Below are 115,343 nucleotides of genomic sequence, written 5' to 3'. Positions count from 1 at the left end.
GGAGGAGCAAATGCAGCAGTTAACCAGTTACCTTTCTGGCGCTTGGGTGTACGGCCAGGGGCAATCCCGCCAGATCCAGCATGCCGTGACCAGCGAGCCTTTGTATCAGGTCTGCTCCGACGGGCTGCCGTTGGCCGCCAGCCTGAGCTATGCCCGCAAGCTGGGCGGCACGGCGCTGGCAAAGATGACGTTTCAGCAGCGCGCCCAGATGATGAAAGCGGTGGCTAAACACCTGCTGGCTAATAAAGAAGCGCTGTATCAGATCTCCTATCAAACCGGCGCCACGCGCAATGACAGCTGGGTTGATATCGAAGGTGGTATCGCCACGCTGTTCTCCTATGCGGGATTGGCAGGGCGCGAATTGCCGGACGATACGCTGTGGCCGGAAGATGAACTGATCCCACTTTCCAAGCAATTGCAGTTTGCCGCACGCCATGTGCTGACCTCTCGCCCTGGCGTTGCGCTGCATATCAACGCCTTCAACTTCCCTTGCTGGGGAATGTTGGAGAAGCTGGCACCTACCTGGCTGGCGGGGATGCCGGCCATCATCAAACCCGCCACCGCTTCGGCACAGCTAACACAGGCGATGGTGAAGCTGATTATCGACAGCGGGCTGGTGCCGGAAGGAGCTTTGCAACTGATCTGCGGCGGCGTGGGCGATATGTTTGATCACCTCGATTATCAGGATGCGGTGACCTTTACCGGCTCGGCGCAAACCGGGCAGAAGCTACGTTCCCACCCGCGCCTGCTGGAAAAATCCATCGCCTTTACCATGGAAGCCGACTCGTTAAACTGCTGCGTGTTAGGGGAGGACGTGACGCCAGAGATGCCGGAGTTTGCGCTGTTTATCAAAGAGGTCAGCCGCGAAATGACCAGCAAGGCGGGGCAAAAGTGTACTGCTATCCGGCGCATTATCGTTCCGGCGGCCCGCATTGCCGAGGTACAGCAAGCGCTGTTGCAGCGGCTGGCGGGCGTAAAAATTGGCGACCCAGTGTTGGAGCAAGTGCGGATGGGGGCGTTGGTCAATCAGGAACAGCGCGACGACGTGCAGCAAAAGGTGGAATTCCTGATGCGCAATGGCTGTGAGCCACTCTGTGGCGCTACGCTGGATAAATTGGAGGTGGTGGGCGATGGCGCGCAATCAGGCGCGTTTTATCCGATCACCCTGCTGTACTGCGCCGATCCGTTCCGCCATCAGGCCGTACATGGCACCGAGGCGTTTGGCCCGGTGGCGACGCTGATGCCTTATCAAACTACCGAACAGGCCATTGAGTTGGCGTTGCTGGGGCAAGGTAGCCTGGCCGGATCGTTGGTGACGGCTGATGCGGAGCTGGCGTCACAGTTTATTCGAGCAACCGCCTGCGCACACGGCCGTATGTTGGTGCTGGATCGCCACGCGGCTACTGAATCGACCGGCCACGGCTCACCATTGCCTTTGCTGGTGCACGGCGGGCCTGGGCGAGCAGGCGGTGGGGAAGAGCTTGGTGGGCTGCGGGCGGTAAAACACTATATGCAGCGCACGGCAATCCAGGGCAGCCCGTCGATGCTGGCGGCCATCAGCCGTGAATGGGTTCGGGGTGCCGACGTGGTGGAGGAGCAGGTACACCCGTTCCGCAAATACTTTGAGCAGTTGCAGATTGGCGAAAGCTTGCTGACTGCCCGCCGTACCATTACCGAAGCCGATCTTGTCAACTTTGCCTGCCTGAGCGGCGATCATTTCTACGCGCATATGGACAAGATCGGTGCGGCGGAATCACTGTTTGGTGAGCGAGTGGCCCACGGTTACTTTGTGGTGTCTGCCGCCGCCGGGCTGTTTGTCGATCCGGGCGTCGGGCCGGTGATTGCCAACTACGGCATGGAAAACCTGCGTTTTATCGAACCGGTGAAGATTGGCGACACCATTCAGGTGCGGTTGACCTGTAAAAAGAAAATCCGCAAGCCGCAAAAAACCGCCGAGGATCGTCCGCATGGCGTGGTGGTCTGGGATGTACAGGTGCTCAACCAGCATCAGCAGGCCGTCGCGCTGTATAGCATTCTGACGCTGGTGGCGCGCCAGGAAGGGGATTTCAACACGGAACACTAAGGCTGGATCGTCGGGGGCATCATGTTAAGATGCCCCATAATTTGCTGAAATGATCTACACATGACTATTCAACAGCTTACCCTCAATGGTTTTCGTTCCATCCGTAATGTGCAGCTTACTCTTGGCCGTGTAAATGTGATCAGTGGCCCAAACGGATGTGGTAAATCCAACCTGTATAAAGCCGTGCGATTAATCCATGAAGCAGCCAGTGGGCGGCTTTCGCTCGCCTTGGCAGAAGAGGGTGGCATTCAAAATGCGATGTGGGCAGGTGGAGCACGCTTGGGCGATAAACGCGGCGATCCCAAACGGATGATCCTGTCGGCCACCCTGGAGGATTTTGATTATGAAATTCAGCTTGGCTTTCCCCCTCCCGATAATAGTTCTGAGCCAAGCCTGTTTACGCTGGATCCACTGGTCAAGCAGGAGTCGCTGTGGCTGAGTGGGCATCGGCGCCGTAATTCGATGCGTCTGTTGGAACGCGTTAATCAAACCGCATTTCTCACCAATATTCAGGGGGAAAGGGCGGCTTACGCCGGAGTGTTATATGCGGAAGAATCGGTATTTGGTCAGTTGTCCGATCCGCATCTCTACCCCGAGTTATCGCAGGCCAGGGAAATTCTGCGGCAATGGCGTTTTTACCATGAGTTTGCGGTTTGGCCGGGTTCACCGCTGCGTGTCCCACAGGTTGGTATTCGTGCCCCGGTGCTGGCGCACGATGGTAGTAATCTGGCGGCGGCATTCAGAACCATCATCGAGATTGGCAATGGTAATTTATTGTGCGGCATTCTGCGGCGGGCTTTCCCTGATTCTGAGTTTGAGGTGCAGGCACCGCAGGGGCGTTTTGAACTGTTGATGCATCGAGAGGGGATCCTGCGGCCGCTTGAAGCGGCAGAACTCTCCGACGGTACGCTGCGCTTTCTGTGTCTGGCGGTGGCTATGCTCAGCCCAAGACCTCCGGCCTTTATGGCATTGAACGAGCCGGAGAACAGTTTACACCCAGATCTGTTGCCCGCGTTGGCACAACTGATTGCTGAAGCCAGCCGTTACAGTCAGCTGTGGGTGACCAGCCATTCTCCGTTACTGGCGGATTTGATTGCCGAGCATTGTGCCGTAACGCATTACCAGCTCACTCAACAGCAGGGGGAAACCATCGTTGCGCAGCAAGCCTGAGCCTAGAGGCTGCAAACCCGGTTCTTACCGCTTTTCTTCGCCGTATACAGGGCGTTATCCGCCAGGTTGACCAAGCTCAGCGGCGTATCGTTATACGGATGCGGGACTTTAGCACTGGCACCGATGCTGGCGGTGATCATCCCCAGGGGGCTGCCTGTGTGGGCGATCTTTAACTGCCGGATGCCCTCCAGAACCCGTTCGGCAAAGGCGATTGCGCCTTGAAGATCGGTATCCGGCAGAATAATCGCCAGCTCCTCTCCACCGTAACGCGCCATCAGATCGCCAGGGCGGTTGACCATGCTTTTCAGCATGCGCCCCAACTGTTGCAAACACTGATCCCCAGCCACGTGGCCGTAGATATCGTTAAACTGTTTAAAATAATCAATATCCAGCATCAACAGGGCTACGCTGCGATCGTTACGCGCCGCCCGCGTCATTTCGTTTTTTAGTGCGATATCAAACTGGCGGCGGTTGGCAAGGCCAGTCAAGCCATCTAACAAGGCCAGTTCTTCCAGCGTGTGGTTCATCAGCGTCAGTTGATCACGGGTGCGCACCAGCTCGACTTCGGTCTGTACGCTCTGGTTAATCTGACGTATCAGCACCAACCCCAGGGCCAACAGTATGGACAGCAGGACTCCTCCACCTAGTGCAAAAAGTGACGCATCGTTGCGCCAGTCGGCCAGAACGTCTTTTTTCGACAGCCCGGCGGTGATCACCAGTGGATAGCGTTCCACCCGCGAATAACCATATATCCGTTCAACATTGTCGAATTGTGAGAGCATGGTGACGTTGCCAAAGGACGAATGCGGCAGAACTTCGCGGAAGAAAATGCTGTGGGAGATGTTTTTCCCGATGGCATTCTCATTGTAAGGGCGGCGGTACAAAACGGAGCCGTCAGCCAGTATCAGGCTGAGTGAGGCATCGTTGTTAAGGGCAAAGGTGTTGTAAAACTGGCGGAAATAATCGACATACAGCGTCGAAATGACCACGCCGGCAAAGCTGCCGTCCGCAAGGTTCAGGCGGCGCGATACCGGGATAACCAAATCGCCGGTCGAGCGGCTGCGGATCACCTCGCCGATATAAATCATATTATTGTTGTGGGTGAGGTGGTATTTAAAGTAGGCCCGGTCAGCATTATTGGCATGGCTGAGGGGTTTACCGTTGGACGTCAGGATCCAGTTGCCCTGAGCATCATAGATAAAACTGCCATGCAGTTGCGGAAAGTTACTGGCCTGAGTCTGCATGATTTTTTGCAGGCGTAAACGCTGGGGTTGGCCTAAGCCATCGGTTTCAATGCGTTCGCTGAGATCGATCAGGTTATTGTCTATCTGCGCAAAAGTATCTTCGGCATGTTGCGCCAGCGATCTGGCCAGATTCTGCGAGTCATTTTCGGCAATCTGCAGATTGCGTTGATGAGCGTTCCAGATTTGCCAGGCATTGAACATGATTAAGGTGAGCACGACGATAATAACGAACACACCAGCCTGGTAGAGTAACGGCGAGTTTTTGTTTTTCCCGGATAATGGCTGTTTTTGGGGCGGGAGCTGGGGTGCTAGCATAGCATTCCTGTCATGGAATCAGTTAGGTACGGGGATTGCGAACAATCTTAACCCTTCTATTTCCATCTTGCATGTTCCGTTATATTTCCGGGATATGTTCAGCATAAATTGGTATCGGGGGGGCGCATGGCAGCATTATCTGACGCTATGATGCAGGTTTTACTGATACTGGCGGTATATTACCCGTTTACGCTTCTGGCGCTGGCCGGATTGATGATTATCGCCTACCAGCGGCGCAAAGCACCTTTCTGGCGGTTGGCTCTGGTATTGTTGCTGGTGTTGTTTGTCTTGTTCTCACTGGTGGCTGCTAGCTGGCATCGTTAGCGTTGGGCAGTGCCTATCCTCACAGCCAGGCACTGCACCATGCGGCTATTCGACGTTGACCATCCAGTTGACACCGAACTTATCGGTCAGCATGCCAAAGCCCTTGGCCCAGAAGGTCGGTTGGAAAGGCATGGTGATGGTGCCACCTTGGGCTAGCCGGTTAAATACCTCGCCACCTTGCTCGACGCTCTCACTGCGGATCGACAGTGAATACCCTCTATGTGTCTGCCCGCTTGAGTCGGCCGGGCATCCATCCGATGCCATAATGACGTTATCCCCGATCACCAGCCTGGCATGCATAATCGAGTCAGGGTCGGCATTGGACGGCCCATTTTGCTGCTCCTCTGCCGGGATATCTTTGTAACGCATCATGATTTCTATATTGCCGTTTAGCTGCTGGGCATAAAAATTCACCGCTTGCTCACAGTCACCGGCAAAAAACAGATAGGGTTGAATCAGCATGGCTCCTCCTGTTTCTTTCACATAAACAACAGCGCAGCGGAACCATCCCACACGGCGGCCAAGGTATAAACCAAAACCAAAAACAGCATGAAAGGGGGGTTGCTCATGGCGCTATCCTCGGTCGAAGTTCGGTTGAGCATCATTGAGTATAGCTGATTATCGCCACTCAATATGACAGCTGGATGAAAATTGCACAAATTACACTCAGTGATTTTCAGACTGCAAGAGGTAGGTAACTCGCTGATTTTTGACTATAGTAGTAAGGTACAGAGACGTAAATACTGTCAGCGGGTGGTCGCTGGCGGACAACGTCTTGATAATGGCATTGCCAGCAAGTTCGGGCAACGGGTTAATGAGGGAGAGTAAAAATGGGTATCATTTCCTGGATCGTTTTTGGGTTAATCGCCGGTATTTTGGCCAAGTGGATCATGCCGGGTAAAGACGGCGGCGGCTTCATCATGACCGTGATCCTGGGTGTGGTGGGTGCGGTTGTCGGCGGCTATATCAGTACCTTCTTCGGTATGGGCCGGGTTGATGGCTTTAACCTGGGCAGCTTTGTGGTTGCTGTTATCGGTGCCCTGGTGGTGCTTTTTGTCTACAGAAAGATCAGAAGCTAAGCCGGGTTCGATCAACTGGGGTCGCTGCGGCGGCCCTTTTTCTTTTAAATACGATGAACGTACAGCGTTTGAGAAGGGGATAGCGATGGGATTACTGGATGGGTTAGTCGGAGCATTGAGCGGTGGCAAAGGAATGGATTACAGCGCCATCTTGCAGTGGGTTGAACAGCAAGGTGGCCTGCCGGCTATCCTGGACAAATTCCGCCAGGGAAATTTGGCGGACGTGGTCGCCTCCTGGATCGGCACGGGTGAAAATCAGCCAATCAGCGGTGAACACGTTGAGCAGGCGTTAAGTACCGATGCCATTGCACAACTGGCAGGCAAATTGGGGATCGATCCGGCACAGGCTTCTGCTCTGATTGCCCAGTATTTGCCGATGATCACCGATAAACTGTCACCCAATGGCCAGGAGCCACAGGGCGGCGATCTGATGAGCGCCGGGATGGATTTGCTGAAAGGTAAACTGTTCGGCTGATATGGGACTGCGACGGCACCACGGTCAATTTAGGGACACAGCCTAGCCCTCCGGTTTATGGCCGGAGGGTTGCCATTACAGCGTCAGCATAATTTTACCGATATGCGCACTAGACTCCATCAGGGCATGGGCCTGTGCGGCTTGCTCTAACGGGAAAGTCTGGAAAATCTGCGGCTTTAACTCCCCGCGTTCCAGCAACGGCCACACTTTCAGCTCCAGTTCGGCAGCGATCTGGGCTTTATCTTCCACACTGCGCTGCCGCAGCGTTGAGCCGGTATGGGTCAGGCGCTTAAGCAGCAGTGGCATCAGGTTCAGTTCCTTCACTATGCCGTTTTGCGTGCCGATTTGTACGATACGCCCGTCCATTGCGGCAGCACGGTAGTTCTTCTCCACGTAATCCCCCGCGATCAGATCGACGATGACATCGGCTCCTTTGCCGTTGGTGGCGGTTTTGGTCAGCTCGACAAAATCTTCAGTGCGGTAGTTGATGGCGACGTCGGCACCCAATGCCAGGCTGGCCTCACGCTTTTCTTCAGAACCAACGGTAGTGATGACATAGGCGCAGAACGCTTTGGCCAACAGGGTGGCAACCGTGCCAATGCCAGACGTGCCACCGTGGATCAGCACGGTTTCCCCGGCCCGAAGATGACCACGTTGAAATACGTTGACCCAAACGGTGAAGAAGGTTTCCGGCATGGCGGCCGCTTCAATCATGCTGAAGCCTTTCGGGACCGGCAGCGCATTGCTTTCATGCACCTTGCAGTATTCGGCATAGCCTCCACCGGCGATCAGCGCACATACGGCATCACCCAGGGCATAGCGTTGTACCCCAACGCCAACGGCTACCACCGTGCCAGCAATTTCCAACCCTGGAATGTCCGAGGCGCCCGGAGGTGGCGCATATTGCCCACGACGCTGCAGAACATCCGGGCGGTTGACGCCGGCGGCAGCGACTTTCACCAGTATTTCACCCTGGCCCAATACCGGTAACGGGCGCTCCGCACTCACCAGAACCTCTGGTTCGCCCGGCTGGCTGATTTCGATGACCTTCATTTTTTCAGGTAGTTGTGCGTTGGCTGACATGCCGTTCTCCTTGAGCAATCTGCGTATTCGGGGTATTCCCGGCTGGATTATCTTATAGGGATAACAGAGTTGGCATGTGTGCGAAAGGGCGGTTTTGTCTAGACAAGCAGAAATACCGCCGCAGAGGGGCAGAGGATCAGTCGTTTGGTGGGATACGAAAACCTTTCAGCGAGACGATAAAGTGCTTTTTGCCTTTGGAAATCTTGGCACCCTGATCGCACCACAGGCTGGCGAGCTGGAAAAAATCGTCGCTGTCAATGTCATAGGCCAGCTCAATCTTTTTCGCCGATCCTGAACGGATTAGCGTCTCTGCCTGCTGATGATTAATGGCTTTTACGGTGTTCATAGGCGAAATCCTTGGTGTTAACCCGGAGCGGATAATCGCTAGCCATCATATGGCTGGATTGTGACATTTTTGTGATGGAAATATGACGCTGGGCCGTTTTGCGGCTTGGCGCCCGTTTTCTCATGATCCTGTCATGGGTTAAATTTGGTGGCAAGGAGGTTCAGATTTAGTATGAGCGCAAACCTTTTGAGCAGACAATGGATTATGACCAACAAAGTGCGAAAGCAGACCCTGCGCCAGCGTAGCTATCAGCTGTTGTTCAGCAACCAAACCCGCACTGGGCGCAGGATGCAGCTATTTTGGGTGAGCACGGCGCTGCTCAGCGTGCTGTTGCTGTTTATCGAACCCGGCGGCAGCTCGCTGTATACTCCTAATGCCCAAGTGCTTTATCAGCTGTTTTTGGCGGAGGTCTTTTTCACCACCCTTTTTACGGCGGAGTATCTGTTGCGGCTGTGGTGCACGCCGAGTAAAGAGCGCTATGCCATCAGCTTTTTCGGCATCGTCGATCTGCTGACGATGTTGCCGATGTATATCATCTGGATATTCCCGCATATGGCGGTGGAGTATATTGCTCTGCTGCGTGTATTGCGGATCCTGCGCGTGTTGCGGGTGTTGAAACTGTTGCGCTACATGAGTGAGATGAGCATTGTCTGGCGCAGTATCAAGCTGGCGCGCCATAAGCTGACCCTGTTCTTTGGTTTTGTCGGCGTGATGCTGTGCGTATTTGGTGGCTTGATGTACGCGGTGGAGGGAGGCAGTGGTGGATTTACCAGCCTTGGCGCATCGATGTATTGGGCGGTAGTCACGTTAACCACCGTGGGCTACGGTGATATTGTGCCCCACACACCATTAGGGCGGATGCTGGCTTCGGTGCTGATCCTGGTAGGGTATTCGATTATTGCGGTGCCTACGGGGATCCTGACCGCCTACATGTCGCAGGAGATGCAGCGCTATCGGGAACAGCGCCATTGTGCACAATGCGACCGCGGTGGGCATGAAGCCGAGGCGAAGTTTTGTAAATTTTGTGGCGCTGCGTTACCACCATTGTCAGTGAAATCCGCAAGATAACGCCGATAATTTCGCCAGGTGGGAGCAAATTCTGTGCGTTTGGTCTCCCTTTCCAGCCTCATGAGCTAAAAAGAGTTGCTATTATACGCCCGACATGAGTTAATGATTCTCGGCCTGTGGTACAGACCTATTTATGCACGACATTTTGAGTAAAGTAGTTCAAATTTAAAGCGTTATCCTTGATAGCTCTTCACTGACGAATTTCCTTTCTAGTGCCTCCATAAGTAACTGATGACCGGCTATTTCATGCCCATGGTGGCTTAAATTTTTTATTGAAGGAATTCAACATGTCTAACATGATCAAAGGTCAAGTGAAGTGGTTCAACGAGTCTAAAGGTTTTGGTTTCATCACTCCTGCAGACGGCAGCAAAGACGTGTTCGTACACTTCTCTGCAATTCAGGATCAAGGCTTCAAGACCCTGGCTGAAGGCCAGAACGTACAGTTCTCTATCGAGAACGGTGCTAAAGGTCCGTCAGCGGCTAACGTTACCGCTATCTAATCGGCCTCTCGCTGATTAACAAAAACCCGCCAAGGCGGGTTTTTTTGTGTCTGTGATATGAGCACGGTGGGGCGCAGAGACGTTTAACGCGCTATTCCAGAGGTCTGAAAGACCCCGTCTCAGTTCTGCTAAGCTTAATGGGTGGTCGCCGCATGATGGCTCAGAGGCGGAGTGCATTACGCAACGGTGGGTTCTTTTCGTCAACTGTAATAGACTGATATCCGGGATAAATAACGAGGTAGAGCATGAAAGTTAACGATCTGGTGACGGTAAAGACCGACGGTGGCCCTCGTCGTGAAGGGGTAGTGCTGGAAGTTGAAGTGTTTAATGAAGGCACGATGTATCTGGTGTCACTGGAAGATTATCCGGCGGGCGTGTGGTTCTTCAATGAGATCGATAGCCGCGATGGCACCTTTGTAGAATTGCGCAGCGCTGAACAGGATTAAATCTTTGCCTGCATTTACCTGCTTGCCGCTGGTCTGGCTGGCGGGCTTAAACCTGGCTACACTGTCATGCGGTGTTGAAAGTCTGTCCAAATACCCGTAGCGGCAGCATTGCCGCTGAAAACGGGCGTTTTTCTGTCGAACTCTACACCACTGCGTTCCGCTGTCGCTTTATTTGGTCGTAATGGCTATCAACGGCTGTTGACGAAAATGCCGCTGGTAAGCGTGTCGGTCAGGCGGACAACATGGTAGATGATCTGCTTGTTGTGGGTTTTGATCTTTCTTTTGATGTTTCCCTTATGGGAAGAGACGGTTTTCACCTTGATCTGCATTTGATCGGAGATCTGGATGGTGCCTTGGCCGGACATCCACATGCGCAGCATGTTTGACTCGGTTTGGCTTAGTGTGACAGGTGTCTGATCCAGCGAGTTTTTTTCCGGGCGAACCAGCTTTCTTTCGAGGTAGTGGTTAAGCAACTGACTCATGGTTTGCGGTTTAATCGATTTTGACGAGATGATCACGTTCTTGCGGACGTATAAATAATCGTCGAAATGTACGTTGGTGATGGCCATGAAAATAAAGAATAAAGTATCGGGATTAAGAGATATCACGCGTTTTATTCTTTCTGTCGCATCCGCTTCATGAATGAAGCAGTCTTCATTCAGGAATACCATATTAGGCTTAAGTTTGGCGCACTTCTCATGCAGGCCGTCGATATGATTGACGGCGCTAATATGACGCTTTTTCATCCCGTGCGACGTCAGGTAGTCGGTTAATCCTAATCTAGTGTAACTGCATGAATCCATAATGATTATTGGCATAGAGCCTCCTACTTAAGTCCGTTTCCACGCGGTTATAAAAAGAAAAGCCTGAAGATAAAAGGCTAAAAGTTATAAAAAAATCACATCTTATGAATGCAACTTTCTATCAATAAAACCGGCATGACTCAACGTCTTTTCGAATTATATTTTTAAATCTACCAAAAGCATCAGTTTAGCTTAAGTCGACTTATTATGCTGTGGCGATTTTGCGGCTGGAAATATCAGTAGGCGCCGGGTAGTCAGCCTTAAATTTGTTGCTAAGGTTAGCTATTTTCATCGTGGTACTATTTTCCGTTAATCAGATGATTCTTAAGAGTCTCTTATCGCTCGCAATGACGCCAGCGTTGGCGGTTTTTTGACTGATAGTATTGCTTCTTTTTCATCACCTGACGCCATTAAGTATTCTTATTCAATTGATTGTATCAATGTATTGGCTTAAATGGTAACGATTCTTAGTTACTTTTATACGCTTGAGGAAGGAGCTTATGATCGGAATCAAGTCAAAATAAGTAGTTCTGCTAACCATGGGGTCGCTAATTAAATAACAATGGTAAATTATTTCATTTGTTAATTATTCATCAGTGAATAACTTATCCGCGACATATCGATTTTCCTGACGTATCTTACTGCGCAGAGGCAACGAAATGCTGCTAGAGGCGATTTCAACTCACAACCAGGAGGACGGGTGGACCACAATCAGTTTGGGCAACCCATAGGTACAGCGCTTGAGGGCTGGCAACCTGCGGGTGAACCGGGAAAACAGAATCTCCAAGGGCGTTTCTGCTGCTTGCAGCCGATGGATATCGCGCGCCGTGCCGATGAGTTGTTTCATGCCTACCAACTGGCGGAAGACGGGCGCGACTGGACCTATCTGTCTAGTGAACGTCCCACGGAGCCATCTGTTTTCCAGCAGTACTTGCAGCAACAGCTGGCAACCCAGGGTAGAAACACCTTGGCGGTGATAGATGCGACTACCGGTAAAGCGGTCGGCACCTGTGCTTTCTTGAACATCGACCAACCCAACGGGGTGGTTGAGCTGGGGATGATCAACTGGTCACCCTTGATGAAGCGGCGAGCGATGGGGAGTGAAGCCATCTTTCTGATGCTCAAGCATGCCTTTGACGACTTGGGCTTTCGCCGTTGCGAATGGAAATGCGATCGTCTGAATGCCCCCTCTCGCGAGGCTGCACTGCGTATGGGTTTCACCTTTGAGGGGACTTTTCGCCAGGCGATGACCAGAAAGGGGCGCAACCGCGACACGGACTGGTTATCCATCATCGATGGTGAATGGCCGGTATTGCGCGAGGCGTTTACCGCCTGGCTATCGCCGTTGAATATCACAACCGACGGCCAGCAGAAGCAAAGCCTCGCCACTTTCAGACCTCAGCCCGACAAGCCTGCATTGATGCCAGCGCCAAAGTAATATCCTGCTCTTCAGTCATCCAATTCACCAGGGCTGCCCGAATACCCGGTTGACCCGCATAGCTGGTGGGCGTGCAGCGCACCACGCCGTGCCGATCCAGGCGATCGATGAATCTGTTGCGTGCGGCAGTGGCATCGCCTGTAACGCCCTTCAGCGCAAAACACACGATATTCAGTTCCACTGGGGCCAGCAGGCGGAAGCCTTCACTGGTCGCCAATCCGTCACCTAAACGTCGCGCCAACGTCACGTTACGCTCGACGATCTCCCGCATACCGCTGCTGCCGTAAGCTTTCAATGCCATCCACAAGGGCAGGGCGCGAAAACGCCGCGAGTTCTCGGGCGTCAGGTGCAAATAGTTGTCTGGGCGCAACGTGGGGGCCTCCAGATAGGACGAGTGATTCTGGAAAACCTGCATCTGCAATGCCAGATGACGGGTAAATTGAATGGCGCTGTCATAAGGGACATTCAGCCATTTATGGGCATCTACGGTGATTGAGTCCGCCTGGTGCCAACCGTTCAGCAGATGGGCCAAGCGGGGAGAACAGGCCGCGATCCCACCAAAGGCGGCATCAACATGCAGCCAGAAGGGATAGCGTGCACGCAGTGCCAGCAGGCGGGGCAGATCGTCGAAAACGCCGGTGTTTACCGTACCTGCGCTGGCGAGCACTATCGTTGGGATATCTGGCGTGGCGGCAAGATGACGCTCCAGCGCGTCGATATCAATAGCTTCGCAATCAGCCTGGCTGGCAATAGACTTTAAAGCATCACGCCCAATACCGAGCATGCTGAGCGCTTTCACGCTGCTGGCATGCGCATTGGCAGAAAGGACCTGAATCGGCCCCAAGGCGGCCAAGCCAAACTGTGCCACATCGATCCCACGCTGCTGCCCTAGCCACTGGCGGCCGATGGCAATCCCGGTGAAGTTGGCCATGGTGGCACCGCTGACAAAGCTACCGCTGAAGTCGGCGGGCAGTTGCAGCAGGGCTTTCAATTGCTCAATCGTTGCCAGCTCGATCGCGGCCGCCACGGTATCATGGCTCAGTTGGCTATTCTGGTCGGCAGTGCTAACCAACCAGTCGGCAGCCAGCGCCGCAGGCGTGCTACCGCCAGTGACAAAGCCAAAGTAACGCGGCCCGGCACTGCCGGAAAGCCCAGCCTCATAGCGCTGCCAAAACTCTTCTAATGCCACTAGCGCCCCGCAACCCTCTTCGGCCAGCCGATCGTCACCGGTTTGCAACTGTTGTTCGGCCAACGGCGGGCATACCGGGCGCTGGTTTAAACTGGCAAGGAAGCCCTGCGCCAATTGGTTGGTATGGTCAAGTATGCGGGGTAAATCGTCGAGATCCTGCTGCAAACGTGGGTGCATGGTCATGCCTTGGGTTCGGGGTGAATATGTTTTCACTATAGGCGATCCTGATTAGTGCTAATATCGATAAAAAATGACCCTTTTGGATAGTAAGGCTAACCAGTAATGATTGAGCGTCTTCCTCTGCATATTTTGCCAACCTTTGTGATCGCTGCCCGGTTGGAGAATTTGCGTGCCACGGCGCAACGCGTCAGCCTGACTCATGGAGCCGTTAGCCAACAAATTCAGCAGCTTGAACAGGCTATTGGCTATCCACTCTTTGACCGCTCCGGGCGTGGGGTACGGCTAAATGCTGCGGGGCGCGAACTGCTGGCAGCAGCTGAGCCTGCCTTACTCGCTTTGCAACAGGGCGTTGACCGGGCCAGGCGGATAGCGGAAAGCCAGATGTTGCGCATCAGCGTACTGCCTTCCTTTGCGCATTACTGGTTGTTGCCCAGATTGGCGGAGTTTCATCGTGATTGCCCTGGGATCCGATTGGATATTGACGCCTCGCTGGCGATTCAGGATCTCGGCCGTAAAGGATTCGATGCCGCGATCCGCATTGGTGATGGCCAATGGCCAGGCGTTCAGGCTCAGCGTATCGCCTCAGGAGTAGTGCTGCCGGTAGCGGCCCCGGAGCTGGCCAGGCAATGGCAGGAGGCATTTGATGCTGGAGATCCACACACCCCCTTGCTTGAGCATGACGTCACACCCTGGCATAGCTGGTTTAGCGCCGTAGGGAGAATTGGCGGTGGACAACAGTTGGCGCTGTTCAACGATGCAGGGTTACTGCTGCGCGCAGCCGAGCAGGGGTTTGGTATTGCGCTGGTGAAGGCCGTGTTGGCGAAGGATGCGATTGCAGCAGGGCGCTTGGTGCCATTGTCGGCTGCGCTGCATTTGAACGATAGCGATGTCTATCTGGTGTGGCCACAAGCCGCTGGTTTAACGCCTGAGGTGGCAGCGTTACTGAACTGGTTACAACAGCGCCTCGTAGCGTAGGGGGCCGCATTGCGGCGCCCGATTAGCGTTCTTATATTATTGTTCCTATAACAGTCATTAAATAAGGGGAATATTTGGTTTAGTCTTCGTTTAATAATATAACCTTTACTTCACAACCTCATGTCACTATACTCCAGCCAAAATTACCGTGGAGAAAACCAATTGGACAGTTGCAGTAGTAGCGAAATAATAAAGGCAAGTTGACCAATCTCCTGTGATTTGTTGCTTGCCGAACACGGCGGGCAGCACCCCTCTCTAGTTATTCCGAGCTGTGCAAACCCGAACATGATTGTTGTCCCCGAGGCGCTTGCGCATTGGGCGTATTGATTCGGATATGATTATGGTATTTAACCATCACCACGGCCTTTTCCCTCCAGGCACTCAAACGCTGACCCGCTGATTAATTATCGGCGCGATTTCGCGTGTGCTTAACAGCACATGATTCAACCTCAATGATTAATTAAGGGGAAGATCATGGCTATGACTCCTTTTATCCTGAATTTATTCCTGGCAATGGGCCTGGGTGCCGTTATTGGTGCCGAGCGTCAATGGCGTCAGCGTATGGCGGGTTTGCGTACCAATTCTTTGGTTGCGACCGGAGCCGCAGTGTTTATCCTGAGCTCTTTTGACACCGAACCTTCCAGCGCGGGGCGTATTGCGGCGCAGATCGTTTCCGGTATCGGTTTTCTCGGTGCCGGTGTAATTATGCGGGAAGGGCTGAATATCCGCGGCCTGAACACGGCGGCCACCTTGTGGTGCTCTGCTGCCATCGGCGTGTTATGTGGCCTGGGGCAGCATTGGGAAGCCGTCTGCGCCACCCTGGTGATCCTGTGTGCCAATATCCTGCTGCGTGAAGCAGCGCAGCGTATTAATCTGCAACCCCAGCAACAGGCGGTGGATCTGGAGCTGCGTTATCGCGTCCAGGTCACCTGTGGGGAGCAGGATGAAATCCTGGTTCGTACCCTCATCCTACAGGCATTGAACGGCGTGGCATTACGTTTGCAATCGCTGCGTAGCGCCGATATTGCCATTCCTGGTCAGTTGGAAGTCTGTGCGGAAATTGTGGCTAATCCGGCCGCGCAAAAAGAGATTGAGGGCATTGTCTGCCGTATTAGTTTAGAACGCAGCGTGAGTGCCGTGCATTGGCGCGTGGCGTCAGAATTACCCGTTTAACGATAAATAACCTTCACCAATAGGGTGATAAGGAGGTGTTATGCAAACTCACCCCAGATACTTTATTACTACTGCGTAGTTAAGGAAATTAGCGTTACTTTAGCAACGCCAACAAAGTAAATTCCACTTTGTGCATGTTCACCCGTTATTACGGGCGGGGTAACCCTGTGTGCAAAGTAAAAAAAGAGAATAGCATCATGACCCATATTAAAGAAAATAGCCGCCGCCGTGATAAACAGCGCGAGCCGTATGCCATTGCTCTCGAGGCAAAGAACAGCCTCGATCAAACGTTGGCTAATTTAAACTGTAACCGCATTGGATTAACTCAGGAAGATGCCCAGGAGCGTTTGCAGTATTTTGGTAGCAATCAGGTTGCCCATGAGAAGGCACCGCATGCGCTGGTGCAGTTAGTCAGCGCGTTTAACAACCCGTTTATCTTTGTGTTGATGGTGTTGGCAGGGATCAGTTTCTTTACCGATTACTGGTTGCCCATGCAAAACGGTGAAGAAACCGATCTTACCGGCGTCATCATTATCCTGATTATGGTTACGTTGAGTGGGTTGCTGCGCTTCTGGCAGGAATACCGCACCAATAAAGCGGCCGAATCACTCAAATCGATGGTACGTACCACGGCAACGGTGTTACGCCGTAGTAATTTTAGCACCCAGGCATTAGCGGTGGAAATTCCCATTCGTGAGTTGGTTCCGGGCGATATTATTCAGCTCTCTGCCGGGGACATGGTACCCGCGGACCTCCGCTTGCTCAGCTCACGCGATCTGTTTATCAGCCAGGCCATTTTGACCGGCGAAGCTATTCCGATCGAAAAATACGATGCCTTGGCTGGAGTGAGCCAAAAGTCCAGCGAGATCGATGCCTCCAGCGAAAACGAACTGCTGGAGTTGGCCAATATCTGCCTGATGGGCACCAACGTGGCCAGCGGAACGGCGACGGCGGTGGTGGTCGCGACCGGTGGCCGCACCTACTTTGGCTCCCTGGCGAAGTCGATCGTCGGTACCCGTTCGCAAACGGCCTTTGACCGTGGAGTCAACAGCGTTAGCTGGCTGTTGATCCGCTTTATGTTGGTGATGGTGCCGATCGTCTTGCTGATTAACGGTTTTACCAAAGGAGACTGGACGGAAGCGGCCCTGTTTGCCTTGGCGGTCGCCGTGGGGCTGACGCCGGAAATGCTGCCGATGATCGTCAGCTCCAACCTGGCGAAAGGCGCAATTGCCATGGCGCGCCGCAAGGTGGTGGTCAAACGGCTGAATGCGATCCAGAACTTTGGCGCGATGGACGTGCTCTGTACCGATAAAACCGGCACCCTGACGCAGGATCGCATCATTCTGGAACACCATCTGGATGTGAATGGCAGCAAGGATAACCACGTGCTGCATTTAGCCTGGTTGAACAGCTTCCATCAGAGCGGTATGAAAAACCTGATGGATCAGGCAGTGATCCGTTTTGGCCAGGGTCAGCCAGGCGTAGAGGCGTTGGGACGCTACAGCAAGGTGGATGAACTGCCGTTTGATTTTATACGTCGTCGCTTGTCGATCGTGGTACAGGATGAACAACAGCGCCAACTGCTGATTTGCAAAGGTGCCGTTGAAGAGATGCTGGAGATTGCCACTCACGTCCGTGTCGGGCAGCAGGTGTTGGCGCTTGATGAGGCTCGCCGTGCCGATTTGCAGGCGTTGGCCTGCCAGTACAATGAAGATGGTTTCCGTGTGTTGGTGTTGGCAACCCGAGATCTGGGTCTGGAAGGTTGCACTCTGCCACTAAGCATTGTAGACGAACGCGATCTGGTGATTGAAGGCCTGTTGACCTTCCTCGATCCGCCAAAAGAGAGCGCTCGTGAAGCGATTGCCGCCCTGCAGGAAAATGGCGTGGCGGTGAAAGTGCTGACCGGCGACAACCCGGTAATCACCTGTAAAATCTGCCGTGACGTTGGCCTGGAACCAGGAACCCCGCTCTCCGGCCTGGAGATTGAACAGATGGACGATGCCCATCTGATGCGTGAGGTTGAGCAGCGTACGGTATTCACCAAGCTGACGCCGCTGCAAAAATCACGCGTGCTGAAAATGTTGCAGGCTAATGGCCACACCGTGGGCTTCCTGGGGGATGGTATTAACGACGCCCCGGCGTTACGCGATGCCGACGTGGGCATTTCTGTCGATACCGGTACCGACATCGCCAAGGAATCCGCCGATATCATCCTGTTGGAAAAGAACCTGATGGTGCTGGAAGAGGGGGTGATCAAAGGGCGTGAAACCTTCGGTAATATCATCAAGTATCTGAACATGACCGCCAGCTCCAACTTCGGCAACGTGTTCTCGGTGCTGGTGGCCAGTGCGTTTATCCCGTTCCTGCCGATGCTGGCGATCCACCTGCTGTTACAGAACCTGATGTACGATATCTCCCAGCTTTCCCTGCCGTGGGACAAGATGGACAAAGAATTCCTGCGTAAACCCCGCAAGTGGGACGCCAAGAATATTGGTCGCTTTATGCTGTGGATTGGGCCGACGTCGTCGATTTTCGACATCACGACCTATGCGTTGATGTGGTTTGTGTTTGCCGCCAATAGTGTAGAACATCAGGCGCTGTTCCAGTCCGGCTGGTTTATTGAAGGGTTGCTGTCTCAGACACTGGTAGTGCATATGCTGCGTACCCAGAAGATCCCGTTTATTCAGAGTACGGCGGCGCTGCCGGTGTTGTTGACTACCGGGATTATTATGGCACTCGGTATCTATATTCCGTTCTCGCCGCTCGGGGCATGGGTCGGGTTGCAACCGCTGCCGTGGGAGTATTTCCCTTGGCTGGTGGCCACGCTGGTCAGCTACTGTGTGGTGGCGCAATTGATGAAGCGTTTCTACATCCGCCGCTTTGGCAAGTGGTTCTAATCTACATTTTCGCCGGGCGTAATGCCTGGTGATAAACCTCAATCGGCCTGTTTCTTAAAGGGGGGGGGGCATCATGCGTCCCCCTACGCCAATCAGCAATATTGCTACAGGCTGCGGCAATGTCTGCGATATTCAGAGGGGGAGCGATCGGTATGCTTTTTGAATATCCGGCAAAAATAGTTACTGTCGTCGAACCCACAGCTATGTGCGATCTCTTTGATCTTCAGATCATAGCCACGCAATAGATTTTTCGCCCGCTCGAGGCGCACCGCGGTGATGTACTCATTGAAACCGACTGGACCAGACTTTTGAAACAGGTGGGACAGGTAGTTAGGGGTAATATGAAATCGTTTGGCAACGCCTTCCCGTGTTAGCGGCAACCCGGCGTGGTCATCGAGGTAGTCCTGTATGGCCAGCAGCAGCTCCTGGCTTTTACTGACGGTTTGCCCCTGGCCTGCGAGCTGTTCCAGGCAGTGGCTGACCAATCCGGTAAAGATCAGCTGCGAGGTCAATGCATCAGGTTGCAGCAACACCTCATTCATCGCCAGTAGCAGGTATGAGCCGACTCTGGGCCCACGCCGCGCAACGTGCTGTTTTTGCGTTTCACACAGCGCTTGCCCGTCCCATCTTTGCAGGCTGAAACCCAGCTTTTGCTTACTGAACAAGATACTCAGCGTGGTGGCTGGCTGGGTCCATTGCGGAAAACTCCATTTGCCTGCGGGGACATAAAGCACCTGATAGCTGGAGAGCGTGTTATTGGCCAAAGGTAGACACTGATCTTCAACTTCCCCATCTAGCACTATCTCAAGCCGCGGAAAAGGCACGCAGAAGGCCAAGGGCGGAGCGGGAAAAGTGGGTTCAGGAAACCTGACCTGGATCGCATTCTGATGGGCAATCAGCTGTTCAAGCAGGGTAACTAGCGTTTCAGACATCGCGATCTCCAGTGCGCTTCGGCGGTTAACGATGCATTTAAGAATGATGGTAAACCCAGGTGGGCAGCGCAATTAAGGTGATATTTCCCGGCATTTAAGGGACTTTTGCACAATGATGACCCAGGTCACATTTTGGGCTGGCGTACATCTGTGTCCAGTATTTCGTAGTAAAAGCCCCCTGTTTTTGGCCCAGGCTTCCAGTAAATTTGCCGTTATGTTATCAAAAAGTAAATGGAGAAATCATGATGCAACGTCAATCCGAGATATACCTGGAGGCTTTAGGAGCCAGCATCGAGTTAACGGCACAGATGAAGCAGGAGCTTGATACGTTAGGGTATACCGTGGTGCACAACGTTGCCGATCCTGACTGGCTGGTGGCGATGCGCAATCTGATTGATGAGCTGGTGGAGAAAGAAGGGGATAACCTGGCCATTGAACACCATCAGGAAGCGACGGCAACGCGCATTGCCAACATGGTGAATAAAGGTGTGGTGTGGGAAAAGGTGTGGTCGCACCCGCTGATCCTGTCTGCCTGCCGCTATATTTTCAAGGGTGAGTTCAAGGTCTCTAGCCTCAATGCCCGCGAAGCCTTGCACGGCGGCGGCCATCAGCCTTTGCATGCCGACTGGAAAAAGCCGCGCCCTGATTTTCCCAAAGTACACCTGGTCAATGCAATATGGGCGATTGACGACCTTAGTGCGGAAAATGGCGCGCCGCGGATCATCGCCGGAACACATCTGCGGCCGGAACTGCCGGAAGAGGTGTTGGCCGATCCTGATTTAGCACATCCTGATGAAGTTGTTTTTGCGGCCCCGGCTGGGAGCGTGATGATCTATAACGCACACACCTGGCATGGAGGGACTCAGAACAGGATCGGTACCCGGCGGCGCGTGTTGCACGCACTCTATATTGACCGTGCAGATACCGCCCAGCAGGACCAGCGCCGCTGGCTGAAGGAAGAAACGGCCAGCCGACTGACCCCGGCGCAAAAATGGCTGCTGGATGTGCTTTGAGTATCCGGAGTAGGGGCGCTGCTGCGCCCGTTAAATCCGATGTCAGCACCGGATCTGCGAGGCAGCTCTCGTTAATTGTTACGTTAATGTTGCCGTAATGGACTATTGTCTTCTCTTCACTTGCGAACCAGCAACGCGCGTCACGTTTGCCAAAGGCGTGAGCGACACGGAGAGAGAATATGAATCAGCGGGAACTAGAAAGCGCCATCGTTACCGATTTTTCCAAGCGCATGAGCTATGGTGATTACCTGTGCCTGGATCGACTACTGGATTGCCAGCAGCCACTTTCCAACCCGCAACATCATGATGAGATGCTGTTTGTGGTGCAACATCAAACCTCGGAACTGTGGATGAAACTGATGCTGCATGAACTGCAGGCAGCCAGGACTCTGGTGCAGCAGGATAAGCTCAGCCACTGCTTCAAGATCCTGGCCAGAGTAAAACAGATCCAGCGTTTGCTGTTTGAGCAATGGGCGGTGCTGGAAACGCTGACTCCATCGGAATATGTGGAGTTCCGTGGCGTGCTGGGCAACTCTTCAGGTTTCCAATCTCATCAATATCGTTCGATCGAGTTTTTGTTGGGTAACAAAAATGCTGCCATGCTGGCCGTCTTCAGCGACGATGCGCCAAAGCATGCCGCGTTGAAAGCGATCCTCGAAGCCCCGAGCCTGTATGACGAATTCCTCCGCTATCTTTCCCGCCACGGTCTTGCGGTACCTAAGGCGTGCATTGAACGAGACTGGACCCAGCCTTACCAGCGCAATCCAGAGCTGTTACCGGTGTTTAAACTGATTTACGATAATCCGCAAACCTACTGGGCGGCCTACGAAATGGCCGAGAAGCTGGTGGATATTGAGGAAAGCTTCCATCTATGGCGTTTTCGCCATATGAAAACGGTCGAGCGGATCATTGGTTTTAAATCGGGAACCGGCGGCTCCAGCGGCGTCAGCTTCTTGAAGAAGGCGTTAGAGTTGACCTTTTTCCCGGAACTGTTAGACGTACGCACCGAGATTGGCGCTTGACTGCTTGGTCCAGGTTTGAAGCAGTATCAGGGCGCATAGCGCCCTGAACAGAGGATCACTCCTCGGCGACGCGGATGATCAGTTTGCCGAAGTTTTTTCCTTTTAGCAGACCGAAAAAGGCCTGAGGGGCATTTTCCAACCCGTCGACCACGTCCTCGCGGAATTTGATCTTGCCCTGGCTGACCCATTCTCCCATCTGTTGTAGAAACTCGCCGAAGCTTTCTGCGTAATCATCGAAGATGATAAAACCCTGCATCTTGATGCGCTTGCGCAGGATCAGGCCTTGTAACAACGGCAAGCGATCTGGGCCTGGCGGTAACTCGGTCGCGCTGTAGTGGGCGATAATGCCGCAGACGGGGATACGTGCCTTGGTATTGAGCAAAGGAATAACCGCATCGAATACTGCGCCGCCGACGTTTTCATAGTAGATATCGATGCCCTGGGGGCAGGCTGCTGCCAGTTGGGCCGCAAAGTCGGTCGAGTGGTGATCGATACAGGCATCAAATCCCAGTTCTTCCACCACATAGCGGCATTTCTCTGCGCCACCCGCCACACCCACCACGCGGCATCCTTTCAGCTTGGCAATCTGACCTACCACGGAACCTACGGCTCCGCTGGCTGCTGCGACCACCAAGGTTTCGCCCGCCTGTGGCTGGCCGATATCCAGCAGCCCCATATAGGCGGTAAAACCAGGCATACCTAATACGCCAAGCAACCGGGAAGGGTGATCCAGTTTGGCCCCCAGATTACGCAGGCCGCTGCCGTCCGACAGCGCATGGCTTTGCCATCCGTCGTAACCTAGCACCCAATCCCCAACGTTAAAGTCTGGATGTTGTGAAGCCTGCACGCGGGATACGGTGCCGCCGACCATCACTTCGCCTATCTGTACCGGGGGGGCATAAGAGGGCGCATCGCTCATACGGCCACGCATATAGGGATCTAATGAAAGGTAAACCGTGCGCAGCAACAACTGCCCGGCGGCGGGCTGTGGGAGGGGGTTGGTTTCCAGGCGGAAATTGTCTGCCTGCGGTTCCCCGTGTGGGCGTGAAGCTAAAACAAAACGGCGGTTATGCGCTTGCTGAGACATCGATGACTCCTTGGCGACGGTGTTGAACGAAGGGTGTTCAGGTACAGGCTAGTTTAGTTAATCTGCCGCGGTGGAAAATAGCGTTATGTGCGCACTTATGCGATAACGTAATAAGCGTAGCGGGAACCTTGTTGAAAAATATTGCGTAATAGCTGCGGTGGCGGAATGTTCGTTGACCACTTTCTTATATCGTGATGAAAAATAACAGTCGAAATATGATTGTCAATCATAGTTAACAGTGATATTTGATATTGGGTATATTGATAGGGGTGCGATAATTCCGATCTCATATATTGACACTGATGATGATATTAAGGGCGATGTGTAGCATCAACGATGCTTCATTGGTGAGCCAGTATTGCTTACGACCCACTTAATTTGTTAGAAGAAAAAAGAGGCCCACCTGAATAGCCAACTGGCGGTGATAACTGTGCGTTATAGCGGAACGATCAGCACGTCAATGCTGCTGGTATTGATAAAGCGCGCGGCGGAGCAGGCCACTTTATTCATCATGTTATCGCTATGGTTGCCACAGATGACCAGATCAAAGGGTTGCTTCTGGTTGGCGTAGGTCAGACAGTCGCCCAACTCGCCGTGGATGATCCGCGTAGCGATATGGGGATAGTTTGCCCGTAGGCACAGTTCTTCCATAAACAGCAGCGTCTCTTCCTCCATCAGCGCACGCAGGTCACCCAGCATGGGGGCGGGGAAAATCTCGGCATTGGCAATGATGCTGACTAGCGTGATTTTCCCATCGCAGGGACGCACGATCGAGACGGCTTTCTCTACCAGCCGGTGGCTGTCCGCTGCGACGGCCACCGTAACCAGAACGTTGTGATATCCCATGTTCTACTCCCGCTGCCTGAATGTGTGCTTAAAGGGTAGAGCAATGCATGCGCAAGAAATGTGGTATGTATCACGCGCAACGCCAAACCCTCAGGGCAAGGAAAAAATTCCGCCATAAAAGATAAAAAGATGCGCGCATCACTGTCTGGGGATTAAAGCACCTGTGCCCAGAGTGACTTTGGCACTTTGCCCAGGTCGAACAGTTTGCCAGAGACCAGTTCCGCACGGCGATGATCCGCAGCACGGTACATGTTGCTCATTTCATTGTCATCCGTCAGTGAGTAATTCAGCTTGTCGTAGACTTTTTCCAGACTGTCCAGGCTGGAACATTTGCGAAACGTCATCAGGTAATCGATGGTACTTGTCATAGTTAAAACATAGCCTATTAATAGTATTAAAGCGGAAAGAAAAATCTCACATATTCGCAGAAATCGCCACAAGATGAAGAGATGTCGCCAGGCAAAATAAAAGAAAAGTGAGTAAATGGAACACGCTTAGCCAAAATACCCCGGTTAGGGGGGAGAGGCACCATCGAATGATAATATGTGCCGAGCATCTGGGCAATGTATCTTGACAGATAAACTGTCAATTAGGGGGAATCTTACCTTATTGGCTCTGGGGGAGTTTGTCAGCAAAGCGCTGCGTTTCTTTGCCCATGGCAAAGAAAATGATAACGGCAGTGGTTTTGGCTGGTGGATACCCGATGTATTATCATTGGGCGAGTGCAAAAATTTTTGTGAAGAAGCGTAAGGCCAAAACATAATTCAGTTGGTGCTGAAAAGTGGCTGGACAATAAAGCAAGCTTGATTTAATGCTTGTTCAGGTTGACGTTAGGCAGCGTTAGGAATTTTCCATATCATCGTTCGGGGAGAGGCTTGAGTAATAATTAAAATGCTAAGTAAAAATCAATTTGCTACTTTCCTGGTCGACCAATGCTAGTTGACATTATCTTTTCTGACTTACCCCTGGTTGCCCCTATCGCGACGAAACACATTGTTACTTCTGCTAACTTGTTCAACCCATAATACTGCCCCTTTAACCGCAGGAGTTGCTCTGTCGAAAATTGAAACAGCGACACAAGTTAAATCTTACTTTTCAGTCGGGGGTGGTTTTAGCGGGTGATGTTATTCGTAAGGAACTGCTTTTAAATGACAATCAGAATTTTAAACTACGCTAGTGGCGGGGTGGCAGATTTTTTCTCTGTGATTTGGCTTTAGTTAAGCTTTTGTTCGAATTGATCTAAAAAAGCGTATTTTTAGGCTATAAAAGCTGGTTTTTAAGACCTTTTCTTACTTTAGCGTGTTTATTGCACAGCTTGGTGGCTAATAATTGGTCGGATTTTGGCCTTTTCAAGCTTGATATTTTTTATTTTTGTGAGCTGTGTCACATTGTTTTTAAAATAGCGTGTCGCTTACGTTGTGTGGGCTAAGTGATCGGGGGTAGAGTTGCGCTGTTATTAAGATTAATCTTATTATTTTTGTAAAAATAGTCTTACGAAAAACACACTTTTGAAGCAGGATGCTGTATATCCATACATGTATTTACATGTATATCCAATACTGAGTAACAACCCGAAATGTGTATAGTCGCGCAGTTATCGCGGCTGGCGTACAGGGATTTGTTTGCCAACTTTGGGAATGAACCCAGGTCATGGGCGATAATTTATCACCCAGCATATGTTTTTAAACATAGTCTGTCGGGATGGGAATATGGGTACGTCTGAACTACTTAAACATATTTATGACATTAATTTGTCATATTTGCTTCTGGCACAGCGTCTGATTAACGATGAAAAAGCGTCAGCAATGTTCCGTCTGGGTATTGATAACTCGATGGCGGATGCGCTGTCGCAACTCACGTTGCCACAAATGGTGAAACTGGCAGAAACTAATCAGTTGGTTTGCCACTTCCGTTTCAACGATCACAATACTATCGAGCGCCTGACGAAAGAATCCCGCGTGGACGATCTGCAACAGATCCACACCGGCATTTTGCTATCGAGCCATTTACTCCAAGAACTATCGGGTAAAGGCGGTTGTGTGACGAAGAAAAGAGCCTGATGATGAGTGAGAAAAGTATTGTTCAGGAAGCCAAGGACATTCAACTCGCCATGGAACTGATCACGCTGGGCGCGCGCTTGCAGATGTTGGAGAGCGAAACGCAGCTTAGCCGTGGGCGATTGATCAAACTGTATAAAGAATTACGCGGCAGTCCGCCGCCCAAAGGGATGCTGCCATTCTCGACCGACTGGTTCATGACCTGGGAGCAAAACATCCACTCGTCGATGTTTTTCAATGCCTATCAGTTCCTGCTCAAATGCGGTCAGTGCCACGGGGTTGAAGCCGTGGTCAAAGCCTATCGACTGTATTTGGAACAGTGTCCGCAGCAGCCAGGCGAACCCCCGTTGCTGGCGCTGACACGAGCCTGGACGCTGGTGCGTTTTGTCGACAGCGGTATGTTGCAGCTATCCGCCTGCAGCTGCTGTGGTGGGGCTTTTATCACCCATGCGCACCAGCCGCTTAACAGTTTTGTCTGCAGTTTATGCCAACCCCCATCCCGCGCAGTAAAAAGACGTAAACTTTCGCCGCAACTGGCCGATATTATTCCACAACTGCTGGAAGAGCAGGTTAAACGCGCAGTCTGAGCCTGCTTGCAGGCTTATACAGCAACACAGACTGGTGAAACTCAAGGGCTCGGTACTCCGGGCTCTCTGGGCGACACGCGCTGTTGCCTAATTTCACCCGCGCTGACTCACCTTCCACCCATATTGTGAATTTAAGGAATACGTGTGCTAGTTATTTTGGGTTATCTCGTGGTTCTGGGAACCGTGTTTGGCGGCTATATGATTGTCGGGGGGCACCTCGGCGCACTCTATCAGCCTGCCGAATTTTTGATCATCGGGGGGGCTGGTGTGGGAGCCTTTATCGTCGGCAACAACGGTAAAGCGATCAAATCCACGCTACGCGCTCTTCCCAAGCTGATGCGCCGCTCAAAATACAACAAAGAACTGTATATGGATCTGATGGCGCTGCTGTATCGGCTGATGGCTAAATCCCGCCAGCAAGGCATGTTGTCGCTTGAGTTTGATATCGATAATCCGCAGGAAAGCGAAATTTTCTCTAATTATCCGCGCATTCTTGCCGATAACCACTTGGTGGAATTTATTACCGACTATTTGCGACTCATGGTGAGCGGCAATATGAACGCCTTTGAGATCGAAGCGTTGATGGATGAAGAGATTGAAACCTTCGAACAGGAAAGCGAGGTACCCGCAGGGAGCCTGGCGATGGTCGGCGATTCGTTGCCGGCTTTCGGCATCGTGGCTGCCGTGATGGGGGTAGTGCACGCACTTGCTTCGGCTGACCGGCCAGCGGCGGAATTGGGGGCACTGATCGCCAATGCGATGGTGGGCACTTTCCTCGGCATTCTGTTGGCCTATGGGTTCATCTCCCCGCTGGCTACTTTACTGCGCCAGAAGAGTGCTGAAACCACCAAGATGATGCAGTGCATCAAGGTCACCTTGCTGTCGAGTTTGAATGGTTATGCCCCACAGATCGCGGTCGAGTTTGGCCGTAAAACGTTGTACACCACGGAGCGCCCTTCCTTCATTGAGTTGGAAGAGCATGTGCGTAAGGTGAAAGCCCCGGCACAGCAGGCGACGGAAGAGCAGGACGCATGAAACAGAATCACCCGGTTATTCTGGTCAGAAAACGCAAAGCCCATCATGCCGGTCATCACGGCGGCTCCTGGAAAATTGCCTATGCCGATTTTATGACGGCGATGATGGCGTTTTTTCTGGTGATGTGGCTGCTGGCGATTGCCAGCCCGCAGGAGTTGACGCAGATAGCCGAATATTTCCGTACCCCACTGAAGGTGGCGCTGACCAGCGGCGACAAGAGCAGCTCGGAAAGTAGCCCAATCCCGGGCGGTGGGGACGATCCAACCCAGCAGCAAGGGTTGGTCAAAAAGCAGATGGATTCACCGGAAAAGCGTGCAGAAGAGCTGCGCCTGAACAAGCTGCGCGAGAAACTCGATGAGCTGATTGAGTCGGACCCGCGCCTGAAAGCGCTGCGACCGCATTTGCTGATCAACATGATGGACGAAGGATTGCGCATTCAAATTATCGATAGCCAGAACCGGCCGATGTTCAAGACCGGCAGCGCACAGGTGGAAAGCTATATGCGCGATATCCTGCGCGGGATAGCGCCGATCCTCAATGGATTATCGAACAAAATCAGCCTGTCGGGCCATACCGACGATCTGCCTTATGCTACCGGTGAGCGCTATTACAGCAACTGGGAGCTGTCCGCCGATCGTGCCAATGCCTCGCGGCGTGAACTGATCGCCGGTGGTTTGGCCGAAGGCAAAGTATTGCGGGTGGTTGGGATGGCCTCGACCATGAACCTGAAACAGCACGGCGGTGATGATGCGGTTAACCGGCGGATCACCATTCTGGTGCTGAACAAAGCAACCCAGCAGGGGATAGAACACGAGAATGCGGAGAGCAGCGCTACGGAAATCGATCAGCCAGAAGGCCTGAAGCAGTTGGCTCCGCAGGCGACGGCACCGGCTATAGCGACACCGGAATTACCGCCGTCGCCGCCTGCTCCAACCGCCGAACTGCCGGCAACGCAGGGCACGCCAGAGCAACCTCCGGCAGCGGTGAAAGCCGCAGACACCGGGCCGACAGCGGCTATTCCGGCGGCACCTTCCGCCACTTCACCGACTAACAGCGACTCACAGCAGAGGTGACCCCGTGAGCATGGACATTAGCGCTTTTTATCAGACCTTTTTTGATGAGGCAGACGAGCTGCTGGCCGATATGGAGCAACATCTGTTGGAGCTGGACCCGCTGGCCCCGGATATTGAACCACTGAACGCGATTTTCCGCGCTGCCCATTCGATCAAGGGCGGGGCAGCTACCTTCGGCTTTAGCGTGCTGCAGGAAACTACCCACCTGCTGGAGAATTTGCTGGACGGTGCCCGGCGTCAGGAAATGAGCCTGAGCACCGAAATTATCAACCTGTTTCTGGAAACCAAAGACATTATGCAGGAGCAACTGGACGCCTATAAAACGTCGCAACAGCCTGATAGCGAGAGCTTTGAGTATATTTGTCAGGCGTTGCGGCAGTTGGCTTTGGAAGCGCAACAGCAGGATGCTCCTGCGGCGGCGGTAACGGTAACCTCACCGGTGGTTCATGCCGCTGCTCCGGCTGCAATTGAAGGCGGGATGCGGATCAGCCTGAGCGGTCTGAAGCCGAATGAAATTCCGCTGATGCTGGAAGAGTTGGGCAATCTCGGCGAGGTGGAAAACCCGCAGCAGACCGAGACCAGCCTGGAGGTCACTTTACTGACCTCTGCCAGTGAGGAGGATATCAGCGCGGTGCTGTGCTTTGTGCTGGAGCCGGAGCAGATTGCCTTTTCCACGCCTCCGAAGGCCGTGGAGAAGATCAGCACGCCGGAACCCGTGGCCGTTGTCCCACCTACCGCGCCCGCCACGGTGGCTGAAGCGCCGAAGCCCAAAGCCAAGGCTAGCGAGTCCACCAGTATTCGCGTGGCGGTAGAAAAGGTCGATCAACTGATCAACCTGGTGGGGGAATTGGTGATCACTCAGTCGATGCTGGCCCAGCGTTCCGGCTCCCTGGATCCGGTCAACCACGGCGATCTGCTTAACAGCATGAGCCAGTTGGAGCGTAACGCTCGCGACCTGCAAGAGTCGGTGATGTCGATCCGCATGATGCCGATGGAGTACGTTTTCAGCCGCTTCCCGCGTCTGGTGCGCGATCTGGCCAGCAAGCTGGACAAGCAGGTGGAGTTGACGCTACGCGGCAGCTCTACCGAACTGGACAAGAGCCTGATTGAACGCATTATCGATCCGTTGACGCACCTGGTGCGTAACAGCCTGGATCACGGTATTGAAGAACCTGCTGCGCGCCTGGCCGCCGGTAAGGCCGAAGTCGGTAGTCTGATCCTGTCCGCCGAACATCAGGGCGGCAATATCTGCATTGAGGTCACCGATGACGGTGCCGGTCTCAATCGCCAGAAAATTCTTGCCAAGGCTGCTTCGCAGGGGCTAGCGGTGAGTGACAACATGAGCGATGAAGAGGTCGGCATGCTGATCTTTGCCCCGGGTTTCTCCACCGCCGAGCAGGTGACAGACGTCTCCGGGCGCGGAGTGGGCATGGACGTGGTGAAGCGAAATATTCAGGAGATGGGGGGCCATGTCGAAATCCATTTCCAGGCTGGGAAGGGCACCTCAATCCGCATTTTACTGCCGCTGACGCTGGCCATTCTTGACGGCATGTCGGTCAAGGTGAATGAGGAAGTGTTCATTCTGCCATTGAATGCCGTGATGGAGTCATTGCAACCGCAGGCCGAGGATTTGCATCCGCTGGCCGGTGGGGAGCGTGTGCTTCAGGTACGCGGCGAATATCTGCCTCTGGTCGAGCTGTATCGGGTGTTTGAGGTTGACGGTGCCAAAACCGAAGCCACTCAGGGCATCGTGGTGATTTTGCAAAGTGCAGGCCGCCGCTATGCGCTGCTGGTCGATCAGTTGATCGGTCAGCACCAGGTGGTGGTGAAAAATCTGGAAAGCAATTACCGCAAGGTGCCGGGCATTTCGGCTGCCACCATTCTGGGGGATGGCAGCGTGGCGCTGATTGTAGATGTTTCGGCGCTGCAAACGCTGAACCGGGAAAAGCGTCTGACGGACGCTGCCGCATAATTATTAACCGACTGATTTAAAGGTGATCGAAATGGCAGGACTGGCAGCCGTCAGCAAACTGGCGGGCGAAACGGTAGGTCAGGAGTTCCTGATTTTTACCTTGGGTAACGAAGAGTATGGCATTGATATCCTCAAGGTTCAGGAGATCCGCGGTTACGATCAGGTAACGCGCATCGCCAACACCCCGGCGTTTATCAAGGGCGTGACCAATCTGCGTGGGGTGATCGTGCCGATTATCGATCTGCGCGTGAAGTTTGCCCAGCAGGACGTCTCTTATGATGAAAACACCGTGGTGATCGTGCTGAACTTTGGCCAGCGGGTGGTGGGTATCGTGGTAGATGGCGTGTCTGATGTGCTGTCGTTAACGACGGATCAGATCCGCCCAGCCCCTGAGTTCGCGGTTACGCTGGCGACGGAATATCTCACCGGTCTGGGGTCGCTCGGTGAACGTATGCTGATCCTGGTGGATATCGAAAAGCTGCTGAGCAGTGAAGAGATGTCGCTGGTGGACAACGTAGCGAAAAGCGCCTGATTGCTGAGTAGCTGTTTGTCACGGCTCAACAGGTGGGGATAATGCAGAACGCCGACACGCCGTAAATCCGTCCCTGGGGGCTCGTATCGCGCATCCCTGCGCTCAACGGGCCCCTCACCGAGTTAAAATCTTACCCTCCGCACAATACAAAAAAATAGTTACAGATTTTTCTTAAAGTTCTCTTCTGCCACGCCGATAACCCAGACAGTTAACGTACACAGCACTTGTCTGTGCGGGCTTCCAAGAAGGGTAAAAATGTTTAATCGTATGAAGGTGGTCACCAGCTTATTGCTGGTGCTGGTGTTATTCGGTGCCTTGCAGCTGGTTTCCGGTGGGCTGTTTTTCACTTCGCTGAAAGATAACAAAGAGAATTTTACCGTACTGCAAACTATCCGACAGCAGCAGTCAGAACTGAATGAAAGCTGGGTAAACCTGCTGCAAACCCGCAATACCCTCAATCGTGCCGGGATCCGCTACATGATGGACCTCAATAAAGCGGGCACCGGTGCCACCGTTGATGAACTGCTGGTTTCGGCGAAAAACACCTTGAGCATGGCGGAACAGCACTACACTGCCTATGAAAAAATCCCTCTGGATGCTCGCCAGGATGCCGCAGCGGCAGACGAACTCAAGCAACGCTATACCACTTTGCACACTGCGTTGTCGGAACTGGTCACACTGTTGGGTGACGGCAAGCTGGACGCCTTCTTCGAACAGCCCACTCAACGTTATCAGACTGAATTTGAACAGCTCTATAACCGCTACCTGACTCAGAACGACAAGCTATACCAGATCGCGGTCGAAGATGGCGACAGCTCTTTCGAATTCGCCGTTTGGACGTTGGTCGTGGTGCTGGTACTGGTGGTTGCGGTGATCGCCATGGTTTGGTTCGGCATCCACCATATTCTGGTGCGCCCACTCAACCGTATGATTGAGCACATCAAACTGATCGCCGCAGGCGATTTGACTCACCAAATCGACGTCAACAGCCGCAACGAAATGGGCGTGCTGGCAGCCAGCCTTAGGCACATGCAAGGCGAACTGATTGACACCGTCAGCGGCGTGCGTCAGGGGGCCGATGCCATCTACAGCGGTGCTTCCGAGATTGCCGCAGGTAACAACGATCTCTCTTCCCGTACCGAACAGCAGGCCGCCTCGCTGGAAGAAACCGCCGCCAGCATGGAGCAGTTGACCGCGACGGTGAAACAGAACGCCGAAAACGCCCGTCAGGCCAGCCAACTGGCGTTGAGCGCCTCAGAAACCGCGCAGAAAGGCGGCAAAGTGGTCGCCAACGTGGTGCAAACCATGCACGACATCGCGGGCAGTTCGCAGAAAATTGCCGACATTACCAGCGTGATCGACGGCATCGCCTTCCAGACCAATATCCTGGCGTTGAATGCGGCAGTTGAAGCTGCCCGTGCCGGTGAGCAGGGCCGTGGTTTTGCCGTGGTTGCCGGGGAGGTACGTAACCTGGCAAGCCGCAGCGCGCAGGCAGCCAAAGAGATCAAAGGCCTGATTGAAGACTCGGTTAGCCGCGTCGATATGGGCTCGGTGCTGGTGGAAAGCGCCGGTGAAACCATGGGCGATATCGTCAATGCCGTCACCCGCGTCACCGACATCATGGGTGAAATCGCTTCGGCCTCCGACGAGCAAAGCCGTGGTATCGATCAGGTTGGCCAGGCGGTTGCCGAAATGGATCGCGTCACTCAACAGAACGCCTCTTTGGTCGAAGAATCGGCCTCTGCGGCGGCAGCTCTGGAAGAGCAGGCCAGCCGCTTGACCCAGTCCGTTGCGGTATTCCGACTGAAAGCGGAAGGCCAAAACGAGTTCAAGTCATCCGCCAACAGTAAAGTCGTTACCCCGGTAATCAATCATAAAAAAATGAACGCCAGCGATCCGCAGGAGAACTGGGAAACGTTCTAACCGGCATTGGGCTGCGTTCTCCCTGCGAGATCGTGGCCCTTTTTTCCGTCCTAAGTCGTGTTAACCCGCGGCTACCTGGAGGTTTATCGTGTTTAACCGAGTCCGTATCTCTACCAGTCTGTTTTTATTACTGCTGACCTTTTGTCTGATGCAACTGATTAGCACCGGCTTGTCGTATACCGCTTCCCGCTCCGATAACCACAATCTTAATCTGATTAGTCTGGGTAGCCAGCAGCGTGATGCCCTCAGCCTGAGCTGGGTTTCGCTGCTACAGGCACGTAACACCTTGAACCGGGCCGGCACCCGTGCAGCGCTGAAAGTACCGCAAGAACAGGTCGATGCGCTGATGGGCAACGCCCGCAGTTCGTTGCAGAAAGCCGATCTCTATTTTAATCAGTTCCTGGCCGTCTCGCGTAACAGCGACCAGGAGCAGCAACTGACAGAAACCACCCAAGCCAGCTATGAGCGGCTACGCGGTGCGCTGCGCGAACTGATTGTCTTCCTGGAGGGCGGCAACCTGCAGGGCTTTATGGATCAACCTACACAGAAAATGCAGGACCTTTTCGAAGCCGACTTCGTCCAGTACCTGCAACTGGTCAACGAAAATATCGCCCAGGCCAATGCGGCCAACCAGCGCTCCTTTACGCTGGCCGGTTGGCTGGTGTGCGGCGCAGTGCTGATGCTGATCCTGGTGACCGCCAGCGCCATGTGGTGGTTACGCAATATGTTGGTTCAGCCGCTGAATATTATGCGCAGCCACTTTGACCGTATCGCCGACGGCAACCTGGCCACGCCGATCCAGGTGTATGGCCGCAACGAGATCAGCATGTTGTTTGCCAGCCTGCACCGCATGCAGAACTCGTTGATTGGCACAGTCGGCGCGGTGCGCGAAGGCGCCGAGTCGATCCTGATCGGGCTACAGGAGATTTCGGAAGGCAATAACGATCTCTCTTCCCGCACCGAGCAGCAAGCCGCGTCGCTGGAAGAATCAGCCGCCAGCATGGAGCAGTTAACCGCCACGGTGAAACAGAACGCCGACAATGCCCGCCAGGCCTCAAAGCTGGCGCGCGATGCCTCAGCCACCGCTGCCAAGGGCGGGGAAATGGCCGACGAGGTGGTCACCACCATGCACGATATTGCCAGCAGCTCGCAGAAAATTGGTGCCATTACCAGCGTGATCGACGGTATTGCCTTCCAGACCAACATCCTGGCGTTGAACGCTGCGGTTGAAGCTGCGCGGGCGGGGGAACAAGGGCGTGGTTTTGCCGTGGTGGCCGCAGAGGTGCGCAATCTGGCTCAGCGTAGCGCTCAGGCAGCGAAAGAAATCAAAGTGCTGATCGATGAGTCGGTTGGCCGTGTTAAGCAAGGGTCGGTGCTGGTCGAAGACTCCGGTGCAACGATGAAGGATATCGTGCGTTCGGTGACCCGCGTTACCGACATTATGGGCGAGATCTCCTCGGCTTCCGATGAGCAAAGCCGCGGTATCGAGCAGGTCACTCAGGCCGTGACCCAGATGGATCAGGTGACGCAACAGAACGCCGCGCTAGTGGAACAAGCGGCCTCGGCGGCGGCGGCATTGGAAGAGCAGGCGATTACGCTGGCCGATGCGGTAGCGGTATTCCGCCTTGCGGACGACAACATCACCTTATCAGACAGCCTTAACAACGGAGTTTTATCAGTGGCAAAGGAAGCAACTAGTGTCGAATTGTATGGCAAGTAACAACCAATTGGGTGAAGGGCTATGAGTGGTTCCTCTTCACCCACCAATAAAGAGTCTGCGTCTTTGTTGACGCAGATGGTGCAACGGCTGCCCCTGTCGGATGTGCATTTCCGACGGATCAGCCAGTTGATCTATCAGCGTGCCGGTATTGTGCTGGCAGAGCACAAACGCGAGATGGTTTACAACCGTCTGGTGCGTCGTCTGCGGCTGCTGGGAATACCCGATTTTGGTAGCTATCTGGTGTTGTTGGAAAGCGATAGCAACAGCGCTGAATGGCAGGCATTCATCAACGCCCTGACCACCAACCTGACGGCGTTTTTCCGTGAGGCGCATCATTTCCCGATCCTGGCGGAACATGCGCGTTCGCGGCCCAACGGCTACAGCGTGTGGAGTACCGCCGCCTCGACCGGTGAGGAGCCTTACTCGATTGCCATTACCTTGAATGAGGCGCTAGGGCAGAGGGCGACGGGAACGCAGGTGTGGGCCAGCGATATCGATACTCAGGTATTGGAAAAGGCCGAAGCGGGGGTGTATCGCCAGGAAGATCTGCGGACCCTGACACCGGCGCAGATGCAGCGTTATTTCCTGCGAGGGACCGGGCCTCACCATGGTCTGGTACGGGTTCGGCCAGAACTGGCGGCACAGGTGCATTTTCAGCCGCTCAATCTGCTGGCCCCTGAATGGGCGTTGCCGGGGCAGTTTGATGCGATATTTTGCCGTAACGTGATGATCTATTTTGACAAGGAAACACAAGAGCGCATTTTGCGGCGCTTTGTGCCGCTGCTTAAACCGGGGGGCCTGATGTTTGCCGGCCATTCCGAAAACTTCAGCCAGATCAGCCGGGATTTCTACTTGCGTGGGCAGACCGTGTATGGCCTGACCAAGGAGAGGTAATGAATAAAATCAGCGTATTAAGCGTAGACGACTCTGCCCTGATGCGGCAGCTGATGACCGAGATTGTCAATAGCCATCCCGATATGGAGATGGTGGCGACCGCCCCCGATCCGCTGGTGGCGCGCGATCTGATCAAGAAATTCAACCCGCAGGTGCTGACGCTGGACGTCGAAATGCCGCGTATGGACGGGCTGGATTTTCTGGAGAAACTGATGCGCCTGCGGCCGATGCCGGTGGTGATGGTGTCGTCGCTGACCGGAAAGGGATCGGAGATCACCCTACGGGCGTTGGAACTGGGCGCGGTGGATTTTGTCACCAAGCCGCAACTCGGGATCCGCGAAGGCATGCTGGCCTATAGCGAGTTGATTGCCGAAAAAATCCGCACGGCGGCCAAGGCGCGTCTGCCACAGCGTTCAACGGCACCGGCTCCGGAGATCCTCAGCCATACGCCGTTGTTGAGCAGTGAGAAGCTGATCGCTATCGGGGCGTCTACCGGAGGGACTGAGGCAATCCGCCACGTCTTGCAGCCGTTACCGGCTACCAGCCCGGCGTTATTGATCACCCAGCATATGCCGCCCGGTTTTACCCGTTCATTTGCCGAGCGGCTCAACAAGCTGTGCCAGATCACGGTGAAAGAAGCCGAAGACGGCGAGCGCGTCTTGCCGGGCCATGCCTATATCGCGCCGGGAGATCGTCATCTGGAGCTGACGCGCAGCGGCGCCAACTATCAGGTTCGGCTGCATGATGGCCCGCCGGTGAACCGGCATCGTCCTTCGGTCGATGTGCTGTTCCGCTCGGTGGCCCAGTTTGCCGGGCGCAATGCGGTGGGGGTGATCCTCACCGGCATGGGGAATGACGGTGCGGCAGGCATGCTGGAAATGCACCGTGCCGGGGCGTACACCCTGGCGCAGAACGAAGCCAGCTGTGTGGTGTTTGGCATGCCACGTGAGGCTATTGCCACCGGCGGAGTCAATGAAGTAGTGGAATTGGAGCGCATGAGCCAACGCATGTTGGCGCAGATCGCGGGTGGTCAGGCGCTGCGTATTTGATGTTATGCCCCGAACCTCGGGGCAAAAACGATTAACCTTAGGAGCAATAATGGCAGACAAAAACCTTAAATTTCTGGTGGTGGATGATTTTTCCACCATGCGCCGCATCGTCAGAAATTTGCTGAAAGAACTGGGTTTTAACAACGTCGAAGAGGCGGAAGACGGGGCGGATGCGTTGAACAAACTGCGCGCCGGCAGCTTCGATTTCGTGGTATCAGACTGGAATATGCCGAACATGGATGGCCTCGAGCTGCTGCAAACCATCCGTGCTGACGGCGCGCTGGCGTCAATGCCGGTATTGATGGTGACGGCGGAAGCCAAGAAAGAGAACATTATTGCTGCCGCTCAGGCGGGTGCCAGCGGTTACGTGGTGAAACCCTTCACGGCGGCGACGCTGGAAGAGAAGCTCAACAAGATCTTTGAAAAACTGGGCATGTAAAAAAGGAGAGGGCGATGAGAGATATTCCAATGCCTGCCAGCGATGCAGCGACAGCGGGTGAGATCATCTCCCGTATCGGTCAACTGACCCGCATGCTGCGTGACAGCATGCGTGAGCTGGGGCTAGATCAGGCTATCGCTCAGGCTGCCGAAGCGATCCCGGACGCACGCGACCGTCTTGATTATGTGGTCACCATGACGGCGCAGGCGGCGGAACGAGCGCTCAACTGCGTGGAAGCGGCACAACCCCGCCAGGCGGAGTTGGAGTCGCAGGCCAATATGCTAAAAGGGCGCTGGGACGAGTGGTTTGCCAATCCCATCGAGCTGGCTGATGCCCGTTCACTGGTGACGGATACCCGTCAGTATCTGGATCGGGTGCCGGAACACACCGCATTCACCAACGCCCAGTTGCTGGAGATCATGATGGCGCAGGATTTCCAGGATCTTACCGGCCAGGTGATCAAGCGCATGATGGACGTGGTGCAGGAGATTGAAAAGCAACTGCTGATGGTACTGATGGAAAACATCCCGGATCAGCCAGCCAAAGAGAAAAGGCCGAACGACAGCCTGCTCAATGGCCCGCAGCTGGATCAGAACGGGGCTGGCGTAATTGCCAATCAGGCCCAGGTGGACGATCTGCTCGACAGCCTGGGTTTTTGATCATTTATTAGGGCGCACACTGCGCCCTAAATCTTTTCGCTAGCCCATCCCCGAAATAACCGGCCTTTTGCGCCGTTGTTCCCGCAATGAAATCCGCATTTTTTTGGCATGCTGGCGGCAATTCTATTCTTCGCACGCAATGGGAACCCTCGCCTTGGCCGAAGACAGTGATATGGAAAAAACTGAGGCCCCCACACCCCACCGGCTGGAAAAGGCGCGTGAAGAGGGGCAGATTGCGCGTTCGCGCGAGCTGACCTCGATCCTGATGCTGATTGCGGGGTTGTCGATCTTGTGGGTCGCGGGTGGCCATATGGCGCAACAGTTGGCGAGGATGTTATCGGAAGGACTGCATTTTGATCACAACATGGTCAGCAACGATAAGCAGATGCTGCGCCAGTTTGCGATGTTACTGCGTCAAGCGGTGTGGGCGCTGATGCCGATCCTGGCCGGATTGGTGCTGGTGGCGCTGTCGGCCCCGATGCTACTGGGCGGCGTGGGCTTCAGCCTTAAGTTTGATGCCAAGCGCATGAACCCTATCTCCGGATTAAAACGGATGTTCTCGACCCAGGTGCTGGCAGAGTTGCTGAAGGCCATTCTCAAAGCGACGCTGGTGGGTTGGGTGGCAGGGCTTTACCTGTGGCACAACTGGGCGGCGATGCTGCATCTGGTTACGCAGCAGCCGCAGGATGCACTGCGCAATGCGCTACAGATCGTGATTTTCTGCGGTATGTTGATCGTCCTTGGGTTGGTGCCAATGGTGGCCTTCGACGTGTTTTATCAGCTATGGAGCCACTTCAAGAAATTGAAGATGACCAAGCAGGAAATCCGCGACGAACATAAGCAGCAGGAAGGCGATCCCCATGTCAAAGGGCGTATTCGCCAGCAACAGCGGGCCATCTCTCGCCGCCGCATGATGTCCGACGTGCCGAAGGCCGACGTGATCGTCACCAACCCGACACATTACGCCGTGGCATTGCAATACAACGACAAGAACATGAGTGCGCCAAAAGTCCTTGCCAAAGGGGCAGGGGAGATTGCCTTGCGTATCCGTGAATTGGCGAACGAACACCGTATTCCAACCCTGGAAGCTCCGCCGCTGGCGCGGGCGCTATACCGTCACAGTGAGATTGGGCAACACATTCCCACGACCTTGTATGCCGCGGTGGCCGAGGTCCTGGCCTGGGTCTACCAGCTGCGCCGTTGGCAGCGTGAAGGTGGCCTGATCCCGAAAAAACCTCAACGTTTACCGGTGCCGGAAGCACTGGATTTTGCTGGAGAGAATAACTCAGATGGCTAATTTGGCCTCCCTGCTTCGTTTGCCGGGTAATTTTAAAGATACGCAGTGGCAGGTGCTAGCTGGCCCGATACTGATCCTGATGATCCTGTCGATGATGGTGCTGCCATTACCGGCATTTATCCTCGATCTGCTGTTTACCTTCAATATTGCCTTGTCGATCATGGTGCTGTTGGTGGCGATGTTTACCCAGCGGACGCTGGAGTTCGCCGCATTCCCAACCATCCTGCTGTTCTCAACCCTGTTACGCCTATCGCTGAACGTCGCTTCCACGAGGATCATCCTGATGGAGGGGCATACCGGTGCGGCGGCGGCGGGGCGGGTGGTTGAAGCGTTCGGTCACTTCCTGGTGGGGGGCAACTTCGCCATCGGTATCGTGGTGTTTATCATCCTGGTGCTGATCAACTTTATGGTGATCACCAAAGGGGCCGGGCGTATTGCCGAAGTGGGTGCCCGTTTTGTCCTTGATGGGATGCCGGGCAAACAGATGGCGATCGATGCCGATCTGAACGCCGGGCTGATCGGCGAAGACGAGGCTAAAAAGCGCCGTTCCGAAGTGACGCAGGAAGCGGATTTCTACGGTTCGATGGACGGGGCCAGCAAGTTTGTGCGCGGTGACGCGGTAGCAGGCTTGATGATCATGGTGATTAACGTAGTAGGCGGCCTGTTGGTCGGCGTGATCCAGCACGGCATGGAGTTGGGTACCGCGGCTGAAACCTATACCTTGCTGACCATCGGTGATGGCCTGGTTGCCCAGATCCCGGCGTTGGTGATCTCGACGGCGGCCGGTGTGATCGTCACTCGCGTAGCGACCGATGAGGACGTTGGCGAGCAGATGGTCAACCAGTTGTTCAACAATCCGCGCGTGATGGTGTTGAGTGCTGCGGTGTTGGGGCTGTTGGGGATGGTTCCGGGGATGCCAAACCTGGTGTTCCTGCTGTTTACGGCGGCACTGCTGGCGTTGGCTTGGCGGCTGCGCGGGCGTGAACAGCAGGCGCCGAAAGTCAAAGAACCGCCGCTGCCGCAGGAAAATCCGCAGGCGGTAGAGGCCAGTTGGTCTGATGTACAGCTGGAGGATCCGTTGGGCATGGAAGTCGGTTACCGCCTGATCCCTATGGTGGACTTTCAGCAAAACGGCGAGCTGCTGGGGCGTATTCGTGGCATCCGTAAAAAATTCGCTCAGGACACGGGCTATTTGCCACCGGTGGTGCATATTCGCGACAACCTCGAACTGTCTGCGGCCAGTTACCGCATTCTGATGAAAGGGGTGGAGATCGGTAGCGGTGAGGCACATCCGGGGCGCTGGCTGGCGATAAATCCGGGCAATGCGGTGGGTGAGCTGGCCGGTGACAAAACCGTCGATCCGGCCTTCGGGCTGGAGGCGGTGTGGATCGATAGCGCGCTGCGTGAACAGGCGCAGATCCAGGGGTTCACGGTGGTTGAAGCCAGCACCGTAGTCGCCACTCACCTCAACCATTTGCTTGGTCAGTTTGCCAGCGAGCTGTTTGGTCGCCAGGAAACCCAGCAACTGTTGGATCGTGTCTCGCAGGAAATGCCGAAGCTGACGGAAGATTTTGTGCCTGGTGTAGTTTCGCTGACTACGCTGCACAAGGTGCTACAGAATCTGCTGGCTGAGCGGGTGTCGATTCGCGATATGCGTACCATCATAGAAACGCTGGCGGAACATGCGCCAACGCAAAGCGATCCTTTCGAACTGACCTCCGTGGTGCGGGTGGCGCTTGGGCGGGCTATCACTCAGCAGTGGTTCCCGGGTAACGGTGAGATCCAGGTCATTGGTCTGGATACGCCGCTTGAGCGCCTGCTGTTGCAGGCCCTGCAAGGGGGCGGAGGTCTTGAGCCGGGGCTGGCGGACCGCTTGTTGGATCAGGCCAGGCAGGCGCTGCAACGTCAGGAAATGCTCAGTGCACCGCCGGTGCTGCTGGTAAACCACGCGTTACGTGCCCTGCTGGCGCGCTTCCTGCGCCGTACCTTGCCGCAGCTGGTGGTGCTGTCGAACCTGGAAATCAACGATGAGCGTCAGATCCGCATGACCTCAACCATAGGAGCCGCCTGATGAAAGCTTTCCTTCCTTTGTTGGTGTTGTTCGCTCCGCTGGCTGCGCAAGCGGTGTCGGGGTCTTGGGCTGCCGATGCCAGCGGCGTCACGCTGGAAACGGGGAGCGTGCGTGATGTCTCCCCCAGCCTGCGGCCAGCTAATCCACCGGCGGCCGAGGCTCGGGTGACCAGTGTAAGCTGGCGTTATCAGTTGCTGGCAGGTGCGCCTGCCGGATTAGAGGTACAGCTTTGCACCTCGTCACGCTGCCTACCGCTCGGCGCGGGCAGTGGCCGCAGTGAGGCTTTCAACGGTATTCCCGCAGACAGCGAGTTCCGCTTCATTTATTACGTGAAGTCTCGCGGCGCGTTAAACCCTCCGCTGCGGGCGATTTCTAATCAGGTGATTGTGAATTACCAATGAGTTGCGAGTCGGATCCAGCATTAAGGCGGCAGTAATGTGAAGTAATAAAAGCCTGTGGTAGGTTTTTTCATGTTAAGTCCAGGATGACCAACATGAAAAAAACCACCTCTGTTTCGCATGACGCGGTATTTAAAAAGTTCCTCACTCACCCAGACACGGCCAGAGACTTTCTGGAGTTACACCTGCCGTCGGTCTTGCTGCAATATTGCGATTTGAGTACGCTAAAACTTGAATCCGGCAGTTTTATCGAAAGCAATCTGCGAGCCAGTTACTCTGACGTGCTCTACTCATTACGTACTGAGAGGGGAGACGCGTATGTATACGTTTTGATCGAACACCAAAGCAGCCCTGATAAGCATATGGCATTTCGTTTAATACGTTATGCGATCGCTGCAATGCAACGCCACCTTGATACGGGTCACGATCAACTTCCCCTAGTGATCCCAACCCTGTTTTATCACGGCCAGGTGACGCCTTATCCCTATTCGATGAGCTGGCTGGAAGAATTCAGTGAACCTGATTTGGCCAGGCAGCTTTATGCTGGACATTTCCCATTGGTTGACGTCACCGTCATACCGGACGATGACATCATGCAGCACCGCCGTATGGCTACCTTGGAACTGCTGCAAAAACACGTGCGCCAGCGTGACCTATTCGAAATAAAGGAACGACTGGTCACATTATTATCGTTTGGGTACACTACCAATGAGCAATTGATCTCGTTGGTGAACTACATGTTGCAGGTGGGGAACACGACCGAACCGGATAAGCTGATCCGTGAGTTGGCCCGTCGTACGCCACGGCACGAGGAGGAATTGATGACCATTGCAGAATATCTCGAGCAAAAAGGCTTCAAGAAAGGCATGGAGCAAGGTATCGAACAAGGTATTGAGAAGGGTATGGAGCAGGCACGGGCAACCGTCTTGAACATAGCGAGTGCCATGCTGGCCGATGGCTTTGACCGTGCTGTAGTGATGAAATTAACCGGCCTTTCCGCAGACGATTTGGCACAACTTCACCACTAACATCTGTGGGAAATTGCCGGTGTTAGTTGGTTGATCGTGTTCAAACCCCAATCTTACGGCCCAGCAGGCTCCCCGCACGGGACTGACCATCGGGGCCGTACAGAGATTTATTCTGCTTGTTTAAAATCGCCAGCGCCTGCGTATTGTGCTCAATATGGTGATTGAGCAGCATGCCGTTATGGTGATTCTGTTCGCGCAGTTGCAGGCTTTGCTGTTGCACTTGCTGCCAGCGGGACGCCAACTGCGGTTGGCCCTCATAAGGTGCTTGGCAGTGTTGCAGCCGTTCCATCTCCAGCCGCTGTTGGTCCAGATAATTGACCGTCGCCAGCAGTTGGCTTTTAGCATCTGTCACGCGCTGCAAAGCCACGCCAGCCAAAGTTTTCGAGCACAGTAAAGCGTGCTCTTCCGTCTGCACCGTGCCTAACGCCTGCAAGGTGTCCAGCAGCTTATCCAGCAATTGTGCCAGGTTTTCCATATCAATGACTCACCCTTGGTGTTAACCCCGATCGGCGCCGGACTGCCATTCGCTTTGCACGTCTTGTAACAAGGCATCGGCAATCTTGCCGGTATCCATCTTCAATTCGCCGTTGCGGATCGCCTGCTTGATGCTTTCCACTCGCTCCATATTGATATCTTGGCTGCCCGGCTGCATCAGGCGGGCCTGTGCATCACTCAGCTTAACCTGGGTACCGCTGACCGAGGTTTCCGCCGTGACTTTTTTGCGCGCCTGAACTGCGTTGTCTGATTGTGTTTCTCGCGGCTGTACCGTGGGCACGGGTTGCAACCGTTGGGTACGATCGATACTCATGTTCAATCTCCATCTGTACCACCGTCGCCTAGGCAACGGGGAGTTCAAATCTGTGGCCCTGGTGGCCGGATAAGTGCTGCTATGACTTTGTTATCGACAAGTATTGGCAAAGCTTTATTTTTTTATAAAGTAATACGAATTGTGCCATCAACATTGGCAATGCCGCTAACAATCTGCCCGGAGACCATGCGTACGCGCACGCTGTCTTCGGCGGCGGCGTTGGTCATCGCTTTCCCAGCACCGCTGATATTAAAACCATCACCCTGCGCCAACACCTGTACCGTTTGCCCGGCCTTGACCGCCCAGGCCCGTCTTAGCATGACCGTATTCAACGGCTGCCCAGGGCTGATATTGCGCAGGCTGACGGCACCGATCGCCTTGGCGTTATCGGTCAGGGTACGTGGCGGCAGGGTGTCTAATCGGCCGGTTTTCAGCTTGATATCATCTGCAGTGAGTTTGCTGCCCGCACTGATCCCCCGTGCGGCCACCAGATAATGCCCCATCAGCTGCACCTGTGCCTGAATGAAACGCCGCTCCTGGCCACAACGGGCCGAGATGCTGATGTTACCCCAGCGGCGAGCATTCTGAGGCATCGAAAGCTGCGGCAACTCACACTGCGGCCAACGGCTTGCTGGCGTGCGCACCAACACTTTGACGTCGGTCACGTTGGCACCGGTGGCAAATTGGGACTTGATAAAGCTCTCCACCTGTCCGTCCAGGCCCTCGGCGTGTGCGTTCAGGCCGATCAGCAAGCCGACCAACAGCAGGATCCTTTTCATATTTTGCCTCACAGACGCAGCGACCACAGGGGAACAAGTGTAACCGTTACGCGCGCAGGCTAAGCAGACAAATAGCGACGCATTTTGCCCTTATTCCCACGATAGGCTGACAGGTAGGGCGTTTATGCTGTCGGCTCCAAATTCTAACCTCGCGGAGGGAGCATGCTCGACAAATTGGACGCTGCTCTGCGTTTTGGCCAGGAGGCGCTGAACCTGCGCGCCCAGCGGCAGGAAATCCTGGCGGCCAACATCGCCAACGCAGATACGCCGGGCTATCAGGCTCGTGATATCGATTTCGCCAGCCAACTGAACAAGGTTATGGCGCAGGGGCGCGTCAACGGCAGCGGCGTGGCGCTGAATCTGACCTCGGCACGCCATATCCCGGCGCAGAATATGCAGCCACCGTCGCTGGATCTCCTGTTCCGCGTGCCGGATCAGCCTTCCCTGGACGGCAACACGGTGGATATGGACCGTGAACGCACCAACTTTGCCGATAACAGCCTGAAATATCAAACCGACCTGACGCTGTTGAACGGCCAGATCAAAGGCATGATGTCCGTGCTGCAAGGAGGATAATTCCCATGTCGTTATTGAATATTTTTGATATTTCCGGCTCGGCCCTGTCTGCACAATCCCAACGTCTGAACGTCAGCGCCAGCAATATGGCCAACGCCGACAGCGCCACCGGCCCGGATGGCCAGCCTTATCGGGCCAAACAGGTGGTGTTTGAGGTTGCAGCAGCTCCGGGCCAGTCGACCGGTGGCGTGCGTGTCGCTCAGGTGGTTGACGATCCCTCACCGGAGCGTTTGGTGTTTCAGCCGGGCAACCCGCTGGCGGATGCCAAAGGCTATGTGCGGATGCCCAACGTCGATGTTGTCGGGGAAATGGTCAACACCATTTCGGCCTCGCGCAGCTATCAGGCCAACGTCGAAGTGTTGAATACCACCAAATCCATGTTGATGAAAACCCTGACGCTGGGTCAGTAACCGGAGCTTTTATTTATGGCCATTGCCGCCACCACCAATGAATCACTCGACAACAGCATTGCCGGTACCGGCGCCAAAAGCGGTGCTAATGGCAATACCAGCCAGGATCTGAGCAACAATTTCCTGACGCTGTTGGTGGCCCAGTTGAAAAACCAGGACCCCACCAACCCGATGCAAAACAACGAACTGACTACCCAACTGGCCCAAATCAACACGGTTAGTGGGATCGAGAAGCTCAACACCACGCTGGGGTCGATCTCCGGCCAGATCAGCGGCAACCAGTCAATCCAGGCCAGTTCGCTGATTGGCCACGGTGTGATGGTGCCGGGCAAGGAGATCCTGGTGGGTAATGACGCTGGCAAGGTCAGCACCACGCCGTTTGGCATCGAGCTGGAACGCACTGCCGATGCGGTGACGGCGACCATCAGCGATGCCACCGGCAAAGTGGTTCGCACCATCGATCTGGGCGGGCTAACCGCCGGTGTGCACTCCTTCTCCTGGGACGGTTCGCTGGAAGATGGCACCAATGCGCCCGACGGTTCTTACACCGTGGCGATCAACGCCAAAAACGGCGGTGAGCAGTTGGTGGCGCAGCCACTGCGTTTCGCCATGGTTAACGGCGTCACGCGCGGAACGGACGGGGCAAAACTGGATCTGGGCGTGGCGGGGACTTCAACGCTGGATGACGTGCGCCTGATCCTGTCCAAACTGGGTTCGTCAAACTAAGCGCAGTGATTTTCCACGTCGGCTATGGATCCCTCGATCCTGAAGACACCTTTTTAAATGACCTATTTCGGAGAACGACATGGCTTTTTCTCAAGCGGTCAGCGGTTTAAACGCGGCTGCAACCAACCTGGATGTGATTGGTAACAACATCGCCAACTCCGCCACCTACGGCTTCAAATCCGGCAGCGTATCCTTTGCCGATATGTTTGCCGGCTCGCAGGTCGGGCTAGGGGTGAAAGTGGCGGGGATCACCCAGAACTTCAACGGTGGTACTACCACCAACACCAACCGGGCAATGGATATCGCCATCAGCCAGAACGGCTTCTTCCGTATGCAAGACGCCGATGGCGGCATCTTCTATACGCGTAATGGGCAGTTCATCATGGATGCCAACCGCAACATCACCAACATGCAAGGGTTGAGCCTGACCGGCTACCCGGCGGCTGGCTCACCGCCCACCATCCAGCAGGGGGCCGATCCGGTACCGCTGAGCATTCCTGAAGGGATGATGAACGCCAAAGCCAGCACCAGCGGCAATATGGTGGCCAACCTGAAATCGACCCATAAGCCACCGGCGGTGACGCCGTTCGATCCCAACAAGACCGACTCGTTTAACTACGTCAACACCATTACCACCTACGACACCCTAGGCAATGCACATAACATCAACGCCTACTTTGTAAAAACGGCTGATAACAAGTGGGACGTTTACACTCAGGACGGCAGCGTGCCGGGTGCTCCGTCTGCCAAAGCGGGCAGCCTGAACTTTGACAACAGCGGTACGCTGACCGGCACGTTGAAGCCAGATGGCACACCAAGCGCCACGCCATTCAACCTGGTCGTGCCAATGTCGGCTAAAGACGGCGCGCTGGCGCAAAACTTTAACCTGAGCTTTGCCGGTAGCCTGCAACAGAACGTCGGCAGTGACTCTGTCAGCAAGATTTCCCAGGACGGCTACGCCACCGGGGAATACCAAGGTTTCCAGATCAACAAAGATGGCACCGTGGTCGGGGTATACAACAACCAGCAGACCCAACTGCTGGGGCAGATCGTGTTGACCAACTTCTCCAACCCGGAAGGGCTGGCCGCACAGGGCGATAACGTCTGGAAGGAGACCGGTGCTTCAGGTCAGCCACGCGTGGGCCTGGCGGGCGGTGGCGGTTTCGGTTCACTGACCAGCGGCGCGCTGGAGTCTTCCAACGTCGATCTGAGTCAGGAACTGGTGAACATGATCGTCGCGCAGCGTAACTACCAGTCAAACGCGCAAACCATCAAAACCCAGGATTCGATCCTGCAAACGCTGGTCAGCCTGCGCTAATAGGATTGATTTATGGATCACGCGATTTATACCGCGATGGGGGGGGCCCGGCAGACGCTGGAGCAGCAGTCGGTCACGGCCAACAACCTGGCCAACGCCTCCACTCCTGGGTTCCGCGCACAGCTTTCGGCGCTGCGTGCGGTGCCGGTTGATGGGCCAAGCATGCAGACGCGCACGCTGGTGGCTGCGTCGACGCCTGGGGCAGACATGAGCCAAGGGCCGCTGAACTACACCGGGCGGCCACTGGATGTGGCATTGCAGCAGGACGGGTTTCTGGCACTAAGGCTGCCGGACGGCACCGAAGCCTACAGCCGTAACGGCAGCATCCAGATCTCCTCCACTGGGCAGTTGATGGTGCAGGGCGTGCCGCTGATGGGCGATGGCGGGCCGATCGAAGCCCCGCCGCAGGCGGAACTGACGCTGGCGGCGGATGGCACCATCTCGGCGTTAAATCCGGGCGATCCGCCTAACACCATTTCCCAGATTGGCCGCCTGAAGCTGGTGAAGGCCGATGCTCGGGAAGTGGTGCGCGGGGACGACGGCCTGTTCCATCTGACTGCCGAGGCTCAGCAGCAGCGTGGCAACCAACTACCGAACGATCCCGATGTGCGGATCATGCCGGGAGTGTTGGAGGGCAGCAACGTCAAACCGTTGGAGACGATGGTGGATATGATCGCCAACGCCCGCCGGTTCGAAATGCAAATGAAGGTCATCCACAGCGTGGATGAAAACGCACAGCGCGCCAACTCATTGCTGTCAATGAGCTGAGTGCAGAGGAATAAATCATGATCCCATCCTTATGGATTGCCAAAACCGGTCTGGATGCGCAGCAGACCAATATGGACGTGATCGCCAACAACCTGGCGAACGTCAGTACCAACGGGTTTAAACGCCAACGTGCGGTGTTTGAAGATCTGCTATACCAGACCATGCGTCAGCCCGGGGCTCAGTCTTCCGAGCAAACTACGCTGCCTTCCGGTTTGCAGATTGGTACCGGCGTACGTCCGGTGGCGACCGAGCGCATCCACAGCCAGGGCAACCTGTCGCAGACCAACAACAGCAAAGACGTGGCGATCAAGGGGCAGGGCTTCTTCCAGGTGGTATTGCCGGATGGCACCCAGGCCTATACCCGCGATGGTTCATTCCAGATCGATCAGAATGGCCAGTTGGTGACCGCCAGTGGTTTTCAGGTGCAACCGGCGATCACCATTCCGGCCAACGCCCTGAGCATTACCGTGGGCCGTGATGGCATCGTCAGCGTGACCCAGCAGGGCCAGACGGCGGCGCAGCAGGTCGGGCAACTGACGTTGACCACCTTTATCAACGATAGCGGTCTGGAAAGCATGGGGGAAAACCTGTACCAGGAAACCGAAAGCTCCGGTGCGCCTAACGAAAGTACCCCTGGCCTCAACGGGGCAGGCCTGTTGTATCAGGGTTATGTTGAAACCTCTAACGTCAACGTGGCGGAAGAGTTGGTCAACATGATCCAGACCCAGCGCGCCTATGAGATCAACAGCAAAGCGGTATCAACGTCTGACCAGATGCTGCAAAAGCTGACGCAACTGTAATCGACGGGCGCAGCGTGCTGCGCCCGTAATCCTTATCCTGAGCAACAAAGGCGATACCCGTGGTAACCACCTTTTTAGCGGCCAGCGTGCCGCAGCAAGGCAAACGCGTCCTGGCCGGGCTGCTGATGCTGACAGTCGGCGGCTGTGCCTATATTCCGCATACCCCCCTGGTTGACGGAGCTACCACGGCTCAGCCCGCTCCGGCAGGCGCTCCGGTGCCGAACGGTTCGATTTTCCAGACGGTACAGCCGATGAACTACGGCTATCAGCCGCTGTTTGAAGATCGTCGCCCGCGTAATATCGGCGACACCCTGACCATCGTGCTGCAAGAAAACGTCAGTGCCAGCAAGAGTTCATCCGCCAACGCCAGCCGCAATGGGGCCAGCAAATTTGGCGTAGCCACTTCACCGCGTTACCTCGAAGGGCTGCTTGGTAACGCGCGAGCCGATATGGATATCTCCGGCGACAGCACCTTCGGCGGCAAGGGCGGGGCCAACGCCAACAACACCTTTAACGGCACCATTACCGTCACGGTCAATCAGGTCTTGGCCAACGGCAACCTGCACGTGGTGGGCGAAAAGCAAATTGCCATCAATCAGGGCACCGAGTTCATCCGTTTTTCCGGTGTGGTTAACCCCCGCACCATCAGTGGCAATAACTCGGTCACGTCCACCCAGGTGGCGGATGCGCGTATTGAATACGTCGGTAACGGCTATATCAATGAAGCGCAGACCATGGGGTGGCTACAGCGCTTCTTCTTAAATGTTTCACCGTTCTAAGGATTGACCGATGTTGAAAAAGTTACTTCTCACACTGTCCATGATGCTGGTTTGCCTGCCCGCGACGGCGGAACGCATCCGCGATCTGGTGACGGTACAGGGTGTACGTGACAACGCGTTGATTGGCTACGGCCTGGTCGTGGGGTTGGACGGCTCTGGCGATCAGACCATGCAAACCCCGTTTACCACCCAGAGCCTGAGCAACATGCTATCGCAACTGGGGATCACCGTGCCGCCAGGCACCAACATGCAGTTGAAAAACGTGGCGGCGGTGATGGTAACCGCCAAGCTACCGCCGTTTTCCCGTGCGGGGCAGAACATCGACGTGGTGGTGTCCTCAATGGGTAACGCCAAAAGCCTGCGTGGCGGGACACTGCTGATGACGCCGCTCAAAGGCGTTGATAATCAGGTTTATGCGTTGGCACAGGGTAACGTGTTGGTCGGCGGGGCCGGTGCGTCCTCCGGGGGCAGCAGCGTGCAGGTCAATCAGTTGGCCGGTGGGCGTATCAGCAACGGCGCTTCCATCGAACGTGAATTGCCTACCACCTTCGGCCAGGATGGCGTGATCAACCTGCAACTGAACGACGATGATTTCACCCTGGCACAACAGATCAGTGATGCTATCAACCGCCAGCGCGGGGGCGGCACAGCCTCTCCACTCGATTCCCGTACCGTGCAGGTGCTGGTGCCACGCGGCAATAGTTCGCAAGTGCGCTTCCTGGCAGATATCCAGAATATCAGCATTAACGTTGGGGCAATGGATGCCAAAGTGATCATCAACTCCCGTACCGGCTCGGTAGTAATGAACCGCGATGTGGTGCTGGATTCCTGCGCAGTAGCACAGGGGAACCTGTCTGTGGTGGTCGATCGGCAAAACACCGTCAGCCAGCCGGATACGCCATTCGGCGGTGGCCAGACCGTGGTGACGCCGAATACCCAGATTTCCGTGCAGCAGCAGGGCGGTTCACTGCAAAAAGTGAACGCTAGCGCCAACCTCAATAACGTAGTTCGCGCGTTGAATGCGCTGGGGGCGACGCCGATCGACCTGATGTCTATCTTGCAGGCAATGCAGAGCGCTGGCTGCCTGCGTGCCAAACTGGAAATTATCTGATGAGCAGCGATCTGATGGCCATGTCGGGTGCGGCCTATGACACCCAGTCGCTGAACGGCTTGAAGCGCGATGTTGCCGCCGATCCGCAGGGCAATATCAAACAGGTTGCCCAGCAGGTGGAAGGAATGTTCGTGCAGATGATGCTGAAAAGCATGCGTGCGGCGTTGCCGCAGGACGGCGTGTTGAGCAGCGATCAGACGCGGCTGTATACCTCGATGTACGATCAGCAGATCGCCCAACAGATGTCGCAGAAAGGTTTGGGGCTGGCGGACATGATGGTCAAGCAGCTCTCCGCCGGAAACAGCCGCCCAAGCGAAACCGCAGGGACGGTGCCGATGGCGCTGGACAACGAAGTGTTGCAGACCTTGCCGCGTCAGGCATTGGAACAGATGGTACGCCGGGCGGTGCCAAAAATACCTTCGGCGCCTCCCTTGCCGCTGAGCAATGGCAACTTTGTCGCGCAGCTGTCTATTCCAGCACGGGTTGCCAGCCAGCAAAGCGGTATTCCGCACCAGCTGATCATGGCGCAGGCCGCGCTGGAGTCTGGCTGGGGGCAACGCGAGATCCCCGCGGCGGATGGTTCACGCAGTTACAACCTGTTTGGTATCAAGGCCGGTAGCAGTTGGGACGGCCCGGTGACGGAAATCACCACTACCGAGTTCGAGGAAGGGGTGGCGAAGAAGGTCAAGGCCCGCTTCCGCGTCTATGGCTCCTATATGGAAGCGATTGGGGATTACGTCAAATTGCTGACCAACAACCCGCGCTACGCCAACGTTGCCAGTGCCAGCAGTCCCGAGCAGGCGGCGCATGCGCTGCAAAAGGCCGGTTATGCTACCGATCCGCTGTATGCCAAAAAGCTGGTCAGCATGATCCAGCAGATGAAAAGCGCTGGGGAACAGGTAACCAAAGCCTATACCCACGATTTGCAGGATCTGTTTTAGTGGCTCCTCACCCCAACCCTCTCCCACAGGGAGAGGGAGTTGATAGCCCCAGCGCTTTTGGAAGTAAATCGGTGATTTCAACAAACTCGAATGCCTCCTTTCCCACAGGGAGAGGGAGCTGATAGCCCCAGTGCTTTTGGAAGTAAATCGATAATCTCAACAAACTCGAGTGCCTGTTTAGCCAAGGTGAGTCACTACTATTTTCCTCAAGTTTTCTCCATCGTGGCCGATAACCCAAGCAGGCTGGATGGCAACGCCCGGCACAATTTTTGACCTCTGTGGGCCGCTGGCACCGCAGCATAAGGAACCTCTATGTCCAACAGCTTAATCAATACCGCGATGAGTGGCCTGAATGCGGCGCAGGTTGCGCTTAGCACCGTCAGTAATAACATTTCCAACTACAACGTGGCGGGCTATAACCGCCAGACCGCGATCCTGGCGCAAAACGGCGGCCTGGGCACCATGAACGGATTTATCGGCAACGGAGCCACCGTGACTACGGTCAATCGCGAGTATAACCAGTTCATCATGACCCAGCTGCGCGGAGCGCAAAGCGAAGCTTCGGCTCAGAGCAGCTACTTCGAAAAAGTCTCCCAGATCGATAACCTGCTGGCGTCTAAAACCAACACCCTGGCATCGGGGATGGAAGATTTCTTCAAAAACCTGCAAAACGTCGTCAGCAATGCCGGGGATGACGCTGCCCGCCAGACCGTGTTAGGCAAGGCCAACGGCCTGGTGAATCAGTTCAACAATGCGGACAAGTATCTGCGCGATATGGATGCGGGCGTCAACCAGCAACTGAGCGACAGCGCCAACCAGATCAATACTTACAGCCAGCAGATCGCCCGCCTGAATAACGAAATCACCCAGGTGCGGGCCAGCAGCGGCGGCAGCGAGCCGAACGCCTTGCTGGATCAGCGCGATCAGTTGGTGACGGAGCTTAACAAGGTGGTCGGCGTTCAGGTCACCCAGCAGGACGGTGATGCCTATACCGTGACCTTCGCCAACGGCCTGACGCTGGTGCAGGGCAACTCCTCCTATCAGGTGACGGCGATGCCTTCCAGCAAAGACCCGTCCCGCCTGACGCTCGGTTACGATCGCGGCAATGGCGCCAGCGAAATTCCGGAAAGCCAGATTGGCAGCGGTAGCGTCAGCGGCGTGCTGAAGTTCCGTAGTGAATCACTGGATGGCGCACGTAACCAGTTGGGGCAACTGGCCCTGGCGCTGGCCGATAGCTTTAACCAGCAGCATCGCGAAGGCTTTGATATCAACGGCGATCCGGGGGAAGATTTCTTCAGCTTCTCAGGTGGGCGTACGGTTAACAATACCAACAACACCGGCAATGCCTCGCTGTCGGTCTCCTTTACCGATACCAGCAAGGTCAAGGCCAGTGACTACCGCATGGAGTTTGACGGTGCCAACTGGCAGGTTACGCGCCTGTCCGACAACGTCAAAGTACCTGCCACCGCAGGCACCGATGCGGATGGCAAACCGACGCTGAGCTTTGATGGCCTGCAGGTCGGCGTGACGGGCAACGCGAAAAAGAACGACAGCTTTACCGTGAAACCGGTTAGCGATGTAGCTGGTACCCTGAAGGTTGCTATCAGCGACTCGGCCAAGTTTGCTGCCGCAGGAACGGAAGATGGCGGTAAGGGCGATAACGACAACGTCAAGAAACTGCTCGATCTGCAAACCGCCAAAAAAGTGGTGGAGGGTAAAGCAACCTTGAGCGGCGCCTATGCCGGATTGGTCAGCAGCGTGGGTAACCAGACCGCTACCGCCAAAGTCAACGCCACCGCACAAACCAATATTGTGACCCAATTGCAAACCCAACAGCAGTCCATTTCCGGGGTTAACCTGGACGAAGAGTATGGCGAACTGCTGCGTTTCCAACAGTATTACATGGCCAATGCGCAGGTGATCCAGACCGCCAGCTCGTTGTTTGACGCCATACTGAATATTCGTTGATTTTACCGTTAACCGCAGCCGATATGCCGGCTGTGGATGCCCTTAGTGAGGAACCTAACCCATGCGCATGAGCACCAGCATGATCTACCAGCAGAATCTGTCGGGGGTCACCAATAATCAGTCTCTGTGGATGCAGTCCGGGCAGCAGCTTTCCAGCGGCAAGCGCGTGCTTTACCCTTCGGACGATCCGTTAGCGGCGTCACAGGCGGTGATGATCTCGCAGTCGATGTCAGAAAACAGCCAGTACGCGCTGGCGCGCACCTTTGCCCGTCAGAACATCTCGATGGAAGAAACCGTGCTGCGTAGCGCCGCCGACGGCATCAAGGACATGAAAACGCTGATCGTCAACGCCGGTAATGGCACTCTCAGCGATAATGACCGCGACTCTTTGGCCACCCAGTTGCAGGGGCTGAAAGATCAGCTACTCAGCCAGGCCAACAGCACCGACGGTAACGGCCGTTTTATTTTTGCCGGCTTTGCCAATGATAAAGCTCCGTTTGTCGAGCAGGGTGGCAAGGTGGTTTACCAGGGCAGCAGCTCGGCCATTGAGCAGAAAGTGGACGCCAACCGCACCATGACCGTGGGCCATACCGGCAGCTCGATATTTATGTCGCTGACCAGCAATATCAAACCGGAGCCGGATGGCAGCCGTTCCGAAGCCAACGTGTTCGAGAGCATCGACATGGCGCTGAAAGCGTTGAAGACCCCGCTGGAGGGCGCCGATGAGGCCACCCGTACGCAGGTGACAGCGGCGCTTGATAAGGCAACCCGTGGCCTGGATAACAGCTATAACAACGTGCTGAGCACCAGTGCAGTGTTGGGGACTCAGCTGCAGGAGTTGGACGTGTTGGACAGCATCGGCATCGAAAACAATACGGCTAACAAAAATCAGCTGACCGCGTTGGTTGAGGCGGATGTGGTGGAGGCGATCTCGTCTTACTACATGCAACAGGCGGCTTTGCAGGCATCGTATAAGACCTTTAGCGATATGCAGGGTATGTCATTATTCCAAATAAACCGATAAGAAATAGTTATTCACGCTTGTAGGGCACTGCGCCCTATAACGTGGATATAGAGCGCAGCACCGTTTTTACACAGCCTGATTTAACGGCGGGAAACGTCAGGATATTCAGGCTGGATAAGTGATTTTACTATTTTTAACGCTACGCATTAAAAACAGATTATTTTTTCTTTTTGGCTACGGTCCAAATCTTGCCGCAGGCTGACGGCGTAATCTGAACGCGGTTGGTTACCCAATGCGCCATACCCAAGGCTCTACGTGCTTTCCTGTTGGTTTTCGTCTTCATTCCGTGCTCCTGGCCGTATTGAGATAAGTCAGTTGAGAAAAATAAAATACCGTAGCCCGAAGGCTCCGTTGTTTTATTTTCTTGGTTATCCATTTTTTAATAAATCGCCAACCAAAAATAATGGCTTTGGTCCGTATTTTTATACGGCGTGGGATTTATTTAATGAGGCCATTCTAAGGGGGGTATTATATTATTCAAGCCCGGCAGAATAATCGCCGCTAAATCTGGTTAATTTCGCTTTTTCAACTTTTTATCTCGGAAAATATCTTTCCCTGCTAGTTTGTCTCGCGGGTAACCTCGGGATTAAGGGGACATACCGCCGATCACCGTCGCCAGCCGATCGAAAAACTCACCGAACAGGTGTTCGCAGAAGGGGGCCAGCATCGGCATCATCATGCCAAGGGTCAACATGCCGATGGTTAACGTAACCGGGAAACCGATCACAAACACCGAAAGCTGCGGGGTAACGCGGTTGAGCAGGCCAAGCGCCAGGTTCAGCGTCAGCAGCAGGCAGATCAGCGGCAGCGCCAGCATCATACCGTTAATGAAGATCAGCGTTCCTGCCTGGGTCAGCGCCAGGAAACCGTTGCCGTTCAGCGGCCGTGCCTGGATCGGCAGGGTATGGAAGCTGTCTGCCAGCAGCGAGATCAGCCACAGGTGACCATCGAAGCTGAGGAATAATAACATCGCCAGCAGGTTCAGCAGGCGCGCCAGCAGTGGCGTATTGGGGCCGCCAGAGGGATCGAAGAAGGTGGCAAAGGACAGCCCCATCTGCATGCCGATCACCTCACCCGCCAGGCGCACAGCTGCAAAGGCGAACTGCATTGTTAAACCGATCGCCACGCCGATCAGGATCTGCTGCACGGCCAGCCACAGGCCGGTGACAGAAAACAGCGGGATATTGCTGGTGGGCAGCGTAGGGGCGATCAGCAATACGATCAGACCGCCCAAGCCAATTTTCACCCGCTTGGAGATCTGCTTTTCGCTGAACAGCGGGGCGGTGCTAATCAGCGCCAGGACGCGCAGCAGAGGCCAGAAGAACTGGCTGAGCCAGACGCTGAGTTGGGCGCTGTCAAAGGTTAGCATGGTTAGCCGATCAGGTTCGGCAGGTTGCTGAACAGCATGCGCATGTAGTCCAATAGCAGATTGAGCATCCACGGCCCGGCAACGATCAGGGTGGCGACCACGGAGAGAATTTTGGGAATGAACGACAGCGTCATTTCGTTAATCTGCGTGGCGGCCTGCAACAGGCTGACGATCAGCCCGCTGAACAGCGCGGCTAGCAGCAGTGGGGCGGCCAGCGCCAGCGCCACTTTCATCGCTTCCGTACCCAGCGCCATTACCGATTCAGGTGTCATCTTTTTGCTCCAATAGAGGGGAGGGGGTCTGCTAGCTGTAAAAACTCTGCGCCAGCGATCCCAACAGCAACTGCCAACCATCCACCAGCACAAACAACATCAGTTTGAACGGTAGCGAGATGGTCGCGGGCGGTACCATCATCATCCCCAGCGCCATCAGCACGCTGGCCACCACCAGGTCGATGATCAGGAACGGAATAAATACGGTAAAACCAATCTGGAAGGCAGTTTTCAGCTCACTGGTGACATAGGCGGGCAACAGAATACGCATCGGGACGGCCTCTGGACCTTCCAACGCGGGCAGGTTAGCTAGCCTGGCGTACAGGGCGAGATCGCTTTCCCGCGTCTGGCGCAGCATAAACTCACGTAGCGGCTGCGAACCTTTGTCGATCGCTACCTCCATGCTGATCTTGTCCTGGCTGAACGGCAGGTAGGCATCCTGATATACCTTGTCGAACACCGGTGACATGATAAAGAAGGTCAAAAACAGTGCCAGCCCCAGCATTACCTGATTGGGCGGTGCCGATGGGGTGCCGAGGGCGTTACGCAGCAGCCCCAGCACGATGATGATGCGGGTAAAGCTGGTCATCATCAGCAGCATCGCGGGCAGGAAGCTGAGTGAGGTGATCAGTACCAGCGTCTGCACCGGCAGCGTCCAGCTTTGGCCGCCGTTGGCCGTAGGTTGGCTAATCAGCCCCGGCAACTGTGCCAAAGCGGCAGGGCTGAGCAGTAGCAGGCCTGCGGCCAGCAGCGGGCCAAAAGCCCGGCGGTAGGAGAATGGATTCATGCCGATTTATCCGGGCGTTTTAAGACGTTTTGCATCAGTTGGCGGAAATCTGCCGGTGACTTGTGATCGGTTGCTTCCTGAGTCGGTGGCGCGGACAGGGTGTGCAACGGGGTGATTTGCTGAGCCGTAACGCCCAGCACCAGCCAGGTGTTATCCACTTCAACCACCACCACCCGTTCGCGTTGGCCAACCTGACAGCTGGCACGCAGGTTGAGCAATTTTTGATTGCCACGGGCCTGCGGGGCAAAGCCCAACCGACGAAACAGCCAGCCAGCGAGCAGGATCAGCAGCAAAATAGCACCGAGCGCGCTGCTGACCTGCATCAATACCGAGCCGGTGGGCAGCGCCGTACCGGCGGGCTGCTGAGTGCTTTGTGTCTGCACGCTGGCGTTGGGGTTCATTAGCGGCTCAGGCGGCGCATGCGCTCGGAAGGCGTGATGATATCGGTGATGCGTACGCCGAACTTGTCGCCGACCACCACCACTTCGCCCTGGGCGATGAGATAGCCGTTAATCAGGATATCCAAGGGTTCACCGGCCAGACCATCCAACGCCACCACCGAGCCTTGCGACAGGCGCAGCAGCTCTTTGATGGTCATCTTGGTGCGGCCCAGTTCCACGGTCAGCTTGACCGGAATATCCAGGATCAGATCGATATCTTGCAGGCTACCCAACGCATCCTGAGCTTCCAGCGATTTGAATACGCCCTCGGTAGAGGCGGATTTTTCGGTCGCCTGTTGCTCGTTAAACGCATCAGCCCACAGATCGTCTACGGAGTCCTTCTCTTCGCCAGACGGTTGTTTAGGATCACTCATTGGGCCGTTCCTCACTCAGGGCATTCAAAATAGGGTTAATCAAATGTTCAACACGCAGGGCGTACTGCCCGTTCAAGGTGCCGTATTGGCTGGTCAAGACCGGGACGCCGTCAACATGGGCGATCAGGCGCTCCGGTTTATCGATCGGTAACACGTCGCCCGGCTGGAGTTTCAGCACTTTCGACAGGCGCATCGGGATATCGACAAAGTTGGCTATCAGCTCCAGTTCGGAGTGCTGAACCTGTTTCACCAGCGTTTCTCGCCACTGGCTGTCTTCCTGGCGGGAGTTCTCCACCGGTGGGTTAGTCAGCAACTCGCGCAGTGGCTCGATCATGGCGAATGGAATACAGATATTAAATTCACCGCTCAGCGCCCCGATCTCCACCTGGAACGGCGTGGTTACCACGATATCGTTGGGAGAGGTGGTGATATTGGTGAACTTGACCTGCATTTCGGCACGTACGTATTCCACATCGATCTTGTAGATGGCGCTCCAGGCATCGCCATAGGCGTCCAGCGCCAAGCGCAGCATGCGTTTGATCACCCGCTGTTCGGTTGGCGTAAATTCCCGGCCCTCGACCTTGGTAGGAAAACGGCCATCGCCACCGAACAGGTTATCCACGGCGATAAACACCAGGCTGGGGGCAAACACAAACAGCGCCGTGCCGCGCAATGGATTCAGGTGGACCAGGTTCAGGTTGGTCGGCACCGGCAGGTTGCGGGCAAACTCATGGTATGGCTGGATCTTGATCGCCCCGACGGTAATATCCGGGCTACGGCGCAACAGGTTAAACAGCCCCATGCGAAACTGACGGGCAAAACGCTCGTTAATGATCTCCAGCGCTTGCAGGCGCTCACGCACCACGCGCCGTTGGGTGGTGGGATCGTAAGGTTTGACCTCGCTTTCATGACCGATGACGGCGGCGGGTTCATCCCCCGCGCTGTCGCCATTGAGCAGTGCGTCGATCTCGGCCTGTGAAAGAATATTGTCGCCCATGGTTTATTACCGCAGTATGAAGGCAGTGAACAGCACATCGCTGACCACTTGCTTCGGTTGTCCCGTCACCAGCGGTGGGCTGAGCACGTCTTTAATCTGTGCCACCAGTTGCTGTTTCCCTTGCTCGTTGGCCAGTTGGCTTGCTTCCTGTCGTGAAAGCAGCATTAGCAGACGGCTACGCACTTCCGGCAGAAAATCGTTCAACCGGCGGCGTGTTTCTTCATCTGGCAGGCGCAGCGTCAGGCCGATATACAACACGCGGTCCAGGTTGTTATCCGGCGTCACCAGATTGACGGTAAAGGTATCCAATGGCATAAACACCGGGGCCGGAGGCGGCTGCTTTTTTTCCTCGGCGGCGGGTTGACCGTTCTTATGCTGCTGCATCAACCACCAGCTGTAGCCTGCGGCACCACATGCGCCTAAGGCGATCAGTACCAGCAGGATCACCAGTATTGGGCGTTTTTTTGTTGCTGCTGTTGGAAGGGAGTTCTGAGACATTACTAAGTCAAATCCTGTTCTCTGCGTGCTGACAAGCTGCACGCAATACATGTAATTCCATTATCCCGCTTATTCTGGGCTGCAATAGCCAGAATAGGCGGGGAAAAGCGTGCCAGCTTGAGCGTTTGCACGCCGTCAGGCGAAAATATCAACGCCGTCGACCGAGCGGGCCATCGCCTGCAGCGCTGCTGGGGCGCTCAGGGCTTCAACGCCGGTTTCCGCGCTGCCGTGTTGTTCACGGTAAGAAGGCTGCCCGCCTTGGTGAGAGGCCTGCTGCTGTGACTGTTGCGGCTGTGGCAGTGACTCACCGCCAACGCTGCTCTGGCCAAGGTTGATACCACTTTCCGCCAGCGCATGGCGTAGATGGGGCAGCGCGGCTTCCACCGCCGCACGAACCTGGCCGTGTGCCGAGGCGATATGCAACTGGGCCTGGTTATCGTCGAGCTTCAGCGTGATTTGCAAGGCACCCAGTTCCTGCGGATGTAGGCGTAACTCGGCGCTCTGCTGGCCGTTGCGGTGGAACATCAGCACCTGTTGACTCAGTGCCTGTTGCCATTCCTGGCTGCCGAGTTGAGCGTTCAACTGTGGCGTTGCCGGTGCGCTCACCGTCGCGCTGACGGGTTGGCTGGCGATCACCGGGCTGGAAACTGGCGCAGGGGCTGCGTGCTGTGGCGTTGCAGAAGATTGCGCCGATTCAGCCGCCAGTTTCAGTGGAGTGGTACCGCTATCCTGATTGTTATCGGTCTGAGAAGACAGTACTGACGACGCGTCAGTTTTGGCGGCCAAGGCGGATTTATCGTCTGCGTTCGGCTGCGATTTTGACGCTGGCAGGCCAGCAGTGGATAACGCTGGTTTTTCGCTCAGGGTGGCTAACAGTGATGCGGTTCCCGTCAGCGGCGCTTCGTCCCCGCTTGGCTCAGCGGCGGTTGCGACCCCATTTCCTGGTAACGGTTGCACTACGGCGGCAGGCAGCATGGCAAACAGAGCCTGCAAGCTGGCCGCATCCAAAGTATCTACAGGGTGCAGCGGCTGTTCGTCATCGCGCTGGGTTAACCGGGTTTGGCTATCGTCTGCCGTATCCAGTTCCTGCGGAGCGGCCAGCAAACGGCCACGATCGCTGAGCGAGGTCAGCAATTGGTTAAGCTGTTGGCGGCTGAGGGTTGAGATTTGTGGATCTTCGGCCAGTAGCTGGGCCACGTTCGGCTTGCCTTTCAGTTGACCTTCGGGCATGAAGCGCTCGCCGAGCAGTTGAGCAAAGCTGGCAGACAGTCCGGCATCATCCAACGACAGCGCGGTAAGGCCAGTCTCCGTGCCATCAACTGTCGCGGGCAAACCAGAAAGAACGTTGAGGTTCATGGGTTTAGATTCCTTTGTGAACTGCGTTGAGCGAACTCATCCATCAGTTTTTGGTCACGCTTGTTTTCCAGCATCAGTTCGGCGCTGAGGGCACGGGTGTTGAGCGTTTCAAAAGCGTTCAGCCGCTGCTGTTTGTCCTGCCACTGTTTGACCGCCCGTTCTACCTTCTCGCTCCACTGGAGCAACTGCTGGCGATGCTGGCTGATGGCCTGCTCGAGCGTGCCGATAAACTGCTGGTAGTTTTGCCAACTGGCGGAACCCATGCCGCTAGACAGGGTGTTGTTCAGCTTTTGCCGATACTCATCCTGGTAGTTGAGCAGCATGGCAAGCTGTTGCTCCGCCGCCTGTTGCGCCTGACGTGCCTGGCCGAGGTGCTGTGCGGCCTGTTCTACGGCATCCTGCGCCAGATCGCGCAGGATAATCAGCGGTGACTGTGGTTTCATGGTGCTCAGGCTCCGTGGTTAAACAATCAGTTGCTGCAACTGTTGGCAGGCATCGTCGTAGCCGCTGCGTTCGAAAATGCCCTGTTGCAGATAGGCTTCCATCTGCGGATACAGCGTCATGGCCTTGTCCAGCAGCGGATCGCTGCCTGCGGCGTAGGCTCCTACACTGATCAGATCGCGGTTACGTTGGTAACTGGCCAACATCTGTTTGAAGTTACGTACCCGCCGGTAATGCTCCTCATCGATCAGCGAGGTCATGGCACGGCTGATCGACGCTTCAATATCGATGGCAGGGTAGTGGCCCGCTTCCGCCAGGCGCCGGGAGAGCACCACATGGCCATCAAGGATGGCGCGTGCCGAATCGGCAATCGGGTCTTGCTGGTCATCACCTTCGGTCAACACGGTATAAAACGCGGTGATGGAACCGCCGCCGCTGATGCCGTTACCGGCACGCTCTACCAGCGCGGGTAGTTTGGCGAATACCGAAGGCGGATAGCCTTTGGTAGCCGGGGGTTCGCCGATTGCCAGGGCGATTTCACGTTGCGCCATGGCGTAACGGGTCAGGGAATCCATAATCAGCAGTACGTGTTGGCCCCGATCGCGGAAATCCTCGGCGATACGGGTGGCATAGGCGGCGCCTTGCATGCGTAGCAGCGGCGAAACGTCTGCCGGTGCAGCGATTACCACCGAACGGGCGCGTCCCTCGGTGCCGAGGATGTTTTCGATAAAGTCTTTCACTTCGCGGCCACGTTCGCCGATCAGCCCAACGACGATCACGTCGGCCTGGGTGTAACGCGCCATCATGCCGAGCAGCACGCTTTTACCCACGCCAGAACCGGCGAACAGGCCCATGCGCTGGCCGCGGCCCACGGTGAGCAGCCCGTTGATGGTGCGCACACCGACGTCGAGTACCTGTTCGATCGGGGTGCGCTGCAACGGGTTGAACGGGGCGGTGATCAGCGGCGCGCGGTAGCCGGTATCTGGTGCTGGCAGGCCATCGAGCGGTTTGGCACCGCCGTCGAGCACCCGGCCAAGCAATGCCGGGCCAAGGGGTAACTGTTTGCTGGCGCTTTGTCCTTCGGGGGAGACGCGAGCATAGACCCGAGCGCCGGGCACGATACCGTCGACCTCTTCCAGCGGCATCAGGAACAGCCGCTGGCCGTTAAAACCGACCACCTCGCTTTCTACCTCCTGCACCACACCGCTGTCATGGCGTTCGATCAGGCAGGTGGCCCCCAGCGGTAACTGCAAACCGGTGGCTTCCAGTACCAGCCCGGTAGCTCGCGTCAGACGGCCATAGCGGCGCACCGCGGGCGCACGGGCAATGCGTTTTTCCAGACTGTCCAGCGAGTTCAGCCAACGGCCGAGACGAACGGTCATCACAGCTCTCCCGGTGCGGCCAGACGGCACAGTTCATGCCAGCGGGTGGCCAGGCTGGCATCCAGATCGCCTTCTTCTGCGCTGACCTTGCAGCCGCCTGGATGTAACTGTCCGTCGGCCAGCAGCCGCCAGCCGTGCAGGCTGAGTGTCATGCCAAGCTGCTGCTCTACACGTTCGTAATCATCCGGGTGTACGCGCAACTGAGGTTTGCCGCTGAACATCGGTTCTTGCTGGATCAACTGTTGGATCTGGCCGAGCAGGGCGGTGCCATCGCACACCGGCGCTTGGCCGATGACCTGTTTGGCCGCCGTCAGGGCCAACTGCATCAGGCGCGAGGCAATCACGCTGTCGAGCGCGTCCAGCGTGTGCTGGAACTCGGTGACCAACTGCTGCCAATGTTCGGTGATCGGTTGCTGCTGCTGTTGGCCCGCCAGAATGCCTTGCTGACGGCCTTCCTCCAGCCCGGCCTGGAAACCGGCGTCATAGCCTTTCTGCTGGCCCTCGGCAAAGCCTTGTTGCTGACCTTGCTGTTGGGCCTGCAAACGCAGCATCTCCAGCCGTTGCTGTTCGTTGATGCTGTCATCCTGCGGGATGACGATCACTTCAGGCGGGCTTTCCGGTTCCAGCACCGGTTTGGGATCTGCCAGATCGTTAAGCGACCAGGGCTGCCAGGGCAGGGTGTTGAGGCGATCAGACATAGGTGTCCTCACCACCGCCGATGATCATTTCGCCGGTTTCTGCCAGGCGGCGTACCACCAACAGGATAGCCTTCTGTTCGTTCTCCACCTGCGACATGCGGACCGGGCCACGGTTGGCCAGATCGTCGCGCAGGATATCGGCGGCACGTTGCGACATGTTCTTGAGGAACTTCTCGCGCAGCGGCTGTTCGGCCCCTTTCAAGGCGATCAACAGGGATTCGCTTTCCACGTCCTGCAACAGGCGCTGGATGCTGCGATCGTCCACTTCGACCAGGTTTTCGAACAGGAACATTTCGTCGATGATCTTCTGCGCCAGCTCGCCGTCGTAGTCACGCATGGCACCAATAACCGCCTCTTCCTGCTGGGTTTTCATCAGGTTGATAATCTCGGCGGCGGTACGGACGCCCCCCATTTTGCTGCGCTTGAGGTTCTGGCCGTCCAGCAGATTGTTCAGCACTTCGGTCAGCTCTGCCAGGGCGTCTGGCTGTACACCGCCGAAGGTGGCGATACGCAGCATCACGTCGTTGCGCAGGCGCTCCTCGAACTGTGCCAGGATATCCGCCGCCTGGCCGCGCTTGAGGTGAACCAGGATGGTGGCAATGATCTGCGGGTGTTCGTCGCGGATCAGATCGGCCGCGCTCTGCGGCTCCATAAAGTTGAGCGTTTCCATGCCGGAGGTGTCTTCGCGTGATTCGAGAATATCCTCCAGCAGGCTGCTGGCACGTTCTTCACCCAAGGCTTTTACCAGCACCGAGCGTAGGTAGTCGCTGGCATTGACGCTCAGCGCGGCATACTGTTCGGCATCGTCTTCAAACTCTCTGAGGACCTCCCCCAACTGTTTGTGGGACACCTGGCGCATACTGGCCATGGTGCCACTCAACTGCTGCACTTCCCGTGACGAGAGGTGCTTGAAGACTTCGGCGGCGCGATCTTCACCCAGCGTCATCAGCAGGATGGCGCTCTTTTCGGTACCTGTCAGACTCATAGTTCGTTACTCATCCATTGACGGATCACCAGGGCCACCACGCGTGGATCTTTATCTGCCAGTTCGCGGATCCGCTGGCCCTGGACTTCAGCATTGACGCGCTGCTGTGATTTCTTGTGCAGCGCCTGCTCTTCATGACTTGGCTTGTTCACCTCAGCCGGGCGAGTGGCTGGCGTATTGGCAGCGGCCACTGCAGCTTGTTGCGCCACCTGACGGCTTTGCAGCTGCGGACGAACCAGCTTGCGCCACAAAATCCAGGCCACCAGCAGCACCAGCAAATAGCGGCCTGCGTTGAACAACCGATCGATAAACGACTGTGACTGCCAGAAAGGCAACTCGCCGCCGGTCTGCTCTACATCGTTGAACTGGGTGTTGACCACGTTAAGCGTATCGCCACGGCTGCTGGAGTAACCCATCGCTTCACGGACCAGCGACTCCACCTGAGCCAGCTGTTCTTTGCTCATCGGCTGTGGTTTACCGTCTTTATCGGTACCCAGGGTGTTGAGCACCACGGCGACCGACAGGCGTTCCACCGCTCCAGCCTTGTGCTGGGTATGACGAATGGTGCGATCCACCTCGTAGTTGGTGGTTTCATCACGGCGACTGTTTTGCGCTACGTTACCGCTAGCCCCGGTACGCGTGCTGTTATTGGCATTGCTTGCCGTGGCAGGGGTATTTGTATTGCCCGCCGCCGTAGTTTTTGGTGTTTCTATCGGTGCAGTCGGCGCTGCACTTGGCTGGTTGGAAAGGGCACCCGGTACGCCGCCGATCTGTTGCCCGCCGTTCTGTTCACTCTGGCTGAGCTGTCTGGAGCGTATTGCTGATTTATCCGGCTGTTGGTTGGGCTGGTACTGTTCGTCGGTTTGCTCGCGGGTGGAGAAATCGATTTGTGCCGTTACCTGTGCACGCACGTTCGCGCTGCCGACAATCGGTGCCAGAATAGCTTCAATACGGCGCTGATAGCGGTTCTCAACCTCATTGGCGTACTTCAACTGTGCGGCATTGAGATCGCGTCCGGTGCCGTCAGATTGGGTCAGCAGGCGGCCAGCCTGATCGACCACCGTGACGTTGCCCGGCGGCAAACCGGCCACGCTGCTGGATACCATATACACCACGGCATTGATCTGGCCGTCGTCTAACGTGCGGCCAGGTTGCAGCGTGAGCGTCACGGAAGCTGAGGGGTTCTTTTGTTCGCGTACAAACAGCGAAGGCTTAGGCAGTGCCAGATGCACACGGGCATTCTGTACCGGCCCCAGGGATTCGATAGTGCGTGACAGTTCGCCTTCCAGCGCGCGCTGGTAGTTGATCTGTTCGCTGAACTGGCTGATGCCGAATTTTTCCTGATCCAGCAGTTCAAAGCCGACGGCACCTCCCTTAGGCAGCCCCTGTTGCGCCAGACGCAGGCGGGTTTCATGCACCTTCTCCGCCGGGATCATCAACGCCGAGCCGTTCTCGGTAAAGCGATAGGGGATGTTCATCTGCGTGAGTTGCGTGACGATAGCGCCGCCGTCACGATCGTTGAGATTGCTGTACAGCACGCGGTAATCCGGGCTTTTGGCCCATAGCATCAGCGCAACCACGATGGCGATCGCCGCCGAGGCCGCGATCAGCAGTGGAATTTTAGGGTTGGCACGCAAGCGATTCCATAGGGCCAGCAGGCCGTTATCACGGCTTTCACCATTCATGCTGGTACCCACTCTGGCGGGTTCGAGGTATGGCTAGCGTTGTTGTGTGATGACAAAACAGACTCCCTGAATACACAGTTCTTTACGGCCTAACAAAAGCGCCCCCATTTTTGGGCATGCCATTATTTGCTCTAGGGGCAAGTTTTGATGGCCCGATAAACCGGTGTTTTTGCAGTTAATTAGCCGCTTTAACCGGAAAGCACTGTGGTAGGGTGTGCAGCATCGGGATCATGCAGGCGAATGAAGGCGCGGTTTTCCCGCCGTTTTTCAGGCCAGCGCTTGAAATCCATAGGGTATGAATGAAGTAACGAGGTCATGATGGCAATTCAGGGTATTGAAGGAGTGGTGCAGCAGTTGCAAGCCACGGCGGTTCAGGCCGGAGCGCTGCGACAAAACGATCCGGTGCAGGAAGCCAGTTTTGCCAATGAGTTAAAGGCGGCTCTCGGTAAGATCAGCGAGACTCAGCAAACTGCGCGTCAGCAAGCACAGGATTTTGAATTGGGTGTGCCGGGTATCAGTTTGAACGACGTGATGGTCGATCTGCAGAAGTCTTCGGTGTCTTTGCAGCTGGGTGTGCAGGTACGTAATAAACTGGTTGCGGCTTATCAAGACGTCATGAATATGGCGGTGTAGCGGTAAATAAAGGGTGGCTATAGCGCAAACAGATAATCTATTCTGTATTGGCGTAAGCCTCCCTAATGTGATTTTCAGTGGTTTTCGACCCGTTTGCCTAATCAATAAATCATGGCAAGCCGGTGTCTTGAGCGTCGTCGGTGTTTTTTATGGGCAACACCAATCTTTTTACTATCAATGACTTTAGCGTGTTTCTTAAAGGAAAAAAGGCATAAAACAGTCAGCGATGCTACCAAATACTCCATTATCTTATCCTCCTTGAAATTGGTTAATTAAGCTAATATTTGTAGTTATTGTCCTAAATGTCAATTAGCGAGGGTGTAATGTAGATATATCCTCATCGAGCCCAGGAACTGTCTTATATCTTTGAGTGGATTCGTACGGTGTCGCTCGTAAACCACGCAAAAAATAATCGCTTACGCTGAAGAGATTGAGTCTCATTCAAGCAATGCCAGAGAACCGTGAGCGGTGTAACTTAAAGAAATATCTCTGTTTTATTGAAAGACCTAATTCCTGTTGTGCGGTGGCTATTATTTTTTTGACCGTGCTTTGGAGTAGGCTGATGCTTTGTGAATAAGATGAAAGATCCACAGCTTTACAAGGATGTTATTTTTTCTATGGAAATAATCGCGCTAATAGTATTTATTCGGGAAAAGTGATGAGCACTAAAAGTGAAGTAAGATGGCGTTTTTTCAGCATTGTCATGTTAATTGTGTTGGCCGTATTGACCTATGTGTTAGTTAAATTCAACTGATGTACGGGCCACTCAGGGTGGCCTTAGTCACATCCTCAGCCTGCCGTTGTTAAACCCAGCATCTATTCCTCTACCGTATTTAGCCATGGATATGCCGGAGGCTGCGCGGCGGTGGGCTGCATAATTCGCTGGTGCCCACGGATGGCGGTAGGTGCGAAGCCGAATCGTTTACGAAAGCGTTCGGCAAAACGAGAAGAACTTTCATAGCTCACATATTGTGCAATGGCGGAGATCGGCCAGTCTGTGGCCTGCAATAACAGCAGCGCGCGGCTCATACGTACATCGATCATCAGGTTGCGCAAGGCGCTATTCTCCGCCGACAGTTTGCGCCGCAGCACCACCTCGCTCATCATCAGATTTTCAGCCACTTCGGCGGCGGTCCAAATCCGTTGCGGATCGCTTGCCAGCAAGCGGCGCACCTGCTGGGTCAGATTATTGGCTTCCTGGTGAGTAAAGCGGATCCCCAGGTGTGCCAGCCACAGTAGGATTTCGCACATTTTATGGCGGATAATCATCTGGGGAAAACGATCGTGCAGCGTCAGTGCCAGCGCCGCGGTTTCAAAACTGTGCAAGAACGGGCAGGGCAGCTTCGTCAGCGTAGTGACGCCAGTGAAAGGGGTAGGCGGCGCGATAGGCGCATTGGCTACCGTATCAAACAGCAAGGGATCGCAAATCAGCAGTTGGCAGCTGTATACTCCGCTGTCTGAAAGACTATTAATCACATCGGCGGTTAGCCCACCTTCTACGATCAACAGCTCTCCGGCGCGAGCTACCACCTCCCGTTGCTTCCACCGTATACGTGTTTGCCCTTGCTGGATCAAAAACAGATGCGTCTGCTCAAAATAGAGCGACGGAAGTCGCAGTTCAGTATGCTGAATGATGTGTGCTGAGGCACCGATCCCGGGACAAAAATTAATTAAGCGTTCCATCAATATTCATTTCATCGTTATTATCTACGAATATCTTTACGCTTTGCTGGAGGATGGAGCAACATTTTTTCGCCTGTTGCCGATCACAACTCGATAATTTACTTGTCAAGAATCAGTTTCCTGTTGAACAGAAAACGTCCGTGTCGGGATAAGTGTTATCCATTAAATCGGCAATAGTGCCAGCGGTTTGCATTTTCATGCATTACCTGCCATACGAATTATTCAAATCTCATGCGTTTATATTATGGTGCAACGGGATAATAATAGTGTTTTATCCTATTAATTACTTAGGATAGGCGGTTAAACATAAGATTTATCTTGATTGCGGCTCACCAAGCAGCAAAGCGCGGTCATGGAATTGACCGTAGGTGCTGTTGACCGCGCTCTGGCGGGTAGACTGCCCGATCAAAACCGTTAATTCGTCCATGCGTCGCTGCATCAGTCGCTTCACTTCGGTTTCGTTTTTGAGGATTTGCTGCAATTTACCGCGTAAAATATCCTGCAAGCTCGAAGATGGCTCAGGGATACCCGCCAGTTGGGCGGTTTTTTCTACCGCCTGAACGTAGGTGATCTCCATTTCAATCAGCGCATCCCACTGGCCAGCCTGCGCCAGTGTGATCATTTGCTCGCTCAGGCTATGGATCTTTTGATAGGCCAATAGCAGTTGTTGGTGGTGTTCCATTATACGCCGTCCTGAACGGGTTGATAATTGGGGCCAATTTGACGCCAGGCGTCGGCAATGTTCTCCAGCAGCCCGCTGACTTCGTCAAGGGCTGCGACATCATTGTGCAGGTTGGCCTGCATCAGACGGCGTTTCATATAGTCATATAAGGCGGCGAGATTATCGGCGATCTCCCCTCCCTGTTCATGATTGAGGCCATTTTTTAGCCCGTTATCAATGATATTAATGGCTTTTGAGATCGCCAGCCCCTTGCCGGCGATATTCCCTTGATCCATCAGGATGCGTGCACGAAGCAGGGCGCTGAGCGCCCCGTCGAATAGCATCACGATGAGCTGGTGCGGGCTGGCACCCATCACGCCACTTTCTACACTAACCTGGGCGTAAGCCTGGGTTCCGCTGCGGTTGTACATGCTATTTTACCTGGTTAACGCGCCTATTTAGACGTGAACTGTTGGGTTAAATAATTACTGGTACCATTCAGTTTCGACATCATGGTATCCAACTGAACAAATTGCTGTTTGTAACGATCGATGGAGCTTTGAATACTTTCGGTCACGCGGGTGATTTGGGTATTCAAACGGTCGAGGTTGGTATTGATACTCTTGGTCGAGTTCTCAATCACGCCACCGGCCTTGATATAGTTTTGGATCTCATTGTGGATTTCCGTCGCCATACCGCTCTCTTTACCATCACCAGCGAAGAAATTGGCCACCTGATCGGGTTTTTCATCGATCGCTTTTTTTAACTTTTCGCTGTCCAATTCCAGTTTGCCGGTTTTGGTATTGGTAGTAATACCCAGGTTGCCCAAGCCCTTCAGCTCCGGGTTGTCCTGTGCGGCGCTTAGCGCGCTCTTAATGGAGGATTGGATGCCGCGCAGCGTGTTGTCACCCAACAGCGCCCCATTTTTGTTGTTCTGTGCTTCACCACTCTTTACTGGGGTGTATTTCGTCAGGGAATTAAAGGTATCCAACAGCGAGTTATAGCTATCAACCCAAGCCTTGACCTTGTCCGAAGTGCCGCTTTTATCGGCGGTGACCACCAGGTTCTGCGGTTCGCCCGGTTTGGTGATGGTTTTCAGATCCAGCGTCACCCCTTGCAGGGCGTCGGCGATAGAGTTGGTGCTGCGCTTGATGGTGGTGCCGTTGATGGTCAACTCGGCATCCTGGCCTTTGACCGTTTCCTTCATCGCGTTGCTGGTGCTGGTAGGATCATAATTTAAGATCGCTCCCAGTTTATCGTCATTATTAACCTGCACCTTAACCGTATTTTTTTCGCCGGTGGTGGAGGAACTGATGGCCAACTGATAGTCGTTGTCGCCCACGCGCATGATGGTGGCGTTCACCCCGGCTTTGGCGCCGTTAATCGCATCACGCATTTCCAGCAGTGAGGTTTGATCGTCACCTAGCGGGATTTTGACCTCTTTAGGGGGGTTGCCAGCGGTGATCGATATTGAACGATCGCTGGCGCCGCTAGTGCCCAGTTTCTCCGCTTGATCGTTAATATCGGCCTTTGTCGTCAAGGTTTGCGGCTGTGCCAGATGCAGCACCTCGACGCTGTAATTACCCGGGACCGATTTGGCGGTGGTAGTCACGTTAAACTGATCGTGAGTGGTGGCGGTAGTATTGTTAAAGAATTCTGGCTTGGCCAAATCCTTGCTCAGGTTATCGAATTTTTCCAGCGAGCTTTTCAACGTGCCGTAGGCAGTCAGCTTGGCGTTATAGCTGGTTTGCTGGGTTGTATAAGGTGTCAGACGCTGTTGTTCCGCCTTGGTCAGCTTGTCCAGCAAGCCGTTGAGGTCCAGCCCTGAGCCGATGCCTAATGAACTAATCGATGCCATTCGTGATTCTCCTATGGTCAATGACTTTTACGCTCTATGCGTTATCGGCTCAGTATGTAAAAAGTTTACGGATAAATAGAAAAAACGATGGCGCAGTAGAAGAGGGAAAAACAGCGTTATTCGCGCCATTGGCGAAAAGTGAAAAAAACGGAAAAAAAATCTAAAGGTTGTGGGGGGAGCGCCGATACCTGAGGAGACGGTGGTTGACGCCGTGGACCAACAAGGTCCGAACCCTTTAATTGTGAATGCGAACGTCGCAACTGATTCGTAAGGAAAGCAAATTATGGCACAAGTAATTAATACCAACAGCCTGTCGCTGATGGCGCAGAACAACCTGAACAAATCTCAGTCTTCTCTGGGGACCGCTATCGAGCGTCTGTCTTCCGGTCTGCGTATCAACAGCGCGAAGGATGACGCTGCGGGTCAGGCGATCTCTAACCGTTTCACAGCTAACATCAAGGGCCTGACTCAGGCTTCCCGTAACGCTAACGACGGTATCTCTCTGGCGCAGACCACTGAAGGCGCACTGAACGAAGTCAACGACAACCTGCAGAACATCCGTCGTCTGACCGTGCAGTCTCAGAACGGTTCTAACTCATCCAGCGACCTGCAGTCAATCCAGGATGAAATCTCTCAGCGTCTGAACGAAATCAACCGTATTTCAGAGCAAACCGACTTCAACGGCGTGAAAGTGTTGAGCAGCGACCAGAAACTGACCATTCAGGTCGGTGCTAACGATGGTGAAACCATCGATATCGATCTGAAAGATATCAATGCCAAGACTCTGGGCTTGGATAAATTCAGCGTAGCAAACCCAATCGATACTGCCAAAGTGGGCGCAGCAGCATTAACCAACGTTGATAAAATGGGCCCACCAGCTATTCAAGCTGATGCGAATGGCACGCCAAAAACCAGCGATAGCAAGCTTTACACTACGAATGGCACTGATTTCTTTGTAAAAGCTACCGATGGTGCTATTTACGATGCCACCGTTGCCGCTGACGGTAAAGTGACCTGGGATTCTACCACTGCGACTGCTAAGTCTACCGCTGGGATCAAGGAACAGGCTCAAGTTAAAGTGGGTACCACCGCCGTTACTGGTTTAACTGGCAGCGATGAACTGCATTCCTATACCGATCCGGCTGGTAAAGCGGGTTATATGATTAAAGGTAAGGATGACAACGGTAACGACGCTTACTATGCCGCTACTGTAGATGCCGCTGGCAAAGTAACCAAAGGCGCACAACAGTCTACCGATCCAAAAACTGTCGACCCACTGGCAACCCTGGACAAAGCTCTGTCACAAGTTGACGGCCTGCGTTCTTCCCTGGGTGCGGTACAGAACCGTTTCGATTCTGTTATCAACAACCTGAACAGCACCGTGAACAACCTGTCTGCTTCCCAGTCTCGTATTCAAGATGCCGACTACGCGACCGAAGTGTCCAACATGAGCCGTGCCAACATCCTGCAACAGGCTGGCACCTCTGTTCTGGCCCAGGCTAACCAGTCTACCCAGAACGTACTGACCCTGCTGCGTTAATCACTCTCTCCGATTAGCCTGTCATCCAAACCCTGCTTCGGCAGGGTTTTTTTGTCTTTTGCTGCCATCAGGGTTTTTACATGGCACAAATAAAGCCCGTTTTGTACGGCTGTTCAGACGATTGGTATTGCGCCTGCTACGGATAATAGCCATGACTCCGTTATCCGCAGGTTAGACATAGTGAGCGATCTGTATACCGCCGAAGGCGTCATGGACAAAAATTCTCTCTGGCTGCGCTACGTTCCGCTAGTGCGCCATGAGGCGTTACGCCTGCAGGTTCGGCTGCCCGCCAGCGTGGAACTGGACGATCTGCTGCAAGCAGGGGGAATCGGGCTGTTGAACGCCGTTGAGCGTTACGATGCCCTGCAAGGAACGGCCTTCACGACCTATGCCGTGCAGCGTATTCGCGGTGCGATGCTCGACGAGTTGCGTAGCCGTGACTGGGTGCCGCGCAGCGTACGCCGCAACGCTCGGGAAGTGGCGCGCATGATGCAGCAGTTGGAACAGCGGCTCGGCCGCCCGGCCAGCGAAATGGAGGTGGCACAGGGGTTGGATGTCTCGCTGGACGAGTATCGCCAGATCCTGTTGGACACCAATAATAGCCAGCTATTTTCCTACGACGAATGGCAGGAAGAGCATGGCGACAGCGCCGAACCGGTGCTGGAAGGTCATGAAGCTGCCAATCCGTTGCATCAACTGTTGGAAGGCAATCTGCGCCAGCGGGTGATCGATGCCATCGAGGCGCTGCCGGAACGCGAAAAACTGGTGCTGACGCTGTATTACCAGGAGGAGTTGAATCTGAAGGAAATTGGCGCAGTGCTCGATGTGGGTGAGTCGCGAGTCAGCCAGTTGCATAGCCAGGCAATCAAACGCCTGCGGGCACGTCTGGCTCAGGACAACTGAACCCCCAAGCCTGCCTCCCTAACCAACCTGATTACTGCCGCAATAAATGGACTGCAAAAGATGCCAGGAAAACAGTTGAAGAAACGGCCACTCAGCCGCTACCTGAAAGATTATAAACACAGCCAAACCCATTGTTCCCAGTGCGAGAAGGTGCTAGACCGCATGGCACTGGTGTTCCGTGGCAAGATCATCAATAAGGAAGCCATCGCCCGGATGGATCAGCCGATTGACGATCAGGTCTGGCAAAACGTGCAAAGCGAGTTGACCGCGCTATGCCGGTTTTGTAGTGAAATCTCCTGTAATAGTCACCCCAGTTACTTCGACATCATGGCGTTTAAACAGTATCTGTTTGAACAGACCGAGATGAACCACAGCACCATCCGTGAATATGTCGTGCGCCTGCGGCGCCTGGATGAAATGCTGGTGGCACACAACTATCCTGCCGATCAGTTTGCCAGCGCCTTCAACCATCAGCGTATTATTGACGATCTGCCACCGGCAGCGAGCGATAACTACCGCATTGCGCTGCGCAAATACGACCAATACCTGGCCTGGCAAAAAAGTTATTGATTGACCTGACCCGGTCGGTTGGCCGGGTTACCCTGCAGCCATCCCCACGAATAAAGAGTGATTATTCAGAGCACATCTGATAAATCTATCACTCAAACACCGTTATTTTATTCCCTGGGGGAAGTTGTGGATCTGCAACAGCAACTGGCGCAATTCCCGCGCCTGGATTTGGTTGGCTCTGCCACGCCGCTCGAAAAGTTATCCCGCCTTTCAGACTACCTTGGCCGCGAAATTTACATCAAACGTGACGATGTCACTCCGATGGCAATGGGTGGCAACAAGCTGAGAAAGCTGGAGTTTTTAGCCGCCGACGCGGTACGCCAAGGGGCCGATACCCTGGTTACCGCCGGTGCCATTCAATCCAACCACGTTCGCCAGACCGCCGCCGTGGCGGCCAAGCTCGGCCTGCAATGCGTAGCGCTGTTGGAAAACCCCATCGACACCAAAGCGGAAAACTACCTCAGTAACGGTAATCGCCTGCTGCTCGATCTGTTCAATGTTGAAGTGGTGATGTGCGATGCCTTGCACGATCCGCAGATGCAACTGGCCGATCTGGCCACACGTTTGGAAGCCCAGGGTTTCCGTCCTTATGTCATCCCCGTAGGCGGTTCCAACGCGCTCGGCTCATTGGGCTATGTGCAGTGTGCGCTGGAAATTGCAGCACAAAGCCATGGCATCAACTTCAGTTCGATCGTAGTGGCATCCGGCAGTGCCGGGACTCACGCCGGTCTGGCGGTGGGGCTACAGCAACTGCTGCCGGAGAGCGAACTGATTGGCGTGACCGTTTCCCGCAAGGTGATCGATCAGTTACCGAAGGTTGAACAGTTGCAAAAAGCGGTCGCCTGTTCGCTGAATATTGACGAGCTGGCCCCCATAACCTTGTGGGATGACTATTTTGCCCCGCAGTACGGTATGCCGAATGACGAAGGTATGGCGGCGGTGAAGCTGTTGGCGCAGCAGGAAGGTGTGCTGCTGGACCCGGTCTATACTGGTAAGGCGATGGCGGGGTTGATTGATGGCGTCAGCCAGAAACGTTTTCGCGATGAAGGTCCGATCCTGTTTGTGCACACCGGTGGGGCACCGGCGCTGTTTGCTTATCACCCGCAGGTCTGATGCCGAGCAAAGTTGTTATTCCATTTAGAACTATAGTTATTAGGTTATATTCCTTTATGAAGTATTTATGACTGTTAAAGTCATGAAATCAAAAAGATAAACAACAGATGGGGTGTCTATGGTCTTTTCAAAATTTCGTCGTCAACTGCTGCTGGGTGTGATGGCCGTGGCGCTGACCACCGGCTTGAACGTGAAAACCTACGCGGCCGATAACCTGCTCGATCAGGTCAAGCAGCGCGGCACGCTGATCGTTGGGCTGGAAGGCACCTATCCGCCGTTCAGCTTCCAGGGGGAGGACGGCAAACTGACCGGCTTTGAGGTGGACTTCGCTAATGCACTGGCGGAACATCTGGGGGTGAAGGCCAAGCTCAATCCAACCAAATGGGATGGCATGCTGGCCTCGTTGGAGTCCAAGCGTATCGATGTAGTGATCAACCAGGTCACCATCTCCGATGAGCGTAAGAAAAAGTACGATTTCTCTACCCCATACACCGTTTCCGGTATCCAGGCGCTGGTGAAGAAAGGCAACGAAGGCATTATTACCAAGGCCGACGATCTGAAGGGCAAGAAGGTCGGCGTGGGTCTGGGCACCAACTACGAACAGTGGCTGCGTGACAACGTGCAGGGTGTTGATGTACGTACCTACGACGATGATCCAACCAAGTATCAGGATCTGCGCGTAGGCCGCATCGATGCCATTTTGGTCGACCGTCTGGCGGCGTTGGATCTGGTGAAGAAAACCGGTGATACGCTGGCCGTCGCTGGCCCGGCATTCTCTCGCCAGGAAGCTGGCGTAGCGGTGCGTAAAAACAATCCGGAACTGCTGGCCGCTATCGATCAGGCGATTGCCGAAATGCAGAAAGACGGGACGTTGGCGAAGATCTCTGAAAAATGGTTTGGCGCGGACGTAACTAAATAATGCAAGAGAGTATTCAACTGGCGCTGGATTCAGCGCCATTTTTATTACGGGGTGCGCTGTTGACCCTCCAGCTCAGTCTGGGTGGCATGGCGCTCGGTTTGATCCTCGGGTTTTTGTTGGCGCTGATGCGCCTTTCGCCGTTATGGCCGATCTCCTGGCTGTCACGCATCTACGTTTCCCTGTTTCGCGGTACGCCGCTGATCGCCCAGCTGTTTATGATCTATTACGGCTTACCGCAGTTTGGCATCGAGTTGGATCCATTCCCGGCGGCATTAATCGGCCTTTCGTTAAACACCGCAGCCTATACCTCGGAAACGCTGCGTGCGGCGATCTCCTCGATCGATAAAGGGCAGTGGGAAGCGGCGGCCAGTATCGGCATGACGCCCTGGCAGACCCTGCGCCGGGTGATCCTGCCGCAGGCGGCTCGCACCGCGCTGCCTCCGCTGGGCAACAGCTTTATCGGTTTGGTCAAAGATACCTCGCTGGCGGCGACCATTCAGGTGCCGGAGCTGTTCCGTCAGGCGCAGTTGATCACTTCACGTACGCTGGAAGTGTTCGCCATGTATCTGGCGGCATCGCTGATCTACTGGGTGATGGCCACCTTGCTTTCCGCGTTGCAGAACCGCCTGGAAGCGCACGTTAACCGTCAGGATCAGGAGTAGCCGATGAGCGCCATCGAAGTCAGACAGTTGGTTAAAAAGTTCAAAGGGCAAACCGTATTACACGGCATCGATCTTGAGGTGAACGCGGGTGAAGTGGTGGCGATTATCGGGCCGAGTGGTTCCGGTAAGACGACCTTGCTACGCAGCATCAACCTGCTGGAGGTGCCGGATTCTGGCACTATCCGTGTCGGTGACATCTTGATCGACAGCGCTCGCCCGCTGAGCAAACAAAAAAATCAGGTACGAGCCCTGCGCCAGCAGGTGGGCTTTGTGTTTCAGAGCTTCAACCTGTTTCCCCACCGTTCGGTGCTGGAAAACATCATCGAAGGACCGGTGATTGTTAAAGGAGAGGCTAAGGCCAGCGCTGAAAAACTGGCGCGTGTCCTGTTGGCAAAAGTGGGGCTGAGCGGTAAAGAGCAGGCCTACCCTAAACGTTTGTCCGGCGGTCAGCAGCAGCGCGTAGCCATTGCCAGGGCGTTAGCGATGCAGCCCGAGGTCATTTTGTTTGATGAACCGACCTCTGCGCTGGATCCTGAACTGGTTGGCGAAGTGCTCAATACCATTCGCGCCTTGGCAGAAGAGAAACGCACCATGGTGATCGTCACCCACGAAATGAGCTTTGCCCGTGACGTGGCCGATCGCGCCATTTTTATGGATCATGGCCGCATTGTCGAGCAGGGGCCCGCGAAGGCGTTGTTCGCCAACCCGCAGCATCAGCGCACCAAGCAGTTTCTGGATAAGTTTCTCAATCAGTGATCTTGTCAGGGGGCAATGCCCCCTTAACCTCGTTATCCTGCCTTTAACAACTCATTACGCGCTGCGGCGGCGAGAAATGCGCTGCGGCTGCCATAGCCCGGATGCTGCTGCACCAGCGCATCAATACGGTTGAGCAACCTGTGGGGCAACGTGATATTGATACGTTCAGCCCGGCCATCAAACTTGTCCATATTAATATCCACCAGCAACCACTGGCCGCCGTTGAGAGCGTCGTTGCCCTGAGCCAGATGGAAGGACACCGCCTGTGGGCGCGGAATGACCTGATTTTCTTCACTCAATAATTCAAAGTGGGCATCCAGAGCGCTTTTGGCGGCCTGGAAGGTTTGATCGAGACTGACTTCGGCAAAGTAGCAGCCGGGCACATCGGGAAAATCGGCTGATTTTTATGCAGGCAATAAAAAACCCCGCGTCAATGCGGGGTTGGTGGTGTTACTCGAAATGTGGCGATTAACCGATCGTCATCAAGCTGGCGTTACCCCCGGCGGCGGCGGTGTTGACGCTTAATGAACGTTCGATCAACAGGCGTTCCAACAGGATATTGGTTTCACCGCGGGCAAAGCCCTGCACCGAGACAATAGCACCGCTACGTTGAGCAATCTGCTCACACAGCGTGCGCAGCTGATCGGCGTCGCCGTGATAGATGGCCGCATCAAACTCGACATTATCCTGCGCCCAATCCTTGGTGAAACCGATCCGTGCCTGTACGGCGGCTGGCAAGCTGCGATACAGCGTACGCTGCAATTCCGCCTCCGGCCACAGCGCCTGGCTGCCAACCGCCAGCACGGCAGCCAACTGGTTCAGCGCATCGGCGTTGTTGTCCGCCAGGCACAGCACGCGTTCACGTGGCAGCAGGGCGTAAGTGTTGCGTTCCCCGGTTGGGCCTGGCAGCGGACGTACGGTGCCACCCTGGCCCAGTTCGGCGTATTGTTGCGCCAGGACGGCCAACTCGCGATGGTTCTCCGCCACGGCCCATTGTTCCAAGGCCTGATGCGGCACAAGCAGCGTAGGGCGTACGGTGGCTTCCAGAGGACGCTCGTTATCCTGGCGATTCAGCGTGCGCTGCACGGCATCCTGTGGACGACTGGCCAGCAGGCGGTACAGATAGAGCGGGCCACCGGCTTTCGGCCCGGTGCCAGACAGGCCTTCGCCGCCAAACGGTTGCACGCCTACCACTGCACCCACCATATTGCGGTTGACATACAGGTTACCGACCTTGGCATGATCGGTGACTCTGGCGATGGTTTCATCGATACGCGTATGGATACCCAGCGTCAGACCATAGCCTGAAGCATTGATCTGATCGACCAACGCGCCCAGATTGGCACGCTGGAAGCGAACGACGTGCAGCACCGGGCCAAAGATCTCTTTTTGCAGCTCGTCAAAGCTTTCCAGTTCGATCAGCGTTGGCTTCACAAAGGTGCCGCGAGCCCACTCTTTCTCATCATCTCCCAGGCTTTTTGCCGCCTGATAAACCTTGCGGCCTTTGGCCCGCATGGCCTGGATATGGCGTTCAATGCCGGTTTTGGCTTCGGCGTCGATCACCGGGCCAATGTCAGTAGACAGGCGTTCTGGATTACCCATCCGGCATTCTGCCATCGCCCCGCGCAGCATTTTCAGGGTGTGTTCTGCCACGTCTTCCTGCACACACAGGATGCGCAGGGCAGAGCAACGCTGTCCGGCACTGTCGAAGGCAGAGGCCACAACGTCGGTCACCACCTGTTCGGTCAGGGCAGAAGAGTCGACGATCATCGCGTTCAAACCACCGGTTTCGGCAATCAACGGGGTTGGGCGGCCTTGAGGGTCCAGACGGCCTGCGATATTGCGTTGCAGAATGCCCGCAACGTCGGTAGAGCCGGTGAACATCACGCCGCGTACGCGGGCATCATTGACCAATAGGGAACCTACGGTTTCACCCTGGCCAGGCAACAGTTGCAGAACGCCCTGAGGAATGCCAGCCTCAAGCAGGATACGCACCGCCTGAGCGGCGACCAACGGCGTCTGTTCCGCCGGTTTTGCCAGCACGCTGTTACCGGCAGCAAGGGCGGCGGCAACCTGGCCGGTGAAGATGGCCAGCGGGAAGTTCCACGGGCTGATGCAGACTACCGGGCCTAACGGACGATGGCTGTCGTTGGCGAAGTCGTCACGCACTTGGCCAGCATAGTAATGCAGAAAATCTACCGCCTCACGGACTTCTGAGATGGCGTTATTGAAGGTTTTACCCGCTTCGCGCACCAGGATCCCCAGCAGGCTTTGCAGTTGGCTTTCCATCAGCTCTGCCGCGCGTTCTAAAATGGCGGCACGTTCGGAAGGTGGGGTGGCAAACCAGATCGGCCCGGCTGCGACGGCAGAGTCTAATGCACGGCTGACTTCACCTTCGGTGGCCTCACGCACATAGCCGACAATATCACCCGGTTCGGCTGGGTTGATCACCGGTTGTTCAACGCCTTGATCCAACGGAGCATCGATCATCGGCTCAGCACGCCATTGCTGGCTTGCGCTGGTGAGCAGGGCGCTGGACAGCGAAGCCAGCCGCTGTTCGTTGGCGAGATCCAGACCGCTGGAGTTAACGCGTTTTTCACCATATAGCTCACGCGGCAACGGAATACGCGGATGTGGCAAACCTATGCGGCCTTCGCTAGCCGCCATGGCCTCGACCGCGCTGACCGGATCGGCCACCAGTTCATCGAGCGGCAGGGTGGCATCGGCGATACGGTTAACGAATGAGGTATTGGCCCCGTTTTCCAACAGACGGCGTACCAGATAGGCCAGCAGCGTTTCGTGCGTGCCGACTGGCGCATAAATACGGCAAGGGCGGTTCAGCTTGCCGTCGGCCACTTTGCCTACCACCTGTTCGTACAGCGGTTCGCCCATGCCGTGCAGACACTGGAATTCGTACTGGCCCGGATAGTAGTTATTGCCTGCCAGATGATAGATGGCGCTCAGCGTGTGGGCGTTGTGGGTAGCAAACTGCGGATAAATCAGGTTCGGCACCGCCAGCAGCTTGCGGGCGCAGGCCAGATAGGAAACGTCGGTATACACTTTGCGGGTATACACCGGGTAGCCTTCCAGGCCATCCATCTGGGCGCGCTTGATTTCGCTGTCCCAGTAAGCGCCTTTAACCAGGCGGATCATCAGGCGACGACGGCTGCGGCTGGCCATGTCGATCACCGCATCAATGGCAAACGGGCAGCGCTTCTGGTAAGCCTGAATAACAAAGCCGATGCCGTTCCAACCGGCCAACTGTGGCTCAAAGCACAGCTTTTCCAGCAGATCGAGGGAGATCTCCAGGCGATCGGCCTCTTCGGCGTCGATATTGATGCCGATATCGTATTGGCGTGCCTGCAACGTCAGCGACAGCAAGCGTGGATACAGCTCTTCCATCACGCGATCGTACTGGGCGCGGCTGTAACGTGGGTGCAGCGCTGAAAGTTTGATCGAGATGCCTGGGCCTTCATAGATGCCACGGCCATTGGAGGCTTTGCCGATAGCGTGGATGGCTTGCTGATAGGAAACTAGGTAAGCCTGGGCATCGGCTTCGGTCAGTGCGGCTTCACCCAGCATGTCGTAAGAGTAACGGAAACCTTTGTCTTCCAGCTTGCGCGCGTTGGCCAGCGCTTCGGCGATGGTTTCACCAGTCACAAACTGCTCGCCCATCAGGCGCATCGCCATGTCGACCCCTTTGCGGATCAACGGCTCGCCGCGCTTACCGATGATGCGGTTCAGGGCGCTGGAGAGATTGGCTTCATTATGGGTAGAGACCAGCTTGCCGGTAAACAGCAGGCCCCAGGTTGCGGCGTTGACGAACAGCGAAGGGCTGCGGCCAAGGTGGGAGTGCCAGTTGCCGTTGCTGATTTTGTCGCGGATTAACGCATCACGTGTTGGCTTGTCTGGAATACGCAGCAGCGCTTCGGCCAGGCACATCAGAGCCACCCCTTCCTGAGAAGAGAGTGAGAACTCCTGCAGCAACCCTTGCACCATACCGGCACGGCCGTTGGCACTCTTCTGGTTACGCAGCTTTTCGGCAATGCCATAGGCCAGTTTATGGGTGGCCTGTGCCAGATCGGCGGGTAAACGCGCTTGTTCCAGCAGCATCGGCACAGCTTCAGTTTCCGGGCGGCGGTAGGCAGCGGTAATAGCTGCGCGAGTGACGGATTGCGGCAGGATCTGTTCGGCAAACTCAAGGAAGGGTTGATGAGACTCTTCAGGCACCTGCGGTGTGACGTCATCCGCTTCTGCCTGGCCGGCAGCGGCCAGCGTCGGGATTTCTGGCAGATCGGAACCACTCTCCAGACGTTCAAGATAATTGAAAATAGCCTGCTTGATTAACCAGTGTGGCGTGCGGTCAATCCGTTGCGCCGCGCTCTTGATGCGATCGCGGGTTGCTTCATCGAGCTTCACGCCCATTGTGGTAGTGCCCATGCCAATCCAACTCCTGTGTTTGGACCCCCCTCCCAATCTGCCAGATTAAGAGGCGAACCATCGTGTAATAAGGTTATTGATGCCGACAATATCCTGCATGTTGCAACTTTGTGCAACCTTGTTAAATATGCGCCGTGGCGAAGTGTGACTTCCATCGATTTTTAACATCTTGAGCGCTACGGATTATGGGCAGACAAGTCAGGGGCGTGGTGTGAGACTAGCTTATTTCCCTGTGTCAATCAGGGTTAAGTAAGAGGTGCAACTCGTTTCGGCTGTGACGAGTGCAACCTTGACAGCGAATAAATGTGACCTGGCGTGAGTTTCGTGTGACTTTTTTGTTAAATCTCTTGTTGGTTGTTGACTGCCTCAACTAGGATAGCCAGCGTTCAGACCATGATGGGTATAAACGCTGTTTATCCGCCACCATCGCAATGCGCCCCGTTCCGGCGCGTGGCGGGTGAAATTACTGACATAAAAATACCCGATAACTTTCAAGAGGCTGCTAACATACGGCGGCTTGAAAGGGAGAAGGGAATAAAAAGTGGAGAGTTTGAAATAATGAACACACCTATGCTGGTGACCTTCGTGGTCTACATCCTTGGGATGGTGGTGATCGGCCTGCTGGCCTATCGGGCCACCAACAACTTTGACGACTACATTCTGGGTGGCCGCAGCCTGGGCAGCGTGGTAACCGCGCTCTCTGCCGGGGCATCCGATATGAGCGGCTGGCTGCTGATGGGCTTACCGGGCGCGATTTTCCTCTCCGGGATTTCTGAGAGCTGGATCGCCATCGGGCTGACCATCGGTGCCTACCTGAACTGGAAACTGGTGGCAGGACGGTTACGCGTCCATACCGAAGCCAACAACAACGCCTTGACGCTGCCGGATTATTTCACCAGCCGTTTTGAAGATAACAGCAAACTGCTGCGGGTGATTTCCGCCATCGTGATCCTGGTGTTCTTCACCATCTATTGTGCTTCCGGCATTGTGGCCGGTGCGCGCCTGTTTGAAAGCACCTTCGGTATGACCTACGCCACCGCGCTGTGGGCCGGGGCGGCCGCCACTATCCTGTATACCTTTATTGGCGGGTTTCTGGCGGTCAGTTGGACCGATACCGTGCAGGCCAGCCTGATGATTTTTGCGCTGATCCTCACTCCGGTGATTGTGATCTTCGCCGTGGGCGGCATCGACAGTTCGATGTTGGTGATCGCGGCTAAAAACCCGGCCAATCTGGATATGATGAAAGGGCTGAATCTGGTAGCGATCCTGTCGTTGCTGGGCTGGGGTCTGGGCTACTTTGGGCAGCCGCATATTCTGGCGCGCTTTATGGCGGCGGACTCCCACCGCACCATCCGTAGCGCTCGCCGCATCAGTATGACCTGGATGATCCTCTGCTTGGCGGGGACCATTGCGGTTGGCTTCTTCGGCATTGCTTACTTTGCCAATAACCCGGATCAAGCGGGCAATGTGACGCAAAACGGCGAGCGGGTGTTTATCGAACTGGCCATGTTGCTGTTTAACCCATGGATTGCCGGGATCCTGCTGTCGGCCATTCTGGCGGCGGTAATGAGCACCTTGAGCTGTCAGCTGCTGGTTTGTTCGAGTGCGATCACCGAAGACCTGTACAAAGCCTTCTTGCGCAAAGGAGCCAGCCAGCGTGAGCTGGTATGGGTAGGGCGTGCGATGGTGCTGGTGGTAGCGCTGGTGGCGATTGCCCTGGCGGCTAACCCGGAGAACCGCGTGCTGGGTCTGGTAAGCTATGCCTGGGCCGGTTTTGGTGCCGCATTTGGCCCGGTGGTGCTGATCTCGGTACTGTGGTCGCGTATGACCCGTAACGGCGCACTGGCCGGTATGCTGGTTGGGGCGATCACCGTGATCGTCTGGAAGCAGTACGCCTGGCTGGATCTGTATGAAATCATTCCAGGCTTTGTGTTTGGCTGTATCGCCATCGTGGTGGTTAGCCTGATGGGCCGCCAGCCTTCGGCAACTATCACCAAACGTTTTGATCTGGCAGAAGCCGAGTTCAAAACGGTCTAAATCCGCCTTAATCTCTCCCCGGCAATCGGGGAGAGATCTGCTTTCCTCCTCACGACTCTCATCAAGCTGTAACAACTAGCGACATTTGATTAATAAAAATCACACTTCCGCCTCTTGTTTTTCTTTTCAGTAGAATGATAATCACTATCGTTCTGGTTTACTTTTCTTTACATTGCCGCAGCCTGGTTACTCAGCGCCAGCGGCTGACTACAAACGCCTTTTCAGGGGTTAATATTCTATGTTTGTTCCTTTCCTTATCATGTTCCGTGAGGGGCTGGAGGCTGCGCTGATCGTCAGTTTGATCGCCAGCTATCTGAAGCGGACTCAACGCGGTCAATGGCTTGGTGTGGTATGGATTGGGGTAATCGTCGCCGTTGCTCTGTGCCTGGCGCTAGGTATCTTCATCAATGAAACCACCGGCGAGTTTCCGCAAAAACAGCAAGAGCTGTTCGAAGGGCTGGTAGCGGTGGTGGCGGTGTGCATCCTGACCTATATGGTGTTCTGGATGCGCAAGGTTTCCCGCTCGGTGAAGGTGCATCTTGAAGGGGCGATCGATAACGCCCTCAACTCGAGTAAAAGGCAAGGGTGGGCGTTGGTGGCGATGGTGTTTTTTGCCGTTGCCCGTGAGGGGCTGGAGTCGGTGTTCTTTCTGTTGGCTGCGTTTCAGCAGGATGTGGGCATTGCCGCGCCCATCGGTGCGATGCTCGGGCTGGCGTGCGCCATCGTGGTGGGCATGCTGATCTATTGGGGCGGTATCAAACTGCACCTGGCCAAGTTCTTCAAATGGACCAGCCTGTTTATTCTGTTCGTGGCTGCGGGCCTGGCCGCCGGGGCGATCCGTGCCTTCCACGAGGCTGGACTGTGGAACCACTTCCAGGACATCGCGTTCGACCTCAGCAACCAGCTATCCACGCATTCACTGCTGGGCACCCTGTTAGAGGGAGTGTTCGGCTATCAGGAAGCGCCGTCGGTCAGCGAAGTGGCGGTCTATTTCCTGTATCTGATCCCTGCTCTGATTTTCTTTTTCCTGCCGCAGCGTACGGAATCCTCTGCGATCCCGGCGCAACGCAAGACACATCACTAATTTACTAGGGAATCCCGTATGTCTACTCCGTTATTTCGCCGCAAGGCATTGCATGCCGCATTACTGGCCGTTCCTGCTTTCGCGCTGAGCCTCAACGCGCTGGCGGCGGATATCCCTCGAGTTTTGGTGACCGTTAACGACAAACAGTGTGAGCCGATGCAGTTGACCCTGCCCGCCGGTAAAACCCAGTTTGTGGTGCATAACACCAGCCAGAAGAACCTGGAGTGGGAAATCCTCAAAGGCGTGATGGTGGTGGAAGAGCGTGAAAATATCGCGCCAGGTTTCACCCAGAAAATGACGGCAAACCTCGAGCCGGGTGAATACGACATGACCTGTGGGCTGCTGAGCAATCCGAAAGGCAAGCTTGTCGTCACGGCTGCGGGTGCGGTAGCTGATGGCAAACCGAATGTGATGGATCTGGTTGGCCCGATTGCCGAATATAAAGTCTATGTCACCAAGGAAGTTGAAGGGCTGGTCAAGCAGACCAAGCTGTTCACCGATGCGATCAAAGCCGGTGATGTGGCCCAGGCCCGCAAGCTTTATGCGCCAACCCGTCAGCACTACGAGCGTATCGAACCGATTGCCGAGCTGTTCTCCGATCTGGACGGCAGCATCGACGCCCGTGAAGACGACTATGAGAAAAAAGCCGAAGATCCGAAATTCACCGGCTTCCACCGTCTGGAGAAAGCGCTGTTTGCCGATAACACCACCAAGGGCATGAATGAGTATGCCGATGGTCTGTATAAAGACACGCTGGAGTTGCAAAAACGCATCGGTGAACTGACCTTCCCGCCAAGCAAAGTGGTGGGCGGTGCTGCTGGCCTGATTGAAGAAGTGGCGGCCAGCAAGATCAGCGGTGAAGAGGATCGCTACAGCCGTACCGACCTGTGGGATTTTCAGGCCAACGTCGATGGCGCCCAGAAGATTGTCAACCTGTTGCGTCCGCTATTGGAAAAGGCCAACCAGCCACTGCTGGCCAAGATCGACGCCAACTTTAAAACCGTCGATACCATCCTGGCTAAATACGAGACCGCAGAGGGTTATGAGTCTTACGAGAAGCTGACCACCGCGGATCGTAATGCGATGAAAGGGCCGATCACTACGCTGGCAGAAGACCTGTCACAGCTGCGTGGCGTGCTGGGTCTGGATTAAGGCTGAGCATGATGAACAACAAGACCGGCCCGCATAACGGGCCGTTTCCTCAAGATGAGCAGGCCGCTTCGCCTTCGCGTAGGCGGTTGTTGCAGGGTTTGGGCATGATGGGCGGTGCTCTGGCGTTGGCGGGGCCATCCCTGGCGCGGGCAGCAGAAGAGCCACTGGCTACCTCGCAGGACGAACGCTGGCAAAAACAACCGTTCTACGGCCAGCACCAAGCCGGTATTTTGACGCCGCAGCAAGCGGCCATGATGCTGGTGGCTTTCGACGTGTTGGCGACCAACAAGCAGGATCTTGAACGGCTATTTCGCCTGTTGACCAGCCGTATCGCTTTCCTCACCAGCGGCGGTAAGGCTCCGGAGGTCGATCCCAAGCTGCCACCGTTGGATTCGGGCATTATGGGGCCAGAGATCTACCCCGATAATCTGACCATCACCGTTTCCGTTGGTACCTCGCTGTTTGATGAGCGCTTTGGCTTACAGGCGCAGAAACCGCTGCACCTGCAAACCATGACGCGTTTCCCCAACGATTCACTTGATGCTGCCCTGTGTCATGGTGACCTGCTGCTGCAAATCTGTGCCAATACCAATGAAACGGTGATCCACGCGCTGCGCGATATCATCAAGCATTCGCCAGACTTGCTCAGCGTGCGTTGGAAGCGGGAAGGTTTTATCTCGGCTCACTCGGCCCGCAGCCGGGGCAAAGAGACGCCGATTAACCTGCTGGGCTTCAAAGACGGCACCGCCAACCCAAAAACCAGCGATAAGCCGTTGATGGATCAGGTGGTGTGGGTCGGTGATAAGGCGGGGGAACCTGCCTGGGCCGTTGGCGGTAGCTATCAGGCCGCGCGTATTATTCGTTTCCACGTCGAATTTTGGGATCGGACGCCGTTGCAGGAGCAGCAAACCATCTTTGGCCGTGAAAAACACAGCGGTGCGCCGTTGGGGATGAAGCACGAGCATGATGAACCGGACTATGCCAAAGACCCGGAAGGTAAGCTGATCCGCATGGATGCCCATATTCGGCTGGCCAACCCGCGCACACCGCAAACCCAGAGCAGCCTGATGCTGCGCCGTGGCTACAGTTATTCGTTGGGCGTTTCCAATTCGGGGCAACTGGAGATGGGCCTGCTGTTTGTCTGTTACCAGGCTGACTTGGAGCAGGGTTTCCTGACGGTGCAGAAACGCTTGAACGGTGAAGCGCTGGAGGAATACGTTAAACCTATCGGTGGCGGCTATTTCTTTGTGCTACCGGGCGTCAAGACGAGTGGCGATTATTTGGCCAGCGGCTTGCTGCAGGCTTGAACAGCTAAGTTTTTCAGCATAACAGAGAAGCGCAGCGCAAAGGTTGCGCTTTTTTATATGCTCAATTTTTAATCCGGAAACCTAAATGTCATTCACCGGGATTAAAACCAATACATTGATATTTAACGATTAAATAATTTAATGCCAAGTCGTTTTCGCTTTGATATAGTGGTGTTGCAGCGGGTTAAAACAAAAAATATTAATTTTTTTTACATTTTAGCAACGCGGCGCGGTTGAATGTCATTATACTGTAATCATCTGGCGGTAGTTTTCACACGGTGCACAGCTTAGTGCTGTAAATATCACTGCGGGGATCGCTAATGGTAAAGTCCTTGGTTGGGCTACAAACAACAAATAACATACCTTCCCTGATTTCTCGTTGTAACGAGGGCTCTCTCTACGACTCTCAATTTCTGACCGACTCTTGGCTTTCCTTTCGCATTAATCCGGCTGACACACACTCCTGTTTTGTACCAACCTCGTTGTTCTGTGAAAAAGAGCCGCGCCTTTTGGCGGCTAGGTGTTTACGTCATTCTATGGCTTTAAAGGGGGCCAAAACCTAATACGTGTGTAACATAATCGCTCGGTGTTTGCTGCCCTGCGGTAGGTGAAACAAACTGTAAGGTGCCACTATGGGAAGACAGAAAGCAGTGATCAAAGCACGTCGTGAAGCCAAACGCGTCATTCGTCGCGACGCTCGTAGTCATCGCCAGCGTGAAGAAGAAAGCGTGACCTCGCTGGTACAAATGGGTGGTGTGGAATCTATCGGCATGGCACGTGACAGCCGGGATACTTCTACCATCGAGGCTAGAACCGAAGCTCAAGGTCATTACTTATCAGCCATAGAAAACAAGCTGTTGATATTTGCCACTGGTGAGGCCGGTTGCGGTAAAACCTTCATCAGTGCTGCCAAGGCAGCTGAAGCCCTGATACATAAAGAGGTGGATCGGATTATCGTCACTCGTCCGGTTCTGCAGGCGGATGAAGATCTCGGCTTTTTGCCGGGGGATATCTCTGAGAAGTTCGCCCCTTATTTCCGGCCGGTGTATGACATTCTGCTACGCCGTTTAGGATCGTCGTTCTTGCAATACTGCCTGCGCCCGGAAATTGGCAAGGTAGAGATCGCGCCTTTCGCCTATATGCGCGGGCGTACCTTCGAAAATGCGGTAGTCATCCTGGACGAGGCCCAGAACGTGACGGCCAGCCAGATGAAGATGTTTTTGACCCGCCTGGGTGAGAACGTCACGGTGATCGTGAACGGCGATATTACCCAGTGCGATTTGCCACGCGGTGTGAAATCCGGCCTTAGCGACGCGCTGGAGCGCTTCGAAGAGGACGAGATGGTCGGCATTATTCGTTTCGACAAACAGGACTGTGTGCGCTCTGCCTTGTGTCAACGCACGCTTAATGCTTACGATTAATTTGTCTGATAGTTTTCCAAAGGCCACTTCGGTGGCCTTCAGATTGCTAACTAACCCCACTTTTTATGTGGGGTTCTTCTTTTTTAGCGACCTGTACCCATGGTGTTGTTTCGCATCCGCGAAGCTTTCTGTTGTTATTGGGTGGTCGAAAATTGATCAAAATCACAAAAATGGTTAAATTATAGGCACTGATTGTTAATTTTATGTGAGCTATTGCTTTACAGTAACTCTTGTTGGGAAGAGGTCTAATAATAAGGTTGCAACGAGCCGATAAGGAATGACGATGAAAATAAATGCGGAGCAAAAAAAGACACAAATATCGAGTTCACATCGACTGATTGGATTAGCATGTTTGTGCGGTTATTTCAGATGGCACGATTTCATTCAGGACAAAGTTTGAGATTTTGCAATTAGCTGGTGTGAAAAAAGTTTACCTATCACAAGAAAGTGCCTTTGATTGGCTAAGGTTTAGAGGGCAACCTTTTTTTTACAGTAATGATACTAAAGAGGTTTACTTGTCTGTGTTAAGGTCAAAGTTATTTTATGAGTAATCTAACGGGAGGAGGTTGTTATGAATAAGGAATATATCACATTGACCGCGCTTTTTTTGGGACAGGGGCTTACTGGTTCTATAATTTCGTTGCTGACGCTAACCTCTACATTGGCTGGTAATATGCTGTCGCCCGTAAGCTATTTAACAACGCTACCGGTGACTGCTACTGTTCTGGGGGCTGCGCTAATGGTCTACTATGCGTCATTCTTAATGAGCAGGTATGGGAGAAGAACCGCATTTGCTATTGGTAGTTTAATTGGGTTGGCTGGGAGTATATTAGCTATAGCGGCTATTTTTTATCACTCCTTCGCGTTGTTTGTATTTTCTACATTCATTATTGGCGGCGCGACAGTATTTAATCAATATTACCGGTTTGCGGCTGCTGAAGTATTTGACAGTGAAAGTATGAAAAAACGATGCACTTCGTTTATCATTGGTGGCGGCATACTTGGGGGCGTGTTAGGGCCATTTCTTGCAACTCAAGGTGCATACCAGTTTAGTAATCATGTTTTTCTTGGAACGTTTTTAATATCAGCTTCCGTATTTGTATTAACGCTGCTGACGCAAATGTTTATAATTTTGCCAAAATCAGAGATGGTTGTTAAAGGAAAGAGCTCAAGCGACTCTGATACAGGGAGTAATCTCTATCGTCATACGATTAGATCTAATGATTTTATCATTGGGACGCTAAGTTGTGCGTTAGGTTTCGCTGTAATGACATTATTAATGAACTCTGCACCGTTAGCCATGCATCACGCTCATTTTGATATAAATCAAAGTGCTGTTGTTTTACAGTGGCATTTTTTTGCCATGTATGCACCGGCATTACTATTGCCGTTTATTTTGAGTAAGTTAAGCACGTTTAATTTAATTGCGTTAGGGGCTTTGTTATTTCTGGTGGGTGTTTTAGTTGCACTCTGTCTTGATGCGTCAATGGGTTACTTGATTTCGCTGATTGCCGTTGGTATTGGCTGGAGTTTTATGTTCAGCGGTGGCACATTTTTAATTAATAGATGCTCGCTACCGGAAGTAAAGCATAAGGTACAGGGACTAAATTCATCAATGACGTATTTATGTAATCTCGTTGCTTCTTTCTCTGTTGGTATGTTTATGATTAATGAACGTGGGTGGTGGGTTGTTAATGCCATGTCTGGCCTGATTATGATTATCTTCCTTATTTACCTGATGAAGGGGAGGATGATTAAAAAACAATGAAAACGGGATGAGGCGAGGTCTTATTGATGGTTTATCTGGTAGCTTGAGTTTGAGAAAACGGCGCTAACAATAGATAAACCGAAATTTAAGGGGAAGAATCGCCAGCTTCTCGTCTCAATTTTTCTGGGGATCCCTCGACCCTGTGAGTGGGGGCGGTCTCGATGACCAGAGCAAGACGTCGATCTCCATTTTTCCCTAGCGTAAATCCCATTCTCGTTTAAGCTTTGTGTAAGTTTTTGTGGCTTTTTGTATAGAATTTTGGTTTCAATAACGTTAATTATTGGTGTCTTGCGGCCGTTAAACCAATCTTAACGGAGCTAAAGGAATCGTTGGGTTGTGTGCTGTGCTTGCATACTGATGGTTGTATTTTGGGGCTCTGAAGTTATCATGAAATATATCATTCTTATCTTATTGATTTTGTGCGTTATTTACATTCATTATCGTGGCCGTGTTCGCTATCCCTTTTGGCGTCAGCTTTCCGACCATTCCACCTTTACCGCCCCGCTGAACGTGTTTATGTACCTGTTCTCACGGGTGCCGACCACGCCTTACCTGCAACCGGAGCAGTTCCCCGATCTCATTATCCTGCGTGACAACTGGCAGACCATTCGGGAAGAAGGGCAGCAACTGATGGAGATCCAGCAAATCAAGGCGTCGGATAAATTTAACGACGCCGGATTCAACTCCTTCTTCAAAACCGGCTGGAAGCGCTTTTACCTGAAGTGGTATGAGGATAACCATCCTTCGGCAATGGCGTTATGCCCGCAAACCACTGCGCTGTTGCGTAGCCTGCCTTCGGTGAAGGCCGCGATGTTTGCCGAATTACCCCATGGCAGCCGCTTGCCACGCCACCGCGACCCTTATGCCGGTTCGTTGCGTTATCACCTGGGGTTGATCACCCCGAATGACGACCGCTGCTTTATCGAAGTGGATGGCGAACGCTACAGTTGGCGCGATGGTGAAGGGGTGATGTTCGATGAAACCTATCTGCACTATGCCGAAAACCAGAGCGGGGAAAACCGCCTGATCCTATTTTGCGACATCGAGCGGCCGATGCGTTACCGTTGGGCGCAGGCGGTGAATCACTGGTTGGGACGTAATTTGATGAGTGCTGCGACAGCACCGAATGAAGAGGGCGATCGTACCGGCGGCGTCAATCGGCTGTTCAAATATATCTATGCCGTGCGTAAGGTTGGCAAGCGATTAAAAGCCTGGAACAAGACGGGCTATTACATTATCAAATGGCTGCTGTTTGGCGGGATTGCAGCACTGATTTTCTTTGCACTATAAATAGAACGGGGCGCAAATAATGCGCCCCGTTGATGTTTTGTAACCACCCGCTATCAGGCAAATATCGTCATCATATAAGCGGCAAACAGTGCCAGGTGCGCGGTGCCGTTTAACACGTTGGTTCTGCCGGTAGAGAACGAGATATGGCACAAGATCAACACCGTCAGCATCACTACCATATGCGGTGCTTGCAGGCCGAAGATTAGCGTCTGGCCAGTCAGGGTGGCAATAATCGTTACCGCTGGCACCGTCAGTGAAATGGTCGCCAGCACCGAGCCGAAGAACAGGTTCATGGCGCGCTGCACCTGATTGTTCAACACCGCGCGCAGAGCACCCAGCCCTTCCGGGGACAGGATCAGCAACGCAACCAGGAAACCGGTGAACTGGGTTGGTGCGTTCAGCTTGGTAAGCAAGCCTTCAAGCGGGTTGGCGTTGAATTTGGTTACGGCAATTACCGCGACCAGATGCACGATCAACCAGGCGGCATGCCACAGGCTGCTGTGCGACGAGGGTTTACCGTGGTGCGGGTCGCCATCGTCATCTTCGTGTTCATAAACAAACAGGCTCTGGTGGGTTTTGGTCTGGATCAGCAGGAACACGCCGTACATTGCCGCCGAGATGGCCGCAACCAGCAGTGACTGGCCCACGCTGAAGTTGCCACCAGGCAAGGCGCTTGGCAACACCAGCACGATCACCGCCAGTGGGAGGATCGCCATCAGGTATTGTTTGATACCGCCAAGGTTAACGTACTGGGTAGCAAACTTGCGCCCGCCGAGCAGCAGGGCAACCCCAACCAATCCGGCAGTGACAATCATGATAATTGAATACAGTGTGTCACGCATCAGGGCCGGGGCCGCGTCGCCGGTTGCCATCAGTGCCGAAATCAGGCTCACTTCCAGGATCACTACCGACAGGCTGAGGATCAGCGAGCCGTAGGGTTCACCCAAGCGGTGGGCCAGGACGTCTGCATGGCGTACCACGCTGAAAGCACTGCTGAGGATACCGACCAGGGCAATAATGTTGATGGCCACAATCAGTGGGAAACTGCTGGTACCGCTCCACAGGTTGAGCACAACCAACGCGGCGATAGGGAAAATCAGGGAATACTCTGTGTGGCGAGATTTGGATCGGCCAGGATCGTTGTGCGACTTCATTACGGTACATCTCCTTCTCAAACTGCGTGGCCCGTCATCGCTGTTCACCTGCAGATAGGGTCAGCGTATCCAGAAAGTTGTTAATAATAATAGGATACACTCTGCGCATGACGCCGAGTAATAATGTGATGTTGTGTTTGGTTTTTAGAAAGCAAAACTTTGCTTTATGTGATAAGAGTAACAAAAAAACCGCATACGATGCGGTTTTTTTTACTTACTTTTACGTAAAAATCCAGGTGTTCTATGTTAAACGCCTATAAAAGGGTTTTAACTGGCATTTTTCACGGTAAATAAGGCAGATAATGGCGTTCAGGAGTCAATGTTATCCATGATATCGTGCCTTTTCTGGTGGTAACCCTCTTCATTTAGCCCTTCACGCCAGTAAGGTACCGCATAAAGCTGATTACGCTCACATTGGCGCTCCCGGCGCAGGTAACGACGCAGTTCGACCACCAGGCGGTCCTCACCTGCCAGCCAGTACTGGGTGCCGCTTTGCGACAGTGGCAAGGCGCAGAATTGCGTGATGAGATCGGCCGTTTTCTCCGTGCCGCCAATGATCCAGCTTAGTTCTACACCGGCAGGTTTTTGCAGATCGATAACGTCCGCAGGGGTATCGACGCGGATAAACGCGTGGCCTTCGCTATGTGCTGGCAAGTTTTCCAGCAGTGCGGCGATGGCTGGTAATGAAGAAGGATCGCCAGCCAGGCAGTAGAAGTCGGCCGCTGGCAACATTGGTTTGGGGCCGCCAGGGTTGCTGATACCAATTTTATCCCCCGGCTTGGCCTGGCGTGCAAAGTTCACCGCTGGCCCGCTATGGTCGTGCAGGGCAAACTCAATATCAATTTCACCCTGTTGCGGGCGGACGGCTCGAATAGAGTAGGTGCGAATTAGCGGGCGCACGGCATCGGCGGCCCACACCGGGCCCTTCTCGGTGAGCGTGGGCAGGTCTGGCTGGGTTTGGCCTACGAGCGGTAAGAACACCTTGATATGTGCGGCGGCGGCTTCAGCAGGGTAAAAACGCAGGTCTGGCGCGCTGAAGGTGATACGGCGCAGGTGCGGCGTGATGTCGCGTAAACGGGCAACTTCGATCAAATAGGGTGCGCGGCTGCGAGGGGTTTCGGTTGTCACGGGGTTCTCCTTTATCATTCTGCAGGCAGTATATCATGCCATTTGATAATGAGAATTGTTTGCTGATTGGCGTGGCACATCAGGCCAAGCGGCGTGATCCGCCCGGATTGTATTTTTTTACGGTTAAAACGCTGAGCTCTGTTAACAAAACGCAGGGGAAGAGTAAAGTTTTACGTCTATAATTATTATTGCTTCTGGGTACAAATACTTTTTCACATTAAATATGCCTGGAAACTTGATTGAAGGGTCAGAAAAGAATATGGTCGTTTATACCCGTCGTCTTTCAAGTTGCAGCGTTGTTATCTGCACTTACCCACCCCAGTCACTTACCCAAAAGTAAGCTCCTGGGGATGAGTAAGCTTGTTGCCTAGCTGCAACTTGAAATCCATAGGGTATATATTTTTTGCTGGGCGGTGGAAATAAACACGCCCCGAATCCCAAAAAAGAAATTGCATACACAGTGGCGAAGGGTTTAGGGCAATCCTATTCCCAGGAGGTTGTATTAGGTGTTAACTCGAGATTTTCTGCAAAAAGCAGACTGCAAAACGGCATTCGGCACGATCGAAGAGTCGCTGTTGCTGACGCCGGAACAGCGCTCGGCCTCACTGACATGTACACTCTCCAGGCGGCCGGATAATAGCCCAGTATGGGTTTTCGGCTATGGTTCACTGATGTGGAACCCGGTATTTGAATCCGAAGAGGTGCGCCCGGCGACGCTGCAAGGCTGGCATCGGGCATTTTGCCTGCGTTTGACCGCCGGACGGGGCACGCTGCATCAGCCAGGGCGCATGCTTGCTCTACAGGAAGGGGGGCAAACCACCGGTCTGGCCTTCCGCCTGCCGGAAGATAAGCTACGTGAAGAGCTGGAACTCCTGTGGAAGCGTGAGATGATCACCGGTTGCTATCTGCCAACCTGGTGTGACCTGACGCTGGAAGACGGCAGCATCGTCACCGCCTTGGTGTTTGTGATGAACCCGCAGCATCCGCTATTTGAAGCGGATACCAGCCATCAGGTGATCGCTCCGCTGATCGCCAGCGCCAGCGGCCCGTTGGGCACCAATGCGCAGTATCTGTTTGCCTTGGACAACGAGCTGAAAAATCACGGCATGAAGGATGACTGCATCGGCGATCTGGTCGGCTATGTCCGCCAGTGGCTGCAACAGAACACCTCGGGGCCAATAGGTGGCGAAGCCACGGCCTAACCTTCAGTTACCGTCGGGGCGTGGTATTGCGCGCCCCCAAATGCTTCAACAACCTTCGCGTTGATATATCTTATCCCTCTAGGTAATAACTTTTTGCTGCATAAATCATTTAGCCACAATATCAAGGTGGTTATTTATCTCATTAATTTTAAAGCCATTTAAAATCTAGAGAAAAGCGGTGGTGAATTTTTAATGATAAAAAATGCACTTAGCATTAAAAGCTATAAGTAAAGACTATTCCTTATTTGTTCTGTTTGCCCAGACTCCGTATCAATATTGTTAACGGTTTTGGGGAGAGAAGAGGACGGAATGAATTTTCAGCAATTAAAAATTATCCGTGAGTCAGCGCGTTGCAACTACAACCTGACTGACGTCGCGAATGCGTTATTTACCTCACAGTCTGGGGTTAGCCGTCATATTCGCGAGCTGGAAGAAGAACTGGGGATTGAGATATTTATCCGCCGTGGCAAACGGTTATTAGGCATGACCGAACCGGGCAAAGAGCTGTTGGTGGTCGCGGAACGCATCCTCAATGATGCCAATAATATCCGCCGTCTGGCCGATGTGTTCAGCAGTAAAGACGCGGGCCAACTCCATATTGCCACCACCCATACCCAGGCCCGCTACAGCCTACCGGGGGTGATTAAGGAGTTTCGAGCGCTGTATCCGCAGGTACGCGTGGTGCTTAATCAGGGGAGCCCGGAGGAGATTGCCGCCATGCTGGCCTGCGGCGAAGCGGATATCGGCATCGCCAGTGAACGCCTGATGAGCGAAGAGTCATTGGCTGCTTTTCCCTATTACCGCTGGAACCATGCAATCCTGGTTCCGGAAGGCCACGAATTGACACGCCAACCGCTGGTTACGTTGGAAATGCTCAGTGCGTTGCCGTTGATTACCTATCGCCAGGGGATCACCGGGCGCTCACGGCTGGATGCGGCATTCAAAGCCGCAGGGCTGACGCCGGATATCGCGCTAAGCGCCCAGGATTCTGACGTCATCAAAACCTATGTTGAGTTGGGGCTGGGTGTAGGCATTCTGGCGGATATGTCGTTTGAAAAAGAGCGCGATCGTGGGTTGGTGAGCCTCAATGCCGAACATTTGTTTGAGCCTAATACCGTCTGGTTGGGGCTGAAACGCGGTCAGTTACAACGTAACTATACCTGGCAGTTTATCCAGCTATGTAATCCCACCTTGTCGCTCACGGACATTAAAGAGAAAGTGTTCTCCGATCAGTTGGAACAGGTTATCGACTATCAGATCTGAGGCTGTAATGCGCTGGAATGGTGCAAAACGCGCCATATCACTGTGCAATAGTGAGGGGTGGATTACAGATTGCACGGCAATAACACTGTAAAATCTGTAGCTTGGCAAACTGGCATACAAGCTGCTTTACCTTTAACGCGGAAACGTTGACTATCCGCGACGAATTTCAACAGGCGTCCGTGCAGCACGTTTGCCCCAATGGTGGAATGTGCTGTTCGGACGTCTTTTTTATCGCTGGTAATACCCTTGGTTGAGATCCCCGATTACAGGTTTTTCCGATGGCTTCTTTTTGCCGATCGCTTACCCTATGGCTTCAGGTTGCATTATGCTGTGCGGCAGGTTTTTTCTTCCTGCCGGAACGGTAGTGTCAACGAGGTAAGTTTGCCATGCGGCAAGGAAGACGAAGGGCAAACGTGGTTATGACCAAGGTTATTCAGCAAAAGATGTCACAGTTGTTATCCAGCACGCGCTTACTCGGGTTATTAGCTCTACCGGTGATAATGTTTAACGCCCAGGCGGAAGCTCCCCCGGCAGTGGCTGGCGTGGCTGATGCCCAGGCTGAGGCACCCGCTGCAGTAAAAAGTGAAGCTGAGGTTACGGTGGAAGCACCCTCGGTTGGGACGAGCGTGATTGACGATCTGGCTAAAGCGCCACCGACTGCAACAGTAGAAACCCAGACGGTAGTACCAAAGGCGGCGGTAGCAGAAGCTCAGACAGTAGCGCCTCCAGCAGAAACCCAGGTTATTGCTCCACCGGCGGTGGCAAATGCGGCTGATATCGCGGCTAAAGTGCCTGCGGCTGTGGTCAGTGAGGTCAAGGCGCAAGCATCCCCGGCGCAAGAACTGCCGGATCTGGGCAGCGCTGGCGTCAACGATGCCGAAAAAGAAAAAGAGTGGGCTACGCGGGCGAAAAAGCTGGCAGAGCAGAATCTTAACCAGATATCCAGCGAGCGGGCGCGCGCCGATACCAAAGATTACCTGACCAACCAGGCCAGCTCGGTCTTACAGCAGGAGACCGAGGAGCTGCTTTCGCCACTTGGCACCGCTAAATTGTCGCTTGCTGTCACACCTGAAGGGGATTTTACCGGCAGCAGCGGTCAGTTGTTCAGCCCGCTCTATGACGTGGATGGTTTGTTGACCTACAGCCAGGTGGGTTATCTGCAAAAGGCTAACGGTTCACAGGGTAATTTTGGTCTGGGGCAGCGCTGGGTGGTGGGGGATTGGCTGCTGGGCTACAACTCCGTACTCGACAGTGATTTCCAGAATCAGCGCAACCGCGGCAGCATCGGTGCAGAAGCCTGGGGTGACTATCTACGCTTATCGGCCAACTATTACCACCCGCTATCATCATTTTCACCACAGGCAAATAATGCCGTCTTTCTCGGCCGTCCGGCGCGTGGCTACGACATTACCACTCAAGGTTATCTGCCGTTTTACCACCAGCTTGGGGCCTCGCTCAGCTTTGAACAGTATCGCGGCGCCAGTGTCGATCTGCTAGGCAATGGCAACAAACAAACCGATCCTAGCGCTATGCAGGTGGGGCTCAACTATACGCCGGTCCCGTTGGTCACGGTCAAAGCCTTGCACAAACTGGATAATGTGGGCGAAACCCAGGACAAGGTCGAGCTGGCCATGACCTACCGCCTTGGGGTGCCGCTGCTCAAACAGATTTCTCCGTACTACGTAGAACAGGCCAAATCATTGCGCGGTAGCCGCTATGACAGCATTGAACGTAATAATGTGCCGGTGCTGGAGTTCCGTGAAAGCAAAACGTTGCAGGTGTTTCTGGCGACGCCGTCATGGAGCCTGAATCCAGGGGAAACGCTGCCGCTGGTGCTGGAAATCAAGGCGGCCAATAAGATCGCTGCGGTCAACTGGCAAGGGGACACTCAAGCAGTCAGCCTGACGCCACCGGCGAATATCAACGATCCGCAGGGGTGGACCTTGACGGTGCCCGCGTGGGATGAGACGCCAGGGGCCAGTAATCACTACCAACTGTCCGTCACCCTTGAGGATGAAAAGCAGCAGAAAGCCACCTCGAACTGGATCACGCTACAGGTTACCGCTCCCCTGAGCTTGTCTATTGAAGGGGAGCCTGGGTTACCACCGCCGCAAACCCTGCAGCCACCGGCAATCCCGGCGGTTACCGGGCCGTTGCACCCAGAGGGTAACTAATCCTTCTTATTACCCAACACCCAAACGGCGGCTTCTACGCGGGACTTCAGTTTCATCTTCTTCAGCAGGTGTTTCACGTGCACCTTGACGGTACTCTCGGTGATCATCAGTTTACGGGCGATCAGCTTGTTTGGCAGCCCCTGTGCGATCAGCTTGAGGATGTCGCGCTCGCGCGGGGTTAACTGCTGGATGTCGCGTTCTACCGCCGGGCGGTTTTCCCGCAGGCTGGCCGCCAGCACTGGAGTCAATGCTTCGCTCAGTACCATTTGCCCTGCCGCCGCCTGATGCAGCGCCTTGAGCAGTTCCTCTGGTTCCATATCTTTCAATAGATAGCCATCCGCACCGCGTTTTAGCGCGCTCACCACATCGTCTTCATGGTTGGAGACGCTGAACACCACCACGCGGCCGGAAAGGGCGGTTTGGCGCAGGCGATCCAGGGTTGCCAGGCCGTTCAGTCCGGGCATATTCAGATCCAACAGGATCAGGTCGGGATCGTGCAGCTCCGCCAGTTCCACCCCTTGTTCGCCATTGCTGGCTTCGGCGATGACTTGCAGCCGCGGATCCATGCTAATCAACTGCTTGACGCCGTTACGCAGCATGGGGTGATCGTCAATCAGCAGTATGGTGGCAGCTTCTTCGGTCGTCATAGTATTTCCTTATTCAATAGCGGAGTTATCCGGGCGGAACGTCACCCGTACTTCGGTGCCGCCGCCGCTGCACGGCAAGATTTCGCACTGGCCATGCAGGCTTTTGGCGCGATCGCGCATGATGATTAGGCCGTAATGATCGGGCCGTTCACTGATATCTGGCAGACCACGGCCATTGTCGCTGACGCTCAGGGTGACTTCGCCCTGCAGGTTGGTCACCCGAATCGCGACCTGGCTGGCCTGCGCGTGTTGGTGAATGTTACTCAATGCCTCACGCGCGATCTGCAGCAGGTGGATCGCCTGATAGGCCGGTATGCTTCGTGGTCCTAACTGATAATCCAGTTCGATGGTGATCCCCAGCCGCTGGTTGAATTCTTGTACCGTAGACTGTAGTGCCGCCAGCAGGCCAGGCTCGGTCAAGCGCAGGCGGAAGGTGGTTAACAGCTCGCGTAACTGGCGATAGGCGGTACTGATCTCTTCACGCATCTGTTGCACCAGCGCCAGGCTGGCTGGAGGGAGTTCGCCCCCCTGCATTTGCAGGCAACTGGTCTGCATTTTCAAGCAGGTGAGGGACTGAGCGATGGAGTCGTGTAACTCGCGGGCAATCGCGGCACGCTCTTCCATCAACATCAACTGCTGCTGGTGGTCAACCTGGCGTTCTATCGCCAATACGCTGGTCAACTGCTCTATCAGGGTATTCATCAACTGACATTGCTCATCGCTTAGCCGTTGTTCTGGTGCATGTTGAGCGACGACGATGCCATAATTGCCCAGTTGGTCACTCAGGCTCCAGCTAAGAGAAGGATGGCCCTGACTATGCGGCTGATGTTCGCTCAAGCAGGCGCTACAGACCGGATTATGGCAATACTCCGGCCTCAATGGCTGGTTACCGCTTAATTGTAGAAACTGTTCCTGACTGTTGTTTTCATACAGCCGTACCTGGATGCTGTGTAGCGGCGTCAAGGTTTGCAACTGGTTGAGGATCGGCGTCAGGCGGCTACAGATCGGCTCGCTGGTGTGCAACTGCCGGCTGGTGCGATACAGAAAACCCAGCACCTGATTTTTCTGTTGCAGGTCGGCGGTTTTTTCTGCGACACGTTGCTCCAGCCTGGCATAGATGGTGGCAAGCTCGTCGGACATGGTGTTGAGCGCGGCGCCTAGGGAAGACATCTCGTCCTGATGCCCACGTTGGGCAAAGCGGTGGCTGAAATCACCGCGGCCAACCGCCAGCGCCAGTGCCACCAATTGACGCCAAGGGTGCAGCAAACGGCGGCGTAGATAACAGATGGTGCCGACCAGCAGCAACAGCGTCAGGGCGATAAATCCCCCCTGAACCAGCGTCACCATCAACAAGCGCCGTTCGGTTTGATGATCGATATCGGAAACCAGCTTGTCCAGCAGGCTGACAAAATGGGCCACTTGGGGGGCCGCATCGGCGGGGCGTTGTGCTTGGCGCAGCCGCGGTTGCAGCTGGTTTAGCCAATAGTCACGCAGCGTCAGCAACTGTGGGGTTAGCCCTTCGCGCTCCAACGCCAGCTGCAAATCGCGGCTGGTTTCATCCTGATCCAATCCCTGCATCAGGAGGTCACTGCGGGCATCCAGAGGGACCTGAGACAGCAGACGGTAGCTCTGCATCCGTAGGGAGCCCGCCTTGTTGATGGCATGAGCATTGCCCTGAATGCTTTGCGACATCCAGGCGGAAATACTCATTCCGGCGATACCCAGCACCCCCAGCAGTAGCATTAGCAGGGCAACCTGGTTAACGATGGAAAGCGGAGCCAGCAAGCGTTTCATCGAATACGCGTCCCCTAGAGAGCAGCAGAAACCAGAGAGTAGATACCCGAAAATCCGGCCGCCAAATTACGTCAATAGCAGCCATTTTTCCTCATCCCCCGGCGTAACCCCATACCCCTAACGAAGTACCCCTTAGTTTCCGGTGGCCTGACCCATAGCCAAACCATTAGCTCTACTGTGGTATAACCTGCTGAATACCAATAGATTAGCTGGACTGGATTGGCTACTCACTAAGGGATGTATGAGGTTTTTCCGCCATGAGTTACCTGCTTGCTCATTGATTTGCGTCAACTTTACCGCTTGAGGGGATCAACTAGGGTGTGCGCAGTTATCACCGTGTTTCTGAGGTTATTATGTCGCAATCTGCAACGCCTTTAGCAAAAAAAACGGGTGCGGTTATTCAGGACTGGCAACCTGAGAACAGCGAATTCTGGCAGCAGAGCGGGCACCGCATTGCCCGCCGCAACCTGTGGATCTCCATACCCTGCCTGTTGCTCGCCTTCTGCGTCTGGATGCTGTTCAGCGCCGTGGCGGTTAATCTGAACAAAGTGGGTTTTAACTTCACCACCGATCAGCTGTTTCTGTTGACCGCATTGCCTTCGGTTTCCGGCGCGATCCTGCGCGTGCCGTATTCCTTCGTGATCCCGATGTTTGGTGGCCGCCGTTGGACGGCCATCAGCACCTGTTTCCTGCTGGTACCTTGCCTGTGGTTGGGCTATGCGGTGCAGGATCCGACCACCTCATTCAACGTATTTATCATTATCGCGCTGTTGTGTGGTTTTGCTGGGGCCAACTTTGCTTCCAGCATGGCGAACATCAGCTTCTTCTTCCCGAAGGCGAAGCAGGGGGGCGCGTTGGGGCTGAACGGCGGTCTGGGAAATCTGGGGGTCAGCGTAATGCAACTGGTGGCTCCGTTAGCCATCTCGCTCGCCATGTTCGGCTTCCTGGGCGGCACTGGGCAGACACAGCCAGACGGCAGCCAGCTGTGGTTGGAAAACGCCGCCTGGATTTGGGTGCCTTTCCTGCTGGTGGCAACGCTGGCGGCCTGGTTCGGTATGAACGATTTGGCCGCCTCAAAGGCTTCTTTGCGCCAACAGCTGCCGGTACTGAAACGGGGGCATCTGTGGGTTTTGAGCCTGTTGTATCTGGCAACCTTTGGTTCCTTTATTGGTTTCTCTGCCGGTTTTGCCATGCTGGCGAAAACCCAGTTTCCTGACGTGGTGATCCTGCATTATGCCTTCTTCGGGCCGTTCCTTGGGGCGCTGGCTCGTCCCGTGGGCGGGGCGCTTTCCGATCGCTTTGGCGGTATTCGTGTGACGTTGCTGAACTTTATAGTCATGGCTATTTTCGCCGCCTTGCTGTTCCTGACCTTGCCGGGTAGCGATCATCAGGGCTCGTTTATGGCCTTCTATGGCGTGTTTATGGTGCTGTTCCTCACCGCCGGGTTGGGCAGCGGCTCGACCTTCCAGATGATCGCCGTGATATTTCGTAAAATCACCGTGGACAGAGTGAAAGCCGAAGGAGGAAGCGATGAGTTGGCACAGCGCGAGGCGGTAACCGATTCGGCTGCGGCGTTGGGCTTTATCTCGGCGATTGGTGCAGCAGGGGGGTTCTTTATTCCCAAGGCGTTTGGGACTTCGCTGGCGTTGACTGGCTCACCGGCTGGGGCGATGAAGATTTTCCTGGTGTTTTATATTCTGTGTGTCGTGGTGACCTGGGGGGTTTACGGCCGTAAAAAGGTTTCACGCTAGTTGAGTCAAGCGAAGGCAATATGCGGCGACCCTACTGTCGAACATGTGCGACGCCTACCCATTGTGCACCATTGCCTGTCAGTAATCAGACACTCCTCGCTTGCCGGGGAGTGTCTACCCTCTCAATTCCCACCCGTTGTTTCAGTGATTGCCAATCGGTGAAGTCACCGCTATTTTGCCGAAACTCCGCTGTGTAATATTACCGACTTTTGGCGGTTTTATTGGTCTATATTAACATCGCTTTTTTGTTGAGTGAGGATAAGAGCAACCCATGTTTATCTATTGATAAAATCTTAATGCCCACTGTTTCATCAGAAAATAAAGCCCATAATCCTTGGTGCGGAGTGGTTTATGTCTGAATTGGCCATGGACCAGGAGGGGATGGTTTTTTCTCAGTGAGCTGCATGATTTCACTAAGTTATGAAAAACAGGTGAAATATAAAGTCAGTCTGTTTCACCGAGTTTATATTTAAATTGTTGAACATTTTTTCATATGTCTATACAAATGGGGACGCTGTGAACTCATAAGGAAAATGAAAAGTGGCTGCTGAACAGGAAATAAAAATCATAAATTTTGATGTTTTGCTCCCCTCCAGGCAGCGTTCACGCCTACGTTGGAAAGAGCTGCAGATCCTTTCCCTGCTGGTTAACCGGTCGCCTGAGTTGGTGAGCCGCTCAGAAATCATTGAGACTATCTGGAAAGGCACCTATTGCTCAGACTCGACAATCAATCAGACGATTAAGTCCATTCGCCAGAAAATTGGCGACACGGAGCATGCTCTCATCCGGACCATTCCTCGTCTTGGTTATAAGGTGGACGATAAAGCAATTTTTAACTTTATATCATCAGGAGAATCTGCCGTCGCCACGGAGATTATTCCTGGCAATAATAATGCTGAAACTATTAATAGTGATTTATCTGCGGGCAAATTAAATCATATGGTCGATGAAATTATTGAAAATGCAACGGTGCCGGAAGATTATTCCTGCATGCATCCGATATTAAGCGAAATGGCTTTGGACGATCCCAGGCAAAACACGCTAATACCAGGGGGCCGGGTATTGACGTATCTGGCGGCGTTTATTGCGCTGTTGACAGTTTCACTTTTATCCTATGCATTGGGCAGTCGGACCAGGCCTGCAATACAGCATGAGCAGCTAAACAGCCCTCGAATGTTTCTCTCTTTTTCATTAGGCACCTCTGCTGGTGTTAATCCCCAGGCGCTGAACTGCGTGTATCTGGCGGGGAATGAAAAGGAAATGCGGGTTGAATGTCGGACTCGCTAGCAGGGAGTCCCTGGAAGCCGTTTCAGACAAGATTATCCGGTCATTCTGTCATTAATCTTGCTCACATTTCCGTTTTTACCGCCTCTACCCCCAAATTTCCGCTTCAGGGGGTTCGCCAGGCGTGTCTCTTTACTAGTCTATAATTCTTGTTTTATTACAATGTGATAGCGTTAATTCTAACGATCATCCTTTAGTGGTATTTCCAACGTCCCCCACGTTTTTCCTCACTGATTCCCTTGATCGCAATCAAGTTACGCCCGGCAGAGCATCAGTAGCCTTGGCCGCAGATTGAGCAATGTCACTTGGCAACTTCTTACAACAATATGCCCGTCGTCTTTCAAGCTGCGGCTTGAAACTCGTAGGGTGATGAGCCTTCAGGAGAACTCCGGATGAGCAAATTTCTAGACCGGTTCCGCTACTTCAAGCAGCTGGCCGAACCTTTCTCTGGCGGTCATGGCCAAACGTTGAACACCAACCGCGATTGGGAAGACGGTTACCGCAGCCGTTGGCAGCACGACAAAGTGGTGCGATCCACCCATGGTGTTAACTGCACCGGCTCCTGTAGCTGGAAAATCTATGTGAAAAACGGCCTGGTTACCTGGGAAACCCAGCAGACCGATTATCCACGCACCCGTCCTGATTTACCCAACCATGAGCCCCGTGGCTGCCCACGTGGTGCCAGCTATTCCTGGTATCTCTACAGCGCCAACCGCCTGAAATATCCGCTGATGCGCAAACGCCTAATCAAGCTATGGCGCGAGGCTAAAGCCTTGCACAGTGATCCGGTTGATGCCTGGGGTTCGATCGTTTCCGACCCGGAAAAAGCCAAAAGCTACAAAGTGGCCCGTGGCCGCGGTGGTTTTGTTCGTTCCAGTTGGCAGGAGGTCAATGAACTGATCGCCGCCTCCAACGTCTATACCGCCAAGACCTTTGGCCCGGACCGCATTATCGGCTTCTCGCCGATCCCGGCGATGTCGATGGTGTCTTACGCAGCCGGTGCCCGTTATCTATCGCTGATTGGCGGCACCTGCTTGAGCTTCTACGATTGGTACTGCGATTTGCCACCGGCCTCGCCGATGACCTGGGGCGAACAGACCGACGTGCCTGAATCCGCCGACTGGTACAACTCCTCGTATATCATTGCCTGGGGCTCCAACGTGCCGCAAACGCGCACCCCGGATGCCCACTTCTTCACCGAGGTTCGCTACAAGGGCACCAAAACCGTCGCGGTGACGCCAGACTACGCGGAAGTAGCCAAGCTATGCGACCAGTGGCTGAACCCGAAACAGGGTACCGATAGCGCCATGGCGCTGGCGATGGGCCACGTGATGCTTAAAGAGTTCCATCTGGATCGTGAAGTTGGCTATTTCCGCGACTATGTACGCCGCTACACCGATATGCCGATGCTGGTGATGTTGGAACCGCGCACCGAGGGCTATTACGCCGCTGGCCGCCTTCTGCGCGCCGCCGATCTGGTGGATGGCCTTGGGCAGGAAAACAACCCCGAGTGGAAAACCGTCGCGCTGGATCAGACCAGCGGTGAACTGGTGGCGCCGCAGGGCTCCATCGGCTTCCGTTGGGGTGAGAAGGGCAAATGGAACCTGGAACAGCGTGAAGGTAAAGCCCAGCAGGATGTGGTGCTGCAACTCAGCCTGCTAGGCAGCCATGATGAGGTGGTTGACGTTGGCTTCCCATACTTCGGCGGTGCCGAGAGTGAGCATTTCAACAGCGTGGCGCTGGACGACATCCTGCTACACAAGCTGCCGGTAAAACGCCTGCAACTGGCGGACGGCAGCCAGGCGCTGGTGACCAGCGTCTACGACCTGACGCTGGCTAACTACGGCCTGGATCGTGGTCTGAATGATGCCAACTGCGCCAACGGTTATGACGAAGTCAAAGCCTATACGCCAGCCTGGGCAGAACAAATCACCGGCGTATCACGCCACAACATCATCCGCATTGCGCGCGAGTTTGCCGAGAACGCCGAGAAAACCCACGGCCGTTCGATGATTATCGTTGGGGCCGGTGTCAACCACTGGTATCACATGGACATGACCTATCGCGGGTTGATCAACATGCTGATCTTCTGCGGTTGCGTTGGCCAAAGCGGCGGCGGCTGGGCGCACTATGTCGGCCAGGAAAAGCTGCGCCCACAAACCGGTTGGACGCCGCTGGCCTTTGGTCTGGATTGGCAACGGCCTGCGCGCCATATGAACAGCACCTCGTTCTTCTACAACCACTCCAGCCAATGGCGCTATGAGACGGTTGGCACCGAAGAGCTGTTGTCACCGATGGCGGACAAGAGCCAGTTTGCTGGCAGCCTGATCGACCTGAACGTGCGTGCCGAGCGCATGGGGTGGTTGCCATCGGCACCGCAACTGGACACTAACCCGCTGTATCTGGCCGCTCAGGCCAAAGCTGCCGGTCAGACGCCGCTTGACTTCACCGTGGAGAGCCTGAAACAGGGCAACGTCCGCTTTGCTGCCGAACAGCCGGACAACCCGCAGAACTTCCCGCGTAATCTGTTCGTCTGGCGCTCCAACCTGCTGGGCTCCTCCGGCAAGGGACATGAATACATGCTCAAATACCTGCTGGGGACCGAGAATGGCATCCAGGGCCAGGATCTGGGCCAACAGGGCGGCGTAAAACCGCAGGAAGTCGAGTGGTTGGATAAGGGCGGTGAAGGCAAGTTGGATCTGGTCGTGACGCTTGATTTCCGCATGTCCAGCACCTGCCTGTATTCCGACATCGTGTTGCCCACCGCTACCTGGTACGAGAAAGACGATATGAATACCTCGGATATGCATCCGTTTATTCATCCGCTGTCTGCGGCTGTCGATCCCGCCTGGGATTCCAAGAGCGACTGGGAGATCTACAAGGGTATCGCCAAAGCCTTCTCCGAGGTGTGCGTTGGCCACCTGGGCCAGGAGACCGACATCGTCACGCTGCCGATCCAGCATGACTCTGCCGCCGAACTGGCACAGCCCTACGGCGTGAAAGACTGGAAGAAAGGCGAGTGCGAGCTGATCCCGGGCAAAACTGCGCCACACATCATGGTGGTAGAACGCGATTATCCCGCGACCTACGAGCGCTTTACCTCACTTGGTCCGCTGCTGGACAAGCTTGGCAATGGCGGTAAGGGCATCAGTTGGAACACCCAGACCGAAGTCGACTTCCTGAAAAAGCTCAACTACGTGAAGACCGAAGGCCCGGCAGTTGGGCGGCCTAAGATCGAAAGTGCTATCGATGCGGCGGAGGTGATCCTCTCGTTGGCACCGGAAACCAATGGGCAGGTGGCGGTGAAAGCCTGGCAGGCACTGAGCAACATTACCGGGCGCGATCACACCCATCTGGCGCTGAACAAGGAAGACGAAAAAATCCGCTTCCGCGATATTCAGGCCCAGCCGCGCAAGATCATCTCCAGCCCAACCTGGTCTGGCCTGGAAGACGAACACGTTTCTTACAACGCCTGCTACACCAACGTGCATGAGCTGATCCCATGGCGCACCCTGAGTGGCCGCCAACAGCTGTATCAGGATCACGAGTGGATGCGTGCCTTCGGGGAAAGCCTGCTGGTTTATCGTCCGCCGATCGACACTCGTGCCGCGCAGCCGTTGCTGAATAAAAAGCCGAACGGCAACAAAGAGAAGGCGCTGAACTTCCTGACGCCGCACCAGAAGTGGGGCATTCACTCCACCTACAGTGACAACCTGTTGATGCTGACCCTGTCACGCGGCGGGCCAATCGTCTGGCTGAGTGAGGACGATGCCAAAGATTTGGGCATTGAAGATAACGACTGGATCGAGGCCTTCAACGCCAACGGCGCGCTCACCGCTCGTGCGGTGGTCAGCCAGCGTATTCCGTCGGGGATGACCATGATGTATCACGCGCAGGAACGTATCGTGAACATTCCAGGCTCGGAAATTACCAGCCAGCGCGGCGGGATCCACAACTCGGTGACCCGCGTGTGCCCGAAACCGACCCATATGATCGGCGGCTATGCGCAGTTGGCCTACGGTTTTAACTACTACGGCACCGTTGGCTCGAATCGCGATGAGTTTGTGGTGGTGCGCAAAATGGACCATATCGACTGGTTAGACGGCGAAGGTAACGACTACGCGCAGGGCAGCCAGCAGGAGAAAGCCAAATGAAAATTCGTTCGCAAGTTGGCATGGTGCTCAACCTGGACAAGTGCATCGGTTGCCATACCTGTTCGGTAACCTGTAAGAACGTCTGGACCAGCCGCGAAGGCATGGAATATGCCTGGTTCAACAACGTGGAAAGCAAGCCGGGCATCGGCTATCCCAACGCCTGGGAAGATCAGGATAAGTGGAAGGGCGGCTGGATACGCAAAATCAACGGCAAGCTGGAGCCGCGCATGGGTAACCGCGTTGGCCTGCTGTCGAAGATCTTTGCCAACCCGGATGTTCCCGCGCTGGACGATTATTACGAGCCGTTCGATTACGACTACCAGAATCTGCACACTGCCCCGCAGGGCAAGCATCAGCCGATCGCCCGTCCGCGCTCGCTGATCACTGGTCAACGGATGAACAAGATCGAAAGTGGCCCAAACTGGGAAGAGATCCTCGGCGGTGAGTTCGACAAGCGTGCCAAGGACAAAAACTTCGACAACATGCAGAAGGCGATGTACGGCCAGTTCGAAAACACCTTCATGATGTATCTGCCACGGCTGTGCGAGCACTGCCTGAACCCGGCCTGTGTGGCGACTTGTCCGAGCGGTGCGATCTATAAACGCGGCGAAGATGGCATTGTGCTGATCGATCAGGATAAATGCCGCGGCTGGCGGATGTGCCTGACCGGCTGTCCGTACAAGAAAATCTACTTCAACTGGAAAAGCGGCAAATCCGAGAAGTGCATCTTCTGCTACCCAAGGATTGAGGCTGGCCAGCCGACCGTCTGTTCGGAAACCTGCGTGGGGCGTATCCGCTATCTCGGCGTGCTGCTGTACGATGCCGACCGCATTGAACAAGCGGCCGCTACAGAGAACGATAAAGACCTGTATCAGAGCCAAATGGATATCTTCCTCGATCCGCACGACCCGACGGTGATTGAGCAAGCGCTGAAAGACGGTATCCCGCAAGGGGTGATTGAGGCTGCGCAGCAGTCGCCGGTTTACAAGATGGCGATGGACTGGAAGCTGGCGCTGCCGCTGCATCCGGAATATCGCACCTTGCCGATGGTGTGGTATGTGCCGCCGTTGTCTCCGATCCAGTCGGCTGCTGATGCCGGTGAGTTGGCCCATAGCGGCGTGTTGCCTGATGTCGAAAGCCTGCGCATCCCGGTGCAATACCTGGCGAATTTGTTGACCGCCGGGGATACCGCTCCGGTGCTGTTGGCGCTGAAACGGATGTTGGCGATGCGCCACTACAAGCGGGCAGAAACCGTGGACGGCGTGGTGGATACCAGCGCGCTGGAGCAGGTGGGGCTGACAGAGGCGCAGGCGCAAGAGATGTATCGCTATCTGGCGATCGCTAACTATGAAGACCGTTTCGTCGTGCCTTCCAGCCATCGTGAACTGGCGCGCGAAGCCTTCCCGGAAAGCAAAGGCTGTGGCTTCAGCCTTGGCGACGGTTGCCACGGCAGCGACAGCAAGTTCAACCTGTTTAACAGCCGCCGCATCGATGCCATCGACGTGACGCAGAAAACCCCGCGCAAGGAGGATGCTTCATGATCGCTCTGCGAATTATTGCCCGCCTGCTGGATTATCCTGAGCAGGAACTGTTTGACCATCAGCAAGAGCTGGTGGAAGCCCTGGAACCGGCCTGTGAACTGGACTTGCATCACAGCGCCCAGTTGATTCTGTTTATCCGCCGCTTCTGTGCCCGTCCGTTGCTGGACGTTCAGGCGGAGTATTGCGAGCTGTTCGATCGTGGCCGTGCGACTTCACTGTTGTTGTTTGAGCATGTTCACGGTGAATCCCGCGATCGCGGCCAGGCTATGGTCGATCTGATGGCGCAATACCGCGAAGCCGGGCTGGAGATCGATAGCCGCGAACTGCCGGACTTCCTGCCGCTGTATCTGGAGTATCTGGCTAGCCGCAACAAAGAGGAAGCTCAGGGCGGATTGCAGGATATCGCCCCCATTCTGGCCCTGCTGGGTGCTCGCTTGCAGCAGCGTCAAAGCCCGTATGCGGTGCTGTTCGATCTGCTGCTGGTGTTGTCTGCTAGTGGCGTTGCAGCCCAAAGTCTGCAGCCGCAAGTTGCCGGTGAAACACGTGACGACACGCCACAGGCACTGGATGCCGTCTGGGAAGAAGAACAGATCAAGTTTTTGGGTGAGCAGGGTTGTGCTTCGGCGCAGCAAGCCACTCACCAGCGGCGCTTTGCTGGGGCGGTGGCGCCACAGTATCTGGATGTGGGCTCGATGACCACGGCAACCAAAGGACGCTAATCATGCACTTTATGACGCTTTTCTTCTTCGATATCTATCCGTATATCGCCGGGGCGATCTTCCTGATCGGCAGTTGGCTGCGTTACGACTACGGGCAATACACCTGGCGTGCTGGCTCCAGCCAGATGCTGGATAAAAAGGGCATGCGGCTGGCCTCCAATCTGTTCCATATTGGCATTCTGGGCATTTTTGCCGGGCATTTCCTCGGCATGCTGACGCCGCACTGGATGTATGAGTCTTTCCTGCCGATGGCCGTGAAGCAGAAAATGGCGATGTTTGCCGGTGGGGCCTGTGGCGTGATGATGTTGGTGGGCGGTGTGCTGTTATTAAAGCGCCGTCTGACCAACCCACGTATCCGCGCCACCAGTAGCGTAGGGGATATCCTGATCCTGACGTTGCTGGTCGTACAGGTGTGCCTGGGGCTGTTGACCATTCCGTTCTCTGCTCAACACATGGACGGCAGCGAGATGCTGAAGTTGGTCGCCTGGGCGCAAGCGGTGGTGACCTTCCATGGCGGTGCAGCTCAACACCTGGAAGGGGTTGCACTGATATTCAAGATTCATATCGTGCTCGGCATGACTCTGTTCCTGATATTCCCGTTCTGCCGCCTGGTGCATATCTGGAGCGTGCCGGTGGAATATCTGACTCGCCGCTACCAGTTGGTGCGTAACCGCCGTTAATTCCCCGCGTTACCCAGCGGCAAGGTCTTTGGACGTTGCCGCTGTTCGGTTTTCCCCGCATCAATACCCTTTTACCGTTGATTCAGTCATTGATTTTGGCCTGCCTTAGCCGCCCAGGACTTGGCCAAACAGCTTATTCTTATAGATCTCTTTTCGGCGTTGATCTAGGCTGTGCCATTAGGTTAACGGCATGGTTTACCAGGTTAGTTAAGCGAACGGAATCAATCAGTAAAAATTCCTGTTAGGATTTTCCTTATGCTGATGTTAAATAAGGGCTAGATCAAAAGAGCGTAAAAAGTTTGATTAATTACGCTGGATGCTAAGCCAAACGAGTTAGGGATAAGCAGACTGAACACCTATGACCATTGATAACCTGTCCCACCCCGTGCTGCCGCTGAAAATCATTGCGACAGGAGCGGCTTTGCCTCCCGGCTGCGTCGAATCTTCGGCGTTGGATCGGCAGTTGAACAAACCCGACGGCTATGTAGAAAAACGCTCGGGGATTATTCATCGCTTTCATGCCAGCAATCAGGCCAGCCAGGCTGAACTGGCCGTCGCCGCATTGGATGACGCGCTGGCTCGCCATACTATTGCGCGTGACTCCATCGATCTGTTGATCTCGGCCTCGGCCATTGCCGTACAGGCATTGCCCTTTAGTGCCGCGCATATTCTTAAAATCGCCGGCTTACCCTCAGGTACCGCAGGTTTTGATATCAATACCAGCTGCGTCAGCTTTATTAGCGCATTGCAGGTGGCGGCTGGGCTACTCAACGCAGGCGTTTACCGGCGTATTGCCATCGTCTCTGCTGATATCGCCTCGCGCGGTATCGACTGGGAAGATGAAGAGTCCTCACTGATTTTTGGCGATGGTGCCGCCTGTGCCATTGTGGAACGAGGCGATGGGCGCAGCGGGATTTTGTCCTACCTGATGGAAACCTACCCGGAAGGCAGTGATCTGTGTGAAATCCGCGCCGGTGGCACACGTCGTAACCCGCGTGCCGGGATGAACGACAGCGATTTTCTGTTCCATATGAAGGGTAAGCAGCTGTTCCGCCAGGCTTCGGCGCTGATTGAAGGCTACCTTGAGCGTTTGCTGAACGCCGCGGGGCTCACCTTGCCACAAATCGCCACCGTGGTGCCGCATCAGGCCAGCCATCTCTCGCTGGAACATATGCGCAAAAGGCTGCATGTAGCGCCAGAGGCGTTGGTGGATATCTATCGTTACCGGGGCAACCAGGTGGCGGCGTCAATTCCTTCCGCGTTGCACGAGGCGGCGATCACTGACAGGCTGAATGCCAATCAGCCGGTAATGTTGATCGGTACCGCTGCTGGGCTGACCCTGGGCGGCATGGTTCTGCTGCCATGAAAGTCTTGGTAACCGGAGCGACCAGTGGGTTAGGGCGCAATGCGGCCGAGTGGCTGCTGGCTACCGGACATCAGGTGCATGCCACCGGGCGTGATGAAGCCGTTGGCCGTGAGTTGGCGGCACTGGGGGCAAAGTTTACCCCGTTGGACCTGACCCGTGCTGGGGCGGAACAGTGCGAACAGCTGATGAAAGGGTATGACATTGTCTGGCATTGTGCCGCCAAATCTGCCCCGTGGGGCGATCGCAGGGCGTTTTTCCAGGCCAACACCTACGTCACGGAAAAGCTCGCCAAAGCTGCCGGGCGCTGTGGCGTGAAGCGCTTTATTCATATCTCGACCCCGGCGATCTATTTTGACTTTAAACATCATCACAACATTGCCGAGGGTGAATCTGCCCGCCGGTTTGCCAATCATTACGCCGCCAGTAAGTATGCTGCCGAACAGAGCATTGGTGCGCTGTTGCATCGCTATCCGCAAACCACGTACCTGATCCTGCGACCTCGTGGCCTGTTTGGGCCACATGACCGAGTGATCGTACCCAGGATCCTGGCCCAGATGCAGCGTGACAAAGGTGCTCTGCGCCTGCCCGGTGGCGGTAAAGCCTATCTGGATCTGACCTTTGTGCTCAACGTAGTGCATGCAATGGATCTGGCCAGCAACCGGCCGAATTTGCCTTCTGGCGGCATTTATAACATCACCAACCAACAGCCGCAGCGGCTGGAGGATATGCTGCACCAACTGCTGGCCCAGCAGCTAGGCTGGCAATATCGGGTGCAGGCATTGCCTTACCGGCTGTTGTGGGCGGTGGCAGGGGGCATGGAATTGATAGCCCATTTTACCGGCAAAGAGCCGATGCTGACGCGCTACAGCGCGGCGGCCGCCTATTTTGATATGACGCTGGATAACAGCCGCGCGATTGAAGAGCTGGGTTACCGGCCACGTTATAGCCTGGAGCAGGGGATAGAGCTGACAGGGCAATGGATGAAACAGCAGGGGATGGCGGCGCATGGCTAACATTACCCCCTTTGAAATCGGCTATTGTACCCACCTTGGCTGCATGGCGCTGCGTGGCTCGCCAATGCGTAGCTGCAAATTCCCCTCTCGTGCCTACCTGTTGGAGGTGGGAGAGCGTCGCTGGTTATGGGATACCGGTTATGCCAGCTATTTCCAACAGTACACCGCCAGCGGTATTTTCCGATTGTATAGCCAGATCACCCCGGTTTATTTCAGCCCACAGCAGGCGCTGCTTGAGCAGTTGCGTAGCCGGGGTGTCAGTGTGAGTGATATTGAGGCGGTGATTATTTCCCATTTTCATGCTGACCATATCGCTGGCCTGCGTGATTTCAGCAGCCTCAACATGATTTGTTCCGGTGAGGGCTGGCAGCAAACTCGAGAGCTGCGTGGCTTTGCCGCCCTGAAGCGGGCGTTTATACCGGGGTTGATCCCCGAGGAGTTTGAATCCGCATTGCAGTTTGTGGAGTCATTCCCGCTACAGAGTCTGCCAGCCGAACTGGCACCGTTCCAGCAGGGATATGCGCTGCCGGGCAGCGATGGGCAAATCTTCATTGTTCCTCTGCCAGGGCATGCTGCGGGCCACCTTGGCGCCTTTGTCCAAACCGACGCGGGCTGGACGCTGCTGGCAAGCGACGCCGCCTGGTCGCCGCTGAACTACCAGCAACTGCGTGGCCCTTCGCGGCTGGCGAACCTGATCATGGACAACCCGCGTAGCTACTACCAAACCCTTGAAGCGCTCAACCAGCTGCATCACGGCGGCGCGGCGGAGATCCTGTTGTGCCATGAGGGGGATTTATGATCCCGCTGATGACGCTGTGGCACTATCTGCGAGCGCGCAGGCTGCATTTCACCGAACGGGCAGAACTGGAGGCTTACCAGGCGCGTCAGTTAAAACGCTTTGCCCGCCGGGTATTGGCGTATAGCCCCTATTTCCGGCCATACTGTCTGTTACCTGTGAGCGAATGGCCAGAAATGGACAAAGCGATCATGATGACGCATTTTGATCGGATGAATACCGCCGGGCTGCAACTTGAGGCGCTGTTGGCCTGTGCCCGGCGCAGCGAAACCGATCGCGACTTCACCCCAAAAGTGGGCAAATACAGTGTAGGTCTATCGACCGGCACCTCCGGGAGGCGCGGCGTATTTGTGGTCAGCCCGCAGGAGCAGCAGATCTGGGCTGGGGGCATGCTGGCCAAAATGCTGCCGCAAGGGGTATTTGCCGGTGAGCGTGTCGCGCTGTTTCTGCGTGCGGACAACAATCTGTATCACAGCGTCAACAACCGCTGGTTGAGCCTGACGTTTTACGATCTGTTTGCACCCTTTGCCGAGCACTTACCGCAGATTGAACGGGAGCAACCCACCATCGTGGTCGCACCTGCGCAGGTATTGTGCGCGTTGGCTCATGCGGTCGAACGGGGCGAGTTACAACTACAGGTGAAAAAGGTGATCTCGGTGGCTGAGGTGCTGGAGCCGCAGGATCGCCAACTGCTAAAGCGGGTATTTGCCGACGTGGGCGAAGTCTATCAGGCCACCGAAGGTTTTCTGGCTGCCACCTGTAGCCACGGCACCTTGCATCTGAACGAAGAGTTTATCCACGTGGAACCACAGTGGATCGATGAGCAACGCTTTACCCCGCTGATCACCGATTTTACCCGCCGTACGCAGCCGATCGTACGTTATCGGCTGGATGATATTTTGGTTCGGCGTAAAGAGCCTTGCCCGTGTGGCCAGGCCAGCATGGCGTTGGAGCAGATTGAGGGACGCTGTGACGATCAACTGATGCTGCCAGGATTGCAGGGGGAGGCGCAGCGAGTTTTTGCCGATTTGTGCCGCCGGGTGATTGCCAACGCGTTGCCCGCCGTGGCGGATTATCGCCTGACCCAGTTGTCTGGCCAGCGGCTGCACCTGATGGCCGACTGCAGTCCGGAAGAACTGGTACATTGCCAGCAGCAACTGATTGCG

Annotated in this window: 107 protein-coding genes (1 of these 107 only partly in view); 70 read left to right on the top strand and 37 right to left on the bottom strand. The window is 54.8% G+C overall.

All coding sequences use genetic code 11. The annotated features are described in order from the left end of the window. The first annotated feature begins 10 nt into the window (after positions 1 to 10). Both paaZ and KGP16_RS16260 read left to right on the top strand, forming a co-directional pair. A complete protein-coding gene (paaZ, locus tag KGP16_RS16265) occupies positions 11 to 2,083 on the top strand; it encodes a phenylacetic acid degradation bifunctional protein PaaZ (protein ID WP_223499979.1) in 2,073 nt (690 codons plus the stop codon). Between the two features lie 60 nt (positions 2,084 to 2,143). Continuing rightward, complete coding sequence (locus KGP16_RS16260; RefSeq protein ID WP_179252787.1) at positions 2,144 to 3,253, top strand: AAA family ATPase; 1,110 nt, start codon at positions 2,144 to 2,146, stop codon at positions 3,251 to 3,253. A gap of 2 nt (positions 3,254 to 3,255) precedes the next feature. On the opposite strand, the gene KGP16_RS16255 is transcribed toward KGP16_RS16260, so the two are convergent. Further along, entirely contained in the window at positions 3,256 to 4,812 is a 1,557-nt protein-coding gene (locus KGP16_RS16255) for a GGDEF domain-containing protein (protein WP_059201128.1), read from the bottom strand. 126 nt (positions 4,813 to 4,938) lie between these two features. Here KGP16_RS16255 and KGP16_RS16250 point away from each other — a divergent pair, with 126 nt between their 5' ends. Continuing rightward, positions 4,939 to 5,136: a hypothetical protein gene (locus KGP16_RS16250; protein WP_021805744.1), complete on the top strand. Its 198-nt coding sequence runs from the start codon at positions 4,939 to 4,941 to the stop codon at positions 5,134 to 5,136. Positions 5,137 to 5,181: 45 nt separating this feature from the next. Here KGP16_RS16250 and KGP16_RS16245 read toward each other — a convergent pair whose 3' ends face one another. After that, positions 5,182 to 5,598, bottom strand: coding sequence for a VOC family protein (locus KGP16_RS16245; RefSeq protein WP_094983075.1), 417 nt, complete (start codon positions 5,596 to 5,598; stop codon positions 5,182 to 5,184). A 368-nt stretch (positions 5,599 to 5,966) separates the two neighbouring features. Here KGP16_RS16245 and KGP16_RS16240 point away from each other — a divergent pair, with 368 nt between their 5' ends. Both KGP16_RS16240 and KGP16_RS16235 read left to right on the top strand, forming a co-directional pair. Beyond that, positions 5,967 to 6,215: a GlsB/YeaQ/YmgE family stress response membrane protein gene (locus KGP16_RS16240; RefSeq protein WP_021805741.1), complete on the top strand. Its 249-nt coding sequence runs from the start codon at positions 5,967 to 5,969 to the stop codon at positions 6,213 to 6,215. A gap of 85 nt (positions 6,216 to 6,300) precedes the next feature. After that, positions 6,301 to 6,690, top strand: coding sequence for a YidB family protein (locus tag KGP16_RS16235; RefSeq protein ID WP_021180899.1), 390 nt, complete (start codon positions 6,301 to 6,303; stop codon positions 6,688 to 6,690). Between the two features lie 75 nt (positions 6,691 to 6,765). On the opposite strand, the gene KGP16_RS16230 is transcribed toward KGP16_RS16235, so the two are convergent. Beyond that, complete coding sequence (locus tag KGP16_RS16230; protein ID WP_223499977.1) at positions 6,766 to 7,773, bottom strand: NAD(P)H-quinone oxidoreductase; 1,008 nt, start codon at positions 7,771 to 7,773, stop codon at positions 6,766 to 6,768. A 136-nt stretch (positions 7,774 to 7,909) separates the two neighbouring features. Then, on the bottom strand, positions 7,910 to 8,119 hold the full coding sequence (locus KGP16_RS16225; protein WP_021805739.1) for a hypothetical protein: 210 nt from the start codon (positions 8,117 to 8,119) through the stop codon (positions 7,910 to 7,912). 204 nt (positions 8,120 to 8,323) lie between these two features. On the opposite strand from KGP16_RS16225, the gene KGP16_RS16220 reads away from it, so the two are divergent. The 3 genes from KGP16_RS16220 to dsrB all read left to right on the top strand — a co-directional run bounded on the left by KGP16_RS16220 (position 8,324) and on the right by dsrB (position 10,133). Continuing rightward, positions 8,324 to 9,187, top strand: coding sequence for an ion transporter (locus KGP16_RS16220; protein ID WP_059202054.1), 864 nt, complete (start codon positions 8,324 to 8,326; stop codon positions 9,185 to 9,187). A gap of 287 nt (positions 9,188 to 9,474) precedes the next feature. Further along, positions 9,475 to 9,687: a transcription antiterminator/RNA stability regulator CspE gene (gene cspE, locus KGP16_RS16215; RefSeq protein WP_004946278.1), complete on the top strand. Its 213-nt coding sequence runs from the start codon at positions 9,475 to 9,477 to the stop codon at positions 9,685 to 9,687. 245 nt (positions 9,688 to 9,932) lie between these two features. After that, positions 9,933 to 10,133, top strand: coding sequence for a protein DsrB (dsrB, locus tag KGP16_RS16210; protein ID WP_021180904.1), 201 nt, complete (start codon positions 9,933 to 9,935; stop codon positions 10,131 to 10,133). A gap of 188 nt (positions 10,134 to 10,321) precedes the next feature. Here the strand turns inward: dsrB and rcsA are convergent, their stop codons facing one another. Then, positions 10,322 to 10,951, bottom strand: a complete 630-nt coding sequence (gene rcsA, locus KGP16_RS16205; RefSeq protein WP_021805736.1) for a transcriptional regulator RcsA — start codon at positions 10,949 to 10,951, stop codon at positions 10,322 to 10,324. Between the two features lie 685 nt (positions 10,952 to 11,636). Between rcsA and KGP16_RS16200 the strand changes: the two genes are divergently transcribed. Continuing rightward, entirely contained in the window at positions 11,637 to 12,374 is a 738-nt protein-coding gene (locus KGP16_RS16200; protein WP_059201124.1) for a GNAT family N-acetyltransferase, read from the top strand. Here KGP16_RS16200 and KGP16_RS16195 read toward each other — a convergent pair. Continuing rightward, complete coding sequence (locus KGP16_RS16195; protein WP_179248883.1) at positions 12,328 to 13,740, bottom strand: pyridoxal-dependent decarboxylase; 1,413 nt, start codon at positions 13,738 to 13,740, stop codon at positions 12,328 to 12,330. The two genes, KGP16_RS16200 and KGP16_RS16195, sit on opposite strands and share 47 nt — an antisense overlap. 105 nt (positions 13,741 to 13,845) lie before the next feature. On the opposite strand from KGP16_RS16195, the gene KGP16_RS16190 reads away from it, so the two are divergent. The 3 genes from KGP16_RS16190 to mgtA all read left to right on the top strand — a co-directional run bounded on the left by KGP16_RS16190 (position 13,846) and on the right by mgtA (position 18,788). Beyond that, positions 13,846 to 14,718, top strand: a complete 873-nt coding sequence (locus tag KGP16_RS16190) for a LysR substrate-binding domain-containing protein (protein WP_179248870.1) — start codon at positions 13,846 to 13,848, stop codon at positions 14,716 to 14,718. A gap of 474 nt (positions 14,719 to 15,192) precedes the next feature. Then, the gene (locus KGP16_RS16185; protein WP_021180910.1) at positions 15,193 to 15,891 is read left to right on the top strand and encodes an MgtC family protein; all 699 of its coding nucleotides are present in this window, start codon (positions 15,193 to 15,195) and stop codon (positions 15,889 to 15,891) included. Between the two features lie 197 nt (positions 15,892 to 16,088). Continuing rightward, positions 16,089 to 18,788 carry a magnesium-translocating P-type ATPase gene (mgtA, locus tag KGP16_RS16180; protein ID WP_223499975.1) on the top strand — a complete coding sequence of 900 codons (2,700 nt, stop codon included), beginning with the start codon at positions 16,089 to 16,091 and terminating at the stop codon, positions 18,786 to 18,788. Between the two features lie 104 nt (positions 18,789 to 18,892). Here the strand turns inward: mgtA and KGP16_RS16175 are convergent, their stop codons facing one another. After that, the gene (locus tag KGP16_RS16175; protein WP_059201121.1) at positions 18,893 to 19,720 is read right to left on the bottom strand and encodes a helix-turn-helix domain-containing protein; all 828 of its coding nucleotides are present in this window, start codon (positions 19,718 to 19,720) and stop codon (positions 18,893 to 18,895) included. A gap of 245 nt (positions 19,721 to 19,965) precedes the next feature. On the opposite strand from KGP16_RS16175, the gene KGP16_RS16170 reads away from it, so the two are divergent. After that, positions 19,966 to 20,733 (top strand): phytanoyl-CoA dioxygenase family protein, encoded by a 768-nt coding sequence (locus tag KGP16_RS16170; RefSeq protein WP_071681126.1) that lies wholly within the window; start codon positions 19,966 to 19,968, stop codon positions 20,731 to 20,733. A 179-nt stretch (positions 20,734 to 20,912) separates the two neighbouring features. Continuing rightward, positions 20,913 to 21,755 (top strand): tryptophan 2,3-dioxygenase, encoded by an 843-nt coding sequence (gene kynA, locus KGP16_RS16165; RefSeq protein ID WP_021805728.1) that lies wholly within the window; start codon positions 20,913 to 20,915, stop codon positions 21,753 to 21,755. A gap of 55 nt (positions 21,756 to 21,810) precedes the next feature. On the opposite strand, the gene KGP16_RS16160 is transcribed toward kynA, so the two are convergent. The 3 genes from KGP16_RS16160 to ydgT all read right to left on the bottom strand — a co-directional run bounded on the left by KGP16_RS16160 (position 21,811) and on the right by ydgT (position 24,056). After that, the gene (locus tag KGP16_RS16160) at positions 21,811 to 22,842 is read right to left on the bottom strand and encodes an NADP-dependent oxidoreductase (protein WP_223499973.1); all 1,032 of its coding nucleotides are present in this window, start codon (positions 22,840 to 22,842) and stop codon (positions 21,811 to 21,813) included. Positions 22,843 to 23,277: 435 nt separating this feature from the next. Then, positions 23,278 to 23,688, bottom strand: a complete 411-nt coding sequence (gene uspC, locus KGP16_RS16155) for a universal stress protein UspC (protein ID WP_223499971.1) — start codon at positions 23,686 to 23,688, stop codon at positions 23,278 to 23,280. 152 nt (positions 23,689 to 23,840) lie between these two features. Further along, a complete protein-coding gene (gene ydgT, locus KGP16_RS16150) occupies positions 23,841 to 24,056 on the bottom strand; it encodes a transcription modulator YdgT (protein ID WP_021180917.1) in 216 nt (71 codons plus the stop codon). Positions 24,057 to 24,258: 202 nt separating this feature from the next. On the opposite strand from ydgT, the gene KGP16_RS16145 reads away from it, so the two are divergent. From KGP16_RS16145 to KGP16_RS16065, 17 genes are all read left to right on the top strand, one after another. Then, a complete protein-coding gene (locus KGP16_RS16145) occupies positions 24,259 to 24,438 on the top strand; it encodes a hypothetical protein (protein WP_141234382.1) in 180 nt (59 codons plus the stop codon). 959 nt (positions 24,439 to 25,397) lie between these two features. Then, on the top strand, positions 25,398 to 25,748 hold the full coding sequence (gene flhD / locus KGP16_RS16140; protein ID WP_021805724.1) for a flagellar transcriptional regulator FlhD: 351 nt from the start codon (positions 25,398 to 25,400) through the stop codon (positions 25,746 to 25,748). After that, positions 25,748 to 26,332: a flagellar transcriptional regulator FlhC gene (gene flhC, locus KGP16_RS16135; protein ID WP_021180920.1), complete on the top strand. Its 585-nt coding sequence runs from the start codon at positions 25,748 to 25,750 to the stop codon at positions 26,330 to 26,332. Before flhD ends, flhC begins: the two co-directional genes overlap by 1 nt. A gap of 144 nt (positions 26,333 to 26,476) precedes the next feature. Beyond that, the gene (gene motA, locus KGP16_RS16130; protein WP_021180921.1) at positions 26,477 to 27,367 is read left to right on the top strand and encodes a flagellar motor stator protein MotA; all 891 of its coding nucleotides are present in this window, start codon (positions 26,477 to 26,479) and stop codon (positions 27,365 to 27,367) included. Then, the gene (motB, locus tag KGP16_RS16125) at positions 27,364 to 28,440 is read left to right on the top strand and encodes a flagellar motor protein MotB (protein ID WP_021805723.1); all 1,077 of its coding nucleotides are present in this window, start codon (positions 27,364 to 27,366) and stop codon (positions 28,438 to 28,440) included. The genes motA and motB overlap by 4 nt, the downstream gene beginning before the upstream one ends. Before the next feature lie 4 nt (positions 28,441 to 28,444). Continuing rightward, the gene (gene cheA, locus KGP16_RS16120; protein ID WP_179248868.1) at positions 28,445 to 30,412 is read left to right on the top strand and encodes a chemotaxis protein CheA; all 1,968 of its coding nucleotides are present in this window, start codon (positions 28,445 to 28,447) and stop codon (positions 30,410 to 30,412) included. A 31-nt stretch (positions 30,413 to 30,443) separates the two neighbouring features. Continuing rightward, entirely contained in the window at positions 30,444 to 30,944 is a 501-nt protein-coding gene (cheW, locus tag KGP16_RS16115; RefSeq protein WP_021180924.1) for a chemotaxis protein CheW, read from the top strand. Between the two features lie 255 nt (positions 30,945 to 31,199). Then, the gene (locus KGP16_RS16110; protein ID WP_021805721.1) at positions 31,200 to 32,867 is read left to right on the top strand and encodes a methyl-accepting chemotaxis protein; all 1,668 of its coding nucleotides are present in this window, start codon (positions 31,200 to 31,202) and stop codon (positions 32,865 to 32,867) included. An 88-nt stretch (positions 32,868 to 32,955) separates the two neighbouring features. Next, positions 32,956 to 34,587, top strand: coding sequence for a methyl-accepting chemotaxis protein (locus KGP16_RS16105; protein WP_021180926.1), 1,632 nt, complete (start codon positions 32,956 to 32,958; stop codon positions 34,585 to 34,587). A 21-nt stretch (positions 34,588 to 34,608) separates the two neighbouring features. Next, a complete protein-coding gene (gene cheR, locus KGP16_RS16100; RefSeq protein ID WP_021180927.1) occupies positions 34,609 to 35,481 on the top strand; it encodes a protein-glutamate O-methyltransferase CheR in 873 nt (290 codons plus the stop codon). Next, positions 35,481 to 36,530 carry a chemotaxis response regulator protein-glutamate methylesterase gene (locus KGP16_RS16095; RefSeq protein WP_021180928.1) on the top strand — a complete coding sequence of 350 codons (1,050 nt, stop codon included), beginning with the start codon at positions 35,481 to 35,483 and terminating at the stop codon, positions 36,528 to 36,530. Before cheR ends, KGP16_RS16095 begins: the two co-directional genes overlap by 1 nt. Positions 36,531 to 36,579: 49 nt before the next feature. Then, complete coding sequence (gene cheY, locus KGP16_RS16090) at positions 36,580 to 36,969, top strand: chemotaxis response regulator CheY (RefSeq protein ID WP_021180929.1); 390 nt, start codon at positions 36,580 to 36,582, stop codon at positions 36,967 to 36,969. A 14-nt stretch (positions 36,970 to 36,983) separates the two neighbouring features. After that, a complete protein-coding gene (gene cheZ, locus KGP16_RS16085) occupies positions 36,984 to 37,628 on the top strand; it encodes a protein phosphatase CheZ (protein ID WP_021180930.1) in 645 nt (214 codons plus the stop codon). A gap of 154 nt (positions 37,629 to 37,782) precedes the next feature. Then, positions 37,783 to 38,925, top strand: coding sequence for a flagellar biosynthesis protein FlhB (gene flhB / locus KGP16_RS16080; protein ID WP_024485790.1), 1,143 nt, complete (start codon positions 37,783 to 37,785; stop codon positions 38,923 to 38,925). Next, complete coding sequence (gene flhA / locus KGP16_RS16075) at positions 38,918 to 40,996, top strand: flagellar biosynthesis protein FlhA (RefSeq protein ID WP_021180932.1); 2,079 nt, start codon at positions 38,918 to 38,920, stop codon at positions 40,994 to 40,996. The genes flhB and flhA overlap by 8 nt, the downstream gene beginning before the upstream one ends. After that, on the top strand, positions 40,996 to 41,397 hold the full coding sequence (locus KGP16_RS16070) for a flagellar protein FlhE (RefSeq protein WP_021180933.1): 402 nt from the start codon (positions 40,996 to 40,998) through the stop codon (positions 41,395 to 41,397). The genes flhA and KGP16_RS16070 overlap by 1 nt, the downstream gene beginning before the upstream one ends. 83 nt (positions 41,398 to 41,480) lie before the next feature. Beyond that, positions 41,481 to 42,422 (top strand): Rpn family recombination-promoting nuclease/putative transposase, encoded by a 942-nt coding sequence (locus tag KGP16_RS16065; RefSeq protein WP_371822640.1) that lies wholly within the window; start codon positions 41,481 to 41,483, stop codon positions 42,420 to 42,422. Positions 42,423 to 42,462: 40 nt separating this feature from the next. Here KGP16_RS16065 and KGP16_RS16060 read toward each other — a convergent pair whose 3' ends face one another. The 3 genes from KGP16_RS16060 to flgA all read right to left on the bottom strand — a co-directional run bounded on the left by KGP16_RS16060 (position 42,463) and on the right by flgA (position 44,009). Next, entirely contained in the window at positions 42,463 to 42,897 is a 435-nt protein-coding gene (locus tag KGP16_RS16060) for a flagella synthesis protein FlgN (RefSeq protein WP_021805718.1), read from the bottom strand. A 21-nt stretch (positions 42,898 to 42,918) separates the two neighbouring features. Beyond that, complete coding sequence (gene flgM / locus KGP16_RS16055; protein WP_021805717.1) at positions 42,919 to 43,230, bottom strand: flagellar biosynthesis anti-sigma factor FlgM; 312 nt, start codon at positions 43,228 to 43,230, stop codon at positions 42,919 to 42,921. A 122-nt stretch (positions 43,231 to 43,352) separates the two neighbouring features. Further along, positions 43,353 to 44,009: a flagellar basal body P-ring formation chaperone FlgA gene (flgA, locus tag KGP16_RS16050; RefSeq protein ID WP_223499969.1), complete on the bottom strand. Its 657-nt coding sequence runs from the start codon at positions 44,007 to 44,009 to the stop codon at positions 43,353 to 43,355. Between the two features lie 162 nt (positions 44,010 to 44,171). Here flgA and flgB point away from each other — a divergent pair, with 162 nt between their 5' ends. From flgB to flgL, 11 genes are all read left to right on the top strand, one after another. Continuing rightward, the gene (flgB, locus tag KGP16_RS16045; protein ID WP_021180938.1) at positions 44,172 to 44,585 is read left to right on the top strand and encodes a flagellar basal body rod protein FlgB; all 414 of its coding nucleotides are present in this window, start codon (positions 44,172 to 44,174) and stop codon (positions 44,583 to 44,585) included. Positions 44,586 to 44,590: 5 nt separating this feature from the next. Then, the gene (gene flgC / locus KGP16_RS16040; RefSeq protein WP_021180939.1) at positions 44,591 to 44,995 is read left to right on the top strand and encodes a flagellar basal body rod protein FlgC; all 405 of its coding nucleotides are present in this window, start codon (positions 44,591 to 44,593) and stop codon (positions 44,993 to 44,995) included. A 15-nt stretch (positions 44,996 to 45,010) separates the two neighbouring features. Continuing rightward, entirely contained in the window at positions 45,011 to 45,721 is a 711-nt protein-coding gene (gene flgD, locus KGP16_RS16035) for a flagellar hook assembly protein FlgD (RefSeq protein ID WP_024528902.1), read from the top strand. 79 nt (positions 45,722 to 45,800) lie between these two features. Further along, entirely contained in the window at positions 45,801 to 47,039 is a 1,239-nt protein-coding gene (flgE, locus tag KGP16_RS16030; protein ID WP_021805714.1) for a flagellar hook protein FlgE, read from the top strand. A 12-nt stretch (positions 47,040 to 47,051) separates the two neighbouring features. Continuing rightward, positions 47,052 to 47,807, top strand: a complete 756-nt coding sequence (locus KGP16_RS16025; protein WP_021180942.1) for a flagellar basal body rod protein FlgF — start codon at positions 47,052 to 47,054, stop codon at positions 47,805 to 47,807. Between the two features lie 17 nt (positions 47,808 to 47,824). Continuing rightward, positions 47,825 to 48,607 carry a flagellar basal-body rod protein FlgG gene (gene flgG / locus KGP16_RS16020; protein WP_021180943.1) on the top strand — a complete coding sequence of 261 codons (783 nt, stop codon included), beginning with the start codon at positions 47,825 to 47,827 and terminating at the stop codon, positions 48,605 to 48,607. 125 nt (positions 48,608 to 48,732) lie between these two features. After that, positions 48,733 to 49,386 carry a flagellar basal body L-ring protein FlgH gene (locus tag KGP16_RS16015; RefSeq protein WP_051363241.1) on the top strand — a complete coding sequence of 218 codons (654 nt, stop codon included), beginning with the start codon at positions 48,733 to 48,735 and terminating at the stop codon, positions 49,384 to 49,386. Between the two features lie 10 nt (positions 49,387 to 49,396). Beyond that, on the top strand, positions 49,397 to 50,497 hold the full coding sequence (locus tag KGP16_RS16010; RefSeq protein ID WP_021180945.1) for a flagellar basal body P-ring protein FlgI: 1,101 nt from the start codon (positions 49,397 to 49,399) through the stop codon (positions 50,495 to 50,497). Further along, on the top strand, positions 50,497 to 51,438 hold the full coding sequence (gene flgJ / locus KGP16_RS16005; protein ID WP_021805712.1) for a flagellar assembly peptidoglycan hydrolase FlgJ: 942 nt from the start codon (positions 50,497 to 50,499) through the stop codon (positions 51,436 to 51,438). Before KGP16_RS16010 ends, flgJ begins: the two co-directional genes overlap by 1 nt. A gap of 312 nt (positions 51,439 to 51,750) precedes the next feature. Next, positions 51,751 to 53,406, top strand: coding sequence for a flagellar hook-associated protein FlgK (flgK, locus tag KGP16_RS16000; RefSeq protein WP_223499968.1), 1,656 nt, complete (start codon positions 51,751 to 51,753; stop codon positions 53,404 to 53,406). Between the two features lie 61 nt (positions 53,407 to 53,467). After that, the gene (gene flgL / locus KGP16_RS15995) at positions 53,468 to 54,430 is read left to right on the top strand and encodes a flagellar hook-associated protein FlgL (protein WP_223499967.1); all 963 of its coding nucleotides are present in this window, start codon (positions 53,468 to 53,470) and stop codon (positions 54,428 to 54,430) included. A 157-nt stretch (positions 54,431 to 54,587) separates the two neighbouring features. On the opposite strand, the gene sra is transcribed toward flgL, so the two are convergent. From sra to fliF, 14 genes are all read right to left on the bottom strand, one after another. Beyond that, positions 54,588 to 54,806, bottom strand: a complete 219-nt coding sequence (gene sra / locus KGP16_RS15990) for a stationary-phase-induced ribosome-associated protein (protein WP_141234381.1) — start codon at positions 54,804 to 54,806, stop codon at positions 54,588 to 54,590. A gap of 210 nt (positions 54,807 to 55,016) precedes the next feature. Then, a complete protein-coding gene (gene fliR / locus KGP16_RS15985) occupies positions 55,017 to 55,799 on the bottom strand; it encodes a flagellar biosynthetic protein FliR (RefSeq protein WP_021805709.1) in 783 nt (260 codons plus the stop codon). 2 nt (positions 55,800 to 55,801) lie between these two features. Continuing rightward, entirely contained in the window at positions 55,802 to 56,071 is a 270-nt protein-coding gene (fliQ, locus tag KGP16_RS15980) for a flagellar biosynthesis protein FliQ (RefSeq protein WP_021180950.1), read from the bottom strand. Between the two features lie 31 nt (positions 56,072 to 56,102). Continuing rightward, the gene (gene fliP / locus KGP16_RS15975; protein ID WP_059201113.1) at positions 56,103 to 56,858 is read right to left on the bottom strand and encodes a flagellar type III secretion system pore protein FliP; all 756 of its coding nucleotides are present in this window, start codon (positions 56,856 to 56,858) and stop codon (positions 56,103 to 56,105) included. After that, positions 56,855 to 57,259, bottom strand: a complete 405-nt coding sequence (gene fliO / locus KGP16_RS15970; RefSeq protein WP_059201112.1) for a flagellar biosynthetic protein FliO — start codon at positions 57,257 to 57,259, stop codon at positions 56,855 to 56,857. The genes fliP and fliO overlap by 4 nt, the downstream gene beginning before the upstream one ends. Beyond that, a complete protein-coding gene (fliN, locus tag KGP16_RS15965) occupies positions 57,259 to 57,672 on the bottom strand; it encodes a flagellar motor switch protein FliN (protein WP_021180953.1) in 414 nt (137 codons plus the stop codon). Before fliN ends, fliO begins: the two co-directional genes overlap by 1 nt. Beyond that, positions 57,665 to 58,669: a flagellar motor switch protein FliM gene (gene fliM, locus KGP16_RS15960; protein ID WP_021180954.1), complete on the bottom strand. Its 1,005-nt coding sequence runs from the start codon at positions 58,667 to 58,669 to the stop codon at positions 57,665 to 57,667. The genes fliN and fliM overlap by 8 nt, the downstream gene beginning before the upstream one ends. Positions 58,670 to 58,675: 6 nt before the next feature. After that, positions 58,676 to 59,167 carry a flagellar basal body-associated protein FliL gene (gene fliL, locus KGP16_RS15955; RefSeq protein WP_021180955.1) on the bottom strand — a complete coding sequence of 164 codons (492 nt, stop codon included), beginning with the start codon at positions 59,165 to 59,167 and terminating at the stop codon, positions 58,676 to 58,678. 135 nt (positions 59,168 to 59,302) lie between these two features. After that, positions 59,303 to 60,523, bottom strand: coding sequence for a flagellar hook-length control protein FliK (locus tag KGP16_RS15950; RefSeq protein WP_223499966.1), 1,221 nt, complete (start codon positions 60,521 to 60,523; stop codon positions 59,303 to 59,305). Then, positions 60,520 to 60,966, bottom strand: a complete 447-nt coding sequence (fliJ, locus tag KGP16_RS15945) for a flagellar export protein FliJ (RefSeq protein ID WP_021180957.1) — start codon at positions 60,964 to 60,966, stop codon at positions 60,520 to 60,522. The genes KGP16_RS15950 and fliJ overlap by 4 nt, the downstream gene beginning before the upstream one ends. 18 nt (positions 60,967 to 60,984) lie before the next feature. Next, the gene (gene fliI / locus KGP16_RS15940) at positions 60,985 to 62,346 is read right to left on the bottom strand and encodes a flagellar protein export ATPase FliI (protein ID WP_021805706.1); all 1,362 of its coding nucleotides are present in this window, start codon (positions 62,344 to 62,346) and stop codon (positions 60,985 to 60,987) included. After that, complete coding sequence (gene fliH, locus KGP16_RS15935; protein ID WP_021805705.1) at positions 62,346 to 63,044, bottom strand: flagellar assembly protein FliH; 699 nt, start codon at positions 63,042 to 63,044, stop codon at positions 62,346 to 62,348. The genes fliI and fliH overlap by 1 nt, the downstream gene beginning before the upstream one ends. Then, complete coding sequence (gene fliG / locus KGP16_RS15930) at positions 63,037 to 64,029, bottom strand: flagellar motor switch protein FliG (protein WP_021180960.1); 993 nt, start codon at positions 64,027 to 64,029, stop codon at positions 63,037 to 63,039. Before fliG ends, fliH begins: the two co-directional genes overlap by 8 nt. Beyond that, positions 64,026 to 65,714, bottom strand: a complete 1,689-nt coding sequence (gene fliF, locus KGP16_RS15925; RefSeq protein WP_223499965.1) for a flagellar basal-body MS-ring/collar protein FliF — start codon at positions 65,712 to 65,714, stop codon at positions 64,026 to 64,028. The genes fliG and fliF overlap by 4 nt, the downstream gene beginning before the upstream one ends. Positions 65,715 to 66,032: 318 nt before the next feature. On the opposite strand from fliF, the gene fliE reads away from it, so the two are divergent. Next, on the top strand, positions 66,033 to 66,347 hold the full coding sequence (gene fliE, locus KGP16_RS15920) for a flagellar hook-basal body complex protein FliE (RefSeq protein ID WP_218520375.1): 315 nt from the start codon (positions 66,033 to 66,035) through the stop codon (positions 66,345 to 66,347). Positions 66,348 to 67,163: 816 nt separating this feature from the next. Here the strand turns inward: fliE and KGP16_RS15915 are convergent. The 4 genes from KGP16_RS15915 to fliD all read right to left on the bottom strand — a co-directional run bounded on the left by KGP16_RS15915 (position 67,164) and on the right by fliD (position 70,549). Continuing rightward, entirely contained in the window at positions 67,164 to 68,030 is an 867-nt protein-coding gene (locus KGP16_RS15915; RefSeq protein ID WP_021805703.1) for a helix-turn-helix transcriptional regulator, read from the bottom strand. 313 nt (positions 68,031 to 68,343) lie between these two features. Beyond that, positions 68,344 to 68,712 carry a flagella biosynthesis regulatory protein FliT gene (gene fliT, locus KGP16_RS15910; protein WP_021805702.1) on the bottom strand — a complete coding sequence of 123 codons (369 nt, stop codon included), beginning with the start codon at positions 68,710 to 68,712 and terminating at the stop codon, positions 68,344 to 68,346. Then, positions 68,712 to 69,122: a flagellar export chaperone FliS gene (gene fliS / locus KGP16_RS15905; protein WP_021180965.1), complete on the bottom strand. Its 411-nt coding sequence runs from the start codon at positions 69,120 to 69,122 to the stop codon at positions 68,712 to 68,714. Before fliS ends, fliT begins: the two co-directional genes overlap by 1 nt. A 23-nt stretch (positions 69,123 to 69,145) precedes the next feature. Beyond that, positions 69,146 to 70,549, bottom strand: a complete 1,404-nt coding sequence (gene fliD, locus KGP16_RS15900) for a flagellar filament capping protein FliD (RefSeq protein WP_094983056.1) — start codon at positions 70,547 to 70,549, stop codon at positions 69,146 to 69,148. Between the two features lie 283 nt (positions 70,550 to 70,832). Between fliD and KGP16_RS15895 the strand changes: the two genes are divergently transcribed. From KGP16_RS15895 to tcyN, 7 genes are all read left to right on the top strand, one after another. Beyond that, entirely contained in the window at positions 70,833 to 72,089 is a 1,257-nt protein-coding gene (locus tag KGP16_RS15895) for a FliC/FljB family flagellin (protein ID WP_021805699.1), read from the top strand. A gap of 180 nt (positions 72,090 to 72,269) precedes the next feature. Further along, a complete protein-coding gene (locus KGP16_RS15890) occupies positions 72,270 to 72,992 on the top strand; it encodes an RNA polymerase sigma factor FliA (protein ID WP_021180968.1) in 723 nt (240 codons plus the stop codon). A 60-nt stretch (positions 72,993 to 73,052) separates the two neighbouring features. Further along, positions 73,053 to 73,562: a flagella biosynthesis regulatory protein FliZ gene (fliZ, locus tag KGP16_RS15885; RefSeq protein ID WP_021805698.1), complete on the top strand. Its 510-nt coding sequence runs from the start codon at positions 73,053 to 73,055 to the stop codon at positions 73,560 to 73,562. A 126-nt stretch (positions 73,563 to 73,688) separates the two neighbouring features. Then, on the top strand, positions 73,689 to 74,675 hold the full coding sequence (locus tag KGP16_RS15880; RefSeq protein WP_223499964.1) for a D-cysteine desulfhydrase: 987 nt from the start codon (positions 73,689 to 73,691) through the stop codon (positions 74,673 to 74,675). Between the two features lie 118 nt (positions 74,676 to 74,793). Next, entirely contained in the window at positions 74,794 to 75,594 is an 801-nt protein-coding gene (gene tcyJ, locus KGP16_RS15875; RefSeq protein WP_021180971.1) for a cystine ABC transporter substrate-binding protein, read from the top strand. Beyond that, positions 75,594 to 76,256 (top strand): cystine ABC transporter permease, encoded by a 663-nt coding sequence (gene tcyL / locus KGP16_RS15870; RefSeq protein ID WP_021180972.1) that lies wholly within the window; start codon positions 75,594 to 75,596, stop codon positions 76,254 to 76,256. Before tcyJ ends, tcyL begins: the two co-directional genes overlap by 1 nt. A 3-nt stretch (positions 76,257 to 76,259) precedes the next feature. After that, the gene (gene tcyN, locus KGP16_RS15865) at positions 76,260 to 77,012 is read left to right on the top strand and encodes an L-cystine ABC transporter ATP-binding protein TcyN (RefSeq protein ID WP_021805696.1); all 753 of its coding nucleotides are present in this window, start codon (positions 76,260 to 76,262) and stop codon (positions 77,010 to 77,012) included. Positions 77,013 to 77,044: 32 nt separating this feature from the next. Here tcyN and KGP16_RS15860 read toward each other — a convergent pair whose 3' ends face one another. Further along, positions 77,045 to 77,395, bottom strand: a complete 351-nt coding sequence (locus tag KGP16_RS15860; protein WP_223499963.1) for a type II toxin-antitoxin system HicB family antitoxin — start codon at positions 77,393 to 77,395, stop codon at positions 77,045 to 77,047. Between the two features lie 85 nt (positions 77,396 to 77,480). Beyond that, positions 77,481 to 81,452, bottom strand: a complete 3,972-nt coding sequence (putA, locus tag KGP16_RS15855; RefSeq protein WP_094983053.1) for a trifunctional transcriptional regulator/proline dehydrogenase/L-glutamate gamma-semialdehyde dehydrogenase — start codon at positions 81,450 to 81,452, stop codon at positions 77,481 to 77,483. A gap of 558 nt (positions 81,453 to 82,010) precedes the next feature. On the opposite strand from putA, the gene putP reads away from it, so the two are divergent. The 7 genes from putP to lpxO all read left to right on the top strand — a co-directional run bounded on the left by putP (position 82,011) and on the right by lpxO (position 91,511). Then, entirely contained in the window at positions 82,011 to 83,489 is a 1,479-nt protein-coding gene (gene putP, locus KGP16_RS15850) for a sodium/proline symporter PutP (RefSeq protein ID WP_094983052.1), read from the top strand. A 238-nt stretch (positions 83,490 to 83,727) separates the two neighbouring features. After that, positions 83,728 to 84,573 (top strand): iron uptake transporter permease EfeU, encoded by an 846-nt coding sequence (gene efeU, locus KGP16_RS15845; RefSeq protein ID WP_037375394.1) that lies wholly within the window; start codon positions 83,728 to 83,730, stop codon positions 84,571 to 84,573. An 18-nt stretch (positions 84,574 to 84,591) separates the two neighbouring features. Further along, positions 84,592 to 85,725: an iron uptake system protein EfeO gene (efeO, locus tag KGP16_RS15840; protein ID WP_223499961.1), complete on the top strand. Its 1,134-nt coding sequence runs from the start codon at positions 84,592 to 84,594 to the stop codon at positions 85,723 to 85,725. A gap of 11 nt (positions 85,726 to 85,736) precedes the next feature. After that, positions 85,737 to 87,032 (top strand): iron uptake transporter deferrochelatase/peroxidase subunit, encoded by a 1,296-nt coding sequence (gene efeB / locus KGP16_RS15835; RefSeq protein ID WP_037375391.1) that lies wholly within the window; start codon positions 85,737 to 85,739, stop codon positions 87,030 to 87,032. A 632-nt stretch (positions 87,033 to 87,664) separates the two neighbouring features. After that, a complete protein-coding gene (gene phoH, locus KGP16_RS15830; RefSeq protein ID WP_021180979.1) occupies positions 87,665 to 88,453 on the top strand; it encodes a phosphate starvation-inducible protein PhoH in 789 nt (262 codons plus the stop codon). A 571-nt stretch (positions 88,454 to 89,024) separates the two neighbouring features. Next, positions 89,025 to 90,221: an MFS transporter gene (locus KGP16_RS15825; RefSeq protein WP_094983050.1), complete on the top strand. Its 1,197-nt coding sequence runs from the start codon at positions 89,025 to 89,027 to the stop codon at positions 90,219 to 90,221. A gap of 387 nt (positions 90,222 to 90,608) precedes the next feature. After that, positions 90,609 to 91,511, top strand: a complete 903-nt coding sequence (lpxO, locus tag KGP16_RS15820) for a lipid A hydroxylase LpxO (protein ID WP_021180981.1) — start codon at positions 90,609 to 90,611, stop codon at positions 91,509 to 91,511. A gap of 53 nt (positions 91,512 to 91,564) precedes the next feature. Here lpxO and chaA read toward each other — a convergent pair whose 3' ends face one another. Beyond that, positions 91,565 to 92,665, bottom strand: coding sequence for a sodium-potassium/proton antiporter ChaA (gene chaA / locus KGP16_RS15815; protein ID WP_021180982.1), 1,101 nt, complete (start codon positions 92,663 to 92,665; stop codon positions 91,565 to 91,567). A gap of 309 nt (positions 92,666 to 92,974) precedes the next feature. After that, complete coding sequence (locus KGP16_RS15810) at positions 92,975 to 93,793, bottom strand: siderophore-interacting protein (RefSeq protein ID WP_021805684.1); 819 nt, start codon at positions 93,791 to 93,793, stop codon at positions 92,975 to 92,977. A 506-nt stretch (positions 93,794 to 94,299) separates the two neighbouring features. Between KGP16_RS15810 and KGP16_RS15805 the strand changes: the two genes are divergently transcribed. The 3 genes from KGP16_RS15805 to KGP16_RS15795 all read left to right on the top strand — a co-directional run bounded on the left by KGP16_RS15805 (position 94,300) and on the right by KGP16_RS15795 (position 98,432). Continuing rightward, the gene (locus KGP16_RS15805) at positions 94,300 to 94,995 is read left to right on the top strand and encodes a gamma-glutamylcyclotransferase (RefSeq protein WP_021805682.1); all 696 of its coding nucleotides are present in this window, start codon (positions 94,300 to 94,302) and stop codon (positions 94,993 to 94,995) included. Positions 94,996 to 95,304: 309 nt separating this feature from the next. After that, on the top strand, positions 95,305 to 96,258 hold the full coding sequence (cbl, locus tag KGP16_RS15800; protein ID WP_021805681.1) for an HTH-type transcriptional regulator Cbl: 954 nt from the start codon (positions 95,305 to 95,307) through the stop codon (positions 96,256 to 96,258). 419 nt (positions 96,259 to 96,677) lie between these two features. After that, the gene (locus KGP16_RS15795) at positions 96,678 to 98,432 is read left to right on the top strand and encodes a YchO/YchP family invasin (protein WP_223499960.1); all 1,755 of its coding nucleotides are present in this window, start codon (positions 96,678 to 96,680) and stop codon (positions 98,430 to 98,432) included. Here the strand turns inward: KGP16_RS15795 and narL are convergent. Then, positions 98,429 to 99,079 carry a two-component system response regulator NarL gene (gene narL, locus KGP16_RS15790; RefSeq protein WP_071680870.1) on the bottom strand — a complete coding sequence of 217 codons (651 nt, stop codon included), beginning with the start codon at positions 99,077 to 99,079 and terminating at the stop codon, positions 98,429 to 98,431. The two genes, KGP16_RS15795 and narL, sit on opposite strands and share 4 nt — an antisense overlap. A 9-nt stretch (positions 99,080 to 99,088) precedes the next feature. After that, positions 99,089 to 100,873 carry a nitrate/nitrite two-component system sensor histidine kinase NarX gene (narX, locus tag KGP16_RS15785; protein ID WP_094983210.1) on the bottom strand — a complete coding sequence of 595 codons (1,785 nt, stop codon included), beginning with the start codon at positions 100,871 to 100,873 and terminating at the stop codon, positions 99,089 to 99,091. Between the two features lie 353 nt (positions 100,874 to 101,226). Here narX and KGP16_RS15780 point away from each other — a divergent pair, with 353 nt between their 5' ends. The 10 genes from KGP16_RS15780 to KGP16_RS15735 all read left to right on the top strand — a co-directional run. Next, on the top strand, positions 101,227 to 102,624 hold the full coding sequence (locus tag KGP16_RS15780; protein WP_094983211.1) for a NarK family nitrate/nitrite MFS transporter: 1,398 nt from the start codon (positions 101,227 to 101,229) through the stop codon (positions 102,622 to 102,624). Between the two features lie 540 nt (positions 102,625 to 103,164). Continuing rightward, positions 103,165 to 103,911: a winged helix-turn-helix domain-containing protein gene (locus tag KGP16_RS15775; protein ID WP_223499959.1), complete on the top strand. Its 747-nt coding sequence runs from the start codon at positions 103,165 to 103,167 to the stop codon at positions 103,909 to 103,911. Between the two features lie 389 nt (positions 103,912 to 104,300). Next, positions 104,301 to 108,062 (top strand): nitrate reductase subunit alpha, encoded by a 3,762-nt coding sequence (locus KGP16_RS15770; RefSeq protein ID WP_223499958.1) that lies wholly within the window; start codon positions 104,301 to 104,303, stop codon positions 108,060 to 108,062. After that, positions 108,059 to 109,603 carry a nitrate reductase subunit beta gene (gene narH / locus KGP16_RS15765; RefSeq protein ID WP_223499957.1) on the top strand — a complete coding sequence of 515 codons (1,545 nt, stop codon included), beginning with the start codon at positions 108,059 to 108,061 and terminating at the stop codon, positions 109,601 to 109,603. Before KGP16_RS15770 ends, narH begins: the two co-directional genes overlap by 4 nt. Beyond that, the gene (gene narJ / locus KGP16_RS15760; protein ID WP_094983214.1) at positions 109,600 to 110,322 is read left to right on the top strand and encodes a nitrate reductase molybdenum cofactor assembly chaperone; all 723 of its coding nucleotides are present in this window, start codon (positions 109,600 to 109,602) and stop codon (positions 110,320 to 110,322) included. The genes narH and narJ overlap by 4 nt, the downstream gene beginning before the upstream one ends. A gap of 2 nt (positions 110,323 to 110,324) precedes the next feature. Continuing rightward, positions 110,325 to 111,002, top strand: coding sequence for a respiratory nitrate reductase subunit gamma (gene narI, locus KGP16_RS15755; RefSeq protein WP_094983215.1), 678 nt, complete (start codon positions 110,325 to 110,327; stop codon positions 111,000 to 111,002). Positions 111,003 to 111,360: 358 nt separating this feature from the next. Beyond that, positions 111,361 to 112,368 (top strand): 3-oxoacyl-[acyl-carrier-protein] synthase III C-terminal domain-containing protein, encoded by a 1,008-nt coding sequence (locus KGP16_RS15750; RefSeq protein WP_021805671.1) that lies wholly within the window; start codon positions 111,361 to 111,363, stop codon positions 112,366 to 112,368. Then, positions 112,365 to 113,381: an NAD(P)-dependent oxidoreductase gene (locus KGP16_RS15745; protein WP_021805670.1), complete on the top strand. Its 1,017-nt coding sequence runs from the start codon at positions 112,365 to 112,367 to the stop codon at positions 113,379 to 113,381. Before KGP16_RS15750 ends, KGP16_RS15745 begins: the two co-directional genes overlap by 4 nt. After that, positions 113,374 to 114,180 carry an MBL fold metallo-hydrolase gene (locus KGP16_RS15740; protein ID WP_021805669.1) on the top strand — a complete coding sequence of 269 codons (807 nt, stop codon included), beginning with the start codon at positions 113,374 to 113,376 and terminating at the stop codon, positions 114,178 to 114,180. Before KGP16_RS15745 ends, KGP16_RS15740 begins: the two co-directional genes overlap by 8 nt. After that, positions 114,177 to 115,343 carry the 5' portion of a F390 synthetase-related protein gene (locus KGP16_RS15735; RefSeq protein ID WP_223499956.1) on the top strand. Its footprint extends 120 nt past the window's final position, so the window shows 1,167 of its 1,287 coding nt (coding positions 1–1,167); the start codon lies at positions 114,177 to 114,179; its stop codon lies beyond the right edge, outside the window. Before KGP16_RS15740 ends, KGP16_RS15735 begins: the two co-directional genes overlap by 4 nt.

The sequence above is a fragment of the Serratia sp. JSRIV006 genome (assembly GCF_019968685.1).
In the GTDB taxonomy this organism is placed as follows: Bacteria; Pseudomonadota; Gammaproteobacteria; order Enterobacterales; family Enterobacteriaceae; genus Chania; species Chania fonticola_B.
Note: the sequence above shows the minus strand (reverse complement) of the source record. Positions and strands in the feature narration are given on the sequence as shown.

Coding starts and splice junctions, on each gene's coding strand:
- KGP16_RS16255 (WP_059201128.1), bottom strand. CDS start 4,812: ATGCTAGCACCCCAGCTCCCGCCCCAAAAACAGCCATTATCCGGGAAA.
- KGP16_RS16015 (WP_051363241.1), top strand. CDS start 48,733: ATGCTGACAGTCGGCGGCTGTGCCTATATTCCGCATACCCCCCTGGTT.
- fliM (WP_021180954.1), bottom strand. CDS start 58,669: ATGGGCGACAATATTCTTTCACAGGCCGAGATCGACGCACTGCTCAAT.
- lpxO (WP_021180981.1), top strand. CDS start 90,609: ATGAAATATATCATTCTTATCTTATTGATTTTGTGCGTTATTTACATT.
- narJ (WP_094983214.1), top strand. CDS start 109,600: ATGATCGCTCTGCGAATTATTGCCCGCCTGCTGGATTATCCTGAGCAG.
- fliO (WP_059201112.1), bottom strand. CDS start 57,259: ATGAACCCCAACGCCAGCGTGCAGACACAAAGCACTCAGCAGCCCGCC.
- KGP16_RS16070 (WP_021180933.1), top strand. CDS start 40,996: ATGAAAGCTTTCCTTCCTTTGTTGGTGTTGTTCGCTCCGCTGGCTGCG.
- fliS (WP_021180965.1), bottom strand. CDS start 69,122: ATGTACAACCGCAGCGGAACCCAGGCTTACGCCCAGGTTAGTGTAGAA.
- efeU (WP_037375394.1), top strand. CDS start 83,728: ATGTTTGTTCCTTTCCTTATCATGTTCCGTGAGGGGCTGGAGGCTGCG.
- chaA (WP_021180982.1), bottom strand. CDS start 92,665: ATGAAGTCGCACAACGATCCTGGCCGATCCAAATCTCGCCACACAGAG.
- dsrB (WP_021180904.1), top strand. CDS start 9,933: ATGAAAGTTAACGATCTGGTGACGGTAAAGACCGACGGTGGCCCTCGT.
- KGP16_RS16185 (WP_021180910.1), top strand. CDS start 15,193: ATGGCTATGACTCCTTTTATCCTGAATTTATTCCTGGCAATGGGCCTG.
- flgG (WP_021180943.1), top strand. CDS start 47,825: ATGATCCCATCCTTATGGATTGCCAAAACCGGTCTGGATGCGCAGCAG.
- cheY (WP_021180929.1), top strand. CDS start 36,580: ATGGCAGACAAAAACCTTAAATTTCTGGTGGTGGATGATTTTTCCACC.
- flgL (WP_223499967.1), top strand. CDS start 53,468: ATGCGCATGAGCACCAGCATGATCTACCAGCAGAATCTGTCGGGGGTC.
- KGP16_RS15950 (WP_223499966.1), bottom strand. CDS start 60,523: ATGAACCTCAACGTTCTTTCTGGTTTGCCCGCGACAGTTGATGGCACG.
- fliQ (WP_021180950.1), bottom strand. CDS start 56,071: ATGACACCTGAATCGGTAATGGCGCTGGGTACGGAAGCGATGAAAGTG.
- fliT (WP_021805702.1), bottom strand. CDS start 68,712: ATGGAACACCACCAACAACTGCTATTGGCCTATCAAAAGATCCATAGC.
- KGP16_RS15915 (WP_021805703.1), bottom strand. CDS start 68,030: ATGGAACGCTTAATTAATTTTTGTCCCGGGATCGGTGCCTCAGCACAC.
- ydgT (WP_021180917.1), bottom strand. CDS start 24,056: ATGACAAGTACCATCGATTACCTGATGACGTTTCGCAAATGTTCCAGC.
- tcyN (WP_021805696.1), top strand. CDS start 76,260: ATGAGCGCCATCGAAGTCAGACAGTTGGTTAAAAAGTTCAAAGGGCAA.
- fliD (WP_094983056.1), bottom strand. CDS start 70,549: ATGGCATCGATTAGTTCATTAGGCATCGGCTCAGGGCTGGACCTCAAC.
- KGP16_RS15770 (WP_223499958.1), top strand. CDS start 104,301: ATGAGCAAATTTCTAGACCGGTTCCGCTACTTCAAGCAGCTGGCCGAA.
- KGP16_RS16010 (WP_021180945.1), top strand. CDS start 49,397: ATGTTGAAAAAGTTACTTCTCACACTGTCCATGATGCTGGTTTGCCTG.
- flgE (WP_021805714.1), top strand. CDS start 45,801: ATGGCTTTTTCTCAAGCGGTCAGCGGTTTAAACGCGGCTGCAACCAAC.
- KGP16_RS16225 (WP_021805739.1), bottom strand. CDS start 8,119: ATGAACACCGTAAAAGCCATTAATCATCAGCAGGCAGAGACGCTAATC.
- fliN (WP_021180953.1), bottom strand. CDS start 57,672: ATGAGTGATCCTAAACAACCGTCTGGCGAAGAGAAGGACTCCGTAGAC.
- KGP16_RS16235 (WP_021180899.1), top strand. CDS start 6,301: ATGGGATTACTGGATGGGTTAGTCGGAGCATTGAGCGGTGGCAAAGGA.
- fliI (WP_021805706.1), bottom strand. CDS start 62,346: ATGACCGTTCGTCTCGGCCGTTGGCTGAACTCGCTGGACAGTCTGGAA.
- flgC (WP_021180939.1), top strand. CDS start 44,591: ATGTCGTTATTGAATATTTTTGATATTTCCGGCTCGGCCCTGTCTGCA.
- fliR (WP_021805709.1), bottom strand. CDS start 55,799: ATGCTAACCTTTGACAGCGCCCAACTCAGCGTCTGGCTCAGCCAGTTC.
- KGP16_RS16190 (WP_179248870.1), top strand. CDS start 13,846: ATGATTGAGCGTCTTCCTCTGCATATTTTGCCAACCTTTGTGATCGCT.
- narL (WP_071680870.1), bottom strand. CDS start 99,079: ATGACGACCGAAGAAGCTGCCACCATACTGCTGATTGACGATCACCCC.
- KGP16_RS15740 (WP_021805669.1), top strand. CDS start 113,374: ATGGCTAACATTACCCCCTTTGAAATCGGCTATTGTACCCACCTTGGC.
- putA (WP_094983053.1), bottom strand. CDS start 81,452: ATGGGCACTACCACAATGGGCGTGAAGCTCGATGAAGCAACCCGCGAT.
- KGP16_RS16245 (WP_094983075.1), bottom strand. CDS start 5,598: ATGCTGATTCAACCCTATCTGTTTTTTGCCGGTGACTGTGAGCAAGCG.
- flhD (WP_021805724.1), top strand. CDS start 25,398: ATGGGTACGTCTGAACTACTTAAACATATTTATGACATTAATTTGTCA.
- efeO (WP_223499961.1), top strand. CDS start 84,592: ATGTCTACTCCGTTATTTCGCCGCAAGGCATTGCATGCCGCATTACTG.
- flgJ (WP_021805712.1), top strand. CDS start 50,497: ATGAGCAGCGATCTGATGGCCATGTCGGGTGCGGCCTATGACACCCAG.
- narI (WP_094983215.1), top strand. CDS start 110,325: ATGCACTTTATGACGCTTTTCTTCTTCGATATCTATCCGTATATCGCC.
- fliZ (WP_021805698.1), top strand. CDS start 73,053: ATGCCAGGAAAACAGTTGAAGAAACGGCCACTCAGCCGCTACCTGAAA.
- mgtA (WP_223499975.1), top strand. CDS start 16,089: ATGACCCATATTAAAGAAAATAGCCGCCGCCGTGATAAACAGCGCGAG.
- cbl (WP_021805681.1), top strand. CDS start 95,305: ATGAATTTTCAGCAATTAAAAATTATCCGTGAGTCAGCGCGTTGCAAC.
- cspE (WP_004946278.1), top strand. CDS start 9,475: ATGTCTAACATGATCAAAGGTCAAGTGAAGTGGTTCAACGAGTCTAAA.
- KGP16_RS16220 (WP_059202054.1), top strand. CDS start 8,324: ATGACCAACAAAGTGCGAAAGCAGACCCTGCGCCAGCGTAGCTATCAG.
- rcsA (WP_021805736.1), bottom strand. CDS start 10,951: ATGCCAATAATCATTATGGATTCATGCAGTTACACTAGATTAGGATTA.
- fliF (WP_223499965.1), bottom strand. CDS start 65,714: ATGAATGGTGAAAGCCGTGATAACGGCCTGCTGGCCCTATGGAATCGC.
- narH (WP_223499957.1), top strand. CDS start 108,059: ATGAAAATTCGTTCGCAAGTTGGCATGGTGCTCAACCTGGACAAGTGC.
- KGP16_RS16170 (WP_071681126.1), top strand. CDS start 19,966: ATGCAACGTCAATCCGAGATATACCTGGAGGCTTTAGGAGCCAGCATC.
- fliG (WP_021180960.1), bottom strand. CDS start 64,029: ATGAGTCTGACAGGTACCGAAAAGAGCGCCATCCTGCTGATGACGCTG.
- narX (WP_094983210.1), bottom strand. CDS start 100,873: ATGAAACGCTTGCTGGCTCCGCTTTCCATCGTTAACCAGGTTGCCCTG.
- flgA (WP_223499969.1), bottom strand. CDS start 44,009: ATGAAAAGGATCCTGCTGTTGGTCGGCTTGCTGATCGGCCTGAACGCA.
- putP (WP_094983052.1), top strand. CDS start 82,011: ATGAACACACCTATGCTGGTGACCTTCGTGGTCTACATCCTTGGGATG.
- KGP16_RS16060 (WP_021805718.1), bottom strand. CDS start 42,897: ATGGAAAACCTGGCACAATTGCTGGATAAGCTGCTGGACACCTTGCAG.
- KGP16_RS15750 (WP_021805671.1), top strand. CDS start 111,361: ATGACCATTGATAACCTGTCCCACCCCGTGCTGCCGCTGAAAATCATT.
- flgM (WP_021805717.1), bottom strand. CDS start 43,230: ATGAGTATCGATCGTACCCAACGGTTGCAACCCGTGCCCACGGTACAG.
- fliE (WP_218520375.1), top strand. CDS start 66,033: ATGGCAATTCAGGGTATTGAAGGAGTGGTGCAGCAGTTGCAAGCCACG.
- KGP16_RS16065 (WP_371822640.1), top strand. CDS start 41,481: ATGACCAACATGAAAAAAACCACCTCTGTTTCGCATGACGCGGTATTT.
- KGP16_RS16195 (WP_179248883.1), bottom strand. CDS start 13,740: ATGCACCCACGTTTGCAGCAGGATCTCGACGATTTACCCCGCATACTT.
- sra (WP_141234381.1), bottom strand. CDS start 54,806: ATGGATAACCAAGAAAATAAAACAACGGAGCCTTCGGGCTACGGTATT.
- flgB (WP_021180938.1), top strand. CDS start 44,172: ATGCTCGACAAATTGGACGCTGCTCTGCGTTTTGGCCAGGAGGCGCTG.
- cheR (WP_021180927.1), top strand. CDS start 34,609: ATGAGTGGTTCCTCTTCACCCACCAATAAAGAGTCTGCGTCTTTGTTG.
- cheZ (WP_021180930.1), top strand. CDS start 36,984: ATGAGAGATATTCCAATGCCTGCCAGCGATGCAGCGACAGCGGGTGAG.
- paaZ (WP_223499979.1), top strand. CDS start 11: ATGCAGCAGTTAACCAGTTACCTTTCTGGCGCTTGGGTGTACGGCCAG.
- KGP16_RS16175 (WP_059201121.1), bottom strand. CDS start 19,720: ATGTCTGAAACGCTAGTTACCCTGCTTGAACAGCTGATTGCCCATCAG.
- flgK (WP_223499968.1), top strand. CDS start 51,751: ATGTCCAACAGCTTAATCAATACCGCGATGAGTGGCCTGAATGCGGCG.
- cheW (WP_021180924.1), top strand. CDS start 30,444: ATGGCAGGACTGGCAGCCGTCAGCAAACTGGCGGGCGAAACGGTAGGT.
- KGP16_RS15795 (WP_223499960.1), top strand. CDS start 96,678: ATGACCAAGGTTATTCAGCAAAAGATGTCACAGTTGTTATCCAGCACG.
- fliH (WP_021805705.1), bottom strand. CDS start 63,044: ATGTCTGATCGCCTCAACACCCTGCCCTGGCAGCCCTGGTCGCTTAAC.
- efeB (WP_037375391.1), top strand. CDS start 85,737: ATGAACAACAAGACCGGCCCGCATAACGGGCCGTTTCCTCAAGATGAG.
- KGP16_RS15780 (WP_094983211.1), top strand. CDS start 101,227: ATGTCGCAATCTGCAACGCCTTTAGCAAAAAAAACGGGTGCGGTTATT.
- KGP16_RS16230 (WP_223499977.1), bottom strand. CDS start 7,773: ATGTCAGCCAACGCACAACTACCTGAAAAAATGAAGGTCATCGAAATC.
- KGP16_RS15825 (WP_094983050.1), top strand. CDS start 89,025: ATGAATAAGGAATATATCACATTGACCGCGCTTTTTTTGGGACAGGGG.
- fliJ (WP_021180957.1), bottom strand. CDS start 60,966: ATGAAACCACAGTCACCGCTGATTATCCTGCGCGATCTGGCGCAGGAT.
- KGP16_RS16250 (WP_021805744.1), top strand. CDS start 4,939: ATGGCAGCATTATCTGACGCTATGATGCAGGTTTTACTGATACTGGCG.
- kynA (WP_021805728.1), top strand. CDS start 20,913: ATGAATCAGCGGGAACTAGAAAGCGCCATCGTTACCGATTTTTCCAAG.
- motB (WP_021805723.1), top strand. CDS start 27,364: ATGAAACAGAATCACCCGGTTATTCTGGTCAGAAAACGCAAAGCCCAT.
- phoH (WP_021180979.1), top strand. CDS start 87,665: ATGGGAAGACAGAAAGCAGTGATCAAAGCACGTCGTGAAGCCAAACGC.
- fliP (WP_059201113.1), bottom strand. CDS start 56,858: ATGAATCCATTCTCCTACCGCCGGGCTTTTGGCCCGCTGCTGGCCGCA.
- fliL (WP_021180955.1), bottom strand. CDS start 59,167: ATGTCTCAGAACTCCCTTCCAACAGCAGCAACAAAAAAACGCCCAATA.
- KGP16_RS15895 (WP_021805699.1), top strand. CDS start 70,833: ATGGCACAAGTAATTAATACCAACAGCCTGTCGCTGATGGCGCAGAAC.
- KGP16_RS16110 (WP_021805721.1), top strand. CDS start 31,200: ATGTTTAATCGTATGAAGGTGGTCACCAGCTTATTGCTGGTGCTGGTG.
- KGP16_RS16025 (WP_021180942.1), top strand. CDS start 47,052: ATGGATCACGCGATTTATACCGCGATGGGGGGGGCCCGGCAGACGCTG.
- KGP16_RS15745 (WP_021805670.1), top strand. CDS start 112,365: ATGAAAGTCTTGGTAACCGGAGCGACCAGTGGGTTAGGGCGCAATGCG.
- flhC (WP_021180920.1), top strand. CDS start 25,748: ATGATGAGTGAGAAAAGTATTGTTCAGGAAGCCAAGGACATTCAACTC.
- KGP16_RS16240 (WP_021805741.1), top strand. CDS start 5,967: ATGGGTATCATTTCCTGGATCGTTTTTGGGTTAATCGCCGGTATTTTG.
- tcyL (WP_021180972.1), top strand. CDS start 75,594: ATGCAAGAGAGTATTCAACTGGCGCTGGATTCAGCGCCATTTTTATTA.
- uspC (WP_223499971.1), bottom strand. CDS start 23,688: ATGGGATATCACAACGTTCTGGTTACGGTGGCCGTCGCAGCGGACAGC.
- tcyJ (WP_021180971.1), top strand. CDS start 74,794: ATGGTCTTTTCAAAATTTCGTCGTCAACTGCTGCTGGGTGTGATGGCC.
- KGP16_RS16160 (WP_223499973.1), bottom strand. CDS start 22,842: ATGTCTCAGCAAGCGCATAACCGCCGTTTTGTTTTAGCTTCACGCCCA.
- flgD (WP_024528902.1), top strand. CDS start 45,011: ATGGCCATTGCCGCCACCACCAATGAATCACTCGACAACAGCATTGCC.
- KGP16_RS16260 (WP_179252787.1), top strand. CDS start 2,144: ATGACTATTCAACAGCTTACCCTCAATGGTTTTCGTTCCATCCGTAAT.
- KGP16_RS16095 (WP_021180928.1), top strand. CDS start 35,481: ATGAATAAAATCAGCGTATTAAGCGTAGACGACTCTGCCCTGATGCGG.
- flhA (WP_021180932.1), top strand. CDS start 38,918: ATGGCTAATTTGGCCTCCCTGCTTCGTTTGCCGGGTAATTTTAAAGAT.